Consider the following 115,343-nt stretch of genomic DNA (forward strand, 5'->3'; position numbering starts at 1 on the left):
ATTTGCTTGCCAGCAACAGTGACGACCGTATAGTGTACATTCGGCAGCTCATAATGATGCTGGGCGTTTTCCAGCTCGAAGGCTGTATATGGCGAAATGCGGCACTCTACAGGCGACTTAGGCGAAGAGGATACGACAATGCCCTGCTGTAGCTCATTCGTTATCGCCACTCTGCGTACTCCCATATAGTTGCCTGATTCCTGCGGCACTACGTAATTGGCCAAGGTGTCCTTCGCACGATTCTGGAATGTAGTCAGACGCGCACCATGCACACGATCCGCATAGTTGTCCTCTGGCCCCATCGCATACCAATCCAGCGCATCATAATCAGCAGGAACCTTAAATGATAATGCGAAAATCGGCAATGTAGGCAGCCCTTCTGCTCCCGAATAGTCAGCTTTAACAGCAATTACGCCGCCCTCTGTTACTGTATAGGCAACCTTGACCTCCAGCTCGCTGCTGATGCTGAACTGATACGTATACATAATTGTGACGCTGTATTCATCCTGCTCAAGCTCAAACTTTTTACATTTTCGAGACAGGCTTGCTGCATACCATAGCGCACGCTCATAACCTTGGGCATAACCCTTGTCATTGTCCGTCATCGCTCTCCAGAACAAGACATGTGGCGGCTGAGCGATCATTTCACGTCCTTCGTAATTGAGAGACAGCAATGTTCCAGCCTGCTTGCTGAACATGATACTAAAATCACTGCCATGTACCCCTACGTTCACATCACCTTCAGCAACACGGAATGTACGCTTCACTTTCTGAGCCGCAGCCTGTTCGATTACGAAGATATGCTGTCCAAATGCGAGCTCATGATTAGCTTCTGCCCATAACATCGCCTCACGAAGCTGCAGCGATGCAGTAATGACATATTCTCCTCCAGCAGTCATATCGTTTTGCCAAGCGAGCTTATACTCGCGTTCTTCTCCGGCAGCCACCTCCAGCGTATGAATCACTAACGTCTCGATTTGCTGTCCATCCTTCATCAGGCTCAGAACAAGCTTATTATGACGCGTATCTATAAATAGATTATCATTGCGAACAAGCACAGCATTGCGTGTTACGCTCAGCTTTACATTTTGATACAGGAACTTGACTTCCTGCATTTTTGGAGTAACCTTGCGATCTGCATACACTATACCATTGCCGCAGAAGTTGCTGTCGTTGGAACGGTCGTCAAAGTCACCGCCATAAGCAAGAAACTCTTGACCGTAGCGATCCTTTTTCACAAGCATTTGATCAATATAGTCCCATATAAATCCGCCTTGGTACATCGGGTACTTGTCCTCTAGCTCAATATACTTGTGCATACCTCCTAACGAGTTGCCCATAGCATGGATGTATTCACAGCTAATATACGGCTTGCTTGGCGAATTGCTTAAATACGCTTCAATATCTGCTGGCTTGGCATACATGCGGGATTCCATGTCCGTACAATCTGAGAAGCGGCGGTCATACACAACACCTTCATAGTGGACAAGTCTTGAGCTGTCCTTTGCACGGAAATAGTTTGCCACATTGAGCAGCACCTCTCCTACATACGACTCATTGCCAAGTGACCAGATCAGAATCGAAGGATGATTTTTGTCACGCTCGAGCATCGACACTGCGCGATCCAACACAATCGGTTCCCATTCCTTATTATGATGCGGAATGTTCCACGATGGGTCTACCTTGCCCATTTTTTGCCACGATCCATGCGTTTCCAGATTCATTTCATCAATGAGATAGATGCCATACTCATCACATAGCTCATACCAAAGCGACTGGTTCGGGTAATGTGAGGTTCGAACTGCATTCAAATTGTTCTGTTTAATCGTTTTAATGTCCCACAGCATATCTTCCTTCGTAATGGCACGACCGCGACGAGGGTTGAATTCATGACGGTTGACACCTTTGAAAATAATACGCTTGCCGTTAATATGCATTATATTGTTCATCATTTCAAAGCGGCGGAAGCCGATTTTCTCATGAACGACCTCTATGATCTCACCTTTACGATTGCGAAGCACGAGATATAAGCTGTATAAATTCGGCTCCTCTGCGCTCCATGGCTGTACTTCGCCTGGATCGATAGCAATCGTTGCTTGCTGCTCCACAGTCTGCTTGCTTGATGCCACAATAGCTCCTGATGATGATTTGAGAATAAGCTCAACATCCACTTCAGCAGTCGCACCTTGCAGCTTAAGATCAATCGACAGCGTTCCATTACGATAGCTGTCGTCGAGACCTGCATGTACAAACATGTCCTGAACATGAATCTCTGGAACCGTGTATAGATACACATCACGGAAAATACCTGAAAAACGCCAGAAATCCTGATCCTCAAGCCATGCGCCTGTACTGCGCTGATATACTTCAACGGCAAGCTTATTTTCGCCCTCCTGAACATACGGCGTCAGATCAAATTCTGCAGGAGTAAAGCTGTCCTCGCTATAGCCTACGAATTGCCCATTCAGCCATACATAAAAGGCAGATTCTACACCTTGAAATGAAATATACAACGGACGATTTTTCATCTGCTGTGGAACCGTAAAGGTTTTTACATAGCTGCCGACAGCATTGTCCTCCATATTGACCTGTGGCGGTCTTAGTTCATGAATCCCATCCCATGGATACATCGTATTCACATATTGCGGCTTGCCATAGCCCTGCAATTGAATATGCCCTGGAACCTCAATAAAATTCCAGCTTTCCGTACTGAAACCCATTTCATAAAAGTCAGCAGGACGCCCCGCCGGCTTGCTGCTGTATGCGAACTTCCACGCACCGTTAAGCGAATAACGAAGCTGCATATCCCCTCTAGCCTCTGCTTCAGCTACAGTTTCATAATAGCGGTGATCAGAATGCGCTTCCACACGATTTACTGCAAATACTGCTGGATCAGTTAGCCAATCCAATGATGGTTTTGAGATTGTCATCGTTAGACCTCCATATAAGCATATAATAAAGTGCTCTATACATACATACTACAAAAGCCATGCATTGTCCATAACGTTCAATGCAATGGCTTTATTTTTTATTTTACAGAGCCTGTCATTCCAGCTACAAAGTGCTTTTGCATAAAGAAGAACACGAGTGCAGTTGGAATAGTAGAGATTACGATTGCCATCATAATGATGCCATAATCTGGTGAATAGCTCGAGCCAAGTGTTGAAATTAGCATTGGAACGGTTTGATTCTCAGGTGATTGCAGCACAATGAGCGGCCATAAATAGTTGTTCCAGCTGGACATGAACGTAATAATACCAGCGGCGGCATAGGTTGTTTTCATAGTCGGCATATAGACTCGTATGAACAATCCCAGCTCACTTAATCCATCTATACGTCCTGCCTCCAGCAAATCCTTCGGGAACATCTTGGTGCTCTGGCGAAAGAAAAAAATAAGAAAAGCCGTTACGACTGTAGGGAGAATTACACCAGCCAGCGTATCAATACCAATTGCTGGCGCTGTCGAGCTCAGCTTGGCGAACATTTGAAACAACGGAATCATGATCGCGGCAAATGGGATCATCATCGATAGCAGCAGGATAGAAAATACGATATCCTTTGCTTTGCTCCGAAATATTTCAAAGCCATAGCCAGCAAGTGATGCAATGAATAAAGAAAGCAATGTAGTCGTAACGGACACCTTTGCAGAGTTCATCAGCGCTGTGCCAATATCGACGCTGGCAAACAAATTTGTAAGATTATCAATCACATAGGATCCTGGCAGTAAGCGTCCCTTCGTTACATCAGCTGACGTATTGGTTGCGCTTGTCAGCATCCATAGAAACGGAAAGATTGAAATAAAGGCAGCGATCCCTAAAAACGTGTACATGGCGGATTTTTTCAGCTTGCTCATTTTTTATCACCTGCCAACTTGAACTGCAAAAATGCGAGAATAATGATGATGACTACGATAGAATACGAAACGGTAGCAGCATAACCAAAATCAGACGTATATTTGAATGACAAATTATAAATATAGTGCGAAATCGACATGGTTGCATTACCTGGTCCGCCCTTCGTGATGTTAACAACCTCATCAAATAATTGAAGCGTCCCAATTGTCGATGTTATTGACGTAAATAATATAATCGGCTTCAGCAATGGTATCGTAATGCCGAAAAACTGTCGTACGGACGATGCGCCATCAATTCTTGCAGCCTCATATATGGAAGGGTCGATATTTTGCAAGGAGGATAAATAAAAGATCATATTATAGCCAGTCCAGCGCCATGTAATCGCGATAATAATCGTGACCTTAGCCCAAAAGGGATCCGTGATCCATTCGATTGGCGTCTGAATCAACTGGACGCTCAATAACAATTTATTGATTAGACCATCTGTTGCAAACAGGTATTTGAAGATGACAGAATACGCAACGAGCGAAGTGACAGCAGGTAAAAAAATAGCTGTACGGAAAAATCCTTTAAACTTTAGCTCGCTGTTATTCAGAAGTACAGATATAAACAACGCAAGAATGATCATTGCCGGGACTTGAATGATGAGATAAATAAACGTATTCGTGAGCGCCGTTTTAAAGGTGCTGTCTGAGAATAACCGCTTATAGTTATCAATCCCAATAAATTCGAGATTCATCCCTGTACCTGACTTAAAGGATAGCAGCAATGCTTGAACCATCGGATAGAAATAAAACACGGTGATCATTATAATCGCGAGGCTGACAAACAACCAGCCTATTGCACTCGTCCTCGATTGTATGCTCATGCTCTTCTTAGCTGTTCCCACGACACATGCTCCTTTCTACGGTCTCAAAACTAAGAGCTCCACCTTGGCGTGCGGCCAAAATATACAGATGGAGCTCGTTTTGATGGCGCATTGCCAACGATATGCAACTAGCGAATTTGAGTTTCAGCTTGAGTCTGTGCATTGCTTAGAACGTCCTGCAGCGGTGCACCGTTCATAAAGTTCTGCATCTCGACTACCAAAATATCTTCAATTGCGTAAGTGTGCATACCATAATTGACATTAGGAATTTGCTCTGTCCAGGAAGCTAGATCTGCGATTGCGGTTTGACCTCCGAAAAACTCATCTGCTGCTGCATAGGCGTCCCCTTCAGCTGCAGCCTTCAAGGTACCAATTGCACCAATATCTTTTACGAGCGTTTGATAGAAGTCGACGTCAGAAGCAAAGGTTTGTTTCAAGAAATCTGCTGCTGCTTCCTTTCCATCAACGTTCATCACATACCAAGAGCTCCCGCCTAGGTTCGATGCATGAACAGAATTCGCTTGGTTACCAAGTGTCGGGAATGGAACAATCGCCCATTTTCCAGATTGATCAGCCTCAGCTTTTACAGAAGCCGTAATCCAGTTTCCTGTAGGAATAGAAGCGACATCGCCACTATTAAAAGCGCCTACGAATTGGCTCCAATCTGAAATCACTTTTACGATGCCCGCATCCATAATGCTTTTGTACGTATTAAACGCTTCGGCAAGTGCAGAATTGTCCGCAAGATGTGGCGTTTTGCCATCCTCCTGCAAGTACCACATGCCAGCTGATTGAATCATCATACGAATCAAACCAAGATCATTAGGGTCTTGAGTCAGCATATCCTTGCCAGTTGCTTCCTTCACCGCTTTCCCGATCTCAATATATTGGTCCCACGTAATATTTTGCAGATCGTCAACCGAATAACCTGCCTCCTGCAAATAGTCCGTACGAACATATAAACCAGCTACGCCTGAATCGAATGGCACACCATACTGCTTGCCATCAAAGCTTGTAGGCCCGATTTTGTAGTCAGCAAAATCAGATGGATTAATAAAATCATTCAGTGCGAAGAATGAATCCGGATAAGCCTGCAGGAAGCTTTGCGCACGATAATCCTCGATCAGCACAATGTTAGGAAGTGATTTCGTTGTTCCGGAATTCAAACCAGCATTCAGCTTTTGGATAATGTCGTCCTGTGCATTTTCTACAATGTTGATGTTAACCTCAGCATTTTTCTCAGCGTAAACGGCCTTAGCCTTTTCCATTGCTGCAATATTGAACGCTTTGTCCCAAGCCCAAACTGTTATTTCTTGTTTACCGTTGGAACTTGAGCCACCCTCACTATTGGAGTTGGTGTTATTCCCCGAACATGCCGTTAAAAGCATAAAGCTTGCTAGCAAAACCGTTAGTAATTTCTTCATTACATTCAGCCCCTTTTGATTTCTATACCATTTGAAAAGAAATGAAAGCGTTTGCCGGCTAACAACTTCATTATAGCAATGGTAAATTGAGGCACGTTAGAAATATCTTTTTCTACTTTTGTCTTTTCTATCGTTCCTGAATAAGGCGGAACTCGATCTGAAGCGTATTCTATAACTTTATTTATAATTTTGTATTTTCTTTGGCAGCTGCAATCGGTATCGTGATGACGATTCGTGTGCCTTCTCCTCGTTTACTCGTAATATTGACGCCATAGCCTTCACCATACAGCAGCTCCAAGCGATCATTTACATTACGGATGCCAATGCCTGAGAAGAAATGCGAGGAGGCTTTTGCTTGACCTCGCTGCTTGATATGCTCTAACTCGAAGCCGACACCATTATCTACAATCTCACACACAAGATTGCTGCCACTTTTTGAAATCATCACATAGATATACCCTTCGGATCGTCCCTGGAAGGCATGGAAAAAAGCATTTTCTATAAATGGTTGAATAATAAGCTTTGGCAGCTGCAAGGAGTAGCATTGCTCATCAATAAAATAACTGACGTAGATGCTCTCTCCATAGCGCACGTGATTGATAAACACATAGTTTTTCAAATTAGCAAGCTCTTGTTCAACCGTAATCGTTTCACTAGCATTACTGATCGTATTTTGCAACAGCTCAATTAACGCGTGAATCGTTGCGGTTGCCTTCTCCTTATTCCCTTGCTGCACCAATATTTTTATAGAGGCCAGCGTGTTGTACAAAAAGTGAGGATTGATTTGCATTTGCAGAGCAGATAGCTCCGCGTTGCGCTGCTCCTTCTGAGTCTTTAGCAGCTCCATAATGTATTCATTCAGCTCATCAAGCATCAGATTGTATGCTTTTCCTACCTCAACAATTTCATTGCTCCCTTTAACCGTAATGTAGTTGCCAAAGTTACGATTCGTAACGCGGGACATTTGTCTTGCAAGTAAGGTTAAGGAACGCGTGATTCGCCTCGATGTAATAAATACGATCACTAATGACAAAAACACTATCGCGATACAGATTAACGCTACAGTTTTGAAGTTAAGCATCTGAGACAATACGGCCCGCTTATCGATCAAATTAACGAGATACAAATCATAATTGGGCATATAAGTGGATATGATCACATGCGGGCGATTTTGCCACTCAATATTGAAATAGGCACTAGTCTCGCTCGGCTCATTTAGAGCTATCGCATGATGAAGCAGCTCGGGTTCAACCTTGCCAAGCATTTCCGTCAAATTCGAAGAGACAACCTCACCGCTGCTGCCATCAATAAGCAGCAGATCGTTTCCTTTGCTTGTAAATCCGTTATAGTTCTTTTTGAATTCGGACTCCTTCATCGCAAAATACAGGACGCCGTAGGGCTCACCGCTCACTTGTTCAATCAATGCTTTTGATGCAACAACAACAGCCTCTTGGTTGGCGTGCTGGTCGAGCGTGTGATGGTCAAGCTGATAGTGAAGCCTTCGCGGCTCAAGTAAGGTTTGCTTGGTAATGGGGTGCGTGTCTAGTCCTGTATAGGTTGGCGGCCATATCGTTGTATCCGTTGCATGTCGATTGCCATTCAGCCCTGTTATAATCATCGCGATCGGATAGGAGGCAACGGTTGACTGTATGCGCTTCATTTCCTGTGCAACCTTATAATGCGTGTTTAATTCTTCTATCGTTGTTGACTGACCATAGGTTAAAAAGCGTTTAATTTCACCGTTTGTATTCGCATTGCTCGCAGTCATCGCCACCGCATAATTCAAGTTTTCCATACTCGTTTGAATTTGCGTCAAAATTTTACTATTCGTAATGCTAAAGGTGTCCATAAATACCTGTTCTGACATACGGATCATGACGATCCACGTCAAGAGAGCAACCGTAACGATGCTAATCAAGGTAATCGAGAACATTTTAATAAATAAATCATGATATTTTAGCTTGTCCGCCAAACGCCGCAGTTTCATCTTAAGCGCCCCTTTATGTGATTAAGCTGCTTTTTCGATATTGACTTGGGGAAGTCCCCTTCAGCTTTTTGAACACCTTCGTAAAGTAGCTATGATCCGAATAGCCCACCTGAAGGCTAATGTCTGAAATCGCCATATCTGTCGTTGCCAACAGCTCAGTCGCCTTCTCGATTCGAACGCGATTCAAATATTCACTGAAGCCTTCCTGATTATGAGTGGAGAAAAAGCTCGACAAATACGTCGGGTTGAAATGAAAGTGACTTGCGACATCGCCAAGACTAATGGGCTCCATGTAATGCGACTGGATATAGTCTAAAATCATTGCCATATTCGGATTCCGTACGGCTTGCCTGCTCGAAGCAATAGCTGATTCAACTTCTTGGATAAAAGAGGTCAACGCTTCCATTGCTTCATGAACATGAAGTGATTCATTGATTACGCGAAGATATTGAAACTTGTTCGCCGCCAGCTGCTTCATATCGATATCCAGCTTGCCAAGTACAATAATCATATTGAATAGAATATTGCCTAGCTGCGACTTAAACGAAAAAACGTCGAGCGTATAATAGGTTGAAGCAGCCTCCATATATCGCTTCAGCTGCCCAATCGCTTGCTCAAACTTGCGACGCTGCAGCTGTTCCATAAATTCGTTCATATCGAAATCAGGCTCTGCCTCACGAAGCCTTGGAAGCTCATGACGGACGATAAACCAATTATCAGTCAAGAAGTAGCGGTAAGCTGCCAGCTTCAAGAATCTTTGCTGAAACTGAACCGCCAGCTGCTTGATGTCGGTAAATGTATCAGTCAGTATCCAGCCAATGCTTAGTTCCTTCATGCGAGTAGAATTGGATAATGCCCGCAAAGCTGGCATCAAGCTTTCCCAATTCGAATCCCTGCTATTAAGCAGCATAACCGCTGTTTTCGAATCTGTAGGCAGACTGTACATATCAAGCTTTTTCTGAAATGGCTCCAGCAGCTCTTTTATTCGATGAAGCAGCTCCTCTTGTGAAACAACTGCATGTTTAACATGCTTTAAGTCAGCACCAAACAAGCGAAAGCTTGGATATTGAAACAACTCAAGCTCCTGCTCTTCATCGGTATCCGATTCGTAGCCAGACATGAGTCGATCAAGCAGCAATGATGTCTTGGGCTGTTGCTCTGGCTGATCGGTAATCGCTTTCAAGGTTGGGATTTTATGAACGGTACGTCTTAAAATGCCGAGCAGCTGCTCCGCTTCCAGCTTTGGCTTTAAGATATAATCTGCAACGCCCTTTTGAAACGTATCGCGTACATAATGAAACTCACTAAAGCTGCTTAATACGATAACCTCGATTGTCGGGTATCGTTCTTTAATCAAGCTGGTTAGCTCTACACCGTTAAGCAAGGGCATTACAATATCGGTAATGACAATATGTGGCTGAAGTCTGTCAATCATCACGATAGCCTCCTGGCCGTTTGAGGCTTCTCCAACGATGGTAAATCCAGCCTGCTCCCAATGAAGCAGATGCTTGATTCCTTGACGAACAAGCACTTCATCATCAACGATCAATACACGACAAACAGATTCCATCATTGCACTCTCCCTCCTTCTATGTTGCCAACTAATTGTTTCATTTTACATCAACTCATGCAATATTGTTAAGTCTATCGTTTTCCAATCCACAGTAAGCTCTGCTCTTCATATAAAAAAACCTTTGAGCGTTAGCGCATGATAAACGCAAAGCCCAAAGGTTTTCTTTATGATTTATTATAATATTGATTGCGGTAATGCTTCAGCTCTTCTGCATTGCTAACACGATGTCTCGCCCAGTCAATCAAGATCCGATCAATATAGCGAAAGCTTAGTTTTCCAGCGAATACTGCTTCCTTTAACGCTAATGTAATCAGTTCCTCTGAGTAAGCATCATGATCGATCCAGCCGTTGATTGTTTCATATTCCATAGGCGACAGCGGTCGACCAAACTCCTGCTCGAACATATGAAACAGCTTGCTGATATCATCCTTTTGCTTGATCGTTTGAAGCTTCTGGCGCTCATCCTTTTTCGTCTGCCGCAGCATTTGAGCATGCCAATTGCTTGCTTTCATATACCAACCCGACCAAGTATAGCGCTCGACAATGACATCATGCAGCGTTTCCTGCTCGATGCTTAAAAAACCGTCATTCATCAGCTTTTGAAGCAGGTCTGTTACCTCATCAATTGAAGCACCCATCACAACCGAAAGCTGTTCAGGAGTTGGGAAAGGATGCTGATCTACCATAGAGGATTGCATGATATGCAGCATTAGCATTGCTTCAGCATGTGACATCCCAAGTGCTCGGTAGCTTTTGAGCAGCAAGGCATTCACGAAGATTCCGCCTTCGCTTAGCATGACGTTCATGCCGTGTGCATACGCCTTCCATATATGATCACTCAACCGTCCCCCACCCTCTCGACTACTTTCTAACTAGATTATACGTATCACGTGCAATTAACAGCTCTTCATTGGTAGGCACAACCATAACCGTTACCTTGGAGCCTGGCTTGGAAATAACTCTTGGTTCTTTGCTGCGAACTTTGTTAAGCTCCTCATCAATTTCAATACCGAAGAAGGTTAGTCCTTCACATACGGACTGACGAAGTACAACGGAGTTTTCACCAACACCGGCCGTAAACACGATGACATCAAGACCGTTCATAGCCGCTGTATAGGAACCGATGTATTTTCTGACACGATACACGTACATATCGTATGCAAGCTTCGCATCTTCATTTTCAGCCATTGAATCTGTAATCTCGCGCATATCGGAGCTTAAGCCAGACACAGCCAATAAGCCACTATGCTTGTTCAGCATGGAGTTTACTTCATTTAGCGTCAAATCCTCTTTATTCATGACGAATGGTACTACTGCAGGATCAAGATCGCCAGAGCGTGTTCCCATCATAAGACCTTCCAGCGGAGTCATCCCCATGCTTGTATCAAATGATTTTCCGTCTAGAATCGCAGTCAAGCTTCCGCCATTGCCGATATGACAAGTAATCATCTTCAGAGAAGCAAGGTCTTTGCCAAGCGTTTTAGCAGCAACATCACTTACATAAGCATGAGAAGTACCGTGGAAGCCGTAACGACGAACTTTATGTTTTTTGTATAAAGTTTTTGGAATCGCATATAAGTAAGAGGTGTTTGGCATTGTTTGATGGAAGGCTGTATCAAATACAACCGCCTGTGGTACGTTAGGCAAGTTCGTTTCCACCGCCAAAATCCCCATCATATGCGCCGGATTATGCAATGGTGCAAGCTCAAACAGACGCTTGATTTCGCTTTTCACTTCATCTGTTACAATAACAGAATTTTTGAACGTTTCACCACCATGCACAATTCGGTGACCAACTGCATCAATTTCCTCCATTGATTTAACAACGCCATAATCTGCATGCGTCAGCATTTCAATCATGCGCTTTACGCCCGCTACATGATCCAAAATTTCTTTTACCTCAACAACCTCTTCTTTGCCAGTCGGCTCATGAGTAACAATAGAAGAATCCATTCCGATACGCTCGATACGACCGCTCGCAAGAACGGATTCATTGGTCATGTCGAATAATTGATATTTAATTGATGAGCTGCCTGCATTAATTACGAGTACTTTCATTAGATTCGATCTCCATCCGTGTCATATTTGAAGAAACCTACGCCCGTTTTTACCCCAAGCTGTCCTGCACGCACCATTTTTTTAAGTGTAAATGATGGGCGGTATTTAAGCTCGCCGTATTCGCGGAACATATTTTCCAATGCGGCTTGTACGGAGTCAAGTCCGAAATGATCCGCCATCTGGAACGGACCGTATTTGAAAGAGTACCCTTTGCGCATCGCTTCATCAATATCCTCAGCTGTCGCCACGCCTTCTTCCAGTACGTGCAGCGCTTCATTGATAAACAGACAAATAAGACGAGTTGTAACAAAGCCAGGGGATTCAAATACCATAACCGGCTTCTTCTGAATCACCTCAGAGAACTCCTTCAACGCCTCAACGGTTTCATCAGAAGTTTTCAAGCCGCGTACAATTTCAAGCATATTTACAGTTGCTACCGGATGAACAAAGTGCATTCCAATAACACGCTCAGGGGAGCGTGTTACGCTAGCAATCTCAGTTAAACTTAATGATGAGGTATTACTTGCAAGGATCGTTTTTGATGATGTAACTTGATCCAACTGCTCGAATACTTCTTTTTTTGCTTCAAGCTCTTCAGATATCGATTCGATAATCAGATCACAAGCTGATAGCTCTTCCATCTTCGCAACGGGTTGAATGCGTGATAGAATTAATTTTTTTTCTGATGAAGTGATTGCCCATTTTTCTATTTGTTTGTCAAGGCTAACTTCAATCATATGCAAAGCATGTTCCAATCGGTCTTTAGAATGTTCAAGAACAAAAACATCCAGGCTGTTTTTAGCCAGCATTTCTGCAATCCCTTGACCCATTGTTCCTACTCCAACAACTCCAACTTTCTTAATCATAGGTCTTAGTTTCTCCCTTAGTGTTTAGTCAATAATATTATACCTCTTTTTAAGATTATTTGTAGTGAAGGTAAGCGCTATTATGCATTTTGTTGCAAATTTATCAGATTTAATTGTGCATTTTTCATCATGTTCCGAAAGTTGTCACCGTTAATGACTTCCTCTTCCAGCAATATCGGTAAAGCTTGCTCAAATATGTCAAAGTGTTGGCTTAAATGTTCTTTTGTTTTGGCAAGACATTCGTCCAGCACTTCATTGCTTATTAGGCTCCAGCGGTCGGCGGTCATCATTTGGCCATTAATAATCCCTTGGGAGGTCAAGCCAGACTCAACCATCGTTTTAACAATATTCAATGCTTGATCGAAGTCTCCTCTGGAACCAGTGCTTCGCTCTCCGTAGAACAGTTCTTCAGCAACTGCACCACCAAGCGTAACCATAATTTTATGCTCCAGCTCTGTTTTCGTATATAAATATTTATCCGCAAGCGGCGTGTGACGAACGAAACCAAGCGCACCACCACGCGGTGCAAGCACGACTTGAGCGACAGATCCAGGCGTTGTCAGCTCTGCCATAATAGCATGACCCAATTCATGGCGTGCTACTCGAATTTTATCCTCCTGGCTCGCTTCGCGATTGATTTTTTCACCTAGCAGCACCTTATCAATTGCTGATTGAATATGATCCTGATGAATTTCGTCCGCTGATTCACGCATCGCATAGATTGCGGCCTCATTCATAACAGCTTCTAATTGTGCACCAGAAAACTGATACGTATCCTTCGCCAGCTCGTCAAAATTAATGGTAGGTACCAGACGTTTATTGGCCGAATGCAGCTCCAAAATATGCTTTCTTGACTGTTTGTCTGGCAATGCTACCTCAATATGACGGTCAAAGCGTCCTGGACGAAGCAAAGCATCATCCAGCATATCTTTTCGGTTTGTTGCGGCAATAAGCAATATCTGTACTTCAGTATCGTGATAGATGCCATCAAGCTCCGTCAACAGCTGATTCAATGTCTGATCATATTCGCGCTGCTGTCCGCCGTCACGCTTACCACCAATTACGTCGATTTCATCAATAAAAATAATTGCGCTTTTTTTGCCTTTAGACTTTGCTTCACTGCGTGCTTTTTGGAACAATTCACGAATACGGTTTGCACCAGTACCGACATACATCTCAACGAACTCACTACCAGATGCTCCGATAAAAACACTATCCGTATAATTTGCTGCTGCTTTGGCAAGAAGCGTTTTACCTGTTCCCGGAGGTCCAGTCAGCAAAATACCTTTTAAGATACGAATTCCGCGTTTCGCAATTTCTTCGCGAAATACTAGAAAATCAAGTGCCTCCTGCAGCTCCTGCTTTACGTGGTCCTGACCACCAACCTGATCGAAGCTAACCTGCTGAATTTGCACAGATTTTTTCTTTTTCAAACTCGCCAGGCTTTTGACGCCTCTTCCGTTGCGATTCATCACAAAGATCGCTGCCAGCAATACAGCAGCAAGAACGGCTGCACCTATGTGCACCGTATAGCCTAATGTATAGATCGCTGCTGCTGCAGCGATCCCGATCAACAATTCTTTCCAATTATTTTTCATTATTCCACACTCCCATCGTACCACCATCTAATGGCAGTAATTTATCCAAACGTTGTCCGTCCGCAATTAGGGAAATATATATATACTGCTCGTCCACGCTAGTTGTTGCATCGACATGAGCATGCGCTTCTTCTATACGATTCATTAGCTCGGGTAGCTCAGAATATCGTTGATTCGCCATTATCTCAGCAATATCAAACAAATAAGCTTCCCATACTTCACTCAAGGCTGTTTGCTCCTGCTTCAGCTCTACTGTATAGCTGCCTTCCCCTATACCATGCTCACCTAGCAACTTCTTCGCCTCTGCGACAGCTTCGTGTAATGGTTGCTCGTCAAGAATATCCAGCTGAACCTTGTAGCCTTCATTCTTATTACCCGTTAATTCAATGTGCGAATAATTCGCTTGACTTAAAGATTGGTTTAATGGCTTCTCTTGTGCAACGTATTGATACGTAAAGCCTCCACCAATAAGCAAAACTAAGCAGATGGCAAATGCAACAGCCATAGGTTTTAGCTTCATATCTTTCATGTTTACACCTCTATCCAATAAATTTATATATATCATTCGTATATCAAATAGTATATCATTTTTGCTATCAACTTTAATTGTATAAAAAAAGGAAACAAGTCCGTTATGGCCTTGTTTCCTTAGGAATCGTGTATTCATCTATAAATTTGCCATCTATCATTTGATAAAATGCCATTTTCTGATGGCCGCTGGAGGAGTCCTTAAATTTGATCTCCCACACGAGCTGACCATACAAATATCCAGGTTGAGCTTTAATCTGCTCTGCATTAGGCTTCGTTCGTTCAACCAATGCGATTATGTCGTCCTTCGTTATCGCTTTATCATAAGGAAGCTCAGCAAGCTGCTCTTGAGTGGACCAAGCAGAATATACTTTCTTTTGGTCGGATATGGAATCTGCTAGCAAAATCCAATATCGATCCTCCCATACATACTTGCTTAACGTATAGTCCTCGTTCAGGTCGTACAGCGATGCTTGCTCGATAACTGCTCGCATTTCGCTTGCTTCCTGCCATAGTCCCTTATGAATATTGCGATAGAAAAAGATAATCCCTACAACAATAAGCACAAGCAAAAACAGAACAAGTGTGGTCCATTTTCGTCTCGTCATAAATGGTGGACGTTTTTTTTCTATCGCTCTCATACTACGTTAACAATCGTTCGAAGCTGGCTTGAGCCTCAGAACGGATTTTCTCCTCATCCATTGTTAGCAGCTGTCTATGCTTCACAAGCTGTTTTCCTGCGACCCATACATGCTCAACATCTCTTCCGTTAGCTGCATAGACAAGATGTGAAACGAGATCCGTACGCGGGAAGAAATGAGGCTGATCAATATTAATCGCGATAAAATCAGCTGCTTTTCCTGTTTCTAGTGTACCGATGTGGTTATGCCAGATCGCTTGTGCTCCCATTGACGTTCCTAGTGCAAGAGCAGTATGTGCGGGAACAACGGTAGGATCACCAGAGACTCCCTTATGTAACAAGGCAGCTGCGCGAATTTCCTGGAACAAATCCAGATTGTTGTTGCTCGCGGCACTGTCTGTACCTAGCGATAGCTTAACTCCAGCTCGAAGCAGCTCCGGCACACGTGCAACACCACTTGCAAGCTTAAGGTTGCTTATTGGATTATGAGAGATGGAAGCGTCAAGCTGAGCTAGCTTTGCAATTTCGTCGTCTGTCAAGTGCACCGCATGTGCAAGCAATGCTGGACGTGTAAAGAAGCCTAACTCCTCCAAATGATCTACAGGTCGTTTGCCATAATCATCGACATTTTGCTGTACCTCTGCACTCGTTTCAGACATGTGTGTATGAAGCGGAAGATCAAGATCATGCGCTGCTTGAACGATCCGTTCAATAAAGGCAGGCGGGCATGTGTAAGGTGCATGAGGGGCTAGCATGGTTTGAATTCTTCCCTCACCAGCGCCATTCCATTGCTTCGCAAATGCTACCGCATCTTCAAGCTTGCTCACTTGCTCCTCAACCGAGCCTAGGCCGATCATTCCACGAGCCAGAAAGGCACGAATACCAGCATCAATAGAGGCTTGCGCTACCTGCTCCATTCGATCATACATATCTACAAATGTTGTTGTACCGCTAAGCAGCATTTCCGCAATCGCCAGATCGCTGCCTGCTTTCGTGTCTGCCTCAGAGTATTTCGCTTCCATCGGCCACATTTTTTCCTGCAGCCACACTTGCAGCTTCTGATCATCTGAAAAACCACGAAGCAAGCTCATTGGTGCGTGACCATGCGTATTTACTAGACCCGGCATAAACAGCAGCCCTTGTCCGTTAATAATCACTGCTTGCTCCTGTACGGACGCAGCAGGCTCATTTTCCCCAATATACTGAATAACTCCATCCTCAACGACCATATGACCGCGTAGAACCTCCGGCTGATGTGAAGCCATTGTAATAAAGCTGCCTTCCTTAATCCACAGACGACTCATCCTGCTCCTCCTCTTTATTGTTCAAGTAATACGCCAAGCTCAACAGCTCCTTCGTAAAATCAGCATGCTGAACCCGTACCTCTTCAGGAGCTCGCAATATGGTTGGAGCGAAGTTCAATATCCCTTCAATACCACCAGCAATTAGCTGATTGGCAACATTTTGAGCCTCCTGAGCAGGTACGGTAATAATGCCGATGCGAATATTGTGCTGCTTGATCGTTTCTGCCAGCTCATTCATCGGTTGAACGGTTAACGTATTGATCTTTGTTCCGATTTTTGGCTCATATGAATCAAACACCGCAACGATTTGCATGTTGTCATTACTGTATTTATTATAATTGCACAATGCATGTCCGAGATTACCCGCACCAATAAGTGCAACATGTATGGTTTGATTGATTTTCAAGATATGACGTATTTTATCGATCAGATAGTCGACTTCATAACCGATTCCTTTTCGCCCAAAATCGCCGAAATAGGCCAGGTCCTTGCGAATTTGCGCTGGATTAAATTCCAAACGAGAGCCTAGCTCCTGTGAGGAAATCGTTTTGATTTCACGTGCTTTCAGTTCATTAAGCACCTGCAAATAAATCGGCAGACGCTTAACAACTGCGTCCGATATTTTCGCTTGCTTCATCTAGTCATCCTCCTTCAACCATTGTTCCATCCGCTGCGTCATTTGATTCGTATGCATCGTTTCGATTTTTGGGCCTGGCAATGAATACAGGAAATGCTTTCCGTAATAGGATTCAATAACTCGCGTATCATAAATGATGACGATTCCTTTATCCGTTGTCGTACGCACTAGTCTGCCAAAGCCTTGCTTGAAGCGTATGACAGCTTGTGGAATCGAAAGCTTCATAAACGGATTTTTCTTCTGACGAAGCAATAGTTCCGATTTCGCCTCGATTAAGGGATGATTAGGCGGCTGGAATGGCAAGCGAACGATTGCCAAGCATTGCAGCGCTTCACCCGGGATATCTACACCTTCCCAGAAGCTGCTAGTTCCCAGCAAAATAGACGATTGCTGCTGTAGAAAACGCCGCGTTAGCTTTGTACGGTTGTTGCTGTCAATTCCTTGACCGAGCACCGTGATTTGCTTTGGCTCCAGCAATTCCTTAAGCGGATCGTACACCTGCTTTAGCATTCTATACGATGTAAACAAAACAAGCATTTTCCCGCCCAGCTGCAGCGCATTGTCATGCAAGGATTGTACTAGCATCTCCAAGTACGATGGAGGCACATTAGCCCCTTTCAATACTGGAAAATCTCTAGGAATAATAACTAATGCTTGTTCCCGATAATGGAATGGCGAATCCAGAATAACCTCGTTTAGACGATCGCTATCGTTATAGACATCAAGACCGAGCTGCTCCTTTACATACGTAAAGTTTTTCTGAATTGACAATGTTGCTGAAGTCATCACAACACTATCCTTGACATCATACACATATTTTCGCAGCAGTCCACTTACATCAGTCGGGGATGACATTAGCTGCAACGAGCGATGCTTATACGCTTGGGTTGCTTCGAGCCAGTATACATAATCCTCAAGTTCCAGCTTAATGAATTGGCGCAGCTCGTCCTTTAAGCGAACTAGGTCACGAATAACACCGTTAAGATCGGTAAGCATGCCTGAAAGATTAAGATCCTCGTCAAGTCGTTCCTTAATATCGGATGACATTTTCTCAAGCGCTTTGGCAAAGCGATTCAGCCCGACATGTACCTCCTGCTCGCTCTCCACAATTTTAGTCCAGCTCTCAGGAAGCTGCTCCCGATTCAAGCGAAGCACGATTCCGCCAGCTTGTTCTCCTGAGTCAGATGCTCCATTCTGCCCAGCATTGTGCATCACGATGTCATAAAGCGCCTCGAACAATTGATCCCAATGCTCCTTTAGTGTTTGCAGCTGTGGAAAGGCACTATCTATCGTTTCATTCCATGAAGCGGTATGATCATCACCATCCTCAGCAATGCGTACGCGCAAAGATGGGAGTAAGCCTGTTCGGACGTCTTTATACAAACTGGTCATTGCATGAATATACGAAAAATAGCTCAGTTGGTTTCCGAGATGCTTGCTGGCGACCTCTTCAAGATGATGCGCCTCATCAAGCACTAAGTAATTGTAGGACGGAAGCAAGCGATGATCGGCTTGAATATCAGTAAAGATCATAGAATGATTCGTTATGCATACATCCGCTATATTCGCCTCATGCTTAGCTCGATGATAGTAGCAGCGCTTGAACCACGGACATGCTCGATTCAAGCAGGAATCTGCATCACTGGACACTGTTCCCCAAAAATCCTGTCCTCGCAAGCCAAGATTTAGCTCCTCTTGATCACCATTTTCGGTTTCTGTTAACCATATGACCATTTGAGCTGCTGTAATCGGGTCATCTACTGGTGCTACAAAATCAAGCATATTCAGTTTGTGCTCAAATTTGCGCATGCATAAATAATTGCTTCTTCCTTTTAATAACGAAGCCCGAAATGGAAATGGCAGAACTTCATTCAATAGTGGAATATCACGATTGCGCAGCTGCTCCTGCAAGTTTATCGTGTGCGTGCTGACAACCACCTTCTCCTCAGCCTGAACACCGTAGTACAAGGCTGGGATGAGATAGCCTAACGACTTTCCAGTTCCAGTTCCAGCTTCAATCAGCAAATGCTTTTGCGAACTCAGCGCCTCATACACTTCGTTGAACATATGCTGTTGTGGCTTCCGTTCCTCATAATGATCAAACAGCTCGCGAAAGCGCTGCTGCACATCGTCCATGTAATCCTGAAAGCTTTTTTGCTGCGCAAAATAATCGTTGGCATTCTCAGACTCCCGTACAGAGGTCTCCTCTTGCCATGGCTTGGCCTTCAATGCAAATTGGCGATGGTAATCATATTCAGCAGAGTCGAATACCGCTCCCTGCTCTACAAGTCCCTCATTGTATTTCATAAACCAACCAATATCACGACTCTCATCAAAAAATGAAGATAGCCGCTGCAAAGTAAGCAGCGGCAAGGAACGAAGCTTCTGAACACATTGAATAAAAATTTGGGCTGTTGCCATCGCATCCGCATCTGCTTGATGGTGCTGCTCATGGACAATACCTAATTGTTCAGCTGCGGTTCCGAGCTGATAAGAAGTAATCGATGGGAATAATATACGTAATAATTCCATTGTGTCGAGCCTGCGTCCTGAAAACGGCAGGTATCCACATTGATCTAGGGCATGATTTAGAAAATTGGCGTCAAAGCCAACATTATGAGCGACGAGAACGGCATCGTCAATTCGTGGAATAACTTCCAGCAGTGCATCATGAATATCAGGCGCTTCCTGTACATCTGCTTCCTTGATTCCTGTCAAATTGGTTATAAATGGAGGGATTTCAACTGTAGGCTTTACATATGTGCTGAATGTATCGACTATTTCAAGATCATCGGACACAATAACAAGTCCAATCTGAATAATCTGATCCAGTACACTATGCCCTGTTGTCTCCAGATCCAATATGGCATATTTCATTCCTTTGACCGTTCCTCTCACATACAGCACAATTCTGTGCTTCCAAAATATAATGACAGCTGTTTTGGCGATTGCCTGCAGCTTTGCAAATTTTTAAGCGGATCCTCAAACTGTGGATAAAGCTGATACGCCTTTTTGAACAGCTGCTCGGCTTCATTCATATTCAGCTTGATCGCTTGAATACACCCTAATGCATTATAGCTTAAAGCAAGCCATTTTGGAAAATCGCTTAACACGGTCAATAGCTGAAATTGCCTTTGCGCCTCACTCCAATTGCGCAAATGCATCAAGCTCATGCCATAATACAGTCTTGCGATATTGCATTCGGGCTCCTCTGCAATAATCATTTGCAAAATGCTTGCTGCTTCGGAAAACATAAACAGCTTATAGTATCCTTGTGCCTGATCCAAAGCAAATTCGTGCTCTGAAGAAACAAAAAGATCACATTCATTACATAGTATAACATCCTGTCCTTCATCAATCGAATAAACTTTTGATTCAGACTGCGATTGCGTTTCTTCAATCGTTTGGATCGATTTCATCGCTTCATGAATAATTTGCTGCAATCGGTGGACTTGCTGTTCTTCACTTAGCAGCTGTGAGGTTGGTGACTTGGCAGACACATGCCCTTGTTCCCCTTCAAGCGCTTCGTGCTCCTTAACCTCACGATACATCTCAAAAAAGCAAGCAAGCTTTTCCTCAACTGTCACATAATGATCCAAAATTTTATCGTTTGTTTCCTTCAGCTGCTGAATACGATAGCAGTATTCCTCTCGCTGCTCTTCATCAGCATCCTGGTAATTGTCAGTGATGTGGTCAAGAAGCTCATGCATGGATGAAAACAGTTCGTTGATCATACCGCATCCCGCCTTCTTTGAGTAGTTGGAGTGTACGGTCATTTTTTGTTGAAAGCTCTGATTTCATTCAGCATGGCAGCTGTTACATAATGAAGGGATTAACTTGTTTACAGAATGGTCGAATGAATCTCTTCCTTCATGTAATGAATGGGCTTATTGTCGGAATCCAGTACAACAATTGTTGGCTTATACGATAATGCCTGTTCTTCAGACATCAGACTATATGAGATAATAATAACATTATCGCCAGGTTGAACCAAGCGAGCTGCAGCACCATTTAGACATATCACACCACTGTCGCGTTTTCCTTTAATTACATAGGTTTCCAGACGAGCCCCATTATTATTGTTAACTATTTGCACTTTCTCATTTTCAAGCAAATCAGCGGCTTCCATTAAATTCTCATCAATGGTGATGCTGCCAATATAATTCAAATTCGCTTCTGTTACAGTCGCACGGTGTAGCTTCGATTTCATCATCGTTCTATACACGTTCGATCACCTCTTCTACATGGAATAAAGCGTTATCTATTAATCGCGTGCTGCCGAATTTCACTGCAAGAGCAACGATAAATCGTTGTCCGCTCAGCACTCTGTCAAGCGGTATATGCATTGCAACGGTTCGCAGCGATGGATACTCCAGCAATTCGACATAGTCGATTTCACCTGACGTTTCCTTTATTTTATTCGTAATTAACGCTACGCACTGTGCACCTGTCATGCTGCTTGATACATTTAACGCTTGAGCAAGCTCACCAAGCGACTGACTCAACACCGCTGCTTCTGTCCGATGAGCAGGGGATAAGTAAACATTGCGCGAGCTAAGAGCCAGACCGTCCGGTTCACGTACAATCGGACAAGGCACGATTTCAACATTCATGTCCAAATCAAGCACCATTTGCTCAATAACAGCAACCTGCTGTGCGTCTTTCATTCCAAAATATGCACGATCCGGCTGCACGAGATGAAACAGCTTGCTGACTACGAGTCCAACTCCGTCAAAATGTCCTGGTCGTGATGCACCGCATAAACGCTCCGTTACAGAACGTACTGTTATACTCGTAAGCGGCTTGGATGGATACATTTCTTCTACTGTTGGCAAAAACACAATATCTGTACTGCATGATGCAGCTAGAGCCAAATCCCGCTCCTCATCACGAGGGTAGCGTTCCAAATCCTCATTTGGTCCAAATTGCATAGGATTAACAAATATGCTCAATACGACAACATCGTTTTCTTCACGAGCTGCTCGCAGTAGGCTTGCATGACCATCGTGCAAATATCCCATTGTCGGAACAAACCCTATGCTTTTCCCTTGGGACGCTGCTTGCTTCACTGCCAGCTTCAGCTGCTTCTTCGTACGACAAATGTTCATCTCACGATTACTCCTTTACACCTGAATCTGACTTCGATGATTGTCTACTGCCATACAACGAATCAATTGAGCCAGCTTCTGCCTGGAATACATGCGAGTCATCCGGAAATGCTCCAGATTTCACTTCATCCACATATTGAGCGATCGCATCCCGAATCGTCGTACCGATGTCAGCATAGGTTTTCACAAATTTCTTTGGAACATTCGGTGAAGAATATTGCAGCACATCATGATAGACGAGAACTTGACCGTTACAGCCGCGTCCTGCTCCAATGCCAATTGTAGGGATTGTCAGCTGATCGCTAATAAAGCTTGCAAGCTGTTCAGTCACAAGCTCGAGCACAATAGCAAATGCGCCCGCTTCCTGAAGCGCCAGAGCATCCTCTACAAGGCGTCTCGCATCGTCCTCCAGCTTTCCTTGCACCTTATAGCCGCTTAGCTGATGCACCGCCTGAGGCGTTAGACCGATATGACCCATGACTGGGATTCCTGCTTGAACAAGCGCTCGAACATGCTCCTTAATGCCAGCTCCACCCTCAAGCTTCACTGCTTGCACATGACCTTGCTGCATTAGGCGAGCAGCATTCGTTAGCGTATGCTCGATCGTCACGCCGTACGTCATAAAAGGCAAATCCGCTACTATAAAGGTGTTTTCAGCTCCGCGCGCAACAGCACGTGAGTGATATACCATATCATCTATCGTTACAGGAATCGTTGTATCATATCCAAGTACAACATTTCCTAAAGAATCTCCTACCAAGATCACATCAATTCCTGCCTCCTCAGCAAGCTTGGCTGAGGGATAATCATATGCCGTCAATACTGAAATCGGCTTGCCTTCCGCCTTCATCTTTGACATTGCAGAAATCGTTAGTCTCTTTTTCAAATTATCCAGCTCCTTTAGTTGAAGGTAAATGCAAAAAAACCTTTTAGCCATCGCTAAAAAGGTCCTAGAACGTAAAGGAAACGATTGCTAGTAATGCTTCCTTCTGTCTCGGTCCCTTCGGCTCTGAGCAGAGTGTGCATTCTAAATATGAAATTTAGTTTAATACACAAACACCAGTGCAGCTTCCACATGAATACCGCCTAGTAGACCTAGTGTAGCAGAAAAGTTCCAGCTCGTAAATTACTGCTTTACTTCTCCCATCTCTGCTGAGAAAATTTCTCTTTCCTCGCCATCATCCAGCTTGACGACAATTGATCCACGTTCCGTTAGCTTTAGTGGCACAGCATAAAACTGTTCCTGTGCAGTTGTAATTAAAGTGCGTTGTCCAAGTGAGATCGTATAGCTTTCCCATAGCTGGGCAATTGGTTCAAAACCTTGCTGATCATACAGGTCAGACAGTCGCTCCCATTTCATCATAAACGCTTCGATCAACTGCTCACGGTCAACTGGTGCGCCTTTTTCAATTCGCAGCGAAGTTGCCTTATTTCGCAGCTCATTCTCATAATCGTTCTCGCCCAAATTCACATCGATGCCGATGCCGGCAATGACGTACTTCAACCGCTGTTCTTCTGCAGCAGATTCAAGCAAAATGCCGCACAGCTTTTTGCCTTTATGCAAAATATCATTGGGCCACTTTATGCCTACATTCAGCTCTGTAATCGAGCGAATGGCTTCCGCTAATGCGACAGCCGTTAGCAGCGTGAGCTGTGGCGCTAATTGAATGGGAGTAGCTGGTCTAAGCACAATACTCATCCATACGCCTTTCCCATAAGGAGAATGCCATATTCTGCCCAATCTGCCCTTGCCTTGCAGCTGCTGTTCTGCCAAAACAACCGTACCTTCAGCTGCTCCTTGCTCGGCAAGCTCCTTTGCCAGCGGCTGAGTAGAGGCAACTGCCTTATGATAATGTATGGTATGTCCAAAACGGTGGCCTTTAAGCCCTTTTTCAACTTTGGCAGCATCAATAGGCTGTGGCGTGTAAAGCAAGCGATAGCCCTGCTTGGTAACGGCCTCAAGCTCATAGCCAAGTGCCTCGAGCTTTTTTATTTGCTTCCAAACAGCTGTTCTGCTAATGCCCAGCTCTTCGCTTATTTTTTCACCAGATATAAAATCGTGCGAAGAAGCTAATAGCTGAACTAAACGTTCATTATTGCTCATTAGATAATCCACCTTCAATTTGATTTGTAACGAATGAATGGATCGCTTTTTTGTCATTTGTTAAAGTGCCGCTTGCCACTCGCTTGAAAAGAAAAGCTAGTGCTTGCTTCACCCAAGGTCCTGACGGCTTGCTGTACCACTTCAGCAAATCATTGCCGCGAACCGCTAGCTGCTTCATACTGTGAATAGATAATGCTTCGTCATATGCGGCTAACATCGCGACCCGCTCATCGTGCTGCTCCAGCAATCTCAAAAACAAGCGCGTCTGATCTAGCGGAAACTGCAGCAGGATATCAAGCCATCGCTCCTTCAGTCCCTCATGAGACTGTTCAGAACCAATATATATATGTACACACTCATAAAGCTGCAGTATTCCGCTGCTGGTCTGTATTAACTTGTTGCTCAGTCGCAGCTTTCTCATATCTTCAAGAGCGCATTCACTTGACATGCCAAGGCATATGAACAGCGCTGCCCACTTCATACTCGCATCATCTTTCTTATCAGTTAACCAGTTCTGATGAAAGTGACCGCTTGCAAGATTCAGCTTTTCCTTTGTGTGGCTAAGTAATCCGCTCTCCAGCAATAACGTTATTCCCCTTGCAGGAAAATCTGAATTGAGCATCCTCTCAAGCTCATATGCTACACGCTCCATCGCAACATGGTTTAACAGGTGACCATAGTGAATAATGGCCTCCCAGCACTGCCTCTCGATTGTAAGTTGATAGCTTGCTGCGAATCGAATCGCCCGAAGCATACGAAGCGCATCCTCTTGAAATCTTTCGGAGCTTGTTCCAACGGTAACCAGTATTCCACTTTGCAAATGCGACCAGCCATCGAATGGATCATGGAGCATCCAGTCGCGATCAATGGCCATCGCATTCATCGTAAAGTCTCTACGCATCAAATCCCTATTCAGCTCTGATACGAACTGAACATCACCAGGACGTCTATAGTCAACATAACCGGTTTCGATACGAAACGTCGTAATCTCATAGCTTTGACCTTCTACGATTACAGTGACTGTGCCATGCTGCAAGCCGGTAGGAATACTTTTCTCAAACAACGCCATCACTTGCTGTGGCAATGCACTAGTCGCAATATCAACATCATGGATATCACGCCCTAGCATCGTATCACGTACAGCGCCGCCTACAAAAAAGGCAGAAAAGCCTGCTTGCAAAAGCCTGTCTATGACAAGACAGGCTTCTTTCATCGCAGGCTGTATTAATTGCGGTTGTAATTGCAGCTTCATAACCCCTCTACAAGCGACACAAATCATAAGAAAATGGTTTAATCTCTGATTCGAGTCCCAACACTTTATAATAGATCGCTTCATACTCATGTGTAATCCGATCATTACAAAACACGCGTCTCGCACGATCAACACAAGCATCAACAAACGATTGATAACGTCCCTCATCCTTTAACAAATCAATCGCATATTGCGACATCGCTTCCACATCGCCTATTGGTGCCAGATACCCTGTTTCACCGTGTGTCACAAGCTCTGGAATTCCCCCTGCGGTAGAGCCAATCGTTGGAACGCCACAAGCCATAGCCTCAAGGGCAACAAGTCCAAAGCTTTCCTTCTCAGACGGTAGAAGCAGTACATCTGCAAGGGATATTACTTGAGCGACATCCTCTTGTTTGCCAAGAAACAACACTTTATCTTCCAGTCCTAGTGACTTAACCTTGCATTGTATTTTGGTCAGCTCTGGCCCTTCTCCTACTAATAGAAGCTTGGCAGACAAGCTTTGTTGAACGCGGTCAAATATATCGACCACATCAGACACGCGCTTAACCGGTCTGAAATTAGAAATATGCATCAAAATTTTCTCATCCGGCTTTGCATAGTCTTGCCGCAGCTGAGACACGTCGCGTGGGTAATAGACGCGTTTATCAACAAAATTATACGTTAATTCAATTGGTGTCGTGATATCTAGCAGCTGGCGTGTTTCCTGAATCAAATCATTCGATACCGCTGTAACCGCATCGCTTTGATGGATCGCTAATCGAATAAGATCCTTTAATGATTCATCCTGTGCTAATACTGTAATATCCGTCCCATGAAGTGTCGTTACCGTTTTTAATCCATTATTCAGCATTTGCTTGGCAAGGTAGGCACACACGGCATGAGGAATCGCATAATGCACATGAAGGATATCAAGCTGCTGCATTTGCGCAACCTGTGCCATTTTACTTGCCAGACTTAAGTCATAAGGCGGATAGCGGAATACATAATAATCATTCACTTCTACTTCATGAAAAAATACATTTTTATGAAATTTCCCCAGTCTAAACGGAACACTGTGGGTAATAAAATGAATCTCATGACCTCGCTCTGCAAGCAGCTTGCCCAGCTCTGTTGCAACGACACCTGAACCGCCTAATGTGGGATAGCATGTGATGCCAATCTTTAATTTCCGCGTCAGAGTGACGCACCTCCCGATCAATCAGAACTTGCTACAACATTGAGATAGGATATGGCCCTTTAACCGTAAAACCCTCTGCATAGCTCCATCCTCTAGACTGAGCAAGCAAAGAATCCCTGGCACCTACACGCTCGATATATCCATTGGTAAGTGGAGTCGCTACCCCATTGCTGGTTGCAGCAGCATTAAATTGAGAAGCATACGCACGCAGTGCCTGCTCCTTCAACTGAAATTCGTCGCTAATATCTATCATTAAAGTAACGTTATGTACATCATTTATATAGTAGAACATCGTTTGCCCAACTTGCCAGGCAGGAAGCTCTGGCATATAGTTGCGCAGCTTCGCATTAAAAACAGCCTCTTCAATCAGCTTGCTGCACATGACATGATCAGGATGCCGATCCTCCCAATAAGGAGCAAACACGATTTTAGGCTTATAGGTACGAATGATCTCTACAATTGGATCAATATGTTCTTTTGCAAGCCGCAGTCCGCGATCCGGCAAGCCGAGACATTCCCTCATGGATAAACCAAGCACCGCTGAGGCCGCAGCAGCTTCTTGCTGCCTCAGCTCAACGGTGCCATTGGAGGACATTTCAGCTTGCGTCAGGTCGCATATACCAATGCGGTAGCCTGCTGCAGCATGCTTGGCAATCGTTCCTCCCATCCCGATTTCAGCATCATCAGGATGGGCACCAAACACGAGAATGTCTAATTGATTCATTATTCTTCTACTCCTGGCTTGTATTTATGAACGAGCTCGCGCCATGAGAAATCTCCGCGTTCAACAGCCTTTACAAGCAATTCTGCTGTCGCAATATTAGTTGCGACTGGAATACCCTGCACATCACATAAGCGCAGCAATGCCGTAATATCCGGCTCATGCGGCTGCGCCATTAATGGATCACGCAAAAAGATAATAAGATCCATTTCATTTTCCGCGACGAGAGCGCCAATTTGCTGGTCGCCCCCGAGTGGTCCCGAGCAAAAACGCTGGATCTTAAGCTCAGTCTGTTCCATTATTTTCGTACCGGTCGTACCAGTCGAATACAGCTTGTGCGGTACAAAAACATGCTCATAAGCTATAACAAAATTGACCATTTCTTCTTTTTTTCTATCATGCGCAATAAATGCAATATTCAACATCAGAATCCCTCTCTTTCGCTGCTCGGCGTCAAATTAGTCCATAATATGCTCAAAGCCGTATACCATACCTGTATAGCTCATCGCTTTTTTAACTGCATGATTGACCCCAGGCATATAACCAGCACGATCATAGGAATCGTGTCGAATTTTCAAAGTTTGGCCGTTGCCTCCAAAAATAACCTCCTGCTGGGCAAATACACCCGGCAAGCGCACGCTATGTATGCGGAAGCCTTCATAATATCCACCGCGCGCCCCTTCAATCGTCTCTTTTTCTTCAGGATTGCCTTGACGGAGCTCTTGTCTCGTTTGAGCAATAAGCTCTGCCGTTTTAATGGAAGTGCCAGAAGGCGCATCTAATTTTTGATCACCATGATATTCAATAATTTCAACATGCGGCATATATTTAGCTGCTTCTTGAGCGAATTTCATCATCAAAATCGCACCAATTGAAAAGTTTGGTGCAATTAAACCGCCAAGCTGGTGCTGCTGACACAGCTCGTCCAGCTCTGTAATTTGCTCGGGAGTAAAGCCCGTTGTTCCCATAATTGGACGAATCCCTGCTTCAATAGAACGTTTTGCATGAGCGTAAGCCAGATGCGGTACAGTAAAGTCAACCATTACATCTGCCTGTGCGTTGTTAATTGCTTCTTCAAATGTAGCAACAACGGTAACGCCTATCGTTTTGCTGCCAATAAGCTCTCCTGCGTCTTTACCTGCATAAGATGGAGCAACAGCTGCGACAAGCTGAAGTTCTGGATCGCTTAAGACCATTTTTACAACTTCCTTACCCATTCTTCCGCTTGCTCCAATTACTGCCACGTTTATCGTCATGTTCTCACCTTTTAGTCCAGCGATTTGCATCGCGCGTATTAAATTTATCCATTACTTTATCATGTGCTTCGGTTAGATCAATATTTAATGAATTGGCAAAGCAATTCAAAATAAACAAGATGTCACCTAATTCGAGCTCAATCGAATTTTCCGCCTCATCAGGCTTTTTAGGCTTTTCACCATAAGCATGATTGACTTCCCTTGCCAGTTCGCCCACTTCTTCAGCAAGTCTCGCTACTAATGCAAGTGGACTAAAATAACCTTCCTTAAATTGCGATATGTACTCATCCACTTCACGCTGAATGTGCGCGAGCGATTTTTCAGCCATCGAACTCAACTTCCTTTCGCATGCTTCGATTCATTTTCTATGTTACCGTATCACTATTAAGAAAACAATGGTTTTTGAATTGAAAAGTTACGTATACTACAAGTACTGAAAACTAGGAAAGGAATGATGGATATGAATATCGCATCGATTCGTGTCTTAAAGCAAATCATCCCTATCACGATAGGAGCTGCCTTATATGCATTTGGATTGCAATGCTTCGTCATTCCAAACCAGTTAATGGAAGGCGGCGTTACAGGAATTGCCGTCCTGCTGAATTATATTTTTGAGCTGCCAATGTCGATCACAACCCTTATTATCAATATTCCGCTGTTTTTAGTTGGCTGGAAACTGCTAGGCCACAAAAAAATGATCTTTTCGATATATGGCTCCGTTGCGCTATCTGGATTTCTCGCATTGTTCGAGCATTCGCAGATTGCAAGCATCATCTCATATGAGAAGAGCTCTGATGCTATGCTCATTGTGCTGTATGCAGGGATAACATTAGGCGCTGGTCTTGGCATCGTCTTTCGCTATGGCGGCACAACAGGCGGCATAGACATCGTGGCTCGTATTTTGAATCGTTGGAAAGGCTTCAGCATGGGACAAATCATTTTAGTTGCCGATGCTATTATTATTGGCGTTTCCATTTTTTATATATCACTGGACAAAATTTTATATACGCTTGTGATGGTATTCATCGCTTCTAAAATGATTGATTTTATTCAAAACGGCGCCTATACAGCAAAGGCTTTTTCCATCATTACCGACCAAGGCGAGAAGATCGCGAAAAAAATTACGCATGAGCTTGATCGCGGGGTTACGATTTTGCCTGCCAAAGGCGCATATTCAGGCACAACAAAAAAGGTCGTATACTGCGTTGTTGCACGCTCAGAGACGCATCGTCTCAAGCAGCTTGTACGCAGCATAGACCCTATTGCTTTTATCGTCATTCATGAAGTGCAGGATGTGCTTGGTGAAGGCTTTAAGGAGGAAGAGGATTAAATCCGCCAGTTCTTCACACCGTAAGGTTCCTGCTTGTATTTGCGATAGCTGGCAAATGCCAAAAAGCCTGAAATGATTGTGCCGATGAAAAACGCAAAGCCTGTTGCATGTATATTGGATGGAACGGTTACTGTAGGAACGGTAATCGTTTCCTCCGCTTGGGCAAATAATGCATGGACGGATAACTCCATTCCATCAAGAATTGTGATCATGTCCTTATGCTGTGCCTGATTCCATCCATTCTCATGCGACTTCATAAAGTGCTTGAGCAGCTCTGCCCGCTTCCATAACTGATTCATTACTTCCTCGTCGCCTACCATATAAGCTGCCATTTCCATACGACCAATATGTTCAAACAGCTTTTGGACATAAATGCTTGTCAGCTCTACTGTATTGTCTCGATTCAGATGACTGGCTTTGCGAATTGATTTTATATCATCCAGCAGCAGCGACTCATATTGCAGCCACGGTCCTTGCTCGGATTGCAGCAGCGAATCAACCGCTAGTCTAAGACGATTAATTGGTTCCCGCCAGACAATACCTGATTCACCATTAATCAATGCCTGCTCTACGTTAACAACGTCGCTTTTCATCATTTTCCATGCATTAACCGTTCCAAACTTCAATAGCTCAGGTTGGTTAAACTGATGCTTGATGCTCTGGATCAGCCGATACACTTCTTGCTTATGTGAAGCATTGCCTTGCTCATACAGCTCAGCAATGGTATGTTCGAGCTTCATTAAACGAGCCGCTGCCTCATTTTGCGGATCATGCGTCCAATTTGCTTGATTTCCAAATACAGTTGCCGTCATGCCCATTAGGCAAACCACACAGAGACAAGTCAAAATTATGATGCGAAACTTCATAGCGATCCCCCCCCATTATCATCATATGGGGTGAGAGGACAAGTTATTCCTTCTGTCTAAATAATTTCCACGCAAGCAATCCTGCCAATAAGCTAAACAATGAAAGCAAGTACGTAAACAGCTTAACCGTATCAACATGCTCTTGCAGCGTCTTTGGCAGCCATGGATATATGCCAAATGTATAATCCATCGTATCGTTCAGCAGCAGCCATGCGGTTGCAATTGTAAAGCTCGCAAAGCTAAGCTTCATAAATCTGGCATAAAGCAGCACCTCAACCGCCATCGCAAGGTGAGAGGTCATTAGCATGTAGCTCTGCCAGTTCAATGTGTCGCCCTGCATTGCACCAGCGATTATAATAACAGTCGCCCATATGCCATATTTAATGGAGCAGACAATGGCTAGTGCATTTATAATCGTTTGTGACCAGCGTACAAAGACATTGCTGCCCTTTGGTGGAAACAATAAATATAATACCGCAATCGAGAAAAACAAGCTCGCAGTAGGCGAATCGGGAACAAATGGTAGCATCCAGCTTTCCTTTTGCTCAATTGTCCATAGCAGCTGATTTTCATACCACATATAGCCGTAGATGGTTCCCGCAAAATTAATTATAAAGAGCAGCCATAGAAAGCTGCGGTTAAGCAGAAAGGCTCGGCTAAACCAAAAAGATAGCTTCATCATTCATTTCCCTTCTTGAAAAAAAGACCTAGCCGCATATGCGACAAGGTCTTTACTGTTAGGACTGAGTTTGTTTCGCTAGCCATTCCGCAACTTGATTAATCTCCTCTTCGGAAAGAGAATCGCCAAATGCAGGCATAGCGCCATTGTTTTTACCGTGGATAATAATATCTGCAATTTCTTCTTTAGACAGTTCGTTACCGATTCCAAGCAGCGATGGACCGCTTGCACCATTCAAATCATTAGCATGGCAACCCATACACTGTGATTCGATAATGGAGAAGCCAGGACCTTCAGGCTCAATCATAGCAGGTGCCTCAGCTGTCTGCAAGAAATTCGGACGCTCTTCTCCGCGCTCAAGCGCTTCTCTTACCTTTTCAGCACGCTCATGATGCTCAGGCACGATACCTTTTTCTTCTAGCTGATGCTGGTAGTGATCCCAAGATACAACTGTCAGATAAGTACATGCAGCAATAGAAAGCAACATTAGAGACGATGCAATCGGACGACGGTAGAAGCGGCGCTCCTTACCAGTATCCAGGAATGGAGCTAGCAATAATCCACCGAACATAATCGCAGGAATAACAATTGTACCAAGCAATACGTAGTCCTGAGATACGTATGGATATTTCAAAAATTGATACAGGAACAAGAAATACCAGTCTGGCATCGGAATAAATGATGCATTGGTTGGATCTGCTGGATATCCAAGCGGAGCTGCCTCAGCCATTACCCACACAAGAAATCCAACGAGTACAACACAACCTACCATCCATTCTTTTAGTAGAAAGTTAGGAATGAAGGCTTCCGATTTACCAGGAAAAGATGTGTAGTCGGGCGGCGTGCCGTCTATGCGACCAGATTTCTTCACACGCGAATCGCCAACGTATACTACTTTTTCGTCTGATTTATGACCGTGTGCCATCAGTACTGCCTCCCTTCTTTTATAGTGGACCTGAAATACCTTGTCTTCTGATCATAATAAAGTGCGCTGCAAGCATTGCAATTAGAGCTCCTGGCAAGAAGAATACGTGAATTGCAAAGAATCTTGTCAATGTCTGCGCACCTACGATGTCTCCACCATATAGGAAAGAAGCAATATAGTCACCAATGTACGGTACTGATGCTGCAATTTCTACCCCTACTTTAGTCGCGTAGTAAGCTTTGTTGTCCCAAGGAAGCAGGTAACCTGTGAAACCTAGGCCCAACATGATGAAGAAAATCAGCATTCCGACTACCCAGTTCATTTCACGAGGCGCTTTATAAGAGCCTGTGAAGAAAACGCGTAGTGTATGTAAAAACATCATAACAATAACTAGACTCGCTCCGAAGTGATGCATACCGCGAACAATTTTACCAAACGGAATTTGATGCTGCAGGTAGTCAACACTCGCATAAGCGTGAATAATGTCTGGAACGTAATACATCGTTAGGAACATCCCAGATAAAATCTGTATTACTGTAATAAAGAACGTCAAACCACCAAAGCAATAGACAAATGCTGAAAAATGATGTGCAGGGTTAACATGCTCTGGCACTTCATGATCCGCAACGTCTCTCCAAAGCGGCGTAATATCAAGACGTTCATCTATCCAGTTGTATATACTCTTAAACATCTAATTTACGCCCTCCTATGCTCTAGTGTTGGCGATAATACCGCCTAGATACACAATGCCATCCTGAACTTGTACTTCATATTCATCCAGCGGCAAATTCGCAACGGTAATATTTTTACCATCCTTCGAATAACGTGCATCATGACATGGGCAGTCATATTCATTTCTGCCATGCGTGTTCCAAAAAACAGTACAACCCAAATGCTTACAAATTGGGGAAAGCGCGAATATAGCTCCGGATTCATCACGAGAAATCCACGCTACTTTTTGCGTTTCACTCTTGTACCAACCATCAACCTGGCTTACCTTGAACTTAACTTCTTGCGGCTCAGTCGTAACTTTACTTTCTTCCATAACCTTTACTAACGCTGTACTGCTTCCTTTCGCTAGTAACGGATCTACTGCAAAGCGAACCATCGGCAACACCGCGCCACCTACCATGAAAGCTGTTGTACCGCCAAGTGTATACGATAAAAATTGACGACGTGACATCTCTTTTCGTTGGATCGGCTGGTGCTTCGAATCCTGATGTTCATGGTTACTCATTTTCTGTTCTAACCCCCTTTGCCAACCAATTCTCGCGTTTTGCCTGAAAGCAAAACCATATGACGAACTAGGACATAAATATAATAGCCTAGCTACCAAATACCGTCAAGAATTTGGCAGGACATTTGCGACAATATGGAAAACTCGTTCAACAATTTGTTATCAATTTGTCACATTTGACACAGTATTGCAATTGTTTTCCCCTATTTTTGACCAAATTATGCGATAAATTAATAAATTCTACTAATTTCAAGAAGACCATAGTTCACGAATATAGCCACTTATTTCCTCATCCGAAGGAAAATCTCCATTTTCCTTCGGAGTAATCCACAAATCAGCCTCATCTAATTGAAACTTCACATTGTTTTTGGCGGTAATCAGGATGATGTACTTATAACCTTGCTGCTTGAATCTGTTACACAGGTTAGCAATCGATTGTTTGGTACCCTCACGCACATCAAAATAATGATAAGCTGGATACGTTACAATACGTCCGCGAAAGGGAATTTCCACAAGATCCATAATATCTCGCAAGTCCTCCAGGCATTTGGTCGCTTCAGCAGGACTTTCTGTACCGTTCATTCCGGTAATCGGCAGCAAACACGTATCTACATAGGGCTTTAGCTCGTCCCAAGAATCTGCTTCAATTTCGTTAAATTTCACAAATGCTCCTCCTTCAAGCTGTTATCTCTCCATATTACATAACAAAGCCGCCAAATGCTATAGCCAAAGCATTGGCGGCAGGCCTTATATTTTACGATTCCAGCTGCTGCAGTTTTTTTGTCAGCTCATAAAACTGCTCTTCATTGCCTGTTGCAAGTGATTCATCGATTGCCTGCTGCAGCTTTTGACGCTGGTAGCTGCGAATCGCGTCGTCTAGAATCATTTCGGCAGTTAAGCCTAGCATTGCTTCATACTGTATTTTCATCTGATCGATACGAAACACCTCCAATTCGGTGCTAGCTTCCCCTATACTCGTATCCTTTGAATACATAGCTTTCCATTGTTCTTTTCATTCGTTCTATGTCAGCTTCTTGAAGTTCACGAACAACCTTAGCTGGCGTTCCTAGCGATAAGGTATAGGCCGGAATTTTACTATTTTCCGTTACAACTGCACCCGCTCCTATTAAAGCATATTCACCTATCTCCGCTCCGTTCAAGACAATTGCCCCCATCCCGATTAAACTCCCTCGGTTAATGGTGCAGCCATGTATGATCGCACTATGTCCGACCGATACTTCATCGTGTACAACGAGCGGTTGATCCGTATTGACATGTGCTACAACACCATCTTGAATGTTGCTGCGCTTTCCGATATGGATGGGTGCGAGATCACCTCGCAGCACAGCGTTAAACCATATCGTGCTTTCTTCACCTATGTAAACATCACCAATTATTTTTGCCCCTTCAGCTACATAAACCTGTTGCTCCAGCTTTGGACGATACGATTGATATGGAATCAGCATGCAACCAGCTCCTTGTTAAATGTAGTGAAATTTTAACAATGAGCCTGAAGCATGTCAATGCTAAGGATACAGCTCCTGAAGCATACGCTTGCCAAAACTGGATGCCTGAAGCATTACACCTGCTTCCGTATGCTCAGCCGTCTGAAGCATTCCAAAATGCTTCAAGGGCTTCACTAGCCGTTTATGCAAGACATCGCTTGCTGAATCAAAATAATACGGTTTAATATACGGCAATAACACACGTTCGATAGAAGCAAGACTGCACCAGCTGCTAGACAGCATAATTAGCCAATACACTAACGCCCTTATGTTTGGAATTGGCGTACGATAACGCTTCATCCAGTGCACGATCATCGCCTTCATTTCCTCTGCATCAGATTCACTTAACAGGTCAGGCTCCTTAAGCTTGATCCGATCCTCATCCAGATGAATCAATCGCTTGCTCCACAAATAGTCATAAATAAGCGTTAACCGCTCCGGGAGCTCTCCGAAGCCTTTACCGTAGCCGAACTTCCACGCCCCTTTGCCCGGAAGCTCTTCTTTAATGGAGCTGGCCTCATTAAGCTGTAACACAGCTCTGCGATGTATGACACCGTCTGCAGCAGCATTGGGCTCATGCTTTTGAATGTAGTCGAGCATCATCTTCATGTCTTGGACCAATTTGCCGCTTTCATCAATCGCCGTTGCTGGCGATTCACAGTAGTCAATTTGCCGCTGCATAATAGCCAGCAGATGCTGTCGATAGCGCAGCTTGAAATCTGACGGTACATGGAACATATACCGTTCATGCCCGCTATGTCCATTAAAAAGCCATCCTTGGCTTTTGAAGCGCGCAATCATTTCACGCGGTTCTGGAACAACCTGCTCGTCTATTTTTTTTCGTCTTTTAGTTCGCTGTTTGCCGCTAGCTGCAACAGCTGCAGCTTCGATCGTTTTTTCTTGTACGTTAATATCAAATCGGCATTGCTGTAAAAGCGCCAGTAAATCTTCCAAGCTATACGCTTTTAAATTTTCGAACAGTAGAAAGTTCAAAAATCGCAATTCTTCAAGCTGCAAACGATCAATCGATTGCGTAATGACCTCCTTTCGTTGAACATTAACTAAAATGGCTTGAATAAGCTCATGCTTGGAATGCCCATTGCACTCACAGCCATATTGCTTTGCGATTGAGGACAGCTGCGAAATATCCGCGTAGCTAAGCATATCTGATAAATTCATTTCTTATCCTCTCCTGCCTATGTTTTCTCGCTATTCCTAGATGCTTGTATTTGTAGTATTGGTAATTTTCAGGCTTTCATACTATTTCCATCATTTTTCATTCTATTTCATGCATAAAAAATCACCTTCACTCTCGGTATGGAGAATGAAGGTGATTGCATAAATCCGTGCAAATTTAGTTGTTCATACAGCATTTTTTATATTTCTTACCACTGCCGCAGTAGCACAGGTCATTACGTCCCAGTTGGCGACCGAAGCTCTTCTCAGCTTGCTCAGCTTCAGTGCTCTCAAGCGTAAGCTCAGCAGATGTATGGCCCTTAAGACACCATTGCGGCGTATTGTTGTACATAATAATTAAACGAGGAAGTAGCATATTCATTGCTTCTTCGCTTAGCTTCAACTCACGATTGACGTATTCAAGCAAATCCTGCAGCTGCAGCCCGGCACGAATGCCAAACTCTGATTGATCGGCTACAAGATTCGCTTCAAATTTAGGAAGCTGAAACTGTTTGTGAAGCATGTCTACCAGCAGCTGATGTGCGTGACTGCGAAATACAAACTGAGCTCCTCCTGCTTCCTGCAGCTGCAACGCTGTAAGTGAAGCAAAATCAAGATCCTCTCGTTTATTTCGTTCCTTCACGATCAAAGTTGGATCGGGAATCGCATAATGGTGAACAAACGTCTCATTCAACCCTAAGTCCGCTCTATAGTGACGATAATTAATAATGATATGCATTAAAGGCGCTTTGAGCTGTTCAAACATCGGATAGCGAGATGTAATCTGCTCTACCTGTTCATGCGTCAGTGCGCCATAATAATAAATCATTCCTTTTACGCTTGCAAGATATGAAGTGTTTAATGCAATTGCCTTGCGATCCAATTGCTTCAACACCTCTTGCACAACCGGAATAAGCTCGACTGGCATAATCATAACATCTCGATCAGCAATGTTTTGCTTGAACAATAAACCAAGCTCGAGCCAATACTGTGTCATTTGCTCAGTCCATTCATCGGTTACAGCAACCGCGCCATTTTTTGCAACTGCAAAGTCAAGCAGGGCAATACGCTCTTCATCCATCAAATTCAATAAAGAAAGCAGCTCTTTTTCATAGCTTGCCGGCAGTAGCTCGATCAGTGCTTCGAGCAGTTGCTCACGGTTCAATTTACTTACATTTTTTACAGATGCATGCTTACGTATTGTCGTTAATGCATCTTTAGATAGGTCGCCAAGCGCATCCCGCAATGTAAAAGCGGTTGCTGCAGAACGAACCTGTTCCAAACTTACAGACATTACATATCCTCATTTCTTCTGTTTATCCAACCTTTAGGCATAACAATAATCATATCGTATTTTATACGATGGGGCAATACGCGCACCATGCAAAAAGACAGCATGGCTACAGCTAAGCCGCGGCTGCAACAGCCTAAGGATTAGTTATGGCACAGCTGCCTGAAGCTACAAGCAGAGATTAGAGTCCAAATGCTTTGTGCAATTATGCAGCAGCAGCTGCCAGCCCTTTTCATCCCGCTTCAAAATAGAATAGGATAAATTCCCGATTTGCTTATCCTCAAGCTCGGGAAACAGCTCGAGCAAAAGCTCTGCAATAAAGCTTCCATGCGTCACGCATAAAATATGTTTATCCGGATACATCGCGTACAGCTCATTAAGCAGCTCTACGCCTCTTTGCCTCATTGCTTCATCCGTTTCTGCACCCAGGTCCAGTCCCTTCCAGGATTCTCCCCAGCGTTCAATTCTTTCTTCCAGTGTAGTTCCCTCAATCTGACCGAAATATCGCTCACGCAGCCTTGTATCAGGCGCCAGCAGCATCACATTCAGCTCATCTGCAATGTATTGCCCCGTCACCATCGCCCGCTGCAAGTCGCTTGTCATTAAATAATCCCAACGCTGCTGCTCAAGCTCCTGTTTCAGACGAGATGCCAGCTGCTTTGCTTGCTTAATTCCAGTTTCATTTAACGGGATATCCGTCTGTCCTTGTATTCTTTTTACAGCATTCCAGCTTGTTTCTCCATGCCGAATTAAACCTATTTGCACGCTCTAGCCACCTTATCGATTATTGTCTTGTTCTCGTAAACCAGCTCATCACTAACAACGTCATCACAATTCCGACAAACGACAACGCCACATAGTATTGCGGAAACTGCGGTACAACCTGCAAAACAATCGGTTCGCTGATGCTTGCTACTGGAATGGAGCTCGTATATATGGATGTATGCGCGTTGTGATTAGAAGCAGCATTGGCTACATCTACAATGCCTGACACTGTCGTGGCTGTCGACGCAGTAGAATCCAAATGATAATCAAATATAAATAGAAACAATGCAATCGAAAACATCGCTAGACAGCTGGCAATAATAATGGCTACATTGCGACGAAAGCTCTTCGAAAACTGGTAGCGCTTGTTCGCAATAGGCATGTACCATGTTTCTTCTTCATATATTCGTTGCATGACGGTACTGCTAATTTGCTGCTGTGAGATATTTGATCCACTGCCGCTTGGCACGACAGACTCTTCACAATCTAGGACAGGAAATGAAAGGGGCTCCAAATCTAATTTAGCCGCGCACATATCACAATCAAACATATGTGCTTCAATTTCAATTCGTAGTGGATTTTCTTCATCTAGCTGCCAGTATGTGTGTAGAAGCTCATCTACTTGTTTACAATTCATTTCCGATTCATCCTTTCCAAGTCATGGCTGCCTGTATCTTGAGCAATATAAGGCTCGAGCTGTCCTTTAATGCTTGCTCGCGCGCGAAACAGCAATGACTTAACTGAGCTGACTGTTTGTCCTAATATCGTTGCAATTTCTTGATAATCCAATTGTTCATATTCACGAAGGATAATGGCTGCACGCTGTTTTTCTGGTAATTGATCTATTGCTTTACGGACAAGATGCATGCGCTCGTTCAGCAGCAGCTGCTGCTCCGGTGTGGCATCGCCCGAAACAATCGGCTCAATGTTTACTTCCTCAATCGAAACCATGTTAGCTTTTTGTTTCCTAAGCTCGCTAAGAACCGTATTTCTTGCTATCGTATAAAGCCACGTTGAAAAAGTCGCATCGAGCTCTCGAAAGGTATGTAAACTCTTGTATGCCTTGTAAAAGGTTTCAGAAGTAAGATCTTCTGCAATCGATTCGAGCTTGGCGCTTTTCAGCATATGATAGATAAAGGATAATATTCTTCGTTGATAGCGACTCATCAGCTCGGAGTAGAGCTCGACATTGCCATCCTTGATTTCACGTATTAGCTGGGAATCAGTCATAACAGGCGAACCTCCTCCACCTGCAATTTAACCCAAGGATGTATATATACGTATACTTCACTTAGGTCTAAAAGTTGCGTTTTCGATACTGCTATCATATGAACCCATCATAATATCTTAAAAATAATTCCATTCATCAGCACTCTACTATAGAATACCATACCTCAGAAATAAGAGGCAAAAAAAAGACCACTCTAATGAGTGGTCTGTGTTCATCTGAACACAAGTGTTATTGGATAGGAGTGGAGAGAAACCATACTGTACTTTTATTATATGTATACGCTTCCAGTTTGTCAATAAGCGCTTTCATTTTAAATAAATAAAATATATAAGGGAAGAAATGGCCTAAGATTCCCATTCCTTCCCTCTTCGTTTGTCCATCAAATTATTAGCGATACAACGCACCTACATTGCGCTACACTTCCACATGGAAGCCTTTGCCAACAAGCAGTCTGATCGCATCATCAAGCTGTTCTTGGCTGCGGAAGCTAAGGCGGAGCACGCCTGGAATTTGCTCTCTGCTCTCGATAATTTGAATATTGCTTATATTAATATTAGCATCGCCTAGTACGGTAGCAATTGAACCGACAATACCCGGATGGTCAGGCACATCAACAAAGCAATCAAAAACAGAATGCAAGATCCCTTTCCTTCTCTCTGGCAGCCTTGATCGAAACTGACCAGCATGACTGAACGCATCTACAATCGCATCTCCATCGTTTTGCTCCAGCATGATGCAGAATTGATCCATCTGCTGCTGCCAGTCCTTCAGCAGCTCAAGCAGCACCGCTTTATTGTCAAGCAGTATATCGCGCCACAAAGCCGGGTCGCCTGAAGCAATTCTCGTTATGTCGCGAAAGCCTCCAGCTGCTAGCAGCTCATATAGACCATTGCTCTCGTTATAGGTTCTTACCTGATTAACCAGCCCAACTGCAATCAAGTGCGGCAAGTGACTAATTGCTCCTACAATGGTATCATGCGACTTCGCATCAACCTTGACAAGATGAGCACGTGTATACGACAACAGCTGCTCAAGCTCATCAAGCGCATGCTGCGGAGTGTCCTGATCCGCTGTTAAAACATAGAACGCATTTTCCAGCAGTCTGCTTGAAGCTGCCTCTACGCCTGAGCGCTCTGATCCTGCCATCGGATGACCACCAATAAAGATCGCTGACGTTGACTTGAACGCCTGCCCTGCCTGCATGACAGATGCCTTAGTGCTTCCAACATCTGTAATAATACAACCCTCTTTCAGAGGCAACTCACACAGCTGCTGAATATACTGCTCCATTAAGCCGACTGGCACGCATAGAAATATAAAATCAGCATCCTTGGCTGCTTCCTCAACAGATGTCGTTGCATAATCAACAACGCCTCGCTCCACATACTTTTTGGCAGAGGCCTCACGATTCGAATAACCGCAAACGATGAGATCTGGCTGACCCTTCAAGCATAATGCGATCGAGCCTCCAATTAGACCAACGCCAAATATCGCAACTTTTTTCATCGTTTACTGTAACACCGCCAATTCTATCAACACTTCCTCAAGCGCCTGAATGAATTTTTCGTTCTGCTCTGCTGTCCCCACAGAAACACGAATTGCATTTGGATAATGTTTCCACCCAGCACGGACAATTATGCCCTTTCTTAGCAGCAAGTCGAAAATCTGCATCGACGGTGTACGAACATCGACCATAATGAAATTGCCATGACCTTTGAAGTACTGCAGCCCCAAGCGGTCAAATTGTGCATGCAAGTAGTTTAGACCTGCAGTATTGGAAGCCTGGCTTCTTGCTAAAAACTCGTCATCCTGTAAGGAAGCCTTCGCGGCCACTTGTGCAAGACGACCTGTATTAAACGGCTCGCGAACTTGGTTGATTGTTCGGATCACGCTAGCCTCGCCAACGCCGTATCCAATACGATTGGCAGCGAGTCCGTATACCTTTGAAAATGTACGAAGCACGACTATATTCGGATATCGATCGATTAAGGTGATTCCGTTAGGGAAATTAGGGTCGGTTACATATTCGCCATACGCCTCATCAAGCACGACAAGCACATGCTTTGGCAGCTTAGCAAGAAATGCTTCAAGCTCCTCACGACCAATAATCGTGCCTGTAGGATTGTTAGGGTTGCATATCCATAATACCTTCGTTCGCTCTGTTACAGCTGCAAGCATGGCATTCAGATCGTGCTTGCCATCCTTTAGCGGCACCTCGATAATATTCGTATTTTCAACCTCGCAATTATGCTTGTATTGAGAGAAGGTTTCATCGGCCATAATCGTTTCGTCAGCAGCTGTTAAATACGCACGGCAAATCATCAAAATAATATCGCTGGAGCCCGTGCCGAAAATAATTTGATTAGACTCAACTCCAAGCTTGCTTGCTAATACTGCAGTCAGATCAACGCTGGCTCCATCGGGATAAATATGAAGGTGATCTATTTCATCAAGCATTGCTGCTCTTGCTTTTGGAGAATAACCTATTGGATTTTCATTGGAAGCAAGTTTAATTACTTCATCTAATCCTAGCTCTCTTTTTACATCTTCGATCGGTTTACCTGGTTGATATACAGGTAAATGCATAATGTTAACTTTTGGCTGCATGAGCCATTCACCTCTTTATCAGTTACTTTAAAGCGTTAATTAGCGACTAACTTTTTCTTATTTTCTCACAACTGACGCAGCATTTAAAGTAAATCTTTAACAGTTTGTTAGCATATCATTGCTTTCCTCTATGTTAAGTTCATCTATATGAAACAAAGAAGCCGCCTCTCATTTAGCTATTGAGAGACGGCTTCAATCAAGCAATCAACGTAGTAGTATGAAGAATAATTAGCCCTTTAATTCCGAAACAAATTGTTGAATGTTGCGCAAGCCCTCTTCCTTCTTATCAGCATCAAGCAGCAATGGGACATTGCTTTCAATCGTACGAACAATAGCACTTCCTACAATAACCCCGTCGCATTTTTGTTCAAAGCGAGCTACCTGCTCACGTGAGGATATACCGAAGCCAATTGCGATTGGAACGTCACTTGACTCTCTTACAACGGATAGAAACTCATCAATTTCCTTATGGAAATCAGAGCGCTCGCCTGTTACACCAAGTGAAGACACACAGTAAACAAAGCCTTTTGCCTGCTTTGCAATACGTGTTACGCGATCATTAGAGGTAGGCGCAACAAGCGGAATCAGATGAATATTATGCTTTTCGGCCAATTGACGGAGCTCTTGATCTTCCTCGATTGGCAGATCCGGCACGATCATACCACTAATATCATTTTGCTTCACTAGCTCGAAGAATGCATCCAGACCAAACTGGAAAATCGGATTATAGTACGTAAACAAGATAAGCGGAATTGTCACACCAGCCGCGCGCAGCTTGCCGCCAAGCTCGATACAGTCCGTTAGTGTAACAGCATGAATAAGTGCACGCTCAGACGCGCGCTGTATGACAGGACCGTCCGCGAGCGGATCGGAATATGGCACGCCAAGCTCTACCATATCTGCACCTGCGGACTCTAGCGCCTTTACAATTTCAATCGTCGCTTCAAGTGTAGGATCACCGCATGATATAAACGGAATCAGTGCTGTTTTTTGCTCAGCCTTCAGCTCAGCAAACTTTTGATCGATTAGATTCATGACTCGTTCCCCCCAAGGTATCCCATAATGGCTTCAACATCCTTATCGCCGCGTCCAGACAAGCTTACGACAATAACCTGATCCTTGTTCAGAGTCGGAGCGAGCTTGATCGTCTGTGCGATCGCATGCGCCGATTCAAGCGCAGGAATAATGCCCTCTGTACGAGACAGCTCCTGCAAGGCGTCAAGCGCCTCCTGATCAGTAATCGGCACATATTCCGCACGTCCAGCGTCCTTCAAATAGGAATGCTCTGGACCAATCCCTGGATAATCAAGACCTGCAGATATCGAATGCGCAGGCAGCACTTGTCCATGCTCATCCTGCAGCACGTAGCTCATTGATCCCTGAAACACACCATGACGTCCCTTCGTCATCGTAGCCGCGTGCTCATTTGTATCAACACCGCGTCCAGCTGCCTCGACACCGATCATTTTCACGCCCTCATCCTCAATGAACGGATAGAACATACCGATTGCATTACTTCCGCCACCAACTGCTGCGACAACGTAATCCGGCAGCTTGCTTTCATACTTCAAGATTTGCTCACGCGCTTCATCTCCGATAATACGCTGGAAATCACGCACCATCATCGGATAAGGATGAGGTCCCGTTGCAGAGCCTAGAATATAATACGTATCATTAACATGACTTACCCAGTAGCGAAGCGTCTCATTACAAGCGTCCTTAAGCGTACGTGTGCCGCTTGTTACAGGCACAACCTCAGAGCCTAGCAAATTCATGCGGAATACATTAAGCTGCTGGCGTTTCATATCCTCTTCGCCCATAAACACCTTGCACTCAAGGCCAAGCAGCGCTGCAATCGTAGCAGAGGCAACGCCATGCTGTCCTGCACCTGTTTCTGCAATAACCTTTGTTTTGCCCATACGCTTGGCAAGTACCCCTTGTCCAATCGTGTTATTGATTTTATGAGCGCCCGTATGATTCAAGTCCTCACGCTTTAAGTAAATTTTTGCTCCGCCAAGCTTTTCACTTAAGTTTTTTGCATAATATAAAGAAGTCGGTCTGCCTGAATAGCGGTATAGTAAATCGAGCACCTCTGCTTTAAATGCAGGGTCCTTGCTGTAATGCTGATACGCTTCTTCCAGCTCAAGCAGAGCGTTCATTAAAGTTTCAGGTACATATCTGCCACCAAATGGTCCAAAACGGCCATTGGAATCCGGGTATTGTGTCATGCCTCTATCACCTTTCCAACAAACTCTTTTATTTTTACAATATCCTTTATACCGTTCGTTTCCACTCCACTAGAAACGTCTATGCCATCAACACGATGCTGTTGCAGCAAATCAGTCACGTTGCCAGCATGCAGACCGCCTGCAATAACGAGCGGCTTCTCAAAATGCTGTGCAGCTGCTCGATAAGCGGCAATCGCATTCCAATTGAACGGCTTGCCTGTACCGCCACCAGGCGCATCGATTAATAGACGATCTACATAAGCCATAAATGGCTTAAGCTCTTCAATAATTTGCGATACCTCCAACAGCTGGCGGCTCGCATCAATCGAGACTACCTTCCACAATACAGCATCATCCAACTGCTTGTGAAGCGCTGCATAGTAGTCAACTTTTTCCTGCCCGTGCAGCTGCACAATATCAAGCGGTACCCGCTCCAGCAGCTTCAGCATATCTTTAAGCGGATAATTAACAAACACCCCAGCTGCTTTAGGTGATTTTTGATCTCGACCTTCTATGGATTGAATTGCTTTCACTAGCTCTGAGCCTAATGATGCTGAAACCTGCCTTTTGCTGGGGGCAAAAACCAGGCCAACCTCGGTAATTGCAAGACCGTTCATCGCTTGAATCGTTGCAGCATCTCTTAACCCGCATATTTTAATAGACGGGATAACGTTGCTGATGCTCATCGCTGCACCTTGCCCATAAGCGCCTCGATTGCTGCACCTACATCACCCTGACGCATAAAATGCTCGCCGATCAACAGGCCTTCCGCACCAGCACCACGAACATATTCATAATCAGCATCGCTTAAAATGCCGCTTTCACTAATTTTCAGCACATGTGCAGGCATCAGTTCAATAAGCTTTGCTGTTGTCTCCAGCTTCGTTTCAAAAGTGTGCAGATTACGATTATTTATACCAATTAGCGTAGCCTTGTTCATTTGGAGAACACGCTTAAGCTCCTCTTCATCATGTACTTCTATTAATACATCCATGCCGAGCTGCTTCGCCAAATCATAATAATCTGACAGCTGCTGATCCGTTAATATTGCAACAATCAACAATATGCAGTCTGCACCAATCAGTCTTGCTTCATAAATTTGAAGCGGATCAATAATAAAATCTTTGCGTAGCAGCGGCACCTGCACAGCGTTTCTAATATCACTCAAATACTCGTTGCTGCCTTGAAAATACTGCTCATCCGTCAACACGGAAATACAGTCTGCACCAGCTGCCGCATAGGACTGTGCAAGAGAGACTGGATGAAAATCTTCACGTATAAGGCCTTTGGATGGTGATGCCTTTTTCACTTCTGCAATTAAGCCCAGCTCTCTATGTCTAGCGCCAGCCTGCAAAGCCTTCTCAAAGCCTCGGCAAGGTGGCAGCGATGCAATCGTTTTTTCTGCCTCCGCAAGCGATAAATGATTCGCTAATTGTGCAACCTCTTGTTTTTTCGTCTCTACAATTCGATTAAGAAACATGCGTCAGTTCACCCGTCTTCTCAATTAATTGATGTAGCTTTTGTGCTGCTCTTCCAGAATCAATCATCTGCGCTGCTACTGCAACGCCTTCACGATGACTTTGTGCCAAACCGCCTAAGTAAATGCAAGCACCCGCGTTCGCAAGTACAATTTCACGATAGCCGTCTTTACGCGTGCCGTCAAATATCTCGCGAATAATTCGAGCATTGTAGGCTGGCTCTCCGCCAAGCAGCTCATCCAGCGGATAACGCTGCAAGCCCAGCTCCTCTGGTGTAATGCGATATGTCACGACGTTGCCGTCCTTAAGCTCTGCTACCTTCGTAGGAGCAGATATGCTGATTTCATCTAATCCATCCTCACTGCTTACGACAAGCGCTCGTTTAATTCCGAGCTCATGCAGTACTTCAGCAATAATTTCTGTTTTGCTTGAATCATACAGTCCTAACAATTGACGATCAGCATTAGCTGGATTCGTTAATGGACCGAGCATGTTGAAAATTGTGCGCGTACCGATTTCTTTACGTGGCGCAGCCGCATATTTCAGAGAAGGATGATAGAGCTGAGCGAACATAAAGCAGATACCAACATCCTCAAGGCATTCCTTCGCCTGCTGTGGGGAAATGTTAATATTGACCCCAAGCGCCTCAAGCACATCTGCGCTTCCCGATTTCCCTGACATCGCGCGATTACCATGCTTGGCAACCTGAATGCCTGCTGCAGAAGCAATGAGGGATGAAGCAGTAGAGATATTGAATTTGCTAATGCCAGAACCGCCCGTACCACAGGTGTCAAGCAAGCCTGATTGATTACTGTCGACGTGATTGGATAAGCTTCTCATCACTTCAGCCAGTCCTGCAATTTCATCCTTCGTTTCACCCTTCATACGCAAAGCAATTGCGGCAGCACCAATTTGTGCACCAGTTGCCTCGCCGCTCATAATTTGACGCATCACATCCTGAGCTTCTGCTCTTGAAAGATGTTCTCCGTTGACAAGCTTTTGAATCGCTCTCTGCATCGTTAACTGCTCACTCATCTCGATCTCCTCCTACTTCAAAATCTCATAATCGGAATTCACCGCTGTCGAATGCTGATCTTCACGCTGAAACAGCTGCTCTGCAGCACGAATCGCTTTAAGCATCGCCTTCGCCTTATTAACGGTCTCCATATATTCGCTTTCTGGATTGGAATCCCATACGATTCCCGCACCACTTTGCACATAAGCACGATTATGCTTGAAAATAATCGTTCGAATCGTAATGCAAGCATCCATCGAGCCGCCAAAGCCGAGGTAGCCGATTGCACCTGCATAAGCACCGCGCGCTTCATTTTCAAGCTCGGCGATGATTTCCATTGCTCTAAGCTTGGGAGCTCCAGATACGGTTCCTGCTGGCAGGCATGAAATAAAGGCATCGAAGAAATCCTTATCCTCGCGAAGCTCTCCAGATACGTTGGACACGATGTGCATCACATGAGAATAGCGTTCGATTTCCATAAAGGAGTCGCAGCGAACCGATCCGTACTTCGCGACACGTCCAATGTCATTGCGGCCAAGGTCTACGAGCATAAGATGCTCTGCTCTTTCCTTTTCGTCAGCCAACAGCTCCTGCTCCAGCTGCTTATCCTCATCCACCGTTTTCCCGCGCGGACGAGTGCCTGCGATTGGACGCGTCTCTACTTTGCCGTTGCTTACTTTAACGAGTGCTTCAGGCGATGTCCCAACGATAACCTGCTCCCCCATTTTCAAGTAATACATATACGGTGAAGGATTCATGACCCGCAGCACACGGTATACATGAAGCGGATCTACTGTGGTTTCAATGTTGAAGCGCTGGGACAGCACCACTTGAAAAATATCACCTGCGCGAATATACTCCTTCGCCTGGTTCACATTTTGTATGAATTGTTCCTTCGTTAGATTGGATTCAACATGGCCCAGTTCAGGATCCATATTCATCGCACCGCCCGGAATATCTGTTGAAACGTGTATTTGACGTATTTCTTGAATAAGAGCTTCGATTTTTCCTAGCGTCAGCTGATATGAATGCTCAATCTCGCGATCTGTTGCGCCTTCCGCTATATGCACATTGCTAACTAATAGCAGCTGCTGCTTCAAGTGGTCGAACACAATGATTTGATCGCAGAACATAAACTGAATATCGTTCATATTCATATCGTCAATCCGATGTGCCGGAAGCTTCTCATAATATTGAAGCAGATCATAACCGAAAAAGCCGATTGCCCCTCCCGTAAATGGCGGGAAGTCTGGAATCGCTGGAGTGCGAAATGCTCTAAGCTTCGCTTTCAACAGCTCCAGCGGCTGATCCTTCAGCACCTGCTTATTGCCCTGCTGTTCAATGACCATATCGCCATTTTTGCCATACAGCATCATGAAGGGGTCGGTTCCGATAAAGGAATAGCGCGCCCATTTGGCGCCGCCTTCTACACTTTCCAGCAAAAAGGCATGCTCCTTTTTCGCAAAATGCTTAAATAGGCGAATCGGTGTTTCCGTGTCAGCCATTATTCGACGTACAATCGGAATTAGATTGTAGCTGCTTGCCATTGAAATTACTTGCTGTAGCTCCGTAGTCATCATCAGCACGCTCTCTTTCTCGGCCCTAACCGGCCTTATTTTCGTTGTGAGCAGATTTGAATATCAAAAAAGGCCCCTGCTACATGAGCAGGAGCCACCGAAATTAAAGTCAAATAGAAATTAAGTAGAATTAAGTATACAAAAGGACAGCGCGTATGTACAGACAAGTGTACAAGCACGTAATGACCTACTTATTCTTCTATTCTCATCTCGTCTCATCTCTTACTCATCTAAACTAACTTACCTCAACTACTTGCTACTATACGATACATTGGTGATTACTGTCAACTATTTTGCTAAATCAGGACGAAGCACCTTTGCTCCGCCTAAATAAACATGCTTGATCTCATTCTGTGCTTTTTCCGTGTTGACGAGCACCATTAAACGTACACATTTTTCCAAGCTTCCTTTTACCGGAACCTCCAATGCACACATAAGCGGCACTAGATCCCAGCCTGGAAGCTGACGAATCGGTTGAGCAGGAAATGCTTGATCAAGATCATTGGTTACCGTAATATATACGCACGCAACATCCTCAGGCTGGATATCATTCTCCTGGATAAGCTGCTGAATCATTGCAAGCGTGACTTCCTTGATCTGTGCTGCATCATTTGCATCTACTGTAGCAGCTGCTCGTATTCCCCGAACTGACATGATTACCCCTCCTGCTTTAGTTCTTCGATAATTTCTCTAATCCACTGCACTGGAACATCCGGTTTAATTTCAACCTTGCCGATTTCTGTAGGAACAACAAACACAACCGTTCCTTCTGAAAATTTCTTGTCGTGCATCATCGCAGCAACAATTTCCTCCGTGTCATAATGAGCAGGAATTCGCGTTGGCAGCCCACAGCTTTCAAGCGCTAAAGTTGTAATGCGCAAAAGCTCCTGGGATGCGCCGTAACGAACGCCGAGCTTGGCAGAGCCAATCATGCCAATCGAAATCGCCTCACCGTGCAGCAGCTCATTATAGCCCGCTACAGCCTCAAGCGCATGTCCAATCGTATGCCCCAAATTCAATATTGCACGCAAACTGTTTTCCTTCTCATCCTGGGAAACAACCTGTGCCTTTACACCACAGCCCTTGTATAGCGCATATCCAAGCGCATCTGGCTTCATCGCAACAAGGTCACCTGCATGCTCAATGCACCAGTCAACAAAAGCATTATCCCAAATCAATCCGTGCTTGACTACCTCAGACAGACCTGCCTTTACCTCTCGTTCAGGCAAGCTTTGCAGCGTAGCAAGATCATATAGCACAAATTCCGGCTGATGAAACGCGCCAATAATATTTTTCGCAAGTGGATGATTAACCGCTACCTTGCCGCCCACACTGCTGTCGTGTGCCAAAATGGTCGTTGGGATTTGGACAAACTTCACGCCGCGCATATAAGATGCAGCAGCAAAGCCTGCCAGGTCGCCGACCACTCCGCCACCAAGCGCGACAATGGCAGATTTTCGGTCCAAGCCGCCTTCAAGCGCTTTCGTAACTAGCAGCTCAAGATTAGCAAGCGACTTCGATTGCTCGCCAGAAGCGACAACCGCAGACACAACGCTATAGCCATCGGCAGTCAATGATGCCGTTACAGCATCCAAGTACAGCGGAGCAACCTTTTCGTCTGTTACGATCATTAGTGGAGATTTTTTGCTTATGCCATGTGTGGCGAAATAAGAAGAGACCTCATTTAAGAGGCCTTCTCCAATATAAATCGGATAAGAGCGTTCGCCTAGCTCAACATGTAGCTGGCGCATCTTAATATCTCTCCAATTGCTCTTTGTAGTTTTTAAGATTCGCATGAATTTCCTCGATAGAATCTCCACCGAATTTCTCAAGGAATGCACGTGCGACTTCCCATGTTACAACATGCTCCAGTACAACACTTGCAGCAGGAACTGCGCAGCTGTCGGAACGCTCAACCTGAGCTGTAAACTCTTCCTTCGTATCAATATCTACACTGCGAAGTGGCTTGTACAGTGTAGGGATCGGCTTCATTACACCGCGAACAACAATTGGCTCGCCATTGGTCATACCACCCTCGAAGCCGCCTAGGCGATTCGTCGCACGATGGTAGCCCTTCTCTGGTGTGTACAAAATCTCATCATGAACTTCAGAGCCGCGAATTTTAGCTGCTTCAAAGCCAATTCCGATTTCAACACCTTTAAATGCGTTAATGCTCATAACCGCTTGCGCAATACGACCATCAAGCTTGCGGTCCCATTGTACGTGGCTGCCAAGTCCAATTGGCGCGCCCTCGATAATGCATTCCACAATACCGCCGATGGAATCGCCTTCTTGTTTGATTTGATCAATATAAGCTGTCATCTTTTCTTCTGTTTCCTTGTCTACAACACGCACAGACGATTCTTCTGTACGGGCAATAAGCTCATCAATTGGAAGATTATGCTTAGGAGCCTCAATCTCGCCAATACGAATCACTTGTCCGGCAACCTTAATGCCAAACTCAGCAAGCAGCTGCTTAGCTACTGCCCCAACAGCTACACGAGCTGCTGTTTCTCGAGCTGAGGAACGTTCAAGTACGTTACGAAGATCCTTCAAGTTGTATTTCAACCCGCCGTTTAGATCAGCATGGCCTGGGCGCGGACGATGAACGCGGCGTTTCGTTTCGTCATTGCCTTCAATAGGCTCAATGTTCATGACTTTGGTCCAGTGCTTCCAGTCATTGTTTTCAACAACAATGGCAACAGGTGCACCTGTTGTTTTACCATGACGCACGCCACCTACAATGTTGGCTGTATCCTTTTCAATTTGCATACGGCGTCCACGACCATGACCTTTTTGTCGGCGCTGCAGTTGGAAATTCAGTTCTTCGAAATCTAGCGTTAAATTACTAGGCAATCCTTCTATAATTGCGGTCAGCTGAGGACCGTGGGTTTCCCCTGCTGTTAAATAACGTAAACTCAAAACTAGCTCCTCCTTAAACATGCAAAACATAGCGTCTTGCTTCATTGTATTGCCGTAAACATCTTTGCTCATTATAGTACAGCCCTGCTGGTTTGACAAGAAAATGCAGGGAATAACTAAAAAGGGCGAGCATGCTTGCGTAACGATACGCAATTATGCTCACCCGCTTCACATAACCGATGATGATTACAATTTGCGATAAAAAAAGGTGTCCGCTGTTTCAAAGCCGTACTGAGACGGACTGAAAATTTGCTCCGTGCTGCCAACGAATAAGAGGCCGCCCTTTTTCAGCGACTTGGCGAATTTATGATATAAATCATGCTTCGCCTCTTCGGTAAAATAAATCATAACATTGCGGCACACAATTAAATCAAAATCCGAGTCGAATTTATCATACAGTAGATTTTGCTGCTTGAACGTTACCGCACGCTTTAACGAATCGACAACTGAGTAGACGCCTTCTTCTTCTTTAAAGTATTTTTTGCGGAATGCCGCCGGCACATCACGCACCGAGCGATCGAGGTAGTAACCCTGATTTGCCTTGGCAAGCACGCCCTGATCAAGATCAGTTGCAAGCAAATGCGTTTTGGAAAGCACAGCTAGATGATCCAAAATCATCGCAAGCGTATATGGTTCCTCTCCCGTCGAACAGGCCGCACTCCATATTTTGAGCCTACCTGATGGCGAAGCCGCAATCATTTCCGGCAGAAACGTTTTCATCAGAATGTCCCAGCGCTGTGGATTGCGCCAGAACTCGGACACATTGATTGTCATGCGATCCAAAAATTCAGCCATCAGCGATGGATTTTGAGTAATTGCCTCAAAATATGTACTAAAGGTGTTATAACCGTGCTTTAGTCGAAGCGTCGTCAATCTGCGCTTCATCTGCGCTTCTTTATACAGTGATAGATCAATCGCAGTTTTCTTTTTAATATTTTCTATGAATCGATTGAAATCCAAATCATCAGACATCATAATGCCCCCATGTTAAGATCAAATCCAACGCTGCAACGTATGTTCATACTCTACAAGCTCCTGCTCACTAAAGAAAATTGAAATCTCTCTAGCCGCATTTTCCGGAGAATCCGATCCATGAATAAGATTGAAATTCGTGTGAACAGCAAAATCAGATCGAATGGTTCCTGGGGCAGCTTCTACAGCATCCGTCTTGCCAATCATGGCACGTGTCAGCGCAATGACGTTGTCCCCTTCCCATACCATCGCAAAAACAGGACCGGATGTAATGAACGCAACTAATCTATCATAAAAGGGCTTTCCTTTATGCTCGCCATAATGACGCTCCGCCAACTCTTCAGATACCTTCATGAATTTAGCAGCAACAAGCTTCAAGCCCTTTTTTTCAAAACGTGTAACTAGCTCGCCAATTAATCCTCTTTGTACGCCGTCAGGCTTGATCATTAAGAAAGTTCTTTCCATTACCATATGCCCCTTCCCTTAGAGCGTATATTAATAATTTCTCTTTCCAACAAAATGAGCAATTTCAACCAGATGTTTACGAGCTGAATTTGAAGGCAAATGCTCCAATACTGCGAGCGCTTTTTCGATATAGCGATTGGCTAATTCATCGGCAAGCTGACTACCTTCGCTGTTTCGAATGTATTCAATTGCCCTGCTCGTATCGGCACGATCACCTTCATCGTGAATTCGCTTAATTTCAGCTAGCAATGGCTCTCGCACCTGAGCATCCTCCAAGGCTAATATAACAGGAAGTGTAATATTGCCTTGTCTTATATCAGAGCCAGGAGGCTTTCCTATTTGTTTTTCCGTTCCATATAAATCTAGCAGATCGTCGCGAATTTGAAAAGCCATGCCAACATTATAGCCGTAACGATATAGCGCATTGTACTGCTGCGGCGCACAGCCAGCGACAATGCCGCCTAGCTGTGTACTGATCGCCAGGAGTAATGCTGTCTTGCGACGAATACGAAGCAGATAATTGCGAATCGATTGATCTGTATTGAAAAAATATCGGATCTGCTCCATTTCACCAATACACATTTCCACTAATGCCTTGGACAGCATTTCATGCACTTTCGGATTTTTAATTTGTGCGATTTGCGTTAGCGCTTGGCCGTGAATATAATCGCCGGTGTACATCGCTATGCGGTTGTCCCATTTTGATTTTACGGTCAATTGCCCTCTTCTCGTATTAGCATCATCAATGACATCATCGTGAACCAAGGATGCCATATGTATAAGCTCCAGCGTAACTGCTACTTTTTTCAAATCGTCCAAATTATAAGTGCCAAACTTCCCTCCCAGCAAAACAAACACAGGTCGTATCCGTTTTCCTCCTGCTTTAAGCAAATGAAGCGCAGCTTCGGATAGCAATGGCTGCTCATCACTTACAACACGCTCAAGCTCATTTTCAATTTTATTAATGTCGCCCTTCATTTTGGCGTATATTTCCAACAACTTCATGATCTCACCCTTACTGTTGCGACTAGTAATCCATGACTGGCTGCTTACTTTTGACCGATATGAAGCGCGGCTATTCCTAAAAAGAAATTTTTCACATACACATGTTTCGCACCCACTTCTTCAAATAACGCTTTCAGTTCCTTAGCATCTAAAAAGAGCTGCAAGGAATCGGGCAGCCATTTGTACGCCGAAAACTGCTTAGCAAAAGCTTTTCCAAGCAGAGGTACAATTTTATCGAAATAAACGTAATAAATGCTCTTAAAGGGCTGCAGCTGAGGCTTGGACATATCCAGGCAAACAATTTTACCACCTGGCTTCACAACGCGAAGCATCTCTGAAACAACCTGTTTGTAATCGGGCACGTTGCGCAGTCCAAAGCCAATGGTAACAAAATCAAATGAGTTATCAGCAAACGGCAGCTCCATCGCATTGCCCTGTACAAGCTCGATCTGATTCGTCAACCCCTCGGCAGCTATCTTTTTTTTGCCAACAGCCAGCATTTGCTCGCTAAAATCAAGTCCTACAATTTTACCCGTACGACTTGCTTTGGCAAGATCTATCGTCCAATCGCATGTGCCGCAGCACAGGTCAAGTGCATTCTGGCCTTCCTTGACATCCATAATTTGCATCGTTTTTTTGCGCCAAGCCTTATGGCGTCTAAAACTCATTATATCGTTCATTCTATCGTATTTGGGTGCAATGTTTTCAAACAAATCATGTACATGACTTTTGGAATTTTGCATTGAATTTGAACTCATTGGGCTTCCACTCGTTTCATTGAATATTTAGCGACCTTTAATGCCATCTCCTCCATCAAGCTATGGAGTTCATGCTTCAGCTCTGTAAAATGCTCGTGCTCAAGCAAGCGATGAATCGCTTCATGGGCTGTATGTAATTTATCCAGCATAACATGATGGATATTGTACTTCTCGAGCAAATGCTCATAATTATTTTGTTTAATCAGCGTTTTTTCTTCAGCTGTGGTCGTCATGCCAAGCAACGACCAATAAGCAAAGCTGCGGGCATAACCGCCAGCTGCCAAGCTATCCTTAAGCTCTTCGTAAAATACTTCAAAACGAGATACATAATGAAGCAGCTCATTCCAAGCGCTTAATAACGGTTCTTCAAAAAAGCGCTGAAACGGCTTAAACATCTCACTTTTAAGATTTATTCTGCTACTTAAGTATTCCTCAGCGGAAAGCGTTGCTGATTGCACTTTCTCATAAAGCGATACCTTTAAACGATTCACATCCGCAACCGCTTTGCTTAACAAGCCAATGAGTTCAATCTCACCAGCCTTGGCAAGTAATTGATAAAATCGTGCACTGAAATAATCACCAGCTAAAATTTTTAATTGTCTAGAACGCATTTGCTCTTCTGTCCGTTGTCCTGTTTCCGTATCAATAAGATCATGTGTATCCATACCAAGCTGGACTAATGCAGTCACAACATTGTACAGTTCGGATTGCTCTTTGCTGTAGTTTGAGCTTTTTAGAGCGCCGAACAGCAATTGTAGTCTTGGCTCAGCGTACACGGGTAGCTCAGTATGTTGTTGAATCATATCATATTGGACAAATGGTGCTGCAGCATCGGCTACACGGTATTTTTTCATGGATGAAGCCTCCGAACAAAAATAGGTAACATTCCTCTTTACAATGAAAGTTATTATATCATATATTCGCCTTCATTCCTAGAAAGGTTATGACGGCATCTTGTCTTTCTTACACTTCATAATTCATCTGCCAGAAAATCGATTTTTGAATTCGAAGCAAATCATTCCACTGTCGTTGCTCCAACCAAGGGATATTTTCCAGTACATCCAATCCTTGTTCGAGCCATGCATCGTTCCCCTGAATCGACAGCTGTATAAGCTGCTGCCTTTTTCCGTGCCTTGACTCTTCAGCAAAAATCTTCATCGTCAGCTGATCAATATTGCTGCCGTAATAAAAAGCAAGTGCGATATACATAGGTACGATGTCATAGATCTGTTCATTGTACGGAGCGTCGGGCTTTAACAGCACCTCCACATCAAGCAGATTATGCTGCAGCCTGATGGAGCTTAACGTGCTTGTATCAATATAAGCTGATAACACATCAACGAGGTTGTAATTGGTCAGTGGCTCGCTCTTATGATGCGTCATAGCTGCCAAATGGGTTTGACGTGATGTAGGAACCTCGATATATTGGCTCACAATCATCACAAGGCCGCATATTAGCAATGCCACCAGCAAGCCTTGCAATAACGCTATCGCTATCCTCATACAATCGCTCACCCTCCACACCTTTTATTACAGTGTACGGTTGACTTGTACACATTATTCAACTTATAGAGAGATTTATATAGAAAAAATCCCAGCAACGCTGCTGGGATTCACTAAAACTATTGATCGGTATGTACTTCACCGTAGCGGGTGATGACATGCGCCTTCCCGCGAATTTTAATTGCAGAAGTATGATCGGTAAACTGACAGATCAGCACTTCGTTTTTATCCAGTTTTTCAGTATGATGGAATCGAGTGTCCTGACCACGTGTTAATCCGATTACCGTAACGCCTGAGTCCTTGGCTTTAATGACAATATAATCTCCTGTTTGCTGCTCCATCTTCATTCCTCGCTTTCTAAACAAGCATTCTCAAAGCATTATATTGGATTATGCTGGTTTGTGCAATGCAAGCGAAAGACAATGCCTATGAAAAAAGCTACAGTTCTATAAAAGACTGTAGCTTTTAATCGTTCATTATTGTCCAACAAGCTCTTTAAGCTGCTTGCCTGGTTTAAATGCAGGAATTTTGCTTGCAGCAATTTCGATTTCTTCACCCGTTTGCGGGTTGCGACCTTTACGAGCTTGGCGCTCGCGCACTTCGAAGTTACCAAAGCCAACAAGTTGTACCTTGTCACCGCTTTGCAACGCTTCTCCGATTGCTTCGAACACTGCATCTACAGCTTTACCAGCATCCTTCTTGGAAAGACCTGACAGCTCTGAAACTTGATTAATTAGATCCGTTTTATTCAATAGTTTCACCTCCTTAACGTAACCTGTTATTTCTCATAATCACCGTTTTATAGAAATATATACCTTATTTGCAATAAAACTATAGTAATACATGGAACAAGCAAAAACAAGTATAGTCGCACATAAAACTGATATAGCTTGCAATTTTACGCCATAAAGTCAATAATTCAGAATTTTTATCGTTATTCGGCACGATTGAGTGGCAAATTAATGCGTACTGTATAGAGGATAGTACGTTTACAGCAACTAGACTAGGAACTTTAGAACTATTTCCCTTGAACCTTATCCATATTCTGATAATAAATTTCTAATTATTCATGAAATCGTGCTTAGTTTGCTTTGTTTTAGCCAACCTTCCTATTTCTTGCTCCTTTTGCCTCATAAAAAAACTCCCTGTTATCGTTAGATAACAGGGAGCTCCTACTCATATTGAAGTTATGTCTTATAGTATGATAGCGATTAGACCGCCTGAGCCTTCGTTGATGATGCGTCCAAGGGTTTCTTGCAGCTTATAGCGTGCATTATCCGGCATCATCGCGATTTTGCCCTGAATGCCTTCTCTTACGATGTTATGCAGGGAGCGGCCAAATATATCGGATTCCCAAATTTTAATTGGGTCATTTTCGAAATCCTGCATCAAGTAGCGGACAAGTTCCTCACTTTGCTTTTCTGTTCCGATAATTGGCGCAAATTCAGACTCCACATCAACGCGTATCATATGAATCGAAGGCGCAGTAGCTTTCAGTCTAACCCCGAAGCGAGAGCCTTGGCGAATCAGTTCTGGCTCATCAAGCGCCATCTCAGCTAGGGATGGAGCAGCGATGCCGTAACCAGTCGTTTTCACCATTTCCAATGCTTCTGCAAACCGATCATATTCCTTCTTCGCATGTGCAAACTCCTGCATCAAGGCAAGCAGATGATCTTTTCCGCGAATTTCAACCCCAACCACTTCCATTAGGATTTGATCATACAGCTCGTCAGGTGCATACAAATCAATTTCTGCTACGCCTTGCCCCATATCCATGCCGCTTAGTCCAGCACGGCTAATAAAATCGTAATCCATAAACTGACCAACGACTCGATCTACGTCGCGCAATCTGCGAATATCCTTTACAGTATCACGCACGCAGTTTTCAAAGTTCGTGCGGAGCCAGTGCTGCTCGCTTAGTACCATAACCCAGCTCGGCAAGTTCACATTCACTTCATGTACCGGGAATTCGTATAGTACTTCACGTAAAACAGCCAGACCTTCCTCTTCAGTCATCGTTGCAACGCTTAAGGCAATTACCGGAATATCGTATTTTTCTTGCAGCTCTTGGCGAAGCGCCAACGTTTCCTCGCTGCGAGGCTTTGTAGAGTTTACAATAAGTACAAATGGCTTTCCAACCTCTTTAAGCTCTTCTACAACGCGTTCTTCAGCCTCTACGTATGAGCTGCGAGGGATTTCCGCGATTGAACCATCCGATGTAACGACAACACCTAGCGTTGAATGCTCCTGAATGACTTTTCTAGTACCGATTTCTGCTGCTTCCTGAAACGGAATGGCTTCATCGAACCATGGTGTTGTAATCATACGAGGACCATTTTCATCCTCATAGCCCTTTGCCCCGTCTACTGCGTAACCGACACAATCGACAAGTCTAACATTCACCTCAAGGCCCTCGGAAACTCTCAACTGAACCGCTTGATTTGGTACAAACTTAGGCTCTGTTGTCATAATTGTTTTTCCTGCGGCGCTTTGAGGCAACTCGTCAACAGCTCGAGCTCGCTCAGACTCTACTGGAATGTTGGGAAGTACCACTGTCTCCATAAATCGTTTAATGAAGGTTGATTTCCCTGTACGGACAGCACCGACTACTCCGAGGTAAATATCCCCGCCAGTTCTTTCGGCAATGTCCTTGAAAATATCTACTTTATTCACTGAATATCCCCTCCCAATTGATTTTCCGGTTCGCCGCCATCCACCGGACAAAAGGGCAGGCCAGCGACGCAACTCGTACATACTTATTGGACTTGTAATATCATATGTTTGCTTTGTCCAAATATTCCGATAGCTTTGAATTTTTCATTACACGGCTATCTCTCTTCCAAGACTGAAATATATGTATCACTCTATCGTTATATTCATAGATGCTCATGATTATGACCACTTAACGTGTTGCGTGCACGCGATTAAAACAAAAAACTTCTAGGTCACTAAGGCTTGTCCTAAGTGACCTAGAAGTTTTCAACTGTTGCGGGATCAATTACTCGTATGGAATTGGTTCATCATTCACCAGTTTGTATTTTGGTGAGTGTACCGGCACGTAATCACTATACATAACGAGCAACTCGCGCAAATCATGCTCTTCTGCTAGCTCGTAATCAGGGTGCTGCTTCATCATCTGATAAATATCGCTTGCATAATTGATATAGACCTTGCCGCTCTCACCAATGAGCAGCTCAGCAATACCGCCTGAATAGATACTGTGAAGCTGTGGTGCTTTTATGGACATTGCCTTGTAATCAATGGTATGGAAGCCTTCATACACCTGATCGACGATCGGCAGCTTGCCATTTTCAGCTTTAAATGCATCAACCTGACGCTGTAAATCGATAATTCTCTGAATCAAATAAATACTTTGAGCTTTAACAATTGGCGCTGTATCTTCGTTAAGAACTAGAAAATAAAAATTGCCTCCGCCTTCAAATGATGAGCTAGGCAGCATGTCGATGTATCGTTCTTTCTTCAACACGTCAAAATTGACGCGGAACTTCTCATAACGATCTACGGTTGAATCACTATTGTGAATGGGCAAAATCCCTTTTTCATTCATGTACTGCTCGATAGCTGCTTGTACATTACGCATCGATTCCTTGGATACGGTTGAAGTTGAAGAGGAATCCGTCTGCGGATATAAGCAGCCGGACAATAATAAGGCAATTAACGCTGCTGAAGTAAGCAGCTTAAACTTGTTTGCATGCACTGAAATCTTCATGAATGATAACGCTCCTACCATAAAGTATCCTCCTCCTGCTGCTTCGCAAGCTGCTTGGCTATTGCAGCTCTAAGCGGATCAGGAGGAAGCTGTATAATGACATGACCTTGCTGCAGTACTGCCTGGCAGGCTAATCGTGTTCCCGTTTTCTCCAAACCAGCCAGCTTCTTGCGCTCATTTTCCTTCATTGGTGCCAGCCCTGTCCAATCTTCGATCTGAACCTTGCACATAAAGCATGAGGCATTGCCCCCGCAGCGTGTCGCGATGGCAACACCGGCCTTTCGAGCAGCCTGCAGCACTGTCGTACCTGGCCTTACCTTTGCTTTGCGAGCAAGCGGCTCAAACGTCACTTGCACATCCATTGGGAGCACCCCCATATATACTAGAAATATGTTTTGTTTTTCGCAACAATATGTGCATGATCACTTGCTACGACAGCCTGACAGCCTAATCGATAGCCTTCTTCAAATTCTTCTGGCTCTAAACGATCCCACTCTGCATCCGTGATCTCCTCAAGATGCTCTGCTCCTTCCACAATGAGACATCGGCATCTAGCGCACGTGCCTCTTGTACAGGAGTAACTCCAGTCCACCTCATGCTTCATCGCGTGATCAAGCAGTGTCAGACCTTCCTCTGCTTCCACTTTTTTCGTTATCGTTCTACCTGTTAATTCAATCATGTTTACAGCTCCAGTCGTTATTGCATGTTAAATTATTGAGATGACTCCTAAAAAAAATCCGATTACTAGACTAAAGAAAGCAATCACTGAAAGAACAAATTTTATGATGCCTTTTGTCTTATAGCGTGCAAACGTAATCAAGAACGCTGCCAGCGCCATTAGACCAATTCCAATTAACGAAACCCACATTTTTGTCATTGGATCCATGAAAAAAATTCCCCTATCTTCATATGTATGTATTAGTCACTTCTTTTCATTATAGCATCACTCCAGCAATGTGACAAAACCATAAACCACATCGAAATAACAGCTAAAATGAACAGAGCGCTTTCCCCTTATCAAGGAAAACGCTCCTATACATCCTAATTACTTCATCATCATTTTCATAAGCGCTTCGATATTAGACGTCTGTAAGCCACTTGATTGAATCGTCTTCGTGACCTCATTCAGCTTCGCATCAGATAGCTTGATGTTGGCCATGCCTGCCACACGTTTAATCAGCTTTTTGAGCTCCGCTTCATTTTCCAATGTGTTAGGCTGCACAGTGCTTGCTACTTTTCCTACAGAAGCAGGCGAAATGGTTTTACCTGTTTTGCGTTTAACCACGTTGAGCACTTCTTTTGAGATATCCTTCGACATATCCCTACCTCCTCTTCTACGCACATTTCTGTACATCATATGTGGAGATAAGCTATCTGGTTACCAATCTATGCCGATCAAGAATTCATCTCATTTGTTTTCATGCGGCCCATTAACGCTTCAATGGAGCGATCAAGAGGCTGATCGTTGAATAGAACACCGTACAGCTGTTCTGTAATCGGCATTTCAATGCCGTATTGCTGAGCCAGCTCATATGCAGCCCTTGTCGTCTTCACACCCTCTACGACCATGCCCATACGATCCAACACAACAGCTAGAGGCGTACCATCAGCAAGCATATAGCCAGCGCGCCAGTTTCTGCTGTGCTGACTTGTTGCGGTTACGACCAAATCCCCAACACCTGCTAGACCAATAAAAGTAAGCGGATTAGCACCCATCGCAACGCCAAGACGTGAAATTTCAGCCAGTCCTCTTGTTAGCAAAGCTGCTTTGGCGTTGTCGCCAAGCTGGAGACCGTTGATGAGTCCTGCAGCAAGCGCAATAATGTTTTTCAGCGCTCCAGATATCTCAATTCCGATCACGTCATTATTGGTATAAACCCGAAACGCTGTATTCATGAAAGCTTCCTGAGCCTTTTCCGCTACATCGACTGATTGCGAAGCAACGACTACTGTCGTTGGCAGCTTAAGAATAACCTCTTCGGCATGAGACGGACCTGAGATTACCGCAATCTCCGCTTCAGGCCTTCCAAGCTCTTCGGCAAGCACAACCGACATTCGCTTCAAGCTTTCAGGCTCAAATCCTTTCGTAGCATGTACAACGATGCTGTTGGCTTCTACGTAAGGCGTAGCTGCTCGGGCAACGTCCCGCATTGCGCTTGAGGGCGCAGCAAACAGTGTTAATTCGGCCCCATTAAGCGCCTCTTCCATATTTGTTGTTGCTGTTATATTCGGCGGCAGCACGCGATTCGGTAGGTACTTCTCATTGTGATGCTGCGTGCTGATTTCCTTCGCTTGAGCTTCGGTACGCGTCCACATCACCACTTCAAAGTGATTGCAAGCCAGCACATAGGCAAGCGCAGTTCCCCAGCTGCCGGCTACTAGAACGGCGGCCTTTCTCTTTGTGGAAGTATTAGGCATGTTGCTAAGCCCCTTTCTTGCTTCCTAGCTTATTCTCAGTACCATTCCACAGCTTAACGATATTCGAGCGATGACGAATAAACGCAAAGATGCAAATAATCAAGGTTCCTATAAAATTCGCCCAATTAAACTGTAGGAAAATGATAAATACCGGTGTTAGGAATGTAAAGATCAATGAGCCAAGAGATACATAACGCGTGAAAAAAATGCTTGCAATCGCAATTACGCCTGCAATAAGCGCAGGAATAAAAACAAGAACGGACAGGACGCCAATCGCAGTTGCGATCCCCTTGCCTCCTTTAAACTTGAACCATATTGGCCAGTTGTGTCCGATTATCGCAGCAAGGCCGCAGGCCACTGGCAGCCAGTCCTGATCTGATACAGCGCGTGCCAGCGCAACACTACCCATGCCTTTCAGCAGATCAAGTGCCAGAACCAGGATTGCAGGCCCGACACCTAATACGCGCAACGTATTCGTCGCGCCTGCATTTCCGCTTCCGTGATTACGAATATCAATCCCTTTAAATAGTTTTGCAATCACAATACTGAATGTAATGGAACCTACCAAGTAACTTAATACAATCGCTACAAATGGCAACAATGCTCTCTCCCCTAATCCTGATCAGATTTTTTTCGAGAATAGATGCGTAATGGTGTGCCTTCAAAATCGAACGCTGCTCGAATTTTATTCTCTAGGTAACGTTCATAGGAGAAATGCATCAATTCTGGATCATTTACAAAGCAAATAATAGTTGGCGGCTTAGTGGCAACCTGAGTCACATAGTTGATTCTCAAACGCTTGCCCTTATCCGTTGGTGCCGGATTCATCGCCACCGCATCTGAAATGACATCATTCAGCAAATGAGTTGGAATACGCAGTGCATGCTGCTCTGACACATGGTTAATTACAGGAAGCAGTTTATGTAATCTCAGTTTCGTTTTTGCAGACAAAAATACGACCGGTGCATACGTCATAAACAAAAACTGCTCGCGAATGCTTGTCGTAAAATGCAGCATCGTTTTCTCGTCCTTCTCAACAGCATCCCACTTGTTCACAACAAAAATCGATGCCTTACCCGCTTCATGCGCATAACCTGCAATATGCTTATCCTGTTCAATTATGCCTTCCTCGCCATTAATAACAATAAGCGCGACATCGGCACGCTCAATCGCCTTCATTGCACGCATCACACTATATTTTTCAGTAGACTCATATACTTTGCCGCGCTTTCTCATTCCAGCTGTGTCGATCAACACATACTTTTGTCCATCTACCTCAAACGGCGTATCAATCGCATCTCTTGTTGTACCTGCAATATTGCTTACGATAACTCGGTCCTCTCCAAGCAATGCATTAACCAGCGATGACTTGCCGACATTAGGTCTTCCAATTAGTGCGACTTTAATGACGTCGTCTTCATATTCTTCTTCCTTCGGCTCTGGCAGCAGCATTGACGCTGCCTCTAACAGATCGCCGATACCAAGACCATGGGCCCCTGAAATCGCAATCGGATCGCCAAAGCCTAGCGAGTAGAACTCGTAAACTTCCTCTTGTCTATTTTCATTATCGACCTTGTTCACAGCGAGCACAACAGGCTTTTTAGAACGATACAGCATCTGCGCAACCTCTTCATCAGCATGAGTGATTCCGACCTTCGCATCCACCATAAAAACGATAACATCGGCTTCGGCAATCGCGAGTTCAGCCTGCATTTTCACTGAACGCATAATTTCATCATCGCCGTCGATTTCTATACCACCCGTATCAATAATGCTGAACGGCTTTCCGTTCCATTCTGCTGTTCCATATAGTCGATCACGTGTTACTCCTGGTTTATCTTCAACTATGGCAAGCCGATCGCCTATAATGCGGTTAAAAATCGTAGATTTCCCCACATTCGGACGACCAACAATAGCTATTACTGGTCTAGCCATATAGATTTCCACTCCTCTAATCATACTTTCGTAACTCATCATAGCAAAAAAGCGAACAATTGGCTAACTTTTCATTCTTTTTCCAAGTGAATGTACGAAATTCATTGTTATTTTAATCATAAATGAGAAAAGCAATTTGAAGAGGATAGAAAAAAACATGGCGAGCGAAACATAGTCCCACCATAGCATGTTTCCTATTACTCCACTATACTCTCCTCGCTGCTGCCACATGAGCATCGGTTCAGTTATAGCTGCTCCCCAGTAAATAATCGCAGCATATTCAGCGGGCTGCAGCTGCAGCAGGACAAGCAGCAAACCACTAAAAATTGAAATACCTATAATTGAAATGTTCGCCCCTGCCCAAGGAGATATAACCATCAATGCCCGTATTAGCGTCAGCGACATCGCAAGCACAGCAGCATAGAGCGCTACCATTCTAATCTGCAACGCTGCATTCCGAAACAGCGCAGCAAACTGAAGCAATGCGATTAGTAAAAATGAACCGCTAACGACCAGAGTTCCTTGTCCCAACAAAAATTCAAGCTTCCATTGCTGCATATGTCCAAGCCATATCATAATAACCATCGGAATTAATAACGTCAGTTTAATATGCTTATTAATCCAGCTGCTCCAGCCTGTTGCCAGCATAATAAACAGCATAATGCAGCACAACGCCGTCCAATAGCCCTCAATCATTGTGATCACCCCTACATAATATGCGCGGTTCGTTTCACAATTATTGCTCAGGCAGCAAAAAGCCTCAAAGCTGGTGAGTTCTTCCACCAGTTTGAGGCTTCATCACATTAAGCTGCTCTTATTTCAATTGACTTAGCTTGTCGCCAAAGCGCTCTGCCAAGGAATAGCTCATATTGTTGCCATTTAGACTTACATCAGGATTGTTGATTTCTTTCATATCCGGCACTTCATGATCTACTTCCTCTTTTTCTGGAGCCTCTTGTGTTGCTTTAATGCTCAAGCTTACACGTTTGTCAGCTGGATTGAATTCAAGAATTTTCACTTGAACCTCTTGTCCTTCTTTCACAACCTCATATGGAGAATTAACACGGCGATGTGCAAGCTGAGAAATGTGTACCAAGCCTTCAACACCTGGTGTGATTTCAACAAATGCACCGAATGTTGTAATGCGTTTTACTTTACCCTGCACCACATCATCTACGTTAAATTGTGATGCTGCTTTTTCCCATGGACCAGGCTGTGCAGCTTTAATGGATAGACTGATTTTGCCTTTTTCAGCTTCAACCTTAAGCACCTTAACTGTAACCTCTTGACCAACGGAAACTACATCAGCCGGGTTGTTCACATGTTCCCAAGCCAGTTCAGATACGTGAACCAAGCCATCAACGCCGCCCAAGTCAACAAATGCACCAAATGGCGTAATGCGTTGAACGGTAGCTTTCAGCTCTTGACCTACTTGCAAAGAAGCAAGCTTCGCTGCTTTTTCTTTTTCGTATTCAGCTTCAAGCACATCTTTTTGAGATAGAATAACTTTATTGTTTTCACGGTCGATTTCCTTCACGATTACGCGAAGTGTACGCCCTTTGTAATCGCTGAAATCTTCAACGAAGTGACGTTCAACCATGGATGCAGGGATGAATGCTCGCACACCAACGTCAGCAACTAAGCCGCCTTTTACAACATCTGCAACGACAACCTCAAACACATCCCCTTGCTCGAGATGCTTTTCAATCTCGTCCCAGCCTTTTTCATTGTCAACCAGACGTTTGGAAAGCGTCATCGTTTCCTTGCTGTCATTGATTGACAGCACTTTAAGCTCCACCTCTTGACCAACCTGTACAACATCACTTGCTTGCTCAACCGATACGGATGATAGTTCACGAAGTGGAATAATTCCATCATATTTATAACCAACGCTCACATATGCAACGTTGTCTTCAATTTTCACGATAGTACCTTTTACAGTGTCGCCTTTTTTCAAGGAAACCATTGCATCATCCATTGTAGCTTGATTGGATTCTTCTACTGCAGCATCTTGAACCTTTGTTTCTTCAGACATGTTAAAGACCTCCTCAATTCATAACTCTTGGTTTTATTTAAAGCTCAATACATGTAGGTATTCAGCGATAAAACTATGCGACAGAAGACTTCAGCTTGTTAATTTGCTTCATAATTTCTTCTGTTACTTTTTCGTATAAGTCTTGTCCTTCCTCAGCGGTTATCGATTGCACATCAACAGGCTTGCCGTAAACGATTGTAGTCGTACGGAACAGCTTGTAGCCGCCTACGATTGCCACCGGGATGACAACAGCCTTACTCCGCATTGCAATCATTGCAGTGCCTTTCTTTGCGCCTAGCGCAGCATCAGGATCATCACTCTTCTTTCGAGTGCCTTCTGGAAAAATCCCCATAACTTCTCCTGATTTCAGCAGGTTTATGGAAGATTTAATAGCGTCAATGCTTACTCCGCCTCGCTTTACAGGATAAGCACCGAAAGACTTGATAAGCATGCCAATGACAGGAATGTTGAACAATTCTTCTTTTGCCATAAAGCGCACCTTGCGCTTGATGAGAATCCCTACGGCTGGAGGGTCAAGCAAACTAATATGATTGGAAGCAATGATAACAGCCCCCTCAGCAGGTATGTTCTCTGTTCCTACAGCTTTAATTCTGAATAATAATCGATAAATAAATCGCAAGATGGCACGAAATACAGTATATGACATCTATTCGCTAACCCCCATAAGCTTTGATTGTCCAAGCTTAACGATATAGGATACAACTTCTTCAATTGTCATATGACTGGTATCAAGAAATACCGCATCCTCTGCCTGGATTAATGGAGCAATCTCCCTTGTTTCATCCAGCTTGTCTCTTGCAGCAATTTCTGCCTCAAGCTGCTCAAGCGGTACGTAATTGCTGTCATTCAGCTCCTGATGACGCCGTCTTGCACGCTCTTTCACGGAAGCCGTCAAAAAAATCTTCAACTCCGCATCTGGCAAAACATGCGTACCGATATCTCTGCCATCCATCACGATGCCTTTGTGTGATGCAAGCTCTCGCTGCATATCACCCAGTTTTTGACGCACATACTCGTTGGCTGCGTAATGTGAAACCTGTGTGGTTACTTCTCTGGAACGTATAAGCTCCGTTACGTCTTCATTATGTAGCATAATTTTTTGACCTGTTGAAGTAGGCTGAAGCTTCAAATCTAACCCTTCAATGAGCTTATGAAGGTCAGCTGCTTGCTCTGGGCCAATGCCATTTCGCTGTGCGAGCAATGTTACAGCACGATACATCGCACCTGTGTCAACATATACATAGCTTAGCTCTGCAGCGACTTTGCGGGCGACTGTACTTTTGCCAGCACCAGCAGGTCCATCAATCGCAATGTTGATGCGATCAATTGTTGTTAATGTCATAGCTATGGGCAACCCCCTTCAAGATGAAGCCAAACAAAAAGCAGGCAAAGCCTGCAATAATCGTTGATATTATACCATAGTTCACCCATTGTTGCAAAACAGACTACGGCTCCAGAAACGGCCTGCCTTCCCATCTTTCAGTCGGCACAAGGACACTTCGAACGAACTCGAACTGCATTAAACCCTGAATCAGAAACAGGATAAGCAAACTTATTCCTACTATTTTTAATGCAAGCAAGCTATATTTATCAATTCTTTTCGTAACGCGTCGTTTTGTTTTAGAATCCATATACCCTCCTTGAATAAAGGAATGATATATTTATCCTTTCCGAGAGTGCTTCAATTATTCATTAACGATCACGATACTGAATTTGCTTTTCAAATAAAAACTGCATAATACGCTGACGCTCAGTTTCGATGATTTCATTAAACTTGACCATAATCAGCTTTCGTCCCGTTTCAAGCTCCTTCTCTCTAACGACCTCTGCAACAAAGCTGCTGTGATCAATAGAGCCATTACGCCGCGGAAGCACAATCCAGCAATTCAGTTGTTCACCAGCTTCGAATGAATGGTGGCGATCCACAATAAACGACACGCCTCCACCGCCAATATCGTCTGTTCTAAACACGTTACGCTTTCCGTTTAGCCTTTGAACCGCAACATCTACCTCTATACTAATTCGAAAGAAGTTGCGACGCTGAATAGACGTCATTGCATTCTCTGCGGGTCTAGCAATCTCATATAACGGAAACGCTGCCTCCAACCCATCTCTTTCTTTCATCACATAAGTTTCAAAAGTATGCTTAACACCAGTATTCGTAATAAACGAAGCAACCAGTACATCGCCAACTTTCAAACGCTTCATCCGACCGTTGTATGTATTTATCGGACAATCAATTACAAGGATTTCTCCATATTCGTCCGCTACTCTTGTTCGATATTCAACAGATTCTTGTGTAGGTTGATCTTTTAGCTTGAACGTAACGACCTGACTGATCTTCGGCACTAACAAGAAAACTCCTCCCTCCGCAAGGAATATTATACCACTTACGAACTGGAGGAGCTATATTAATCTTTTGTTAACTGGATACTGCCTGATCGTTGCGACTCATTTTTTCAATTTTTTCCTCAATGCCTGTTTCTGCATTAATATAGATGCGATATAACTGGTTGTTAATGTTGCCTGTAAATTCGTAACAAAGCACCTCTTCCCCAATCTCGCCATCAATGATCGCCATCCGCTGCTTTTTCACCTTAAATTCTGGATTCAACGCTGCAACTGCTTCATTCAATGTTCGAGCAGGCTTCGACAATTGACGATCACGTTGGCGAGAAGCATATTCTGTCGCCTGAAAACCTACGACCTCCCCATCATCCAACGCTACTTTCACCGTAATTTTCTCTGGATATACAAGCACGTCATCCTCTATCTCATGTACGAAGGTAAAGGTTCCAGTGTTGTAGTATTCGTCGTAGCTAACCGCTTCCATATTATCAAAGCCATGCTGCTCAACAAATTCCTCTGCCTTCTCTTCTGCCTGTTCCAACGAAAGCGTAGCATCAGCAACGTCACGATAGTGTGAATACATCACAAGCTTTCCGCCTTTAGCTGTTATGCTTAGCTTTTTATCGCCATCGGCATCGTCCTTAACAGTAGCAGTATAGGTTGGAAAGTCGCTTTCTTTCCCGTTTTCTGCAATCTCAATATTGGATACATCCGTATCGATAAACTCTGCTGCAAGCTTAGCTGCCTCTTCTGCACTAATGGGATTGCCGCCACTAAGCATAGTAATCGTATTATCGATATACATGCTGTTTACAGCAGGCCCCCACTCAACATCTGAATATTTAGTCGAATGATCATTGACCTCACGCAGTCCGCTTACTACCGGATTTTCCGTCTCAGCTTCATTTACGGAAAGTGCAACCTCAACATCCATCCAGCGCAAGCTGCTGCTCATAATATTGTTTTGCAAGTCGCCAAGCTGTGTTGATATTTCATTTGAACTGCTGTAAAGGGATTTCAACGTGTTAAATTCCTCATTGCTAAGTGGTTGTTTCCCCAGATCCCGAATAGATGTTTTATAGGCAAAATTCGAGACACGGGACAAAAAGTTTTGAGCATCAGCAAATGGCAGGTAGCTTAACGGCAGCTGACTGATCGCATGCTGTGCCTCGCTTGAAATCCTCCAAACATTTGCAAGTCCTTTGCGTTGATAATCCATCGAAGATGCATTAACTGCCAATGTATTACCGAGCTCGTCATTTAATTTTTGAACGTAATAGGTTAAGTCGCCGAAGGCACGTTGATAGCCGTTCTCCGCCTTAAGTAGCACAGCATTTTTCTCTTGATGCTCTTGATAACCCCAATACATTGCTCCGATAAACAAAATCGTCATAATCGGAAACATAATTATACTTAGACGTCTGTACATACAAAAAGCTCCCTTCAAGTTCCAATCTAACATTAGTTTGGATTGTTGAAGGAAGCTTTATACATCGATCACTTACATTGGATGCTCTTCTATTTCAAGATCATCCGAATTGTCGCAAATGCACATTTTGAAACCTGTTTCATATATTCCCTTGTCTTTGCGACCCCGAAGAATATACTTTTCTCCACATGCCTTGCAGCGAATGACGACCTTAACTCTCGTCATACGACCCCTCCTAAATGATAGCTTTAGGATTAGTATGAACGAAAATGCTATAAATTAACCTCATCTTTCGGACGAACATAACGAAAAGGTGACTTGATATGAGCAGATTTCATCTTCGATAGGCCGAACATCCACAATAACGCCATAAATGGGATAATCGCAATAAACCAGTCATTTTCTCTTGTAACAATAATCCAGTCATATAATCCGTGTAGCGCAATCGGCAGCATTAAGGATAATAGGACATAGATAAGTTTTCCTTTTCCCGTTGTAAACTTTGCTCTTCCTAAATAATAGCCCATAATGACACCAAACAGCATATGTCCGGATACGGGAAGCAGCGCTCTTAGCAGCATAGCACTTAGATCTGCTGGCATGAATATTGAGTAGAGCAAATTCTCCGTTGTGGCAAAACCGAGTGAAATCGCACCCGCATATAAAATCCCGTCATACGGTTCATCAAATTCAGTATGATTATAAATTAAATGAAACATAACAAACCACTTAATAAATTCTTCAACCCCAGAGGATTGAACAAACGCCATAACAAAGTTGCCTTCCCCTAGCCATATTTCAACACCGCGCTGCAGCACCATGATTGGTATAACTAGCAAAATGCCGACTAAAAAAACCTTTAGCACCATATGAATCGGCTCTGCCTCATATTTATCCTTTAAATAAAGAAATGTAAGCAAGGATAAACCAGGGGCAAGGGCAGCTGTAATTATGGAAAAGATAACCATTCGCTTTCCTGCTTTCATTTTGCACACAGTTATGGTGCACTATTGTAAAGTCCAATATTATCATTATAACGAAAATTCAAAAAAAAGAACATTGACTTTTTATTGTCAATGTTCTTTTTATTTTCTTCCTATCGAACGTATATTACTGAAAGTGAGCACAAACCTGATTAACCGCTTCATCAGCCATGATGACTTTTCCATATTCCTCCAGCATCGCGAAGGTAACAGAAGTTGCATCACCATATTCGGCCATTACTGCCAATACCGAATTAAAGCTTGATGCTTCTATATCTGATGGTTCGATTGACAAGATCCACTTATTGTTATAGGAATATAAGGTTCCGCCTTCCGTTAGCTGAGAAGACTTTAGACTTTTACATACCGCAATGACATGCTCAAAGTCGTTGAATGAGTACATAATGATGTCGCTGCTCTCCATCGTAACATCAAGATCATAAATATCTTCATCTAGTTCATCGTCTTCACCAAATCCGTCTACAGTATCGCCACCACGTTTGCCGCGTGTAACGACTACAAACATGCCTTGTGCAGGCATAGCATAGACTTCAACTGCTAATGGTCTGCCACTTGCCTCAAAGCCAAGCTCATTATAGGCTTGCTCCATAAGTTCCATAAATAGATCATGTAGCTTCGGAGGCTCACGTAACATGTCTTCCTTTTGGATACCCCGCTCCAACAAATCGTCGTAAGTCAGGAAAATCCTAATCTTGTCCTGACCCAATCTTTCGATCTTCATGACAGGATCCTCCTTTGCAGCATCTGACTATAGCTTATGTATTTCAAATTAGAATGTGACCAATTCTACATACAATAGCCATATGTTTACTTTAACATGTCTTGCCTTGTAATGCACTACTTTAGTGAAAAATATGTAACGCACTTGCATCCAATACGAATAATTTGTGATAAGGTTTCAAAAATGACTAAATGTTAGCTGATAATTTTTATATATATGCGCACATTTAAAAGTTGATTCAATGCATTACATGAAATTTCTTTAACCTTTATGAATGAAAGAGCTGACCCCGATGGGAGGTCAGCTCAAGCTCGAAGTTATCGATTAAAAATTAGTGCTTGACGGACGAGGTTTCATGTTTAATTTCTTCAACAGTTGATTGAAGCTCTGGATCGCTGTTAATAATTCCTTCAATCATCGAAACGTTCATTTGATGATTTGATGGCGAAGATGATGAACTGCTTGAGCTTTGTTGTTGGGATCCTTGAGTTTGCTGCTGCATACTTTTAGTAATTTTAGATACAGCCTTGCCAACAACGTTGCCTTTCAAATCAGAAACGGCGCTTTGAACAGCTTGTGCGACTGATGACTTACGTTGCATCAACATAACTGCTCCAACCATACCTAACATGCTACCTACAAGAAAGCTGGACATTCTCATCTTTAACACCTCTTCTTTGATATGACTTCACAACTAGCTTGACCGCAAAGTGATGCCATCATACAAGTTAGGTTTAGGTAAAAACTCCACCAGCTCACTTGTTACTCCTTTGGTAAATTATAATAATTGTTTCCATACCAGAGTAGAAACACGACTAATGAAACAAATAAAAAAAATACAACATTATAATAAACTTTTGTGAGCTTTGCTTTGTTTGAGGGATGCTTCTTCGTTCGAGGCGGTAATGTATCCCCTTGCTTTTCCAGCTCATTATGAATAGGAATGCCAGTCTCATGCTGATTTTTGCGATTGTATCGACTGAACTTTTCTTTTCTACTCATAATTCATGATTCCCTCCTATATTTGATCATTAATCCCATTATAAAATCAAACAGGAAATGTGCAAATATTGAAGCCCAAATTGTACCTGTTTTTATATAGATCCAACCAAGCGCGTAACTGATGCAAAAAACAAGTCCCGTAGGAATCCAATGCTTTAGATATCGAACATGAATAACTGCAAATATGATACTTGTCCAATACGGACCAAATGCATGCTGAATAGCACCTCTAAATAAGAGTTCTTCGCAAAAACCTACAATTAAGCAAATAACGGCTATGTGCCATATCGGCCGGTTTGCAAATATTTTTTCATTAATGCCTCCGTCATCGGCTAATTCATCCGGGACGAATCGTGATAAAATAAGATCTGCTGCTACAGCCAAAAGAGCTAAGCCACTGCCCCATAACAGTACATCAACCCAAGAAACAGAAATCGACAGCAATGAAGTCAAATTTTGTTGTTGAAAAAATACCCATATTAAACCGATAATAAGAGTAAGTGCTTGAGTCAGGTATAAATTGATAAGCAGCATCCGATCATCCAGCTCATCAATTGATACTTTGCGAAATTCTATATTTTTGAATTTAAACTTTATTTTTTTCAAATTAACAACACTTCCTATCTTCATGAATTCAACTATCGACATAAAGGAGCAATAATATGGACAAAAGATTTAATCGAATTGCAATGCTGTTTAGCACCTTATTTTTAGTTATGCTAGTATTTGCTGTCGCAGCCTTTTTCTATGGTCTGAATCTTGGCAGCAAAAAAGTTGAGGCAAAATACGCTCATTTAACTGAAACAGATGAATCACCTGTAGATTATGCTTATCTACAGCAGGATTTGGCATCGTTCTACGTTACTGTTTACGCCCCTTATCGCGAGTTCCAGCTTGCTTGGAATGAAGCGTTAAGAAAAATCGCCAACCGAGAGGTTAGCAATGTAGCTTCACTTTACAAGGAAATCGAAGGTCAGGCAAGTAAAAAAGCGGAAGATGCGGCAAGCTATAACTTACAGCACGCAGGAATGCTTGGTCAAGCACAGCAAAGCTACATAAGAAGCTTGAATCAATTTGAAAAGGTGGCGGCTTCATTGCAAAAACGAGATGCTGCTGCAACCTATGACGATATTCAAAAAGCGCTGCAAAATAATGAATCGTATATCTCTGCCGTTTCACAGGCGTTAACTGGACAAGATCTGTTTTATCGCTCCATGTATGAATGGGGAGTTTCAATAGATCCGAACATTCCAACTGAAATCGATAAAAATGTTAGTCAAAACTTATCCGTATGGAGCACCTATCCGCTGCTTGTAAAAAATGAAATTATCGCCAGTTATCTGCTTGAGAAGAAAATTTTCGCTGATTATTTGCCACAGGATCTGGTTAGCAGCATCGATATGTTCATTCATTCTGGACAAGCTGAAACGATGAATATCACTACGGTTGAAGGCATTATCTCACTTCTTGCCAATACAAGCGCTGTACGTCCAGGAGATTATAATCTGAATCGCAACAAACTTTATTTGGATGAATTTTTGCCACAAATTCCATTTTTCTATCCAAATGTAGACTAAACGTGAATTTTCGATAATTTTATAGAATGTTAGTGATTTGTTTATCCTAGAGCATTGATTTTATTAGAGGACATGCTATAGAATAGGAAATGACCGTTATGTTCGTTGATGAAACTCTCGCCCACATCCTTCATCGATGCGGCTGAGAGTTTTTCTGTTTATTATTATTCGCGAGAAGTGATCGCACATTCAGGAGGTAGTTATTGTAATGTACAAAGTTTTAGTATCTGATCCAATCAGTGACCAAGGTATTCAGCAGTTAGTTGAGGCATCAGACATTGTCGTAGACAAAAAACCAGGTCTCTCCGAAGATGAATTAGTAGCAATTATTGGCGAATATGATGCTTTGCTTGTTCGCAGCCAAACAACAGTAACTGAGAAAATTTTAGCCGCAGGCAAAAAGCTTAAAGTTGTTGGTCGAGCTGGCGTTGGCGTAGACAATATAGACCTTGAAGCAGCTACAAAGCTGGGTGTCATCGTTATTAATGCACCTGACGGAAATACGATCACAACATGCGAGCATACTTTTGCCATGATGATGGCGCTCGCTCGCCATATTCCTCAAGCTTATAAAAAGACGACTGAAGGTGTATGGGATCGCAAATCCTTCCTTGGCGTCGAGCTTCGCAACAAAACGCTTGGCGTGCTTGGCATGGGACGTATTGGAAGCGAGGTTGCCAAGCGTGCTAAAGCATTTGGCATGAAGGTACTAGGCTATGATCCATTCTTGACAGAAGAACGTGCAAATCAGCAAGGCATTACGCTTGCTTCTGTAGACGATATCGTACGCAATGCTGATTTCATGACCGTTCATACACCACTAACTCCTGAGACTAAGCATATGATTGGCAAGGCACAATTCGAAGTCATGAAGCCCGGCATGCGCATTGTTAACTGCGCACGCGGCGGTATCATTGATGAGGGCGCACTTGTTGAAGCGATTGACACTGGCGTCGTTGCTGGTGCTGCATTCGACGTATTTGAGGTTGAGCCGCCAACTGCGGATCATCCGTTCCTTAACCATCCAAAAATTATCGTAACGCCTCACCTTGGCGCTTCCACTGTCGAAGCACAAGAAAACGTTGCGATTGATGTATCTGAGCAAGTGCTTCATATTTTGCGCGATGAGCCATTTATGAATGCTGTAAATATGCCGCCAATTCCAGCAGAGGTTCGCAAAGTGCTTGAGCCATTCTTCGAGCTTGGAGAAAAGCTTGGCAACTTCATCGCTCAAAGCACAGAAGGCGCAATTGAAGAAATTACAGTAAGCTATGCTGGCGATTTGTCTGATGTCGATACACAGCCGTTGACACGCTACATCGTTCGCGGTGTGCTTGCTCATCACCTTGGCAAGGACGCTGTTAATGTTGTCAACTCCATGCATATCGCAAAACAACGCGATCTAAACATCGTTGTCAATAAAACACGTTCGTCTCATAACTTTACGAATCTGGTTACAGTAACGCTTCGTTCTAGCAAGGGAACACGCTCTGCAGCGGGTACTTTATTGTCTGGATACGGCGCGCGTATTGTTCAAATCGACAGCTACAACATCGACTTGACACCAGAAGGTCATTTCATTCTTATTTCACATAACGATAAGCCTGGTATTATCGGCCGTGTTGGTACGCTGCTTGGCAGCAATGATGTCAACATCGCAACGATGCAGGTAGGTCGACAAGATAAAGGCGGCTCTGCGATAATGGTGCTTCGTGTCGACAAAGGCACGCCAAAAGAAGTGATTAAGCAGTTAACTGATCTTCCCGAGCTTATTAGTGCGAAAGAAATTATTCTATAATAGCTCCAAACAAAAAACGCGCCAGCGAGACGTTCAACGCCTCGCTGGCGCGTTTTGATTTGTTCCACGACAAACAATACTTTTCAACGCGTTTCCTCTTATATCGACGCGTACAGCCTGCTTTAGCATTCAAAACTTTGCATTTGATGAAAAAAGGTGTCTCATTCAGTCGATAGGCTAATCGTGAATGAAGACACCCTAGTATAAAAGTTGATTATTGAATTTTTTCATGGATCGATACTGGAAGCAAGATCGTGAAGGTCGTTCCTTGACCGATCAAGCTGTCTACCGCAATATTGCCTTGATGCTGATCAATTATGTTTTTAACAATTGCAAGCCCTAGCCCTGTTCCAGAGCTTGTTTCCCGCTTGCGGGCTTTATCTGCTTTATAGAACCTCTCAAATATATAAGGCAGATCTTCTGCAGGTATGCCTTGCCCTTCATCCTTAATTTTCAATTGAACGAACGACTCATGATTCAACGATACGTGTGACGATTGAATATACACATGCTTGCCTGGATCGGTATGACGAAGCGCATTGTCTATAAGATTGGTGAACACCTGCTCCAATCGATCCTCGTCTGCATGCTGCAGCACTAGCTGTTCATTAGCAGGCTCATAGTCGAGCTCAATACCTCTTTCCTTCGCGTAAACTGAAAATTTTCTAGATACGCGAGACAACAGCTGCGTCACATCTACAATACGATATTGCATATTAATGTGCCCTGCTTCCATTCGTGCAACATCTAGAAAATCATTGACGAGTCTACCCATGCGTACCGATTCTTCATGAATGACCTGCACAAGCTCCTGTCTCTCTTCCACAGAGGCTACAATATCGTCAAGTAGTGCTTCACTATATCCTTGAAGCATTTGCAGTGGTGTGCGAATTTCATGTGAGATGTTCGCAACGAAGTCACGGCGGATTTTTTCCACCTTATGTTCTTCCGTTACATCACGGATAACCGCAACAACACCGCGCATTTTTCCGTTGGACATAAGCGGTGTAAACACAACTGACCAGACATAGCTTTGCACATGGATCTTATCAGTGCAGTCCTTGCCGTGATTCAGTACTTTCACATAATTCTCTCGAAGTGGCGCAGGCACCTTTGGGTAGTTAAGTCCTTCTACCAGCTCCCACTCATCCTCAATCGACTGCCATTGCTGCAGCAGCATATGGCCTTGCGGATTGGTCAGAATCACTTCACCATTGGCATCAAAGGTAATGACTGCATCTCCAATGCTTCGCAGCACGTTGGATAAATGATTACTCTCATGATTAAGATCGTGAATCAGCTTTTCCAGCTTCTCTGTCATCTCATTAAATGTTGCTGCTAGCTGTCCGATTTCATCCGAAGAGGAAATATCCACGCGAGTTGAGTAATTTCCTTTCGAGATTGAAACAGCAGCATCCTTAAGCTGGAGCAATGGCTGCTGCAGCTTAGCCGATAGGAAAAATGCAAAAAAAGTAGAAAGCAAAAAGCCGATAATAGCAACAATAATAAAGAGCACCTTGATATCATGAGCATTCTCATCAAACAGCACATCGATATACTGCAACAAAAACACGCCCAAAATCATCAGCACGACAGCTACGAGCACCATAATGGTAACCCATAGCTTGCCGACTACGCTATGCCAGAGCAGGTTGAAAATCTTGCGGAACCATCTCATTTACTTTGGCACCTCTAGCTTGTATCCAACACCCCATACTGTTGTAATCATGCTAGCTGCTTCACTGGATACCTTGTTCAGCTTCTCACGCAAGCGTTTCACATGCGTATCAACCGTTCTGAGGTCGCCAAAAAACTCATAATTCCATACGTCCTTCAATAGTTCTTCACGAGAGAACACTTTATCAGGTGAAATTGCCAGGTAGTGCAGCAATTCATATTCCTTTGGTGTGAGGCTAACCTCCTGTCCACCAGCTGTAACACGATGCGCATCATGCTCAATGATCAAATGAGGAAACACAATGCTGTTTGATGTATTCATTTCTTTTGTCAAAAAAGCGGTCGCAGAGGAACGGCGAAGAATCGCCTTCACACGGTAGATCACCTCACGAGGTGAAAACGGCTTGACAACATAATCATCTGCCCCTACCTCAAAGCCCTGCACACGATTCATTTCTTCACCTTTTGCAGTAAGCATAACGACAGGTGTACCTTTTACCTGACGCAGTCTTGTACATACCTCGATGCCGTCAATGCCCGGAAGCATGACATCAAGCAGAATCAGTGCATAGTCACGATTCATCGCTAGTGCCAGCGCACGCTCTCCATCCTCAGCTTCCTCGATTTCGTAGCCTTCCTTCTCAAGGTACATTTTCAACAAACGTCTAATTCGCTCTTCATCATCTACTACCAAAATACGATTTAAATAATCCGACATCGTGTTACACCCCTTTCACTTTTATCCGATTTAATCGACACCCGCATATGAATGCATGCCGGCAATTAGCAGATTCACGCCAACAAGCGTAAACAATACGATGACAAAACCGATTACAGCAAGCCAAGCTGATGGTTTTCCGTGCCAGCCGCGAGACAATCTGAAGTGAAGGTACGCGCTGTAGAACAACCACGTAATGAGCGCCCATACTTCTTTCGGGTCCCAGCCCCAGAACCTTCCCCAAGCGATCTCTGCCCATATCATCGCAAAGATTAAGCCCCCAAGCGTAAAGATTGGAAACCCGATTACGATGGCGCGATAACTAATTTCATCAAGATCATCTGGATCAATGCCTTCCAGCATTGGATTAATTTTAGCACCTAATGGCTTTCTAGCAATCATTCGTACAATACCGTATAAAAGTAGACCGACTATGATTGACCATATCACTGTGTTGAGCTTGCGACCTGAGTTCACGCCATTGAACCATGATGGAGTTTCAAACAAGCCGTCTGTCATCCCCAAAAATGGCGTTACTTGAAGAGTCTCGCTGTTATATGGTTTGAAAATAGGCGGCATTGTATACTTTACCACCTCATAAGATGTAGAAAGCTCACCTGCTTGTGAAACACTAGCAGTCTCTTGTTGAAACTCCGCAACATAGCCTGCACCCTTAAAGCCGAATGAAGCAACAATAAAACCAATTACGACAAAAATTGAAATCAGCGTAAATTCCAGCCAACGTTGTGCGCGTTTGCCGCTTTTCGACTTATCTGTGTAGTCAATTGTACGAAGCAAGTACATTAAGCCTGCGGCAAAACCTACTGCAAAGAAAGCTTCACCAAGCGCTGCCATTGTCACGTGAATTTTCAGCCAATGAGACTGTAGCGCTGGAATAAGCGGTTGCACCTCCTGTGGAAATACAGACGCATACGCAATAATGATGATCGTAAGCGGCAATGCAAACATGCCAAGCAGCGGTTTTTTGTAAATAAAATGTATGATCGTGTAAGCGATCATAATCGTCATACCGAGCAATGTAATAAATTCATACATATTGCTCGTCGGAATCTGACCACTGCCAATCCAGCGTGTAAAAAAGAAAACCAAATGCGCAGCAAGACCCAAGGTGGAGGTTACAAAAGCAATTTTGCTCCAGCGTACTTCATGTGCCTTAGGATCACCTTTTCCCCACTTTTTCCCTGCAATTGCTACCATATAAAAGATTGATGCAATGACATATAAAAAGAATGCCACGATAAAGCTTGAACTACTGACATCTAACCAATTCATCCTTTATGTCCCCCATTATCAAGGCTTTTTGGATCAAGCTCTATGTCGCACCGCTTCAGAGCAAACGCAACATCGGCTCGCAAGCCATACCAGTTTTTATTTGTATGCGCACCTAATGTAAGCTGCTCGTCGTCAATACGCAGCCATATTCTGCGGTGCTGCCAATATGTCCCCATAATGAGGCCAAGCATGCTGATAACAGCTCCGATCCATAAAAACTTGACCGCTTTATCAATGCGTACATTCAAATAAGTTGTGGCAGCCGAATAATCGACATTTTCCATGCCTTCTACTTTAATATCTATTTTGTTAGCCAGCTCTCGATTAATTGTATCCTGTGCAAATCGAACCTTATCCTTCTCAAGCGGGAAATACATAAATACCTCACCTGCTTCAGCCAATCCAGGTCCTTTGATGTTGAAAATAAACGCAGGAGCATTTGGATTGCTGGAAAGCGTGATAGGCTCACCCTCACGATTAATTGAGAAATCCATATACTTGTCAATTAACTCTATCGTATAGGGACCAGCCTCGTAATGCAGCTCAGGGTCGACCATTTTCAGATGAAACGGTCCATAGCTCTCTCCCGTCGCTTTATCAATGATCATAGGAGATACTGCATTGATCCGAGGCGTTAAGTTAAAGTCAAATTGATGAAGTTTTAATTCGTTGTAGCGCAAAGGATCATTAACCAAAATGGTATGCTCCTTTACCTCTGTCAGCTCCGGTGTAGCAAAATCATCCTCGCAATGTGCTGTACATTCATACAGAATAACATCAGTTTTGAACGATTTGACTCTACCGCTATCCTTCAGCTCATCTGGAAGCTCCTCATTATCATACAGCTCAATGGAAAAGCCCTCGCTTTTCACATAATAATTTGTACCGGCAATCGGAACGGTATCGCCATCTGTGACGCTTACATATTGGTCGACGTTCCAGCCCGGAATACTGCGTGCCAGTACAGCGAGCAAAAATAAAATTAGGCCAATATGATTGATATAAGGCCCCCAGCGGCTAAATCGATTTTTCTCGGCCAGCAGCGCTGAACCTGTTTCATCGATGTGTACCTTATACCCCTTCTTTTTCAACGCTTCGCCGTAGCGCTTCGTCCACTCAGCTGGCTCTTCTTGTAATTCTCCGCTATATGTAGCTTTTTGACGCTTTAGAAATGCGAGATGCTTGCGAATTTGCTGCTTGTTTAAAGCGCGATATAACGGCAGCACACGGTCGATACTGCATATGACGAGCGAGGTCGCAATCATGACAAGCAACGTAATAAACCACCAGCTGGAATACGTCTTATGTAGTCCCAGCATATAGTAGATCTTGCCAAGTGTACCGTATTGCTCGGCGTAGTAGACACTTGGATCGAACGTGCTTGAAATAAACACCGAAGCTTGCGGGAAAATCGTACCCAGCATTGCGCCTAAAAACGTAATAATAATTAAATAAATGGCTATCTTAACAGAGGAGAAGAAATTCCATATCTGATCTAGCCAATGAGGATTAGCTTTTTGTGAACGTCGGGCTACGCCATCATAGCGCATTTCAAGCGGTTCACTAGATTCGAGCAAATCCTGCTCAAGCGGCTTGCCGCACGATTCACATAAAACAGTACCTACCGCATTTTGATGACCGCATTCACATTTTGTATTCGCAGGTAATAGCACAGTTAACCTCCTACCAGCTTTTCTATGTGCTCGTAAATTTGTGTCTCCTTCATTTCACCGACAAATACGGAAGACAGCGTTCCATCCTCATGTACAAAAAACGTAGTCGGATAGGATCGAACTGCGTAGCGTTTCTCCGTTTTCCGATCGACATCGCGTAATACAGTGTACGTTACGCCCAGCTTCTTCACGTAGTTGGAAATTGTCAGCATATCCTCGCTCAGATTAATTGCCACAATTTCAACGCCTTGATCCTTCCACTGCTCGTATTGGCGTTCAAAGGATGGCATTTCTCGAATGCAAGGCTCGCAAAAGGTCCCCCAAAAATTAATAACTAATGGTTTGCCTTTATAATCCTCCAAAGTAACCGGTTCGCCCTGCAAATTGGCCAAACGAAAATCTGGTACAGCTTGTCCTTCTTTAATTTGCCCGTTATGATCATCAGTAAAGGTTTGGAATATCGCATATCCGCCGAGCAAAAGTGCCAAAAGCAACACGATTACTTGAATCTTTTTTCGATTTTTACCCAATATGTATGACACCACCAGCTACTAGATTCATTGTCTTCTATTCCATATCCATTATAACGAAAATTCGACGGCACGATATGCCGTCGTCTCCTCTTATTTTTGAACTTTATGTGACTTGCGAGCTTCCTGTAACAATGTTTTCACTTCTGCTTCTGTCAAATGGCGGAACTTGCCGCGCGGCAAGCCGTCCAGACCAAGCTCGCCAAAGCGCACCCGTTTCAGCTTGATCACCTTATGACCAACAGCTTCAAACATCCGGCGCACTTGCCTGTTTCGCCCCTCATGAATCGTAATGCGAACTGTCGCTTCGTTTGCTTCCATATTTACATCCTGATACTCGACCTCAGCAGGCGAAGTCATCCCATCCTCAAGCATAACTCCTTGTTGCAGCTGTTCCAAAGCGGAGCCATGCGGCACTCCTTTTACAGTGGCATGATACGTTTTAGGTACATGATGCTTGGGATGAGTAAGCAAATTGGCGAATTCCCCATCATTCGTAAGCAGCAGCAATCCTTCTGTATCGTAGTCCAATCGACCAACCGGATATATGCGCTCCTTAATGCCAGGAAGAAAGTCAGACACAACCTTCCGCCCTTGCGGGTCCTTCGCACTCGTAATCACGCCTTTTGGCTTGTTCAGCATAACATATATCTTCTTTTCACTACGAATTGGACGACCATTCACAGTTATAACATCAACGGCAGGATCCGCCTTCGTTCCTAATGTTGTGACTGGCTCGCCATTCACCTCTACAGCACCTGACAAGATCATCTCCTCACATTTTCGACGAGAAGCTACCCCTGCTTGAGCTAGTATTTTTTGTAATCGTTCCAATTATGTTCACCTCATCTACCATCATAACGATAACGTGATAAAAGCACAAGCATTGCAATTAGAATACAAGCATGCAGATCACAATCGCGGCGATAAATCCTACCAAATCAGAGAAAAGACCAACCTTCAATGCATATTTCGAGTTGCGTATCGCCACCGCACCAAAGTAAACCGTAAGCACATATAGCGTTGTATCTGTGCTGCCCTGAATCGTAGAAGCGATTCGACCAATTAATGAATCCGGTCCATGTGTAGCGATAAGGTCAGCTGTGAAGGCTAGTGATCCAGCACCTGTTATAGGTCGCAAAATACCAAGCGGTAAAATTTCGCTTGGAATGCCAAACCAATCAAAAATCGGTTTAACAGCCATTAGCATTGCATCCATTGCTCCAGAAGCTCTAAACATGCTAATGGCTACCATCATTCCGACCAAATGAGGAATAATGCCGATCGCAGTATCGAATCCGTCCTTTGCACCATCTACAAACACCTCGTAGACAGGCTGTTTTTTTCGAACCATTGCATAAAGTGGAATAAATACAATAATAGCCGGTATCATATAGGCTGAAATTTTGGATAGCAGCTCAACCACGTCCGTCACCTCCAATTGTATGTGATGGAGGTTGAACGGCCAGACCATTTGATGGGTTGACTGTCAGATTTGGCGTTGCTGCATGTGCTGGCGTTGTGCCTGTTGTTACACCACTTGATGCAGACGTATTATTAGTCTGCATCTGGTATGGAATAGGCGGACCCTTGTCACGACTTCGATACCAGCGGTCTGCTAATATGGCCGCTGCCGTTGCAATGAAGGTGGCTGCAAGCGTTGTTCCGATAATTTCTGCCGGATTCGCAGAATTATAGTTCATCCGAATTGCAATAAGAGTGGTGGGCACCAATGTGATACTGGACGTGTTGAGTGCAAGCAGTGTACACATGGCAGGCGTCGCGGTATGCTTGTCTGGATTAAGACGCTGCAGCTCCTGCATCGCTTTAATCCCCATTGGTGTTGCTGCATTGCCTAAACCGAACATATTGGCACTTAAATTACTCATTATGTATCCGAGTGCCGGATGATTTTTCGGCACATCAGGAAACAGCCAGCGAACAGCTGGATAGAGCAGGCGAGACAGCTTTTCCAGCAATCCCGCCTGCTCAGCTATTTTCATCATTCCGAGCCAAAATACCATTATGCTAATTAAGCCAAAACTTATCGTGACGCCTGACTTTGCTCCATCGAATGCAGCTTGTGTAATGGCATCTATGTTGCCATTTACAATTCCAAAAACAACACTAATAACAATGAGAAACAGCCATATCCAATTAACCATGTTCATGCCTCCCCCAACATGACGTGATCGTTCTTGCAGATTCATTGCTGTCTTATCTTTCTGATGCAATAGACAATCGTGTACGTTTTTATTATTTTTGAAGCCAATCCACTATTTTGAAAAAGATGCTGTGCTCTCTTTTTTCTAATTGCTTGAATTGATTAAAGCTCTCCTCTGTTGCTGCACGTTTATTGAGCTTCAACCTCATACTGCCCTTTTCATACAACGGTACCGATCCTATCGGTTCTCCCTCCAAGAAAAACTGCATCCGACCTCGTTCCCCAAGCGCATAATGCGGACTGCTCGGATCAATTAACGTAACCGAAGCTTGTACTTTGTCAAGCTCGTCTTTTTCTAACGGATAATTGTAGTTTGCTCCATAAACAAGTGAGCTGCCTGATACCGCTTGCTCAACCTCCGCCAATCTGGAATGCGGGTAATGCTTAAAGCCCCAATCCAGCAAATTTCGATGGTCTCTCCAATCATCGCCATCATTAAGCGTAACAGCAACTAATTGCTGACCGTTTCTTGTAGCGGAGCTGACTAAGCAGCGAAACGCTTTTTTTGTATAACCTGTTTTTACGCCATCCGCTCCCTCATACATTCGGAGCATTTTGTTTTTGTTACGCCATGAATAATGCCATTTCTCATTCGGATTCGGTGCTTTTTTATGATCAGTCTTTACGATCTCGGCAAAAATCTTATTTTTAAGGGCATAAGCGGTCAATATAGCCAAATCGTTGGCAGATGAATAATGCCCTTCCTCATCCAATCCATGTGGATTGCGAAATTGTGTATGCTCAAGTCCCAACTCGCTAGCCTTTTGGTTCATTAGAAACACAAAACCAGCTTCGGAGCCCCCAACATGCTCTGCAATCGCAGTAGCTGCATCATTGCCTGAACGAAGCATCAATCCATATAAAAGATTGGATAGCGTCATCTCCTCGCCCGCTCTTAAATAGATCGACGAGCCCTCTTTTCCTGCTGCGCGAGTGGATACCTTAACCTTGTCTGATAAGTTACCGTTCTCAATCGCTACAATCGCAGTCATTATTTTTGTTAAGCTTGCTATTCTTGTCGCAACATCCCCATTTCTGCTATATAAAATACGTCCTGACTGTACATCGATGAGAGCTGTTGCATAAGCATTAGTCGAAATGGAAGGTGACGCGTAGGCGATTTGCCCACCAATACCAGTTACGAAACATGCTGCAATCGCAATATAGGCAATCATTCTCGTTAGCTGTTTTTTCATAGATGTCCTCCTACATTTCTATATCACGTCAATAGTATATGCAGATGCTTGCCATTGTAGACGAGCATTCGCTTCTTTCCTTAATCTGCTTTTGCTTCCTGCAAATTGAAACAACAAAAAGGCACATTACGAGCGAGTAGCGATCGCAATGTGCCTTCGAGTGAAGCTATTGTTTCATCATCAGCTCAATTATTGCAAAGATGAACCGCCTGTGCTGTTCATATTCATTCCTGTAGAAGTACTGGAAGCTGCACCAGTGCTTGAGGAGATTCCGGCTTGTCCTTGAGATTGAGCCGAGCTGCCAAACATACCCGACATCTTATCAATAATTGCAGGAGCAGAATCAATAACTTTATCGAGCAGATGTGTTTGGTTGTCAAGCGGCACAACTTTTACTCCTTGCATGCCGACTACCAAAAAGGCAATTGGTGTAATCGAGACACCACCACCGCTACCACCACCAAAAGGAAGCGAATTCGGATTCACACCGCCGTGTTGCGCCTCGTCATGACTATGCTCTGTACGCAGCTCACTTCCCCCTGCTACAAAACCTACACCGACACGAGAAATCGGCAGAATTGTATCGCCTGATGGAGTATGGATCGGGTCGCCGACAATCGTATTGATGCCGAGCATTTCTTTAATCTGACCTAACGATACGCCAACCAAGCCTTCAATATTATTGGTTGTTGTCATTGTGTATCACTCCTAACATGAAGGTAAATGCACATATAGTTTGCTCTGTTACTCATTCATTATTAGGGTAAGTTCTGGCTATGCTCTAGAGACTAAAGCCTTCCATAACACAATTCCGCGCTTTATAGCGGTCACATGAAAAATTAAGTAAATTACAGCAAGCAAAAGCGAGCCAAGCTTTAGCTTAAGCTTACATGACCATTCTGTAGAAAACCATTTTTCCTGAAACACTGGCTCAATCGAGACGTGGGGAAGATCCATCACCTTAACGTATTTCGAAAGCGCTCCAAACAACATTCCCTTTACAGACCATAACATGCCACAGCTAATTGCCGCTGACATCGCCTCTCCTGTGCCTGCTCGACTGTGCCAATGCCAGTCAGACAATTCAACCTTTCGCAGCAAATGAAGAAACCAAGCCTTAAAATCTTTCATAATCATCGTTGCATCCGTCCATACTTGATATCGGGAAATCGCATGCTTGACGTCAAGCTCTACAAGCTCTTCATGACCATCCGGCTTGCTGAGATTAAACCCAATCCCTCTCTTATTCATCATCATTTTAGGCAGTTTGAACTTAAAAGAAACTAAACCAGCAAGCATCGTTACCTTAATCGAAGCATCATCATTTTCTTTTTGTCTGCGTGCATACAGCTCAAGTGTTACTGTGGTAAAGCAGGCAACAGCTATAATCGCAGCTAAAAAAAGACTGATCCACATCGGCCAATAGCTAGCAAAAGGAAGCATATCCTCCCTCCTAACGTAAACATGACCATAGTATGAACCAGTCTTTTGAATAATATGAATTAGTTCTTCACTTCATCAAGTGTCATCTGACGCCCTTCAAAACGTTCGAACAACAGCTGTGATTGTTCCTCGAAATCTTCGTCTTCCAATGATACATTTTTAGGCTCTGGCAGCTCTTTCAATGAGGCAAGTCCAAAACTGTCTAAAAAAGCTTTTGTCGTTCCATACAATATCGGGCGACCAATAGCATCTGCGCGACCTACTTCTTCAATCAAATCCTTGGCAACAAGCGTATGTATGGCACGCTCGCATTTCACGCCGCGTATTTCTTCGATCTCGACACGGGTAATCGGTTGCTTATAAGCTACGATCGAAAGCGTTTCAAGCGCAGCCTGTGATAGCTGAGCTCTTGTTGGCGTGTACGCCATACGCTCAAAATATTCCGCATGCTCCGGATGCGTCGTAAGGCGATAGGCACCCGCTAAAATTCCGATCTGAACGCCTCGCCCTTCACGCTCTAGATCACGCTGCAAATCCAGCACAAGCTCCTCGGCATAATCCGCATCGATGGACATAATATCTGCAAGCTGACGTTTGGTCAAGCCCTCGTCGCCAGCCATAAATAATAGTCCCTCAATAATCGATTTCAATTTCTGAAATTCCATCTACAGCTCCTTCTCCTCTCCACTGGATCACAATATCATCGAAGAGTCCGTGCTGATAGCAACGGATATGCTTCATCTTCATCAACTCTAAAATAGACAAAAAAGTTACAACAACCTCATGCTTGCTCATATTCTCGCGAATCAGCTTAGAAAATCGAACCGTTTCAAATTGCTTCAACACATCAACAATATCTCGAATTCGATCCTTGACCGAAATTTCATCTCGTTGAACGGTTGCAATGATATCTCTTCGATTCGCTCGTCTCAACGCCTTCTGGAAAGCTTGAACAATGTCAGAAAGCTCAATGCCTTGAAGCGGGTTTACCGGAATTTCCTTCATATAGGCGGACATATCCTCAGGCTCGCGCGAAAATACGAGACTGCGCATAAATTCCTTTTCCTTAAGCTCCTCGGCTATTTGCTTGAACTTGCGATATTCTATAAGCTTCTGAATGAGCTCCTCTCTCAAATCAGGACCATCATCAATCCACTCGTCAAATTCATTCTCAAAAACAGGAGGCTTTGGTAATAGCTGCTGACTTTTAATGCTTAACAATGTCGCTGCCATGACCAAAAATTCGCTCGTGATATCTAGCTCCAATTCTTTCATAGCATGAAGATAGTCCATATATTGCGTCGTAATTTCGCTAATGGATACCTCATGAATATCGATCTCTGCCCGATCAATCAAATGAAGCAATAAATCGAGCGGACCCTCGAAAGAATCTAGCTTATAAAGTACGGACACACCACAACCTCCTGTAACTAATAATGCTTATTGCTGTAATGCCTTTGTTAAATTCGCCATTTCAATCGCAGTTACAGCAGCTTCATAGCCTTTATTACCAGCCTTCGTGCCTGCTCGCTCAATCGCTTGCTCGATAGAGTCTACAGTTAGCACCCCAAAAATAGTTGGTACGCCAGTTTTTAGCGCTACTGCTGATACGCCTTTTGCAGCCTCATTGCACACATAATCAAAATGCGGTGTAGCGCCTCGAATGACAGCACCAAGTGTAATAACAGCATCGTACTTTCCGCTTTCCGCCATTTTTTGTGCGATCAACGGGATTTCAAATGCACCTGGAACCCAAGCTACCTCCACATCCGTTTCTTCTGCACCATGACGTTTGAATGCATCCAGTGCTCCTGCCAGAAGCTTGCTTGAAATAAATTCATTAAACCGCCCAACTACAACACCATATTTTAATCCACTTGAAATGAGATTCCCTTCGTATACAAAAGCCATTACACTTTCTCCTCTCTTATTTTAAGCATGTTTTACGATAAAAGCATTACTTTTTATGTCAAATGTTAAAATTTTAGCATATGACCGAGCTTTTCTTGCTTCGTATGCAAATACTTTTCGTTATTTTTGTTGTGCTGAAGCTGAATCGGTACTCGTTCTACAATCTCAAGACCATAGCCCTCAAGCCCCTTAATTTTCCGAGGATTGTTCGTTAACAATCGAATTTGCTTCACGCCCAGATCCTTTAAAATTTGAGCGCCAATGCCGTATTCGCGTAGATCAGCCGGAAAACCAAGCTTCAAATTCGCTTCAACCGTATCATAGCCTTCTTCTTGCAGCACATATGCCTTCAGCTTGTTAATCAGTCCAATGCCGCGGCCCTCCTGACGCATATAGAGCACAATGCCTGTTCCTTCTTCCTCGATCCGTTTTAATGCTGCCTCAAGCTGAGGCCCACAGTCGCAGCGGTGTGAGTGGAATACATCACCCGTCAAGCATTCAGAATGTACACGAAGCAGTACTGGCTGCTCAGAATTTATCTCACCTTTGACAATTGCGACATGCTCCTTGCCGTCTATTGCATTCGTATATGCTACGATTTGAAACTCTCCATAGTCAGTAGGCAGTTTGCAAGAAACCTCACGAGTTACCAGTTTTTCCTTGCGGCTGCGATACGCGATTAGATCTTTTATGGTGATCAGCTTAAGGTCGTGCTTGGCGCGAAATGCCATCAAATCATCCATGCGCGCCATCGTTCCGTCTTCTTTAATAATTTCGCATATAACACCAGCTGGCTTGGCGCCAGCCATTATTGCCAAATCAATAGCCGCCTCTGTATGACCAGCACGTTGCAGTACTCCGCCTTTTTTTGCAATTAACGGGAATACATGACCGGGCCTGCGAAAATGCCCTGACTCAGCATCGTCTGCAATAAGCTGCTGGACCGTTAACGCTCGCTCGTATGCAGAAATGCCTGTTGTCGTCGTATGATGATCAACCGAGACCGTAAAAGCTGTACCATGATAATCGGTATTGTGGTTAACCATCGGTGGAAGCTCAAGCTGTTCAGCTCGCTCCTCAGTAATTGGCGCACATACTAGTCCCCGACCTTCCTTAATCATAAAATTAATAGTGTCTGCGGTTGTATATTGTGCCAGCGCAACCAAATCACCTTCATTTTCCCGATCTTCATCATCAACAACGATAATCACTTTGCCTTGCTTCAAATCTTCGATAGCCTCTTCAATCTGGTGGAATATATATTGCTCGTTGTTTTCACTCATGCTGCTTCCTCCTTTGCTTATAAAAAGCCATGCTCCTGCAAATAAGATGTTGTGATACTCGTTTTCGACCCTGCATGCGCAGCTGACCTTGCTGGAGCTTGAAAGCCCATTAGATGCTCGACATATTTGCCAATAATATCGCATTCGATATTAACGACATCACCAGGCTTGCGGTATTGCAGTGCCGTTTCGGCAAGCGTATGTGGAATAATTGACACGGTTACGGTTGAGCCTTCTACACGAACAACGGTTAAGCTGATGCCATCAATCGTAATCGAGCCTTTCGGTATGATGTAGCGCAACGCCTGTTCCTCCTGCAGCTTCAGATCGTAAACAACAGCATTGCTATCCTCATACGTAGCCGTTATAAGCGCCAACCCGTCTACATGTCCTTGCACAATATGTCCGCCAAACCTTGCTCCCGCTTGCATCGCACGTTCAAGATTGACCTTCGTTCCAATTCGCAAGGCAGACAATGACGTTTTTCGATAGGTCTCCGGCATGACATCAGCCGAAAAACTGCTCGCATTGAAGCCTGTAACTGTAAGACAGACACCATTGACAGCAATGCTATCACCAAGCTTTACATCACTCAGCACCTTACCTGCACGGACTGTTAGAACCATCGCCTCGCCTCTGCTTGTTACATGCTGCAGCTGTCCTATTTCCTCAACTAATCCCGTAAACATCATTTCCCCCCTCTTGCACCAGCTATCTAATCGTCTTGTCGCTTAGGATAGCCGATTATACGAATATCTTCACCAACGAGCTCTACTTCTACACTTTCAAGCTCATAAGCATCCTGCATGAGCTCGACGCCCCCCATTTCGAATAGTGCAGGCGAGCTGCTGCCTCCAACAATTTTCATGCCGTAATACAAAATCATCTTCTGAATCAAACCAGCCTCCAGCATTGCACCATTCAGCTTGCCGCCGCCTTCCAGCAGGATGGAGCTGATCTCATGCTCTCCCAGCCATTGCATAGCCTGATGTAAATCAACCTGCTTCCCGCTGCCGCAGCGTACGATCATAACACCATGCTGTCGCAATTGCTCGGCCTTCTCTTCAGAAGCAGCCTCGGTGGTCACAATAATGACGCGAGCACCACTTTGCTCCACAACCTTGGAATGAACAGGAGTACGTAGCTGCGCATCAACGATGATCGGAATTGGCTGTTTTGCGGCAACATCCAGTCTTGTCGTCAAGGATGGATTGTCCTTTAGTAAGGTGTTCACGCCAATCATAATCGCTTCATGCTGATGCCGCAGCGTATGAACCTCAGCACGTGCTGTCGGCCCGCTAATCCATTGCGAGCTGCCTGATTTCGTAGCCAGCTTTCCATCAAGCGTCGCAGCAGATTTTAGCGTCACGAAGGGCCTGCGCGTCGTAATATAATAATTAAACTTCTCATTTAGCTTGCGAGCTTTCTCCTCAAGCACGCCAACTACGACATCAATTCCCGCTTGCTCCAGCAGTCGAATGCCGCTGCCTGCAACAAGTGGATTAGGATCTAGTGTTGCAACTACCACTTTCTTAATCCCGCTATGAATGAGCAATTCTGCACAAGGTGGGGTTTTTCCATAGTGGCTGCATGGCTCCAGCGTCACATAGGCAACTCCGCCAAATGCTCGCTGGCCTGCCATGTGAATGGCTTGGACCTCTGCATGCCCTTCGCCTCTGCGTAAATGTGCGCCCATCCCAACGATACTGCCTTCATTCGTAATGACGCAGCCAACAACAGGATTAATTCCGGTTTGCCCCATCGCTTTACTCGCCATTGAAATTGCTAAATCCATGAAATATTCATCATTGATGATGTCAATCACAACAAAAAACCCCCAAAACGGCGTACTGCCATTCGGGGGGTGATAGAATCGAAAAATTTCCGACACGAATATAACGATTGTATGCAAAAACTATGCATACAGATAGTTAATCTGTGCATTGTGAAATTACGCACAATAAATGCGCGAAATAAGCTTAGCCAACAACGTATTCTATGACGAATAAGCATAGAAAGCTGGCTACGCCGAAAATTTCTCCTTCTCCCATCCAGACTTTACTGTCGGTTCTAGATTTCCACTAGATCAGCCGCCATACAAACCTCATATGACGGGTCACGGACTTACATCAGAAGAATCCACAGGATTCTTCTGACGATCACCGCCGGTTGGGACTTTCACCCGACCCCGAAGGAGTACCTCTTATTTGATTGATATTACTTTACCATTAAGCTTCGTAAACTTCAACTGTTTCCATTTGCGATCCGTTGGAAAGTGCATCAACAAACTCCATGCCCTTCACAACTTTACCGAAAACAGTGTGCTGGCCATCCAAATGTGGTTGTGCCTGATAGCAAATATAGAACTGACTGCCGCCCGTATTGCGACCTGCATGGGCCATAGCCAGTGTACCACGCTCATGCTTGTTAGGATTGATTTCACAATCGATCGTGTAGCCTGGACCGCCAGTACCTCTTCCTTCCGGACAGCCGCCTTGTGCAACAAATCCCGGAATTACACGGTGGAAGATCAAACCGTTATAAAAGCCGCTGTTCGCAAGCTTTTCAAAATTCGCAACAGTATTCGGTGCATCGTTATCGAATAGATCAAGAACCACTTCGCCGCCTGTAGCTAGTTTAATTTTTGCTTGTTTTGCCATGAATGACATCACCTTTCTACTTCAAGATAACTTAACGTTACCAATTTACGGCTTATTTCGCAAGTGAAGATTTTTGAAGACGAGCAGGAATAACGTCATTGCACACGATATCATCTAGAGATTCACGCTCAACAACAAGGTCTGCTTGACCGTCCTTCACGAATACAACAGCTGGACGACGAATACGGTTGTAGTTGCTCGCCATTGCATAGTTGTATGCACCTGTACAGAATACAGCCAGCAAGTCACCACTGTTCGCTTCAGGAAGATTCAAATCCCAAATAAGCATATCGCCGCTTTCACAGCATTTACCCGCGATAGATACAACCTCTGTCGCTTCTTCATTGGCACGGTTAGCCAAAATCGCTTCGTATTTGGATTGATACAGCGCCGGACGCGGATTGTCAGTCATACCGCCATCTACCGCCAAGTATTTGCGTACGTTCGGAATGTTTTTGCTTGTACCAACTGTATACAGCGTCGTACCTGCATCTCCAACCATACTGCGGCCTGGCTCTACCCAAATTTCAGGCCAAGCATAATCAGCAGCCGTAAAGTTCGTTTTGATTGCATCGGCAATCGCGTGAACATATTGTGAAATTGGAAGCGGAGCATCCTCTTCTGTATAACGAATACCAAAACCGCCACCTACGTTGATAACAGTAAACAGAATACCGAATTCATCGCGTACAGCAACAGCGAATTGCGTCACTTTTTCAACCGCCATGCGGAAGCCTTCTACTTCGAAAATTTGCGAACCAATATGAGAATGAACCCCTAGAAGATTAATCTGTGGAAGCTCATTTGCTTGAATAACGGCTTCACGAGCTGAACCATTGCCAAGGTCAAATCCAAATTTGGAATCCTGTTGACCCGTTGAAATATAATCATGAGTATGCGCCTCAACGCCTGGCGTGATGCGAAGCAATACGTTAACAACCTTGTCCTTCTTGGCAGCAAGATCATTCAGCATATGAAGCTCAATAAAGTTGTCCACTACGAAGCAGCCAATGCCAACTTCAAGCGCCATGTTGATTTCTTCAACTGTTTTGTTGTTGCCATGGAAATGTATGCGTTCAGCCGGGAAGCCAGCTTGAATCGCTGTATATAGCTCGCCGTCTGAAACGACATCAAGCGATAGGTTTTCTTGTTCTGCAAGTACGCACATCGCTTTTACCGAGAACGCTTTGCTTGCGTAGGCAACCTGGAATTTCAAGCCAGTTTCATTGAAGGCTTGCACGTATTCGCGAGCACGTTGACGAACGAGTGCTTCATCAACAATGTATAGAGGCGTGCCGAATTTTTCTGCCAAATCGACAACATCTACTCCCCCAATTTCAAGGTGACCACTATTATTTATTTTACTTGTACCATGTAAATACATATTTCCCCTCAGCTTTCCTCTATCCATAGAGATAGACCCATTTTTATCATTTCTCACAGTATACCTTAAAAAACACAACTGTTGAAATGGATATTTTAACATTAAGTTTGTATTATTTTAGTTACTGTCATCCGTCGGCATGCGATCGGATTGTTGTGGCTTCATAATATTTGGACGAGTACGATTATACAACACTGGCTTGCGAATGAAAACCGTTAATACCGATTTAAGGTCAAATGGAATAAACGGCCACAGATACGGACGATTAACTGAACGTTCCATTGCAAGAATAATCGTGATCAGCGTCAACGGTATAATAAGCCCCGCCAAGCCAAAAAGCGCAACTGTGCATATCAAAATTAATCGAACAATTCGATTGGCCAATCCGAGCTCATAACTCGGCGTTGCAAACATACCAACCGCTGCAATCGCAATATAGAGAATGACCTCATTAACAAAAATACCCGTCTGCACGGCAATATCCCCAATTAATATGGCTGCAACGAGCGACATGGCGGTAGCAAGCGAGGTTGGCGTATGCACCGAGGCCATCCGCATAAGATCTATCCCGATTTCGGCAAGGATAAACTGCAAAATCAATGGCAGCGCACCTGTCTCCTTTGGACCTAAAAACGCTAAAAATTCTGGGCGATACTCTGGATACTGAACAAAAAGCATCCATAGTGGAAGCAGCAATAGCGAGCCTAGTATTCCTATAAAACGAACCCACCTTAGATACGTACCAACCAGTGGTGTCTGACGATTTTCCTCCGCATGCTGCATAAGATCTGCGTAAGTAGTTGGCAGCGTCATGACACTCGGAGACGTATCCACGAAAATAGCGATCGCCCCTTCTAGTAAATGAGAAGATACCGTATCTGGACGCTCGGAATATCGGACAAGCGGGAATGGATTCCAGCCACGCTTAATCGTAGCTTCCTCCAGCTGCTTATCTGCTAGCGGAAGGCCGTCGATTTTGATCATCTCAATTTTTCGCTTAACTTCCTGAAGCAGCTGCTTGTCTACAATATCTTCAATGTAAGCGATACAGACATCCGTTTTTGTTCTCGCTCCAACACGTAGCATTTCATAGCGAAGCATAGGATCCTTCAAGCGACGACGAACAAGTGAGATATTGACCATTAACGTTTCATTAAAGCCATCCCTTGCACCTCGAACAACCTTTTCAATCGACGGCTCATCCAGTCCGCGCGCCGGGAAATTCCGGACATCAATGATGATGGCTTCGCTTTCGCCATCTACAAAAAGCGCGCCCTCTCCTCCTAATACAGAAGCGAGAACGAGATTCCAATCTTCTTCTTTACGTGTCTGAGCAGAAGGAATATAGTACGTAAAGAAGCTTTCAAGAGCCTCTCTACCAACCTCCTGAGTTTGAAGAAAGGTGAGTCTCTTTAATATCTCCATCACTAAATCTGAGCTGACCAAGCCGCTCATCGTGAGCATCGCAATTTTCGTTCTGCCAATCGTCATCTCACGTACAGCTACATCGAAGCTCTTCTTATATCCCAGCTCCGTTTCCAATCGAACAAGAACCTCATCCAAGCTAGTAGGGATCGGCTCAAGTGGCGCCGTCTGAATCTGATCCTTTTGTTCATCCTTCAGCTGACCGCCTTCACCGCCTGGGCTTTGATGCTCATTTTGCTGGGGAGACAGCCATACTCCATAATCTACAATGTTTCGGTATCCAGCTTGACTGGCATCCTGCTCCTCTTTCAAATGTGGTGGTAGTTGAGAAGGATGATAGGACTGCTGATTGCCTTGATTAGTAGATTGATGATCTTGATCTTTCATTCGAAAACACCTCACTAGAATACAAAATTACCACTGAAATATCAGCCAATCGATTAAAGCGCCGGTTACTTTTCCAAGCACCATAGCCATCATTAATGCGACCATGGCTTGAGAAAGCTTTAATCGTTTCGCCAAAATCGGCAGCACATTCATAACTTCGGTCAACGCCGCTGCAAGCATGCCTACAAACATACCGTTAAATAGTCCAGAAATGATATTGCTGGCTACGAATGGAAGCTTGATTGTGATATCAAACATATCCGCAACTGTAAAATAAAGCGCGCCGCTAATTAATGCGGCTTCAAACCAATGAGACAAATGATAGGCATTCGAAAGCTGGGCAAGCCTTGGGATGAGATCAAAAATAACGAGCAGCGCTACAAAGCTTGTACCTACTACAATTCCGCCTGCAAGCGCCAAAAATACGATCACTGCAACGAGTGCTGCGTTAATCATAGCCTTCCTCTCCCAATTTGTTCGCTTCCCGCTTTCCTCGATTTCGAATTTCTTCCGCGATCACGTATGTATTTACGTTTTCTTGATACATGAACATCTCTACTTCTAGCGGATTTGGTTCTTCGTTAAATTTCTTCTTGAAAATATGATTGAAAAACAAAACCATGCCAATGCCTACACCTATGGCGTACGGAACCTGAAACCATAATGGATGGTCAACATGTTCGCCAGTTATCAGCTCGACAATTCGAATATGGGTATCCTTCATATTCACATCTGCATGAAAATTCATCAGCGCCAATCCTGAACCGCAAAACAACAGCAGCCAGCTTATTACAAGCAGCACATAATGAGGCTTGCTTCCTCTTTCAGAGATCATGACAAGGATTTGCGGGTCACCATACACTTCGATTTGAATGTCAGGCCATTTTCGCTTTAGCATCTCAATAATTTGCAGCAGGTCAACGACGACCCGATTGCCATCATGCTCCTTGTGCTGATACAGCACAATTTGTTTAACCTGATTTTCCAGCTCTTTATCATCTGCAAGAACATGTGCAGCATCCTGGAGCTTGACCGTTTGCTTTTTGCTAATGCTGATGCGCTTTTTTAGACGCAGATAGACAGAGGTCGACGAACCCGCCATATGACATACCCCCTCACATCTAGTTACTCTTGGTTAGTATGAGCAAATCTTCTCATTTTATCCTTCTTCGTTTTTGCTGCAAAATAAAAGATCAGACCACCTATAAGGCGATCTGATCTTTTATTAGCTTTAATATTTTTTTCTCAAGACGAGAAACCTGAACCTGCGAGATTCCAAGACGACTTGCGACCTCAGATTGAGTTTTGTCTCGATAATAACGCAAATATACGATGGTGCGCTCCCGCTCGCTTAAGCCTTCTATTGCTTCAGCAAGCGCCATTTTATCGAACCAGTTTTCCTGCGATTCATCAGCGATTTGATCCATTAGCGTTATCGGATCACCATCGTTTTCAAACACTGTCTCGTGAATGGATGTAGGCGGCTTATTAGCCTCCTGTGCGAAGATGACATCCTCTGGGGTTATGCCTAATCGCTCTGCTACTTCCGAGATCGTTGGGAGCCTTCCCATCGTCTTAGATAGCTCATCCTTCATTTTGCGGACCTTGTTAGCCATTTCCTTCAAGGAGCGGCTAACCTTTATCGTTCCGTCGTCCCGAAGAAAGCGTTGAATTTCACCGATGATCATCGGTACAGCATAAGTAGAAAACTTAACGTCATAGCTTAAATCGAATTTATCCACAGATTTCAATAGCCCGATACAGCCGATTTGAAACAGATCCTCAGGCTCATAGCCGCGATTCATGAAGCGTTGAACGACTGACCATACGAGTCTGACGTTCGAATTTACCAAGCGATCGCGCGCACTCATATCTCCTGCCTGTGATAACGCAATAAGACGCTTCACTTCAACGTCATCCAAAAACGGCTGGGCTGATTGTTTTATATCCACATTCATGAGGTTCAACCCCTATGCCCTAGTTAAAGAGCGCTTTTTTTGATGCAATGCGCTTCATCATCGTTAGTTTTGTTCCACCGCCAACTGTACTGACTAATTCAAAATGATCCATAAAGTTTTCCATAATCGTAAAGCCCATGCCGGAGCGCTCTTCATCCGGCTTCGTGGTGAACAGTGGCGTGCGTGCAAGCTCTGTATCTTCAATGCCTGCACCCTCATCGATAATTTCAATCGTGAGCTTGCCATCCTCAGCTATACCATTCATCTGAATTTCCTTCGTTGCATCACTGTGATAAGCATGAATGATGCAGTTTGTAACAGCTTCAGAAACTGCCGTTTTCATCTCTTCCAATTCTTCAATCGTTGGATCGAGAGAAGCTGCAAAGCTAGCAACAACCATCCTAGCAAATGCTTCATTGCAGGATTGAGCGCTAAACTTCATTGAAAATTTATTAGGGACGCTCATGATACCACCTCCAGGCTTGAAAGCGCACTGTTTTCATCGTCATGCAATTCAATAATTTTGAATAGGCCAGATAGTTCAAGCAGCTTATTCACGGAACGATTCACATTACATATAATCAGCTTACCGCCCTTTGCCTTAACCTGCTTGTAACGACCTAAAATGACCCCTATGCCTGAGCTATCCATAAAGGACAAGTAGTGCAAATCCATAACTAAATGCTTCACACTATCCTTCATCATCGCTTCCTCGATCAGGCTGCGCACACGATCAGCACTGTGATGGTCCAGCTCACCATGCAGGCGGACAATAATTGCGTTCTGAATGCGTTCAATATTCGCTACCACACTCACGTCTCGTTCAGCTCCTCATTGTTTGATTGATGTCAACACAATTGCTGTAATAGTGATAGAGTATGTTTCAACAGAACGCCTTCCTATTCCTGCCTGCTGACAAAACTAGAAGAAATGCGCCAATAAAACCTAATGGAACAAACTTTTTGTCGATCGTTTCAGCAGCTTCCACCAACTGCTTCGTTCAATGGTGCTTGGTGCAAGCAGTTCGTATTCCTTTACTAATGCTTCGCCCTGATACACCATTAGCTTGCCTATTGGCTGTCCTTCTACAATTGGTGCCCGCATCGACTCATCCATATCTAGTACGTAGTGGATTTGCTCAGTATTGCTGCCACGCTTTACAAGAATCGTAAAGTTTTGCGGCGCAACAATGTCCACCTTGCTTTCCATGCCCTTTTCAATTTCCAGCGTTCCAATTACGTCTCCCTTTTTAATGATTGGGTAGTTCATGTATTGGGCGAAGGAATAATCGAGCAATTGCGAAACCTCTGCATTACGAACCTTTGTAGATGGAGCTCCCATTACAACCGCAATCACTCTCATGCCGTCACGCATTGCGGATGCAGACAAGCAAAACTTGGCTTCACTTGTATAGCCCGTTTTAATGCCGTCAGCGCCATCATAGAATCGAACCAGCTTGTTTGTGTTAACAAGCCAGAACGGTTTTTCAGAATCTTTACGCAAATAATCCTGGTATTTTCCTGTAAAGGAGCGAATCAACTCGTACTTCATCAACTCTTTTGAAAGCAGCGCAATATCATAAGCACTAGAGTAGTGATTCTCTACAGGCAATCCGTTGGAGTTCATAAAATGCGTGTTTTTCATGCCTAACTGTTTGGCGCGCTCATTCATCATCGCGACAAATTGCTCCTCTGTGCCTGCAATTTTCTCTGCAAGCGCAACAGAAGCATCGTTGCCTGATGCCATTGCAACACCTTTAAGCATGTCCTCGACCGTCATCTGTTCGCCAACTTCTAGGAAAATTTGTGAGCCGCCCATTGAAGCTGCTCGTTCACTTGTTGAAACCATATCCGTCAGCTTAAGCTTTCCTTGATCCACTGCTTCCATAACTAGCAGCATCGTCATAATTTTTGTAATACTAGCTGGCGGAAGCTTCTGATGACTGTTTTTTTCAAAAATAACCGTCCCGCTTTCCGCATCGATAACAACTGCAGATAAAGCATTTGGAGCCAGTGCCGGTGCTGAGTTAGGCTGGCTTTCAATCGCAGCTGCCTCCATTACCGTATCCGCCTCATTCGCATGTACAACAACAGCTAGATTCATGAGCAACATACTGATGACTAGCATCGAAACCGTAAATTTCTTCAACTAATGTCCCTCCTATTAATGGTGACGAGATGCGTCAACTTAATGAATCGTCTCACTTACCTATTCATTATTAACGGATGGTTCCGCTTTTATTCCATTGTTTGGGTCAAACGTATAGATTAAGGAAACAAAAAAAGAGCCTATTCGCAAAATAAATCCCACGATAAGCTCTTTATCCATTCTTCTCACTAGTTGTTTCAATTCAAATCAATCATCATCAATACTTTGATTACAGCATCTGAATGCCTTGCTTGGTTACAATCGCTTGCAGTAATGGTCTTTGGTGCGGCTGTACTTCAGATATTGTGTATGCGTCATTCACCATTTTAACGGTTTCATGTTCGTCTGTTACCTTTGTATTCACATACAAGGTTGCAAGCACTTCTCCCTTGCTTACTTGATCGCCTACTTTTTTCCTTAATACGATCCCAACGGCATGATCGATCTTCTCATCCTTAGTCTGCCGTCCTGCACCAAGCTTCATAGCTGCAAGTCCAAGCTTCTCAGCCCCAATGGCCGATACGTATCCATGCTCTGTGCTCGTTATCTCATAGGTGTACAATGCTTGCGGAAGGCGTTTAGGATCCTCGATAACGCTGCCATCTCCACCTTGAGCTTCAATAAGCTGACGGAGCTTGTTTAGAGCAGCGCCATTCTGTAATGCTTCTTCCACCAACTGGCGCGCATTGCTTGCATCCGTTGCCTTTTTGCCAAGCAAAACAAGCTGTGCCGCAAGCGAAAGGCATAGCTCAGTCAGATCAGCTGGTCCATTCCCCTTCAACGTATCGATCACCTCGGCAACCTCGAGCGCGTTGCCAATTGCATAACCAAGCGGCTGGTCCATATCACTGATGATGGCAGCCGTTTCCCTACCTGTCTCTGATCCAATAGTAACCATAGCCTGAGCCAGCTTAATGCTGTCGTCAAGCGTCTTCATAAATGCACCATTTCCTGTTTTCACATCAAGCACGATTGCATCTGCGCCAGCTGCGATTTTCTTGCTCATAATAGAGCTGGAAATGAGAGGAATCGATTCTACTGTAGCTGTAACGTCACGCAGTGCGTACAGCTGCTTATCCGCAGGAGCTAAATCCCCGCTCTGACCAATAAGGGAGACCCCAATTGAATTCACTTGCTCGACAAATTGCTTCTGAGACAGCTCAGTATGAAATCCTTGGATCGATTCAAGCTTATCAATCGTACCGCCTGTATGTCCGAGCCCGCGTCCTGACATTTTAGCTACAGGTACCCCAACTGCTGCAACAATTGGAGCGATTATAAGACTTGTTTTATCACCGACACCACCAGTCGAATGCTTGTCTACTTTAATTCCTTGGATCGCAGATAAATCGACCTGATCTCCTGATCTTGCCATCGCCAGCGTTAGAGCAGCCACTTCCTTGGCAGTCATGCCATTGAAATATACGGCCATTGTCCAAGCTGACATCTGATAGTCAGGAATTTCACCTTTGCAATATTGCTCAATCCACTCCCCGATTTCCTGAGCGGAATGTTCTTTCCCATCGCGCTTATGTTGAATGAAATCTACGGCTCTCATCGTTTCCTCCAGTTTGTGCTTATGAATGATTAGGTGAAGGCTTACAGCGCAAATTCTAACACAGGAACTTTCTTCTTCATATTTTGTGCTCTTAGCACATGCTCGTCCAGTAACTGGCTAATCGCAATGACGTCCTTGTGCAACAAGCTTCCTTTCTGCGCTGCTGTCATCTCCATTTGCTTACGTAACATTTCAATCTTCTTATTCAGTTGACTATCCATTTCCTTCCATAACCATCCTCACCTATCAAAATAAAACACACTAGATTAAGGACATTATACGACGGATTCGGATTCGAAGGTTGTCACATTTGGGCACCTGAATTGTGAACATTCTGTGACACAAATCTTATATTTTGGCGATTAATGACGTTACAAGCTCTAAAAATTGCGATTTAACCCGATCTGTCGTTTCCATCACTTCTTCATGCGACAAGGGCTGATCCAAAATACCTGCGGCCATATTGCTTATGCATGATATTCCGACAACTTCAATGCCGCTATGTCGAGCCGCAATTACCTCAGATACTGTCGACATCCCTACCGCATCAGCACCCAGAACGCGCAGCATGCGAATCTCGGCAGGCGTTTCATACGAAGGACCTAGCAAGCCAGCGTACACACCTTCAGCCAGCTCAATTCCTTTTTCTGCAGCGACTCCCTTAGCCACTGCACGAAGACGTTTGCTATAGGCTTCCGACATATCTGGAAAACGTACGCCCAGTTCACCATCATGAGGCCCAATCAACGGATTTTTACCTGTTAGGTTCAAATGATCTGAGATCAGCATTAAGTTTCCGGCAGCAAATTGCTCGTTAATGCCGCCTGCCGCATTTGTAACGACAAGTGAAGATACCCCTAGCGCCTTCATGACACGCACTGGAAATGCTGTAATTTCAGGCGAATAGCCCTCATACATATGGAAGCGCCCTTTCATCAGAACGACATCGCGTCCTGACAGCTTGCCGATTACGAGGTCGCCAGCATGTCCCTCCACCGTTGAAACCGGGAAATGCGGAATTTGTTCATATGGAATAATTGTTGATTGCTCAATATGGTCACCCAATATTCCGAGACCTGATCCTAAGATTAGACCAATCTCGGGTTTTCTGTTCATTTTTCCTTCAATAAATTGTGCTGCTTCTTTAATCTGCTGTGACATCGTAAGCTGCATACTGATTTCTCCCTTCATAACGCGTGTATTATCATAATTGGCTCGGCTCTTTGCTGCTTAAATGAGCAGCTTCAAAAAGCTTGTCCCATTAGGCGGGGCAGTTACTTTAAAATTGTCGGCTATTGTAGCCCCTACATCTGCAAAGGTTGTTCTTGTTGCAAGCTTCGCTGGAGAGTTGAATCTTGGGCTGTAAACGAGAATAGGCACATACTCACGCGTATGATCCGTCCCTGGATGTGTCGGATCATTGCCATGATCAGCGGTAATCATCAATAAATCCTTTTCGCCAATTCTCTCAAGCAAAGCTGGAACAGCTTCATCAAATTGCTCTAACGCCTTGCCGTAGCCGATTGGATCACGACGATGACCGTAAAGCGAATCAAAATCGACAAGATTAGTAAACAATAGTCCCTTAAATTCAGTACCAAGCAAATCGATTGTTTTCTGAATGCCATCTGCATTGCTTTTAGTTGGATTGGACTGATTGATCCCCTCACTGTCGAAAATATCATTAATTTTTCCTACAGAAATCGTCTCCAGTCCCGCTTCCTGAAGAGCATTCAATACAGTCGGTTGTGGCGGCTTCACCGCATAATCATGTCGATTCGGTGTACGAGTAAAGCTGCCAGGCTGTCCAACATACGGACGAGCAATAACTCGTCCAACGAAAAAGCGTTCTTCCATCGTCAATTCACGAGCAATCTCGCAAGCCTTGTACAACTCGTCCAGCGGAATAATCTCTTCATGAGCAGCTATCTGGAGTACGCTATCAGCACTTGTATATACGATCCAGGCGCCCGTTTTCATCTGCTCCTCACCCAGCTCATCTAAAATTTCCGTGCCGCTGGCTGGCTTATTGCCAAGCACCTTTCGACCTGTACGCGACTCGAATAGTTGAATAAGCTCATCTGGAAACCCTTCTGGGAACGTCTGAAATGGCTTGTCAATGCGAAGTCCCATCAACTCCCAGTGACCGGTCATTGTATCTTTACCGGCAGAAACTTCTGCCATCTTGCCATAATAGGCATTGGCGTTCACCCTTGTATCAGGCTGCCATTGATCAATCGGTGCAATCCGATCAAGACCAAGCGAACGCAAATGAGGCAGCTTCATCTCATATTCTCTAGCTATATGTCCGAGTGTATGACTGCCTGCATCGCCAAACTGAGCTGCATCAGGCAACTCGCCAATACCGACACTGTCCAATACAATAACAGCAATTCGTTCAAATTTCATCGAGCTCTCACTCCTTGTTTGTCATGGTGTAGCCAATCAGGCGCGCGGATGTGTACTACGGTACACATCCTTTACTCCACTATTGGCTAGTGCAGCATATTTCATAGTCGATACAATATCGGCATGGCCAAGCAGCTCCTGTACGACATGCACATCGGCGCCATTTTGCAATAAATGCGCCGCAACGGAGTGTCTTAGCATATGAGGATTAATGTCTTCCTCAATCCCTGCCGCCTGTCCATATTTTTTCAACAGCTTCCAAAAGCCTTGGCGTGTCATGCGAGAACCAAGATGATTGAGAAACAGTACCTCAGGCTTCGTTCGCTCTGTCACAAGCTCGGCTCGTGCTGATTCCATATAGGCTTGAAGCGCCTCCTTGGCATAGCTGCCAAACGGGACAAAGCGTTCTTTGCCGCTAGGACTGATGCATTGAACAAAGCCTAATGACAGATGTACATGCTCGACATTTAGCGAAACCAGCTCAGATACGCGAATACCTGTAGCGTAGAGCAGCTCCAGCATAGCCTTATCGCGCTTTCCACTTGCTTTCGTTATATCTGGCGCTTGAAGCAAGGCAGTTGTCGTTTCCTGCGTAATCGTTTTCGGCTGCTGCTTCTGCTGCCGTGGCGCTTCAATATAAATCGTTGGATCGAATACAATGACATCCTCCAGCAGCAAAAAGTGAAACAGTGCTCGAATCGAAACGATATGTCTTGCAATCGTAGCCGGCTTTAATTCTGCTTGCTTTAGAAGATTCACATACTTCATAACATGATGCTTATGTACACTGCTCCACTCGGATACGCCCTGATCCTCCAAGTAAGCGACGAATTTCATTAAGTCTCGTTCATAGGATTGAAAGGAATTTAGTGATAGCTTTCGTTCATGCTTTAGCACCTTAAGATATTGATGAAATTGCTCGTGCATCCGCTCACTCCTTTCTACCTACTTAGTGTATCATTTCCCAATTCCTATTCGCCATACCGAAAAAACCATAGCAGGCGATCAGGAATGCTGTATTGCTCGATCTCATTGGTCATGGAGAATACTTTAACTGCGTCCCCGCTTGGGGCATCGTAAGGCGAACCGAAGCTGAATAACCCCTGCACCCAATCATAGGCTGTCGTTACGATAATGACAAGCAGCACAAACAATATAAAAAACAGAAACCGTTGCCCCATTTCCTTCATCATTGTCATTGCAAGCCTCCTTTAGAAATCTGCTCACTAGACCTTATGATAATTTCTGTTCATTTATGATGTACAGGCACGATCAGAAGAAAAAAAGGCCTGCAAATCCCAAGTTTGGAAATGCAGGACCTTCTATTTTGTCTGATCATTTTGAGATTGGCAGTTTTTACATACGCCGTGAAAGTCAAGGCGGTGATCAACCGTTTCAAAGCCAAATTGTTCTTGTAAGCGTTGTTCAAGCGGAAGCAGCCAATCCTCTTTAATTTCACTTACGATGCCGCACTGCACACATATTAAATGATGATGATGGTGGTGATTGCTGTCGCCTCTCAAGTCGTAACGGGCAACCCCGTCACCAAAATTAAGTTTTTCTACAATATGTAGATCGGTTAACAATTCCAACGTACGATAAACGGTCGCTAAGCCAATTTCAGGAGCAATTTCCTTAACAAGCAGGAAAACATCTTCTGCGCTTAGGTGATCCTCCTCGTTTTCAAGCAAGATACGTAGAGTCGCCTCACGCTGCGGAGTTAACTTGTAGCCCTGTGCTTGAAGCTGCTGTTTAATTTTTTCTATCTGGGCTTCCATTACAGTCCTCCTACCTACTCTCCTACTAAAATATGCTTACATTATATTAGCTTTTCGATTCATAAGTCAAACATTATCGTACCACTGTGCATTTTTTATAGAATTAGCTCTTGAACGCATACCAATCAAGCAGAAGAGGGGTTACATATACCTCTATTAAGCTTGCTGCAGCTAGCAGCAGCATCATCGCAGTCGCAATCGTAGAAAAACTAAGCAATTGCTGAGAGAGCACACCTTGGTGCTTGCGAATTCGATTATTGAATAAAAAGGAGGCGAGTGAGATCGCGGCAGAGCTTAAAACGATCATCGCAGGCAGCACAAAGATGTTATGCGGCGCAATCGTAAATAAGCTAAGCCATATTCCCTCGCTTCCAAAAGCTTGCGTCAGCATATAAATCGAGCTTCCTAACAAGAAGCCTTTCAAGAAATTCAACACCACGACAAACGGAACACCGATCATGGAAATGCCAAGAATAATCAGTGCAAACGCCCACTTCAAGTGTTTGAAAAACGTATCCCAAAATAGTGCTGTCCGATCAAGCGCAGCTGCCTGCTGCAGCCATGCAACATAATGAACGATCCCTTGATTTAGCTCCTCCTGCTGCATTGTCGGCAGTGCTTGTAAAAAAATGCTGCCGCATACCGCTCCAGCAAACATCACTACTCCCAAATAGATCCACTTGCTCCATTGACCTTGCATCGCAATCGCTCCTTGTATTCTAGCTTCTCTTTACGTTTATGCTAGATTGATAGAGTTTATGACAAGTTATCCTCTTTCAGAGCGTAGGCGCAAGGTCTCTTGGCTGGTCAGAGTGTAGCTGCTGCTGCTTGATCACAGTTAACCGATCATCGTCATAAACGAATATGCAAGCAAGCAGCAGCCTACTGCAGCTTGCCGGTTGCCAGCAGGAGCTTCCAAGTATATACCGCAAGCAGCGTTTTCGCATCGCTAATATCGCCGCTTGCGATATAACGTTCTGCTTCTTCTAGCGTAATCAGCTTTACAATGACATCCTCATCCTCGTCCAGATGCTGAGTGCCTTGCTCCACTTGATCAGTAAAGTATACGTAAAGCTTTTCGTCTGCAAAGCCAGGAGAGGTATAGAACGCATGAAGCAGTTTAATTTGCTTGGCGACGTAGCCGGTTTCCTCTTCCAGCTCGCGAGCAGCCGCTACCTCAGGCGCTTCATTCGGGTCCAGCTTTCCAGCAGGTATTTCAATTTGTGTTTTTTCAAGCGGCTTCCGATACTGCTCAACTACGACCAGCTTACCTTCATGTAATGCAATGACGGCTGCAGCACCTGGGTGGCGAACAATTTCTCTGGTCGCAGTTCTACCATCTGGAAGTTTAATCGTATCCACCTGTAGATTAATGACTTTTCCTTTAAAGATTTCTTCTGTTGAAAGCGTTGGTTCATTCCATATTTGATTTCCCATGTTTTTCCCTCCAATGTAGACAAGCAGTCATATTGTCAATCACTCGATCATACGCTGTACAAAAAGAGGGAGTGATCAATATGATAAAGCGCATCATTAAGCCAAATCAGCTCATGCTTACAGGTAAAGCGAGTGACATTAAAAAGGCACTGCAAGCGATGCTTGCAAGCAATGACAGCAGAGCAACCGTAACGGAATATACACATCGCTCTGCCGAGCTAAATAAGGCAAACGGTTAGTCTTGAACTTGTGCCGATTGCTTCAGCAATTCAACAACAAGCTGAGACGTTTTAATCAGATTGTCTACTTTGATTTGTTCCTTCGTCGTATGAATATGCTCATAGCCTACCGCTAGATTAACGGTAGGTACGCCCAAGCCATTGAACACATTTGCATCGCTGCCACCACCAGAATGGAAGGTGCGCGGCTCAAGATTAAGCGCTCGAATTGCTCTGCAAGCTAGCTGCACAACAGCACTGCTGTCTGGATGATGGTAAGCAGGGTACACAATATTGCTTTGGAATACCGCTTTTGCCTGATAGCTCTCTACCGTTTCTTCCACTGCCTGCTTCATGCTCGCGACTTGCGCCTCCAGCTTATCTTCTCTAATACTGCGCGCCTCTGCGACTAACTTGACATAATCGCATACGATATTCGTTGGCCCGCCGCCTTCAAAGCGTCCAATATTAGCTGTTGTTTCCTCATCAATACGACCCAGCTTCATCGCGCTAACTGCTTTGGCAGCAACCTGGATTGCGCTAATCCCTTTTTCAGGACTTACACCAGCATGCGCAGATTTGCCGAAGATCTCAATTTCAATATGCGCTTGTGTAGGTGCTGCTACCGCAATGTCTCCAATATCACCGTTAGAATCAAGAGCATAGCCATAAGATGCCGTAAGCATGCTTGGGTCAATTGCACGTGCGCCCAGCAGGCCGGATTCCTCGCCAACTGTAATTACGACTTGAATATTGGCATGAGAAAGCTTGTTCTCTTTGGCAACTTGAATCGCTTCGAACAATGCTGCAATTCCCGCCTTATCGTCGCTGCCAAGTATCGTTGTACCGTCTGAACGAATATATCCGTCTTCATCAATACGCGGCTTAATACCGTTTCCAGGAGTGACGGTATCCATATGGCATGTAAACAGAATCGTTGGCTGATTCTTCGCATCCTCCGTTGCTTCAAGTGCTGCGAAAATATTGTTCGCACCATGACCTGTAATTTCTGCAGCGTTGTCCTCCGTCACCGAAAGCCCCAGCTCAGCAAGACGCTTTTTTAGCACCTCGCTAATTTCAGCCTCATTGCCAGACTCGCTATCAACCGTCACAAGATCGAAAAATTGTTGAACTAAACGTTTTTCTTGTACCATTTTGTTTCCTCCGTCCTGCTTTTTCGTATACAATAGAGATATACAAGAGATTCGTAGATATTGAAAGGAGATACCTCTATCATGCGTCAGCAGAAAATTATTAAAGTTGTTGCAATTGTCGTAGCTGCGGCTCTTCTATTTACGACTTTATTTGCAGGCATTGGCTCCTTCTTCTTATAAGTTGGAGCTTTTATTATGCAAAGCCAAAGCGCTGCTTGAATAATGGAGCTAGCTGTACGGCGGCATCCTCAACAGACAGGTTCAAGCCCGTTACATCGTTAAAGGACGTTACACCATACTGCTGAATGCCGCAGGGAACAATACCACTAAACCCTTCTGAAGCAATGCCTGACTTAATATTCAAGGCAAAGCCGTGGCTCGTAATAAAGCCTTTGCGCTGGCGCGCTTTGTTAAACTTAACCCCTATTGCTGTAATTTTTTCATCGCCAACCCATACCCCTGTATATTCGGGTTTTCTTGTGCCTTTTATACCATATTGCGCTAGCCAGTCTATAATGACGGCCTCCACATTTCGTAAATACCCATGCAAATCCAGACCGACAGCATCAAGATAAATAAGCGGATAGCCTACAAGCTGTCCTGGTCCATGGTATGTAATATCTCCACCACGATCAATGTCATAAACGGAAATGCCTTTTTGTTTTAACTGTTCCTCGTCAAGCAGCAGGTGCTCTGGATGACGGTCTGAGCCTAGCGTATATGTTGGCGGATGCTGAAGAAGGAGCAGCGTTTCAGAACGCTCCCCCTTATCGATTTCCGCCACATATTTTTTTTGCAAATCCCAGGCTTCCTTATAGTCCATCATTCCGATATAACGGGCATCCATCTGCTTGAGCGTGAGATGTTGATCTGAGTCCAACATATGCGCAGCTCCTTCAATTCAATCTATACATTAGTAGATTGAGCTCTCAAGATTAAAGCTTTCAAGATTTTCTTTCACGCGTTGCAAAAATCTGCCGCAAATAACGCCATCCAATATTCGATGATCCAGAGACAAGCAAATATTCGCCATGGAACGAACCGCAATCATATCGTCGATTACGACTGGCTTTTTCACAATCGATTCAAACGTTAAAATCGCCGCTTGCGGATAGTTGATAATCGGGTACGACAGGATTGAGCCAAATGAACCCGTGTTGTTTACAGTAAAGGTGCCGCCCTGCATATCAGAAAGCGCCAGCTTGCCTTCACGCGTTTTTTGGGCGAGCTCTTCGATTTCCTTGGCAATTCCGGCAACATTTTTATGATCTGCATTTTTAATGACTGGCGTCATAACGGAATCCTCGGTACCAACGGCAAGAGAAATATTAATATCGCGCTTTACAATAATTTTGTCCACAGCCCATACGGAATTCATAATCGGGAAATCACGAATCGCATTCACCACAGACTTAATTAGGAAAGCAAGATAGGTTAGGTTAACACCCTCACGCTTCTTGAATTCATCCTTGTATTTATTTCTCAGCATGACAAGATTCGTAACATCTACCTCGATCATCGTCCAAGCATGAGGAATTTCGCTAACGCTTTGTCTCATATTACGAGCAATTGTATTGCGAATCGGCGTAACATCGATATACGTTTCGCCGCGAGCATGCTCATACGAATTGTCGATTTCAATTTTTGGAATCCGAGGTGATTCTGATAGATGTATGCCAGATGAACGAACAGGAAGCGTATGCGCATCAGCTGACTTGTCTGGCTGACGAATTTCCTTGGCGCCAGATGCAACATAGGCTAAAACATCCTTGCGAGTAATACGGCCGCCTAGTCCCGTTCCCTTAATGCTCTCCAGTGATACACCGTGCTGACTCGCTAACGTCTGAACAGCAGGAGAATAACGCTGACGCATCGAGCCGTCCTGTACAGGCGCTGCAGCAGTCGGTGCTTTCTTATCAATAGCTTGCGATAGCTCCGGCTCAGAGCTTGATGGCTGCTCTTGATCGCTTTCACTTTCAATAATGCAGATCGTCGTTCCTACAGGCACTTCCTCTCCTGTACCAATAAGAATTTTCGCAATTCGTCCCGCTACCGTTGAAGGAATCTCTGCATTGACTTTATCTGTATTAATTTCACATATTGGCTCATATACGTCTACCCAGTCGCCTGGCTGCTTCAGCCAACGATCAATCGTTGCTGTAACTTGTGATTCAGCCAGCTGCGGCAAATTTATTTCAGTAATGATACTCATTGGTCGATCAACTCCTAACGATTTAGGCCGACTAGAATTCAGCCAGTTGCTTCATGGCTGCCTTTACTTTTTCAGTATTCAGCAAGAAAAATTTCTCGCCTGGAGGATTGATTGGCATCGCAGGCACATCAGGGCCGCATAAGCGCATAATTGGAGCATCAAGCTCGAACAGCAGCTCTTCAGCTATAATAGCGGCTACTTCAGCACCTACACCACCCGTTTTATTGTCTTCATGAACGATAAGCACTTTTCCAGTTCTTCTTACCGCTTCGAGAATCGCTTCCTTGTCTAACGGCTGGATCGTCCGCAAATCAAGAATATGTGTGCTGATCCCTTCCTCTTCAAGCTCTTCAGCTGCCTGTTCAATAAAACGAAGTGGCAGGCTGTAGCCAATTACGGTTATATCATCGCCCTCGCGCAGCACATTGGCCTTTCCGATTTCAACGATGTAATCTTCATCAGGCACCTCGCCGCTAACAAGGCGATAGCTTTTTTTATTTTCAAAATACAGTACCGGATCCTCGTCGCGAATTGCTGCCTTGAGCAGGCCCTTTGCATCATACGGTGTGTATGGCGCTACAATTTTCAAACCCGGTGTTCCGAAAAATACCGATTCCGGACACTGTGAATGGTACAATCCGCCAAACACACCGCCGCCAATTGGCGCCCGAATGACTACAGGACAGTTCCAATCGTTGTTGGAGCGATAACGAATTTTCGCTGCTTCACTTATAATCTGGTTTGTTGCAGGGAACATAAAGTCCGAATATTGCATTTCAGCAATAGGACGCATGCCATACATAGCTGCACCGATCGCAACTCCAGCAATAGCAGACTCTGACAATGGCGTATCCAGCGCCCGCATTTCTCCAAACTGCTCATGCAGCCCCTTCGTGGTCGTAAACACGCCGCCTTTTACACCAACATCCTCGCCAAGTACAAAAACGTTGTCGTCCCGCTCCATCTCTTCCTTCATCGCAGAACGGATCGCATCAATATAACTTATCGTTGGCATTATTATTTTTCCTCCTTGCGAGCATCTGCGTACACATGATCAAGTACGGATTCTGGAGTAGGAAACGGCGCTTTATCGGCATAGCTGCTTGCTTCGTCCAATTGCTTTTTAATTTCCTCGCGCAAAGCATGTTCCTTCTCATCATCCCATAGGCCCAGCTCTTGAATATACATTCTGAACCTTGGCAGCCCATCGAGTGCTCGATGATGCTCTACTTCCTCTTTCGTGCGATAAGCCAAATCATTATCTGACGTAGAATGCGGCGAGATTCGATACATCATCGCTTCAATCAACGTAGGGCCTTCTCCACGTATCGCTCGCTCGCGAGCTTCCTTGACGACACGATAAACTTCCAATGCATCATTGCCATCGACACGCTCACCATGCATGCCGTAGCCTAACGCACGATCCGATATTTTTCCCGCTACCTGCTTATGAACAGGTACAGAGATTGCATACTGATTATTCTCACACATTAATATAACAGGCAATTTATGTACCGCAGCGAAGTTGCATCCTTCATGAAAATCACCCTGATTGCTAGAGCCTTCACCAAATGTTACAAAGCTTACGAAGTTTTTTTGCTTCATCTTGGCCGCTAGCGCAAAGCCTACAGCATGCGGAACCTGTGTCGTTACAGGGCTTGAGCCGGTAACGATGCGAAGCTTCTTGCTTCCGAAATGCCCAGGCATTTGTCTGCCGCCGCTATTAGGATCTTCTGCCTTAGCAAAAGCGGATAAAAATAAATCACGAAGTGTCATGCCAACAGAAAGCACGAAGCCGTAGTCACGATAATAAGGAAGAAAATAATCATTGTCTCTGTCGAGTGCAAAGGCTGCTGCAACCTGAGCGACCTCTTGGCCAATACCAGATACATGAAAATTCACTTTTCCTGCTCGCTGCATTAGCATCATTCGCTCATCAAACATTCTTGCTGTGAGCATTTGCGTATACATTGCAACTAATGCTTCATCTCCCAGTTCCAGCTGCTGATGCCTCGCTTGTTGACTTGTCGAAGACAATAATGACATATTATCTTCCTCCTCTTCTAGAAATTAAAACCTGGTACTAATACCACATCTTATTTCTATTATACTCCTAAGGAGCACAAAATAATATGTGACATTTATAATGAAATTGTTCGACCGTTTACACCCATCATTGCTTCTGCAATAGCTTCTGAAAGCGTAGGGTGCGGATGAACCATAGCTCCGACCTCCCACGGTGCTGCATTTAGCCAGCCGGAAAGAGAAGCCTCGCTAATTAATTCCGTTGCGTGCTCGCCAATAATATGTACGCCCAGAATGTCATCCGTGGCTTTGTCAGCAATAACTTTCACGAAGCCTTCTGGATGACCCGATACAATCGCTTTGCCAATTGCGGCAAATGGAACCTTGGATTTTTTGATCTCATAACCTGCTGCAACTGCTGATGCTTCCGTATAACCATAAGATGCAACCTCAGGATAGGAATAGATGCAGCGCGGAATCTGATGAGCCGCAACTGGATAGATATCCTTTCCACATATATGATCAACAGCGACAAGCCCTTCATGCGCAGCAGCGTGTGCAAGCTGTACTCCGCCAATGACATCGCCAATTGCATAAATATGCGGCTCGGATGTTTGTCCAAATTCATTTACAACGATGACATTGTTCTTCACCTTTACATCGGTGTTTTCGAGCCCAATATCATCACAGTTCGCGATACGCCCGACTGATACGAGCATTTGCTCGCCTTCTAGCACCACACTTCCGTCAGCTGTCTTAGCTGAAATCGAAAAGCCAGTCGGTCCCGTTTGATAGCTTGCTGCATCAAGCTCCACTCCAGTCAATACTCGAACACCACGTTTAGTTAGCTGCCTGGTCATTTCTAGTGAAATTTCAGCATCTTCTCCAGGGAGCAGTCTCGCACCCAGTTCCACAATCGTGACCTGCACACCGAAGTCATGCAGCAATGTCGCCCATTCTACCCCTATTACTCCCCCACCAACGATTAGCATGCTCTCAGGCAGCTTGTCCAGCTCGAGGGCATGATCGCTGCTTAATATAAAGCGTCCATCCGGTTCTAATCCCGGAACACTTCTCGTTCGAGATCCTGTTGCGATAATGAGCTGCTGCCCTACAACAGATTCTGTTTCACCGTCAGCAAGCTCGACAGCTAGCGCTCCGCTGCGCGGAGAAAAAATAGACGGCCCAATTACGCGACCTTTTCCGTGTATAATCTGAATGCCATAACGCTTCATTAGTCCTTGAAGTCCTTTGTGCAGCTGCTCGACTTTTTCCAGCTTCGTATGCTGTACTGCACCAAAATCAAACGAAACCTGATCTACAGCTATCCCATACTTAGCAGATTCGAGTATCGTGCGATACACCTCTGAGCTGCGCAGCAGCGCCTTCGACGGAATGCAGCCACGATGCAAGCAAGTACCGCCAACTTTATCCATCTCCACAATGGCAACTGATTTACCCTGTTGAGCCGCTCGAATCGCTGCGGTATACCCGCCAGGCCCTCCTCCTAAAATTGCAACATCCACTTGAATCGCCATACGATAACCCTCCATTTATAAGTTCAACTATTCACTTTATCATCTGTTAGTCGTTCATTTCCTTATTGTACCTCTTTTTATCACTTCCTGCATCGTCTTTGCACAGGTATACCTTTGCAGGGCAATTTATGGTACGATGAGAGATATGGTTTGTTTTTATGAAAATGGTTGCAGAAGGAGCTCACTCATGAAATTAATGATCCAACGATTAGTCGCCATTATACTTCTCGTTGTGCCTGGCATCATTGCCTGCTTTGGCTTCCTAAAAATGAAGGATTCTATATTTGATTATTGGAGTATGTTTGGCAATGAAGCGATGAGTCCAAGCTTTGAATGGGGAAAGTTCATCCTTGGATTGATTATGTTTGCTGCTGGAGCAGGTTTTATTGGAGGCTGGACCTTTTATCGAGATCGCAAGCGCAACTATGTTGCCCCTCGATTTAAAGAAAAGCGCAATAAGCCACCAAAACCAACGAAATCCAATTCATAATTTACATGCTGTTAATTGTTATTTAATTTCCTATTAACAATCCACCCTTATACTGATTTTAAGTAAAGGAGGTGGATTACAGCATGATCGTTTTTGACGTCA

128 protein-coding genes and 1 riboswitch (2 of these 129 only partly in view) are annotated in these 115,343 nt (G+C 44.2%); of the genes, 7 read left to right on the forward strand and 121 right to left on the reverse strand.

Features of this window, described 5'->3' with window-relative positions; genetic code table 11:
• From ACFP56_RS06320 to ACFP56_RS06445, 26 genes are all read right to left on the reverse strand, one after another.
• On the reverse strand, positions 1-2,930 hold the 5' portion of the coding sequence (locus tag ACFP56_RS06320; RefSeq protein WP_379232379.1) for a glycoside hydrolase family 2 TIM barrel-domain containing protein. It extends 103 nt beyond the left edge of the window; the window shows 2,930 of its 3,033 coding nt (coding positions 1-2,930); the start codon lies at positions 2,928-2,930; its stop codon lies beyond the left edge, outside the window.
• 98 nt (positions 2,931-3,028) lie between these two features.
• Positions 3,029-3,853, reverse strand: coding sequence for a carbohydrate ABC transporter permease (locus tag ACFP56_RS06325; protein ID WP_379232381.1), 825 nt, complete (start codon positions 3,851-3,853; stop codon positions 3,029-3,031).
• Positions 3,850-4,722: a carbohydrate ABC transporter permease gene (locus ACFP56_RS06330; protein WP_379233280.1), complete on the reverse strand. Its 873-nt coding sequence runs from the start codon at positions 4,720-4,722 to the stop codon at positions 3,850-3,852. Before ACFP56_RS06330 ends, ACFP56_RS06325 begins: the two co-directional genes overlap by 4 nt.
• 128 nt (positions 4,723-4,850) lie before the next feature.
• Positions 4,851-6,146, reverse strand: coding sequence for an ABC transporter substrate-binding protein (locus tag ACFP56_RS06335; protein ID WP_379232383.1), 1,296 nt, complete (start codon positions 6,144-6,146; stop codon positions 4,851-4,853).
• 181 nt (positions 6,147-6,327) lie between these two features.
• Complete coding sequence (locus ACFP56_RS06340; protein WP_379232386.1) at positions 6,328-8,133, reverse strand: cache domain-containing sensor histidine kinase; 1,806 nt, start codon at positions 8,131-8,133, stop codon at positions 6,328-6,330.
• 13 nt (positions 8,134-8,146) lie between these two features.
• On the reverse strand, positions 8,147-9,706 hold the full coding sequence (locus ACFP56_RS06345) for a response regulator transcription factor (RefSeq protein WP_379232388.1): 1,560 nt from the start codon (positions 9,704-9,706) through the stop codon (positions 8,147-8,149).
• A gap of 164 nt (positions 9,707-9,870) precedes the next feature.
• Positions 9,871-10,548: a DnaD domain-containing protein gene (locus ACFP56_RS06350; RefSeq protein ID WP_379232390.1), complete on the reverse strand. Its 678-nt coding sequence runs from the start codon at positions 10,546-10,548 to the stop codon at positions 9,871-9,873.
• Between the two features lie 19 nt (positions 10,549-10,567).
• A complete protein-coding gene (locus ACFP56_RS06355) occupies positions 10,568-11,764 on the reverse strand; it encodes an acetate/propionate family kinase (protein WP_379232392.1) in 1,197 nt (398 codons plus the stop codon).
• A complete protein-coding gene (locus ACFP56_RS06360) occupies positions 11,764-12,630 on the reverse strand; it encodes a 3-hydroxyacyl-CoA dehydrogenase family protein (protein ID WP_379232394.1) in 867 nt (288 codons plus the stop codon). The genes ACFP56_RS06355 and ACFP56_RS06360 overlap by 1 nt, the downstream gene beginning before the upstream one ends.
• Before the next feature lie 80 nt (positions 12,631-12,710).
• The gene (locus ACFP56_RS06365) at positions 12,711-14,228 is read right to left on the reverse strand and encodes an AAA family ATPase (protein WP_379232396.1); all 1,518 of its coding nucleotides are present in this window, start codon (positions 14,226-14,228) and stop codon (positions 12,711-12,713) included.
• Entirely contained in the window at positions 14,218-14,757 is a 540-nt protein-coding gene (locus ACFP56_RS06370; protein WP_379232398.1) for a hypothetical protein, read from the reverse strand. The genes ACFP56_RS06365 and ACFP56_RS06370 overlap by 11 nt, the downstream gene beginning before the upstream one ends.
• A 103-nt stretch (positions 14,758-14,860) precedes the next feature.
• Entirely contained in the window at positions 14,861-15,397 is a 537-nt protein-coding gene (locus tag ACFP56_RS06375; protein WP_379232400.1) for a hypothetical protein, read from the reverse strand.
• A gap of 1 nt (position 15,398) precedes the next feature.
• A complete protein-coding gene (locus ACFP56_RS06380) occupies positions 15,399-16,700 on the reverse strand; it encodes an amidohydrolase (protein WP_379232402.1) in 1,302 nt (433 codons plus the stop codon).
• The gene (locus tag ACFP56_RS06385; protein WP_379232404.1) at positions 16,681-17,337 is read right to left on the reverse strand and encodes a redox-sensing transcriptional repressor Rex; all 657 of its coding nucleotides are present in this window, start codon (positions 17,335-17,337) and stop codon (positions 16,681-16,683) included. The genes ACFP56_RS06380 and ACFP56_RS06385 overlap by 20 nt, the downstream gene beginning before the upstream one ends.
• A complete protein-coding gene (gene dinG / locus ACFP56_RS06390) occupies positions 17,338-20,244 on the reverse strand; it encodes an ATP-dependent DNA helicase DinG (protein WP_379232406.1) in 2,907 nt (968 codons plus the stop codon). It abuts the gene before it with no gap.
• On the reverse strand, positions 20,232-21,071 hold the full coding sequence (locus ACFP56_RS06395; protein ID WP_379232409.1) for a hypothetical protein: 840 nt from the start codon (positions 21,069-21,071) through the stop codon (positions 20,232-20,234). Before ACFP56_RS06395 ends, dinG begins: the two co-directional genes overlap by 13 nt.
• 107 nt (positions 21,072-21,178) lie before the next feature.
• A complete protein-coding gene (gene panD, locus ACFP56_RS06400; RefSeq protein ID WP_379232411.1) occupies positions 21,179-21,562 on the reverse strand; it encodes an aspartate 1-decarboxylase in 384 nt (127 codons plus the stop codon).
• Positions 21,555-22,445: a pantoate--beta-alanine ligase gene (panC, locus tag ACFP56_RS06405; protein ID WP_379232414.1), complete on the reverse strand. Its 891-nt coding sequence runs from the start codon at positions 22,443-22,445 to the stop codon at positions 21,555-21,557. The genes panD and panC overlap by 8 nt, the downstream gene beginning before the upstream one ends.
• Positions 22,446-22,452: 7 nt before the next feature.
• On the reverse strand, positions 22,453-23,331 hold the full coding sequence (gene panB, locus ACFP56_RS06410; protein ID WP_379232416.1) for a 3-methyl-2-oxobutanoate hydroxymethyltransferase: 879 nt from the start codon (positions 23,329-23,331) through the stop codon (positions 22,453-22,455).
• Between the two features lie 240 nt (positions 23,332-23,571).
• A complete protein-coding gene (locus tag ACFP56_RS06415) occupies positions 23,572-24,549 on the reverse strand; it encodes a biotin--[acetyl-CoA-carboxylase] ligase (protein WP_379232418.1) in 978 nt (325 codons plus the stop codon).
• On the reverse strand, positions 24,539-25,801 hold the full coding sequence (locus ACFP56_RS06420) for a CCA tRNA nucleotidyltransferase (protein ID WP_379232420.1): 1,263 nt from the start codon (positions 25,799-25,801) through the stop codon (positions 24,539-24,541). Before ACFP56_RS06420 ends, ACFP56_RS06415 begins: the two co-directional genes overlap by 11 nt.
• 7 nt (positions 25,802-25,808) lie before the next feature.
• A complete protein-coding gene (gene bshA / locus ACFP56_RS06425; RefSeq protein ID WP_379233282.1) occupies positions 25,809-26,981 on the reverse strand; it encodes an N-acetyl-alpha-D-glucosaminyl L-malate synthase BshA in 1,173 nt (390 codons plus the stop codon).
• Between the two features lie 31 nt (positions 26,982-27,012).
• Complete coding sequence (bshB1, locus tag ACFP56_RS06430) at positions 27,013-27,705, reverse strand: bacillithiol biosynthesis deacetylase BshB1 (RefSeq protein ID WP_379232422.1); 693 nt, start codon at positions 27,703-27,705, stop codon at positions 27,013-27,015.
• Positions 27,705-28,127: a methylglyoxal synthase gene (gene mgsA / locus ACFP56_RS06435; protein WP_379232425.1), complete on the reverse strand. Its 423-nt coding sequence runs from the start codon at positions 28,125-28,127 to the stop codon at positions 27,705-27,707. Before mgsA ends, bshB1 begins: the two co-directional genes overlap by 1 nt.
• Before the next feature lie 33 nt (positions 28,128-28,160).
• Positions 28,161-28,958: a 4-hydroxy-tetrahydrodipicolinate reductase gene (dapB, locus tag ACFP56_RS06440; RefSeq protein WP_379232428.1), complete on the reverse strand. Its 798-nt coding sequence runs from the start codon at positions 28,956-28,958 to the stop codon at positions 28,161-28,163.
• 4 nt (positions 28,959-28,962) lie between these two features.
• Positions 28,963-29,286, reverse strand: coding sequence for a nucleotide pyrophosphohydrolase (locus ACFP56_RS06445; protein WP_379232430.1), 324 nt, complete (start codon positions 29,284-29,286; stop codon positions 28,963-28,965).
• Between the two features lie 126 nt (positions 29,287-29,412).
• Here ACFP56_RS06445 and ACFP56_RS06450 point away from each other — a divergent pair, with 126 nt between their 5' ends.
• The gene (locus ACFP56_RS06450) at positions 29,413-30,288 is read left to right on the forward strand and encodes a YitT family protein (RefSeq protein WP_379232432.1); all 876 of its coding nucleotides are present in this window, start codon (positions 29,413-29,415) and stop codon (positions 30,286-30,288) included.
• Here the strand turns inward: ACFP56_RS06450 and ACFP56_RS06455 are convergent.
• The 54 genes from ACFP56_RS06455 to ACFP56_RS06720 all read right to left on the reverse strand — a co-directional run bounded on the left by ACFP56_RS06455 (position 30,285) and on the right by ACFP56_RS06720 (position 73,743).
• Complete coding sequence (locus tag ACFP56_RS06455; RefSeq protein ID WP_379232434.1) at positions 30,285-31,154, reverse strand: sporulation protein YpjB; 870 nt, start codon at positions 31,152-31,154, stop codon at positions 30,285-30,287. The two genes, ACFP56_RS06450 and ACFP56_RS06455, sit on opposite strands and share 4 nt — an antisense overlap.
• A gap of 43 nt (positions 31,155-31,197) precedes the next feature.
• Positions 31,198-31,833, reverse strand: a complete 636-nt coding sequence (locus ACFP56_RS06460) for a DUF1405 domain-containing protein (protein WP_379233284.1) — start codon at positions 31,831-31,833, stop codon at positions 31,198-31,200.
• A 58-nt stretch (positions 31,834-31,891) separates the two neighbouring features.
• Complete coding sequence (locus ACFP56_RS06465; protein ID WP_379232436.1) at positions 31,892-32,758, reverse strand: c-type cytochrome; 867 nt, start codon at positions 32,756-32,758, stop codon at positions 31,892-31,894.
• Positions 32,759-32,777: 19 nt separating this feature from the next.
• Positions 32,778-33,449, reverse strand: a complete 672-nt coding sequence (gene qcrB / locus ACFP56_RS06470; protein WP_379232438.1) for a menaquinol-cytochrome c reductase cytochrome b subunit — start codon at positions 33,447-33,449, stop codon at positions 32,778-32,780.
• Between the two features lie 15 nt (positions 33,450-33,464).
• Positions 33,465-33,995 (reverse strand): ubiquinol-cytochrome c reductase iron-sulfur subunit, encoded by a 531-nt coding sequence (locus ACFP56_RS06475; protein WP_379232440.1) that lies wholly within the window; start codon positions 33,993-33,995, stop codon positions 33,465-33,467.
• Between the two features lie 249 nt (positions 33,996-34,244).
• Positions 34,245-34,658 carry a DUF2487 family protein gene (locus ACFP56_RS06480; protein ID WP_379232442.1) on the reverse strand — a complete coding sequence of 138 codons (414 nt, stop codon included), beginning with the start codon at positions 34,656-34,658 and terminating at the stop codon, positions 34,245-34,247.
• A 91-nt stretch (positions 34,659-34,749) separates the two neighbouring features.
• Positions 34,750-34,941, reverse strand: coding sequence for an IDEAL domain-containing protein (locus tag ACFP56_RS06485; protein ID WP_379233286.1), 192 nt, complete (start codon positions 34,939-34,941; stop codon positions 34,750-34,752).
• A 13-nt stretch (positions 34,942-34,954) separates the two neighbouring features.
• On the reverse strand, positions 34,955-35,461 hold the full coding sequence (locus tag ACFP56_RS06490; RefSeq protein WP_379232444.1) for a gamma carbonic anhydrase family protein: 507 nt from the start codon (positions 35,459-35,461) through the stop codon (positions 34,955-34,957).
• 60 nt (positions 35,462-35,521) lie between these two features.
• A complete protein-coding gene (locus ACFP56_RS06495; protein WP_379232446.1) occupies positions 35,522-36,679 on the reverse strand; it encodes a hypothetical protein in 1,158 nt (385 codons plus the stop codon).
• A 175-nt stretch (positions 36,680-36,854) separates the two neighbouring features.
• Positions 36,855-37,970 (reverse strand): SEC-C domain-containing protein, encoded by a 1,116-nt coding sequence (locus ACFP56_RS06500; protein ID WP_379232448.1) that lies wholly within the window; start codon positions 37,968-37,970, stop codon positions 36,855-36,857.
• A 165-nt stretch (positions 37,971-38,135) separates the two neighbouring features.
• Positions 38,136-38,732 carry a histidine phosphatase family protein gene (locus ACFP56_RS06505; protein ID WP_379232450.1) on the reverse strand — a complete coding sequence of 199 codons (597 nt, stop codon included), beginning with the start codon at positions 38,730-38,732 and terminating at the stop codon, positions 38,136-38,138.
• Between the two features lie 19 nt (positions 38,733-38,751).
• Positions 38,752-39,369, reverse strand: a complete 618-nt coding sequence (locus tag ACFP56_RS06510) for an anti-sigma factor family protein (protein WP_379232452.1) — start codon at positions 39,367-39,369, stop codon at positions 38,752-38,754.
• The gene (locus ACFP56_RS06515; protein WP_379232454.1) at positions 39,366-39,962 is read right to left on the reverse strand and encodes an RNA polymerase sigma factor; all 597 of its coding nucleotides are present in this window, start codon (positions 39,960-39,962) and stop codon (positions 39,366-39,368) included. The genes ACFP56_RS06510 and ACFP56_RS06515 overlap by 4 nt, the downstream gene beginning before the upstream one ends.
• A 415-nt stretch (positions 39,963-40,377) precedes the next feature.
• Complete coding sequence (locus ACFP56_RS06520; protein ID WP_379232457.1) at positions 40,378-41,469, reverse strand: prephenate dehydrogenase; 1,092 nt, start codon at positions 41,467-41,469, stop codon at positions 40,378-40,380.
• Positions 41,470-41,472: 3 nt separating this feature from the next.
• The gene (hisC, locus tag ACFP56_RS06525; protein WP_379232459.1) at positions 41,473-42,570 is read right to left on the reverse strand and encodes a histidinol-phosphate transaminase; all 1,098 of its coding nucleotides are present in this window, start codon (positions 42,568-42,570) and stop codon (positions 41,473-41,475) included.
• Positions 42,571-42,798: 228 nt separating this feature from the next.
• Positions 42,799-43,605 (reverse strand): tryptophan synthase subunit alpha, encoded by an 807-nt coding sequence (gene trpA / locus ACFP56_RS06530; RefSeq protein ID WP_379232461.1) that lies wholly within the window; start codon positions 43,603-43,605, stop codon positions 42,799-42,801.
• Positions 43,602-44,798 carry a tryptophan synthase subunit beta gene (gene trpB, locus ACFP56_RS06535; protein ID WP_379232463.1) on the reverse strand — a complete coding sequence of 399 codons (1,197 nt, stop codon included), beginning with the start codon at positions 44,796-44,798 and terminating at the stop codon, positions 43,602-43,604. Before trpB ends, trpA begins: the two co-directional genes overlap by 4 nt.
• Positions 44,795-45,484 carry a phosphoribosylanthranilate isomerase gene (locus tag ACFP56_RS06540; RefSeq protein ID WP_379232466.1) on the reverse strand — a complete coding sequence of 230 codons (690 nt, stop codon included), beginning with the start codon at positions 45,482-45,484 and terminating at the stop codon, positions 44,795-44,797. Before ACFP56_RS06540 ends, trpB begins: the two co-directional genes overlap by 4 nt.
• On the reverse strand, positions 45,481-46,278 hold the full coding sequence (gene trpC, locus ACFP56_RS06545; RefSeq protein WP_379232468.1) for an indole-3-glycerol phosphate synthase TrpC: 798 nt from the start codon (positions 46,276-46,278) through the stop codon (positions 45,481-45,483). The genes ACFP56_RS06540 and trpC overlap by 4 nt, the downstream gene beginning before the upstream one ends.
• Positions 46,268-47,311 carry an anthranilate phosphoribosyltransferase gene (trpD, locus tag ACFP56_RS06550; protein WP_379232470.1) on the reverse strand — a complete coding sequence of 348 codons (1,044 nt, stop codon included), beginning with the start codon at positions 47,309-47,311 and terminating at the stop codon, positions 46,268-46,270. Before trpD ends, trpC begins: the two co-directional genes overlap by 11 nt.
• 12 nt (positions 47,312-47,323) lie before the next feature.
• Positions 47,324-48,871, reverse strand: coding sequence for an anthranilate synthase component I (gene trpE, locus ACFP56_RS06555; RefSeq protein WP_379232472.1), 1,548 nt, complete (start codon positions 48,869-48,871; stop codon positions 47,324-47,326).
• Positions 48,872-49,156: 285 nt separating this feature from the next.
• Positions 49,157-49,522 carry a chorismate mutase gene (aroH, locus tag ACFP56_RS06560; RefSeq protein WP_379232474.1) on the reverse strand — a complete coding sequence of 122 codons (366 nt, stop codon included), beginning with the start codon at positions 49,520-49,522 and terminating at the stop codon, positions 49,157-49,159.
• Positions 49,523-49,524: 2 nt separating this feature from the next.
• A complete protein-coding gene (aroB, locus tag ACFP56_RS06565) occupies positions 49,525-50,619 on the reverse strand; it encodes a 3-dehydroquinate synthase (RefSeq protein WP_379232476.1) in 1,095 nt (364 codons plus the stop codon).
• 1 nt (position 50,620) lies between these two features.
• Complete coding sequence (aroC, locus tag ACFP56_RS06570) at positions 50,621-51,790, reverse strand: chorismate synthase (RefSeq protein ID WP_379232478.1); 1,170 nt, start codon at positions 51,788-51,790, stop codon at positions 50,621-50,623.
• A gap of 186 nt (positions 51,791-51,976) precedes the next feature.
• Entirely contained in the window at positions 51,977-52,762 is a 786-nt protein-coding gene (locus ACFP56_RS06575; RefSeq protein WP_379232480.1) for a CheR family methyltransferase, read from the reverse strand.
• 21 nt (positions 52,763-52,783) lie between these two features.
• On the reverse strand, positions 52,784-53,227 hold the full coding sequence (ndk, locus tag ACFP56_RS06580; RefSeq protein ID WP_379232482.1) for a nucleoside-diphosphate kinase: 444 nt from the start codon (positions 53,225-53,227) through the stop codon (positions 52,784-52,786).
• A 30-nt stretch (positions 53,228-53,257) separates the two neighbouring features.
• Positions 53,258-54,232 (reverse strand): polyprenyl synthetase family protein, encoded by a 975-nt coding sequence (locus tag ACFP56_RS06585; RefSeq protein ID WP_379232484.1) that lies wholly within the window; start codon positions 54,230-54,232, stop codon positions 53,258-53,260.
• A 44-nt stretch (positions 54,233-54,276) separates the two neighbouring features.
• Positions 54,277-54,990, reverse strand: coding sequence for a demethylmenaquinone methyltransferase (locus tag ACFP56_RS06590; protein ID WP_379232486.1), 714 nt, complete (start codon positions 54,988-54,990; stop codon positions 54,277-54,279).
• Positions 54,987-55,844, reverse strand: coding sequence for a heptaprenyl diphosphate synthase component 1 (locus ACFP56_RS06595; RefSeq protein ID WP_379232488.1), 858 nt, complete (start codon positions 55,842-55,844; stop codon positions 54,987-54,989). Before ACFP56_RS06595 ends, ACFP56_RS06590 begins: the two co-directional genes overlap by 4 nt.
• A 109-nt stretch (positions 55,845-55,953) precedes the next feature.
• Entirely contained in the window at positions 55,954-56,493 is a 540-nt protein-coding gene (locus tag ACFP56_RS06600; protein WP_379232490.1) for a hypothetical protein, read from the reverse strand.
• A 119-nt stretch (positions 56,494-56,612) separates the two neighbouring features.
• The gene (mtrB, locus tag ACFP56_RS06605; RefSeq protein WP_379232492.1) at positions 56,613-56,834 is read right to left on the reverse strand and encodes a trp RNA-binding attenuation protein MtrB; all 222 of its coding nucleotides are present in this window, start codon (positions 56,832-56,834) and stop codon (positions 56,613-56,615) included.
• Positions 56,835-56,969: 135 nt separating this feature from the next.
• Positions 56,970-57,245, reverse strand: a complete 276-nt coding sequence (locus ACFP56_RS06610; protein WP_379232494.1) for an HU family DNA-binding protein — start codon at positions 57,243-57,245, stop codon at positions 56,970-56,972.
• Between the two features lie 442 nt (positions 57,246-57,687).
• Positions 57,688-59,166 carry a stage IV sporulation protein A gene (spoIVA, locus tag ACFP56_RS06615; RefSeq protein WP_379232496.1) on the reverse strand — a complete coding sequence of 493 codons (1,479 nt, stop codon included), beginning with the start codon at positions 59,164-59,166 and terminating at the stop codon, positions 57,688-57,690.
• 325 nt (positions 59,167-59,491) lie between these two features.
• The gene (locus ACFP56_RS06620) at positions 59,492-60,223 is read right to left on the reverse strand and encodes a hypothetical protein (RefSeq protein WP_379232498.1); all 732 of its coding nucleotides are present in this window, start codon (positions 60,221-60,223) and stop codon (positions 59,492-59,494) included.
• A gap of 14 nt (positions 60,224-60,237) precedes the next feature.
• Positions 60,238-60,585: a 2Fe-2S iron-sulfur cluster-binding protein gene (locus ACFP56_RS06625; RefSeq protein ID WP_379232500.1), complete on the reverse strand. Its 348-nt coding sequence runs from the start codon at positions 60,583-60,585 to the stop codon at positions 60,238-60,240.
• 20 nt (positions 60,586-60,605) lie between these two features.
• Positions 60,606-60,902, reverse strand: coding sequence for a 2Fe-2S iron-sulfur cluster-binding protein (locus ACFP56_RS06630; protein WP_379232502.1), 297 nt, complete (start codon positions 60,900-60,902; stop codon positions 60,606-60,608).
• Positions 60,903-60,929: 27 nt separating this feature from the next.
• A complete protein-coding gene (locus ACFP56_RS06635) occupies positions 60,930-61,109 on the reverse strand; it encodes a DUF2768 family protein (protein WP_379232504.1) in 180 nt (59 codons plus the stop codon).
• A gap of 159 nt (positions 61,110-61,268) precedes the next feature.
• Positions 61,269-61,541 (reverse strand): stage VI sporulation protein F, encoded by a 273-nt coding sequence (locus tag ACFP56_RS06640; RefSeq protein ID WP_379232506.1) that lies wholly within the window; start codon positions 61,539-61,541, stop codon positions 61,269-61,271.
• Positions 61,542-61,618: 77 nt separating this feature from the next.
• Positions 61,619-62,641, reverse strand: coding sequence for an NAD(P)H-dependent glycerol-3-phosphate dehydrogenase (locus ACFP56_RS06645; RefSeq protein ID WP_379232509.1), 1,023 nt, complete (start codon positions 62,639-62,641; stop codon positions 61,619-61,621).
• Positions 62,642-62,645: 4 nt separating this feature from the next.
• Complete coding sequence (plsY, locus tag ACFP56_RS06650; RefSeq protein WP_379232511.1) at positions 62,646-63,242, reverse strand: glycerol-3-phosphate 1-O-acyltransferase PlsY; 597 nt, start codon at positions 63,240-63,242, stop codon at positions 62,646-62,648.
• An 11-nt stretch (positions 63,243-63,253) separates the two neighbouring features.
• Positions 63,254-64,576, reverse strand: coding sequence for a ribosome biogenesis GTPase Der (der, locus tag ACFP56_RS06655; protein WP_379232514.1), 1,323 nt, complete (start codon positions 64,574-64,576; stop codon positions 63,254-63,256).
• A 63-nt stretch (positions 64,577-64,639) separates the two neighbouring features.
• Positions 64,640-65,272, reverse strand: a complete 633-nt coding sequence (locus ACFP56_RS06660; protein WP_379232516.1) for a hypothetical protein — start codon at positions 65,270-65,272, stop codon at positions 64,640-64,642.
• A 118-nt stretch (positions 65,273-65,390) separates the two neighbouring features.
• Positions 65,391-66,611, reverse strand: a complete 1,221-nt coding sequence (gene rpsA, locus ACFP56_RS06665; protein WP_379232518.1) for a 30S ribosomal protein S1 — start codon at positions 66,609-66,611, stop codon at positions 65,391-65,393.
• Positions 66,612-66,684: 73 nt separating this feature from the next.
• Positions 66,685-67,278 carry a lysophospholipid acyltransferase family protein gene (locus ACFP56_RS06670; protein WP_379232520.1) on the reverse strand — a complete coding sequence of 198 codons (594 nt, stop codon included), beginning with the start codon at positions 67,276-67,278 and terminating at the stop codon, positions 66,685-66,687.
• Entirely contained in the window at positions 67,279-67,974 is a 696-nt protein-coding gene (gene cmk, locus ACFP56_RS06675; RefSeq protein ID WP_379232522.1) for a (d)CMP kinase, read from the reverse strand.
• 103 nt (positions 67,975-68,077) lie between these two features.
• Positions 68,078-68,263: a hypothetical protein gene (locus tag ACFP56_RS06680; RefSeq protein ID WP_379232525.1), complete on the reverse strand. Its 186-nt coding sequence runs from the start codon at positions 68,261-68,263 to the stop codon at positions 68,078-68,080.
• Positions 68,264-68,324: 61 nt separating this feature from the next.
• Positions 68,325-68,981 (reverse strand): flagellar brake protein, encoded by a 657-nt coding sequence (locus ACFP56_RS06685; protein WP_379233288.1) that lies wholly within the window; start codon positions 68,979-68,981, stop codon positions 68,325-68,327.
• A gap of 73 nt (positions 68,982-69,054) precedes the next feature.
• Entirely contained in the window at positions 69,055-70,410 is a 1,356-nt protein-coding gene (gene ypeB, locus ACFP56_RS06690; protein WP_379232527.1) for a germination protein YpeB, read from the reverse strand.
• Between the two features lie 72 nt (positions 70,411-70,482).
• Positions 70,483-70,635 (reverse strand): hypothetical protein, encoded by a 153-nt coding sequence (locus ACFP56_RS06695; RefSeq protein WP_379232529.1) that lies wholly within the window; start codon positions 70,633-70,635, stop codon positions 70,483-70,485.
• Positions 70,636-70,682: 47 nt separating this feature from the next.
• A complete protein-coding gene (gene prsW, locus ACFP56_RS06700) occupies positions 70,683-71,378 on the reverse strand; it encodes a glutamic-type intramembrane protease PrsW (RefSeq protein WP_379232531.1) in 696 nt (231 codons plus the stop codon).
• Between the two features lie 142 nt (positions 71,379-71,520).
• Positions 71,521-72,135 (reverse strand): genetic competence negative regulator, encoded by a 615-nt coding sequence (locus tag ACFP56_RS06705; RefSeq protein WP_379232533.1) that lies wholly within the window; start codon positions 72,133-72,135, stop codon positions 71,521-71,523.
• A 331-nt stretch (positions 72,136-72,466) separates the two neighbouring features.
• Positions 72,467-72,796 carry a hypothetical protein gene (locus tag ACFP56_RS06710; protein WP_379232536.1) on the reverse strand — a complete coding sequence of 110 codons (330 nt, stop codon included), beginning with the start codon at positions 72,794-72,796 and terminating at the stop codon, positions 72,467-72,469.
• A gap of 101 nt (positions 72,797-72,897) precedes the next feature.
• Positions 72,898-73,137, reverse strand: coding sequence for a hypothetical protein (locus ACFP56_RS06715; protein WP_379232538.1), 240 nt, complete (start codon positions 73,135-73,137; stop codon positions 72,898-72,900).
• A 3-nt stretch (positions 73,138-73,140) separates the two neighbouring features.
• Entirely contained in the window at positions 73,141-73,743 is a 603-nt protein-coding gene (locus ACFP56_RS06720) for a CPBP family intramembrane glutamic endopeptidase (protein WP_379232540.1), read from the reverse strand.
• 56 nt (positions 73,744-73,799) lie between these two features.
• On the opposite strand from ACFP56_RS06720, the gene ACFP56_RS06725 reads away from it, so the two are divergent.
• Both ACFP56_RS06725 and serA read left to right on the forward strand, forming a co-directional pair.
• Positions 73,800-74,714, forward strand: a complete 915-nt coding sequence (locus ACFP56_RS06725) for a hypothetical protein (protein ID WP_379232543.1) — start codon at positions 73,800-73,802, stop codon at positions 74,712-74,714.
• Positions 74,715-74,922: 208 nt separating this feature from the next.
• The gene (gene serA / locus ACFP56_RS06730) at positions 74,923-76,512 is read left to right on the forward strand and encodes a phosphoglycerate dehydrogenase (RefSeq protein ID WP_379232545.1); all 1,590 of its coding nucleotides are present in this window, start codon (positions 74,923-74,925) and stop codon (positions 76,510-76,512) included.
• 214 nt (positions 76,513-76,726) lie between these two features.
• Here the strand turns inward: serA and ACFP56_RS06735 are convergent, their stop codons facing one another.
• The 35 genes from ACFP56_RS06735 to ACFP56_RS06905 form a co-directional block, all read right to left on the reverse strand.
• A complete protein-coding gene (locus ACFP56_RS06735) occupies positions 76,727-78,190 on the reverse strand; it encodes an ATP-binding protein (RefSeq protein WP_379232547.1) in 1,464 nt (487 codons plus the stop codon).
• Positions 78,191-78,907 (reverse strand): response regulator transcription factor, encoded by a 717-nt coding sequence (locus ACFP56_RS06740; protein ID WP_379232549.1) that lies wholly within the window; start codon positions 78,905-78,907, stop codon positions 78,191-78,193.
• A 30-nt stretch (positions 78,908-78,937) separates the two neighbouring features.
• The gene (ccsA, locus tag ACFP56_RS06745; protein WP_379232552.1) at positions 78,938-80,200 is read right to left on the reverse strand and encodes a cytochrome c biogenesis protein CcsA; all 1,263 of its coding nucleotides are present in this window, start codon (positions 80,198-80,200) and stop codon (positions 78,938-78,940) included.
• Positions 80,197-81,873: a cytochrome c biogenesis protein ResB gene (gene resB / locus ACFP56_RS06750; protein WP_379232555.1), complete on the reverse strand. Its 1,677-nt coding sequence runs from the start codon at positions 81,871-81,873 to the stop codon at positions 80,197-80,199. The genes ccsA and resB overlap by 4 nt, the downstream gene beginning before the upstream one ends.
• Before the next feature lie 2 nt (positions 81,874-81,875).
• A complete protein-coding gene (locus ACFP56_RS06755; protein ID WP_379232558.1) occupies positions 81,876-82,403 on the reverse strand; it encodes a redoxin domain-containing protein in 528 nt (175 codons plus the stop codon).
• A gap of 93 nt (positions 82,404-82,496) precedes the next feature.
• Positions 82,497-83,237, reverse strand: coding sequence for a pseudouridine synthase (locus ACFP56_RS06760; protein ID WP_379232560.1), 741 nt, complete (start codon positions 83,235-83,237; stop codon positions 82,497-82,499).
• 58 nt (positions 83,238-83,295) lie between these two features.
• Positions 83,296-83,796, reverse strand: a complete 501-nt coding sequence (locus tag ACFP56_RS06765) for a spore maturation protein (protein ID WP_379233290.1) — start codon at positions 83,794-83,796, stop codon at positions 83,296-83,298.
• A gap of 25 nt (positions 83,797-83,821) precedes the next feature.
• Positions 83,822-84,568, reverse strand: coding sequence for a nucleoside recognition domain-containing protein (locus ACFP56_RS06770; RefSeq protein ID WP_379232562.1), 747 nt, complete (start codon positions 84,566-84,568; stop codon positions 83,822-83,824).
• A 91-nt stretch (positions 84,569-84,659) separates the two neighbouring features.
• Entirely contained in the window at positions 84,660-85,823 is a 1,164-nt protein-coding gene (locus ACFP56_RS06775) for a D-alanyl-D-alanine carboxypeptidase family protein (RefSeq protein WP_379232564.1), read from the reverse strand.
• Positions 85,824-86,012: 189 nt separating this feature from the next.
• The gene (gene ytfJ / locus ACFP56_RS06780; protein ID WP_379232566.1) at positions 86,013-86,519 is read right to left on the reverse strand and encodes a GerW family sporulation protein; all 507 of its coding nucleotides are present in this window, start codon (positions 86,517-86,519) and stop codon (positions 86,013-86,015) included.
• 78 nt (positions 86,520-86,597) lie between these two features.
• A complete protein-coding gene (locus tag ACFP56_RS06785) occupies positions 86,598-87,266 on the reverse strand; it encodes a DUF2953 domain-containing protein (protein ID WP_379232568.1) in 669 nt (222 codons plus the stop codon).
• 59 nt (positions 87,267-87,325) lie between these two features.
• Entirely contained in the window at positions 87,326-87,931 is a 606-nt protein-coding gene (gene scpB / locus ACFP56_RS06790; protein ID WP_379232571.1) for an SMC-Scp complex subunit ScpB, read from the reverse strand.
• Complete coding sequence (locus ACFP56_RS06795; protein WP_379232573.1) at positions 87,900-88,679, reverse strand: segregation and condensation protein A; 780 nt, start codon at positions 88,677-88,679, stop codon at positions 87,900-87,902. Before ACFP56_RS06795 ends, scpB begins: the two co-directional genes overlap by 32 nt.
• A 27-nt stretch (positions 88,680-88,706) precedes the next feature.
• Positions 88,707-89,177 carry a 6,7-dimethyl-8-ribityllumazine synthase gene (gene ribH / locus ACFP56_RS06800; RefSeq protein WP_379232575.1) on the reverse strand — a complete coding sequence of 157 codons (471 nt, stop codon included), beginning with the start codon at positions 89,175-89,177 and terminating at the stop codon, positions 88,707-88,709.
• A gap of 65 nt (positions 89,178-89,242) precedes the next feature.
• The gene (locus ACFP56_RS06805; protein ID WP_379232577.1) at positions 89,243-90,460 is read right to left on the reverse strand and encodes a bifunctional 3,4-dihydroxy-2-butanone-4-phosphate synthase/GTP cyclohydrolase II; all 1,218 of its coding nucleotides are present in this window, start codon (positions 90,458-90,460) and stop codon (positions 89,243-89,245) included.
• A gap of 17 nt (positions 90,461-90,477) precedes the next feature.
• Positions 90,478-91,149, reverse strand: a complete 672-nt coding sequence (gene ribE / locus ACFP56_RS06810; RefSeq protein WP_379232579.1) for a riboflavin synthase — start codon at positions 91,147-91,149, stop codon at positions 90,478-90,480.
• Positions 91,150-91,175: 26 nt separating this feature from the next.
• Positions 91,176-92,285 carry a bifunctional diaminohydroxyphosphoribosylaminopyrimidine deaminase/5-amino-6-(5-phosphoribosylamino)uracil reductase RibD gene (ribD, locus tag ACFP56_RS06815; RefSeq protein ID WP_379232581.1) on the reverse strand — a complete coding sequence of 370 codons (1,110 nt, stop codon included), beginning with the start codon at positions 92,283-92,285 and terminating at the stop codon, positions 91,176-91,178.
• A 210-nt stretch (positions 92,286-92,495) separates the two neighbouring features.
• Positions 92,496-92,660: riboswitch (FMN riboswitch) on the reverse strand.
• 28 nt (positions 92,661-92,688) lie between these two features.
• A complete protein-coding gene (locus tag ACFP56_RS06820; RefSeq protein WP_379232583.1) occupies positions 92,689-93,120 on the reverse strand; it encodes a peptidylprolyl isomerase in 432 nt (143 codons plus the stop codon).
• Positions 93,121-93,172: 52 nt separating this feature from the next.
• Positions 93,173-94,504 (reverse strand): diaminopimelate decarboxylase, encoded by a 1,332-nt coding sequence (lysA, locus tag ACFP56_RS06825; protein ID WP_379233292.1) that lies wholly within the window; start codon positions 94,502-94,504, stop codon positions 93,173-93,175.
• Between the two features lie 117 nt (positions 94,505-94,621).
• Positions 94,622-96,316, reverse strand: coding sequence for a spore germination protein (locus tag ACFP56_RS06830; protein ID WP_379232585.1), 1,695 nt, complete (start codon positions 96,314-96,316; stop codon positions 94,622-94,624).
• A 27-nt stretch (positions 96,317-96,343) separates the two neighbouring features.
• Positions 96,344-96,772: a stage V sporulation protein AB gene (locus ACFP56_RS06835; protein WP_379232587.1), complete on the reverse strand. Its 429-nt coding sequence runs from the start codon at positions 96,770-96,772 to the stop codon at positions 96,344-96,346.
• Positions 96,765-97,418: a stage V sporulation protein AA gene (locus tag ACFP56_RS06840; RefSeq protein WP_379232589.1), complete on the reverse strand. Its 654-nt coding sequence runs from the start codon at positions 97,416-97,418 to the stop codon at positions 96,765-96,767. Before ACFP56_RS06840 ends, ACFP56_RS06835 begins: the two co-directional genes overlap by 8 nt.
• A gap of 100 nt (positions 97,419-97,518) precedes the next feature.
• Positions 97,519-98,274, reverse strand: a complete 756-nt coding sequence (sigF, locus tag ACFP56_RS06845; RefSeq protein WP_379232591.1) for an RNA polymerase sporulation sigma factor SigF — start codon at positions 98,272-98,274, stop codon at positions 97,519-97,521.
• A gap of 19 nt (positions 98,275-98,293) precedes the next feature.
• Complete coding sequence (gene spoIIAB, locus ACFP56_RS06850; RefSeq protein WP_379232593.1) at positions 98,294-98,740, reverse strand: anti-sigma F factor; 447 nt, start codon at positions 98,738-98,740, stop codon at positions 98,294-98,296.
• Positions 98,737-99,090 (reverse strand): anti-sigma F factor antagonist, encoded by a 354-nt coding sequence (gene spoIIAA / locus ACFP56_RS06855; RefSeq protein WP_379232595.1) that lies wholly within the window; start codon positions 99,088-99,090, stop codon positions 98,737-98,739. The genes spoIIAB and spoIIAA overlap by 4 nt, the downstream gene beginning before the upstream one ends.
• 129 nt (positions 99,091-99,219) lie before the next feature.
• Positions 99,220-100,422 carry a D-alanyl-D-alanine carboxypeptidase family protein gene (locus tag ACFP56_RS06860; RefSeq protein WP_379232597.1) on the reverse strand — a complete coding sequence of 401 codons (1,203 nt, stop codon included), beginning with the start codon at positions 100,420-100,422 and terminating at the stop codon, positions 99,220-99,222.
• Positions 100,423-100,651: 229 nt separating this feature from the next.
• The gene (locus ACFP56_RS06865; RefSeq protein WP_379232599.1) at positions 100,652-101,980 is read right to left on the reverse strand and encodes a pyrimidine-nucleoside phosphorylase; all 1,329 of its coding nucleotides are present in this window, start codon (positions 101,978-101,980) and stop codon (positions 100,652-100,654) included.
• Between the two features lie 41 nt (positions 101,981-102,021).
• A complete protein-coding gene (locus ACFP56_RS06870) occupies positions 102,022-102,201 on the reverse strand; it encodes an aspartyl-phosphate phosphatase Spo0E family protein (protein WP_379232601.1) in 180 nt (59 codons plus the stop codon).
• Positions 102,202-102,328: 127 nt separating this feature from the next.
• Positions 102,329-103,153 carry a purine-nucleoside phosphorylase gene (locus ACFP56_RS06875; RefSeq protein WP_379232603.1) on the reverse strand — a complete coding sequence of 275 codons (825 nt, stop codon included), beginning with the start codon at positions 103,151-103,153 and terminating at the stop codon, positions 102,329-102,331.
• A gap of 57 nt (positions 103,154-103,210) precedes the next feature.
• Entirely contained in the window at positions 103,211-104,389 is a 1,179-nt protein-coding gene (locus ACFP56_RS06880) for a phosphopentomutase (RefSeq protein WP_379232605.1), read from the reverse strand.
• Positions 104,390-104,425: 36 nt separating this feature from the next.
• Complete coding sequence (xerD, locus tag ACFP56_RS06885; protein ID WP_379232607.1) at positions 104,426-105,316, reverse strand: site-specific tyrosine recombinase XerD; 891 nt, start codon at positions 105,314-105,316, stop codon at positions 104,426-104,428.
• Between the two features lie 44 nt (positions 105,317-105,360).
• Positions 105,361-105,588: a DUF4227 family protein gene (locus ACFP56_RS06890; RefSeq protein WP_379232610.1), complete on the reverse strand. Its 228-nt coding sequence runs from the start codon at positions 105,586-105,588 to the stop codon at positions 105,361-105,363.
• Positions 105,589-105,711: 123 nt separating this feature from the next.
• Positions 105,712-106,167, reverse strand: coding sequence for a ferric iron uptake transcriptional regulator (gene fur / locus ACFP56_RS06895; RefSeq protein ID WP_379232612.1), 456 nt, complete (start codon positions 106,165-106,167; stop codon positions 105,712-105,714).
• 103 nt (positions 106,168-106,270) lie between these two features.
• Positions 106,271-106,867, reverse strand: coding sequence for a stage II sporulation protein M (gene spoIIM, locus ACFP56_RS06900; RefSeq protein ID WP_379232614.1), 597 nt, complete (start codon positions 106,865-106,867; stop codon positions 106,271-106,273).
• Between the two features lie 182 nt (positions 106,868-107,049).
• Complete coding sequence (locus tag ACFP56_RS06905) at positions 107,050-107,604, reverse strand: NUDIX hydrolase (protein WP_379232616.1); 555 nt, start codon at positions 107,602-107,604, stop codon at positions 107,050-107,052.
• Between the two features lie 80 nt (positions 107,605-107,684).
• Between ACFP56_RS06905 and ACFP56_RS06910 the strand changes: the two genes are divergently transcribed.
• Positions 107,685-107,843, forward strand: a complete 159-nt coding sequence (locus ACFP56_RS06910) for a hypothetical protein (protein WP_379232619.1) — start codon at positions 107,685-107,687, stop codon at positions 107,841-107,843.
• On the opposite strand, the gene ACFP56_RS06915 is transcribed toward ACFP56_RS06910, so the two are convergent.
• Positions 107,840-108,976 (reverse strand): M20/M25/M40 family metallo-hydrolase, encoded by a 1,137-nt coding sequence (locus ACFP56_RS06915; RefSeq protein WP_379232621.1) that lies wholly within the window; start codon positions 108,974-108,976, stop codon positions 107,840-107,842. The genes ACFP56_RS06910 and ACFP56_RS06915 overlap by 4 nt on opposite strands.
• A gap of 81 nt (positions 108,977-109,057) precedes the next feature.
• Between ACFP56_RS06915 and prli42 the strand changes: the two genes are divergently transcribed.
• Positions 109,058-109,156 carry a stressosome-associated protein Prli42 gene (gene prli42 / locus ACFP56_RS06920; protein WP_379232623.1) on the forward strand — a complete coding sequence of 33 codons (99 nt, stop codon included), beginning with the start codon at positions 109,058-109,060 and terminating at the stop codon, positions 109,154-109,156.
• Between the two features lie 13 nt (positions 109,157-109,169).
• Here prli42 and lipB read toward each other — a convergent pair whose 3' ends face one another.
• From lipB to lpdA, 5 genes are all read right to left on the reverse strand, one after another.
• Positions 109,170-109,823, reverse strand: coding sequence for a lipoyl(octanoyl) transferase LipB (gene lipB / locus ACFP56_RS06925; RefSeq protein ID WP_379233294.1), 654 nt, complete (start codon positions 109,821-109,823; stop codon positions 109,170-109,172).
• A 66-nt stretch (positions 109,824-109,889) separates the two neighbouring features.
• Complete coding sequence (locus ACFP56_RS06930) at positions 109,890-111,188, reverse strand: dihydrolipoamide acetyltransferase family protein (protein ID WP_379232625.1); 1,299 nt, start codon at positions 111,186-111,188, stop codon at positions 109,890-109,892.
• 31 nt (positions 111,189-111,219) lie between these two features.
• On the reverse strand, positions 111,220-112,203 hold the full coding sequence (locus tag ACFP56_RS06935; protein WP_379232628.1) for an alpha-ketoacid dehydrogenase subunit beta: 984 nt from the start codon (positions 112,201-112,203) through the stop codon (positions 111,220-111,222).
• 2 nt (positions 112,204-112,205) lie between these two features.
• Positions 112,206-113,234, reverse strand: coding sequence for a thiamine pyrophosphate-dependent dehydrogenase E1 component subunit alpha (locus tag ACFP56_RS06940; protein ID WP_379232630.1), 1,029 nt, complete (start codon positions 113,232-113,234; stop codon positions 112,206-112,208).
• 95 nt (positions 113,235-113,329) lie between these two features.
• A complete protein-coding gene (gene lpdA / locus ACFP56_RS06945) occupies positions 113,330-114,751 on the reverse strand; it encodes a dihydrolipoyl dehydrogenase (RefSeq protein WP_379232632.1) in 1,422 nt (473 codons plus the stop codon).
• A gap of 187 nt (positions 114,752-114,938) precedes the next feature.
• Between lpdA and ACFP56_RS06950 the strand changes: the two genes are divergently transcribed.
• Positions 114,939-115,241, forward strand: a complete 303-nt coding sequence (locus ACFP56_RS06950) for a DUF2627 domain-containing protein (RefSeq protein WP_379232634.1) — start codon at positions 114,939-114,941, stop codon at positions 115,239-115,241.
• 83 nt (positions 115,242-115,324) lie between these two features.
• Positions 115,325-115,343 carry the start of a mechanosensitive ion channel protein MscL gene (locus ACFP56_RS06955; RefSeq protein ID WP_379232637.1) on the forward strand. Its footprint extends 143 nt past the window's final position, so 19 of the gene's 162 nt are visible here — the first part of the coding sequence; it begins with the start codon at positions 115,325-115,327; its stop codon lies beyond the right edge, outside the window.

Origin of the sequence: Paenibacillus septentrionalis (assembly GCF_042659865.1) — a bacterium.
GTDB lineage: Bacteria > Bacillota > Bacilli > Paenibacillales > Paenibacillaceae > Pristimantibacillus > Pristimantibacillus septentrionalis.

Coding starts and splice junctions, on each gene's coding strand:
- ACFP56_RS06325 (WP_379232381.1), bottom strand. CDS start 3,853: ATGAGCAAGCTGAAAAAATCCGCCATGTACACGTTTTTAGGGATCGCT.
- ACFP56_RS06330 (WP_379233280.1), bottom strand. CDS start 4,722: ATGAGCATACAATCGAGGACGAGTGCAATAGGCTGGTTGTTTGTCAGC.
- ACFP56_RS06335 (WP_379232383.1), bottom strand. CDS start 6,146: ATGAAGAAATTACTAACGGTTTTGCTAGCAAGCTTTATGCTTTTAACG.
- ACFP56_RS06340 (WP_379232386.1), bottom strand. CDS start 8,133: ATGAAACTGCGGCGTTTGGCGGACAAGCTAAAATATCATGATTTATTT.
- ACFP56_RS06345 (WP_379232388.1), bottom strand. CDS start 9,706: ATGATGGAATCTGTTTGTCGTGTATTGATCGTTGATGATGAAGTGCTT.
- ACFP56_RS06355 (WP_379232392.1), bottom strand. CDS start 11,764: ATGAAAGTACTCGTAATTAATGCAGGCAGCTCATCAATTAAATATCAA.
- ACFP56_RS06360 (WP_379232394.1), bottom strand. CDS start 12,630: ATGATTAAGAAAGTTGGAGTTGTTGGAGTAGGAACAATGGGTCAAGGG.
- ACFP56_RS06365 (WP_379232396.1), bottom strand. CDS start 14,228: ATGAAAAATAATTGGAAAGAATTGTTGATCGGGATCGCTGCAGCAGCA.
- ACFP56_RS06370 (WP_379232398.1), bottom strand. CDS start 14,757: ATGAAAGATATGAAGCTAAAACCTATGGCTGTTGCATTTGCCATCTGC.
- ACFP56_RS06375 (WP_379232400.1), bottom strand. CDS start 15,397: ATGAGAGCGATAGAAAAAAAACGTCCACCATTTATGACGAGACGAAAA.
- ACFP56_RS06380 (WP_379232402.1), bottom strand. CDS start 16,700: ATGAGTCGTCTGTGGATTAAGGAAGGCAGCTTTATTACAATGGCTTCA.
- ACFP56_RS06385 (WP_379232404.1), bottom strand. CDS start 17,337: ATGAAGCAAGCGAAAATATCGGACGCAGTTGTTAAGCGTCTGCCGATT.
- ACFP56_RS06395 (WP_379232409.1), bottom strand. CDS start 21,071: ATGATCAACGAACTGTTTTCATCCATGCATGAGCTTCTTGACCACATC.
- panC (WP_379232414.1), bottom strand. CDS start 22,445: ATGAACATTTGTCGTACGAAGAAGCAGCTGAAGCTGGCAGTGAAGCAA.
- ACFP56_RS06415 (WP_379232418.1), bottom strand. CDS start 24,549: ATGAGCAATAATGAACGTTTAGTTCAGCTATTAGCTTCTTCGCACGAT.
- ACFP56_RS06420 (WP_379232420.1), bottom strand. CDS start 25,801: ATGAAGCTGCAATTACAACCGCAATTAATACAGCCTGCGATGAAAGAA.
- bshB1 (WP_379232422.1), bottom strand. CDS start 27,705: ATGAATCAATTAGACATTCTCGTGTTTGGTGCCCATCCTGATGATGCT.
- mgsA (WP_379232425.1), bottom strand. CDS start 28,127: ATGTTGAATATTGCATTTATTGCGCATGATAGAAAAAAAGAAGAAATG.
- dapB (WP_379232428.1), bottom strand. CDS start 28,958: ATGACGATAAACGTGGCAGTAATTGGAGCAAGCGGAAGAATGGGTAAG.
- ACFP56_RS06445 (WP_379232430.1), bottom strand. CDS start 29,286: ATGGCTGAAAAATCGCTCGCGCACATTCAGCGTGAAGTGGATGAGTAC.
- ACFP56_RS06450 (WP_379232432.1), top strand. CDS start 29,413: ATGGATATGAATATCGCATCGATTCGTGTCTTAAAGCAAATCATCCCT.
- ACFP56_RS06455 (WP_379232434.1), bottom strand. CDS start 31,154: ATGAAGTTTCGCATCATAATTTTGACTTGTCTCTGTGTGGTTTGCCTA.
- ACFP56_RS06460 (WP_379233284.1), bottom strand. CDS start 31,833: ATGAAGCTATCTTTTTGGTTTAGCCGAGCCTTTCTGCTTAACCGCAGC.
- ACFP56_RS06465 (WP_379232436.1), bottom strand. CDS start 32,758: ATGGCACACGGTCATAAATCAGACGAAAAAGTAGTATACGTTGGCGAT.
- qcrB (WP_379232438.1), bottom strand. CDS start 33,449: ATGTTTAAGAGTATATACAACTGGATAGATGAACGTCTTGATATTACG.
- ACFP56_RS06475 (WP_379232440.1), bottom strand. CDS start 33,995: ATGAGTAACCATGAACATCAGGATTCGAAGCACCAGCCGATCCAACGA.
- ACFP56_RS06490 (WP_379232444.1), bottom strand. CDS start 35,461: ATGCTGATTCCATATCAATCGTATCGTCCAAAGCTGGAGCAACAGGTT.
- ACFP56_RS06495 (WP_379232446.1), bottom strand. CDS start 36,679: ATGAATTTATCAGATATGCTTAGCTACGCGGATATTTCGCAGCTGTCC.
- ACFP56_RS06500 (WP_379232448.1), bottom strand. CDS start 37,970: ATGTCTGTAAGTTTGGAACAGGTTCGTTCTGCAGCAACCGCTTTTACA.
- ACFP56_RS06510 (WP_379232452.1), bottom strand. CDS start 39,369: ATGAATTGTAAACAAGTAGATGAGCTTCTACACACATACTGGCAGCTA.
- ACFP56_RS06515 (WP_379232454.1), bottom strand. CDS start 39,962: ATGACTGATTCCCAGCTAATACGTGAAATCAAGGATGGCAATGTCGAG.
- ACFP56_RS06520 (WP_379232457.1), bottom strand. CDS start 41,469: ATGAAAAAAGTTGCGATATTTGGCGTTGGTCTAATTGGAGGCTCGATC.
- hisC (WP_379232459.1), bottom strand. CDS start 42,570: ATGCAGCCAAAAGTTAACATTATGCATTTACCTGTATATCAACCAGGT.
- trpA (WP_379232461.1), bottom strand. CDS start 43,605: ATGAATCTAATCGATCAAAAGTTTGCTGAGCTGAAGGCTGAGCAAAAA.
- trpB (WP_379232463.1), bottom strand. CDS start 44,798: ATGACACAATACCCGGATTCCAATGGCCGTTTTGGACCATTTGGTGGC.
- ACFP56_RS06540 (WP_379232466.1), bottom strand. CDS start 45,484: ATGAGCATCAGCAACGTTATCCCGTCTATTAAAATATGCGGGTTAAGA.
- trpC (WP_379232468.1), bottom strand. CDS start 46,278: ATGTTTCTTAATCGAATTGTAGAGACGAAAAAACAAGAGGTTGCACAA.
- trpD (WP_379232470.1), bottom strand. CDS start 47,311: ATGAGTGAGCAGTTAACGATGCAGAGAGCGATTCAAAAGCTTGTCAAC.
- trpE (WP_379232472.1), bottom strand. CDS start 48,871: ATGATGACTACGGAGCTACAGCAAGTAATTTCAATGGCAAGCAGCTAC.
- aroH (WP_379232474.1), bottom strand. CDS start 49,522: ATGTCAGTTCGGGGAATACGAGCAGCTGCTACAGTAGATGCAAATGAT.
- aroB (WP_379232476.1), bottom strand. CDS start 50,619: ATGCGCCAGCTACATGTTGAGCTAGGCGAACGCTCTTATCCGATTTAT.
- ACFP56_RS06575 (WP_379232480.1), bottom strand. CDS start 52,762: ATGTCTGATGATTTGGATTTCAATCGATTCATAGAAAATATTAAAAAG.
- ndk (WP_379232482.1), bottom strand. CDS start 53,227: ATGGAAAGAACTTTCTTAATGATCAAGCCTGACGGCGTACAAAGAGGA.
- ACFP56_RS06585 (WP_379232484.1), bottom strand. CDS start 54,232: ATGAAGTTGTTGGAAATATACGCCAAAATGAAGGGCGACATTAATAAA.
- ACFP56_RS06590 (WP_379232486.1), bottom strand. CDS start 54,990: ATGAGTTCAAATTCAATGCAAAATTCCAAAAGTCATGTACATGATTTG.
- ACFP56_RS06595 (WP_379232488.1), bottom strand. CDS start 55,844: ATGAAAAAATACCGTGTAGCCGATGCTGCAGCACCATTTGTCCAATAT.
- ACFP56_RS06600 (WP_379232490.1), bottom strand. CDS start 56,493: ATGAGGATAGCGATAGCGTTATTGCAAGGCTTGCTGGTGGCATTGCTA.
- mtrB (WP_379232492.1), bottom strand. CDS start 56,834: ATGGAGCAGCAAACAGGAGATTATATTGTCATTAAAGCCAAGGACTCA.
- ACFP56_RS06620 (WP_379232498.1), bottom strand. CDS start 60,223: ATGAAGATTTCAGTGCATGCAAACAAGTTTAAGCTGCTTACTTCAGCA.
- ACFP56_RS06625 (WP_379232500.1), bottom strand. CDS start 60,585: ATGGATGTGCAAGTGACGTTTGAGCCGCTTGCTCGCAAAGCAAAGGTA.
- ACFP56_RS06630 (WP_379232502.1), bottom strand. CDS start 60,902: ATGATTGAATTAACAGGTAGAACGATAACGAAAAAAGTGGAAGCAGAG.
- ACFP56_RS06635 (WP_379232504.1), bottom strand. CDS start 61,109: ATGGATCCAATGACAAAAATGTGGGTTTCGTTAATTGGAATTGGTCTA.
- ACFP56_RS06640 (WP_379232506.1), bottom strand. CDS start 61,541: ATGTCGAAGGATATCTCAAAAGAAGTGCTCAACGTGGTTAAACGCAAA.
- ACFP56_RS06645 (WP_379232509.1), bottom strand. CDS start 62,641: ATGCCTAATACTTCCACAAAGAGAAAGGCCGCCGTTCTAGTAGCCGGC.
- der (WP_379232514.1), bottom strand. CDS start 64,576: ATGGCTAGACCAGTAATAGCTATTGTTGGTCGTCCGAATGTGGGGAAA.
- ACFP56_RS06660 (WP_379232516.1), bottom strand. CDS start 65,272: ATGATTGAGGGCTATTGGACGGCGTTGTGCTGCATTATGCTGTTTATT.
- rpsA (WP_379232518.1), bottom strand. CDS start 66,611: ATGTCTGAAGAAACAAAGGTTCAAGATGCTGCAGTAGAAGAATCCAAT.
- ACFP56_RS06670 (WP_379232520.1), bottom strand. CDS start 67,278: ATGTCATATACTGTATTTCGTGCCATCTTGCGATTTATTTATCGATTA.
- cmk (WP_379232522.1), bottom strand. CDS start 67,974: ATGACATTAACAACAATTGATCGCATCAACATTGCGATTGATGGACCT.
- ACFP56_RS06680 (WP_379232525.1), bottom strand. CDS start 68,263: ATGGATTCTAAAACAAAACGACGCGTTACGAAAAGAATTGATAAATAT.
- ypeB (WP_379232527.1), bottom strand. CDS start 70,410: ATGTACAGACGTCTAAGTATAATTATGTTTCCGATTATGACGATTTTG.
- ACFP56_RS06695 (WP_379232529.1), bottom strand. CDS start 70,635: ATGACGAGAGTTAAGGTCGTCATTCGCTGCAAGGCATGTGGAGAAAAG.
- prsW (WP_379232531.1), bottom strand. CDS start 71,378: ATGGTTATCTTTTCCATAATTACAGCTGCCCTTGCCCCTGGTTTATCC.
- ACFP56_RS06705 (WP_379232533.1), bottom strand. CDS start 72,135: ATGAAGATCGAAAGATTGGGTCAGGACAAGATTAGGATTTTCCTGACT.
- ACFP56_RS06710 (WP_379232536.1), bottom strand. CDS start 72,796: ATGAGAATGTCCAGCTTTCTTGTAGGTAGCATGTTAGGTATGGTTGGA.
- ACFP56_RS06715 (WP_379232538.1), bottom strand. CDS start 73,137: ATGAGTAGAAAAGAAAAGTTCAGTCGATACAATCGCAAAAATCAGCAT.
- ACFP56_RS06725 (WP_379232543.1), top strand. CDS start 73,800: ATGGACAAAAGATTTAATCGAATTGCAATGCTGTTTAGCACCTTATTT.
- serA (WP_379232545.1), top strand. CDS start 74,923: ATGTACAAAGTTTTAGTATCTGATCCAATCAGTGACCAAGGTATTCAG.
- ACFP56_RS06735 (WP_379232547.1), bottom strand. CDS start 78,190: ATGAGATGGTTCCGCAAGATTTTCAACCTGCTCTGGCATAGCGTAGTC.
- ACFP56_RS06740 (WP_379232549.1), bottom strand. CDS start 78,907: ATGTCGGATTATTTAAATCGTATTTTGGTAGTAGATGATGAAGAGCGA.
- ccsA (WP_379232552.1), bottom strand. CDS start 80,200: ATGAATTGGTTAGATGTCAGTAGTTCAAGCTTTATCGTGGCATTCTTT.
- ACFP56_RS06765 (WP_379233290.1), bottom strand. CDS start 83,796: ATGATACCGGCTATTATTGTATTTATTCCACTTTATGCAATGGTTCGA.
- ACFP56_RS06770 (WP_379232562.1), bottom strand. CDS start 84,568: ATGGTTAATTGGATATGGCTGTTTCTCATTGTTATTAGTGTTGTTTTT.
- ACFP56_RS06775 (WP_379232564.1), bottom strand. CDS start 85,823: ATGAAAAAACAGCTAACGAGAATGATTGCCTATATTGCGATTGCAGCA.
- ytfJ (WP_379232566.1), bottom strand. CDS start 86,519: ATGACAACAACCAATAATATTGAAGGCTTGGTTGGCGTATCGTTAGGT.
- ACFP56_RS06785 (WP_379232568.1), bottom strand. CDS start 87,266: ATGCTTCCTTTTGCTAGCTATTGGCCGATGTGGATCAGTCTTTTTTTA.
- scpB (WP_379232571.1), bottom strand. CDS start 87,931: ATGGAATTTCAGAAATTGAAATCGATTATTGAGGGACTATTATTTATG.
- ribH (WP_379232575.1), bottom strand. CDS start 89,177: ATGGCTTTTGTATACGAAGGGAATCTCATTTCAAGTGGATTAAAATAT.
- ACFP56_RS06805 (WP_379232577.1), bottom strand. CDS start 90,460: ATGAGTGAAAACAACGAGCAATATATATTCCACCAGATTGAAGAGGCT.
- ribE (WP_379232579.1), bottom strand. CDS start 91,149: ATGTTTACGGGATTAGTTGAGGAAATAGGACAGCTGCAGCATGTAACA.
- ACFP56_RS06820 (WP_379232583.1), bottom strand. CDS start 93,120: ATGGCAAAACAAGCAAAAATTAAACTAGCTACAGGCGGCGAAGTGGTT.
- lysA (WP_379233292.1), bottom strand. CDS start 94,504: ATGTATTTACATGGTACAAGTAAAATAAATAATAGTGGTCACCTTGAA.
- ACFP56_RS06830 (WP_379232585.1), bottom strand. CDS start 96,316: ATGAAAGATCAAGATCATCAATCTACTAATCAAGGCAATCAGCAGTCC.
- ACFP56_RS06835 (WP_379232587.1), bottom strand. CDS start 96,772: ATGATTAACGCAGCACTCGTTGCAGTGATCGTATTTTTGGCGCTTGCA.
- ACFP56_RS06840 (WP_379232589.1), bottom strand. CDS start 97,418: ATGGCGGGTTCGTCGACCTCTGTCTATCTGCGTCTAAAAAAGCGCATC.
- sigF (WP_379232591.1), bottom strand. CDS start 98,274: ATGAATGTGGATATAAAACAATCAGCCCAGCCGTTTTTGGATGACGTT.
- spoIIAB (WP_379232593.1), bottom strand. CDS start 98,740: ATGAGCGTCCCTAATAAATTTTCAATGAAGTTTAGCGCTCAATCCTGC.
- ACFP56_RS06865 (WP_379232599.1), bottom strand. CDS start 101,980: ATGAGAGCCGTAGATTTCATTCAACATAAGCGCGATGGGAAAGAACAT.
- ACFP56_RS06870 (WP_379232601.1), bottom strand. CDS start 102,201: ATGGATAGTCAACTGAATAAGAAGATTGAAATGTTACGTAAGCAAATG.
- ACFP56_RS06875 (WP_379232603.1), bottom strand. CDS start 103,153: ATGCAGCTTACGATGTCACAGCAGATTAAAGAAGCAGCACAATTTATT.
- ACFP56_RS06880 (WP_379232605.1), bottom strand. CDS start 104,389: ATGAAATTTGAACGAATTGCTGTTATTGTATTGGACAGTGTCGGTATT.
- xerD (WP_379232607.1), bottom strand. CDS start 105,316: ATGCACGAGCAATTTCATCAATATCTTAAGGTGCTAAAGCATGAACGA.
- ACFP56_RS06890 (WP_379232610.1), bottom strand. CDS start 105,588: ATGACAATGATGAAGGAAATGGGGCAACGGTTTCTGTTTTTTATATTG.
- fur (WP_379232612.1), bottom strand. CDS start 106,167: ATGGAAGCCCAGATAGAAAAAATTAAACAGCAGCTTCAAGCACAGGGC.
- spoIIM (WP_379232614.1), bottom strand. CDS start 106,867: ATGCAAGGTCAATGGAGCAAGTGGATCTATTTGGGAGTAGTGATGTTT.
- ACFP56_RS06905 (WP_379232616.1), bottom strand. CDS start 107,604: ATGGGAAATCAAATATGGAATGAACCAACGCTTTCAACAGAAGAAATC.
- ACFP56_RS06910 (WP_379232619.1), top strand. CDS start 107,685: ATGATAAAGCGCATCATTAAGCCAAATCAGCTCATGCTTACAGGTAAA.
- ACFP56_RS06915 (WP_379232621.1), bottom strand. CDS start 108,976: ATGGTACAAGAAAAACGTTTAGTTCAACAATTTTTCGATCTTGTGACG.
- prli42 (WP_379232623.1), top strand. CDS start 109,058: ATGCGTCAGCAGAAAATTATTAAAGTTGTTGCAATTGTCGTAGCTGCG.
- lipB (WP_379233294.1), bottom strand. CDS start 109,823: ATGGATGCCCGTTATATCGGAATGATGGACTATAAGGAAGCCTGGGAT.
- ACFP56_RS06930 (WP_379232625.1), bottom strand. CDS start 111,188: ATGAGTATCATTACTGAAATAAATTTGCCGCAGCTGGCTGAATCACAA.
- ACFP56_RS06935 (WP_379232628.1), bottom strand. CDS start 112,203: ATGCCAACGATAAGTTATATTGATGCGATCCGTTCTGCGATGAAGGAA.
- ACFP56_RS06940 (WP_379232630.1), bottom strand. CDS start 113,234: ATGTCATTATTGTCTTCGACAAGTCAACAAGCGAGGCATCAGCAGCTG.
- lpdA (WP_379232632.1), bottom strand. CDS start 114,751: ATGGCGATTCAAGTGGATGTTGCAATTTTAGGAGGAGGGCCTGGCGGG.
- ACFP56_RS06950 (WP_379232634.1), top strand. CDS start 114,939: ATGAAATTAATGATCCAACGATTAGTCGCCATTATACTTCTCGTTGTG.